Here is a 115,343-nt window from a genome sequence, read left to right as displayed (position 1 = left end):
GTACTTTGCGTACTCCGTAAGGAACGGCTGGCCTGTGCAATGGTTTTTTCCTGCTGCCTGAGTTTGTCCTGCAGGCTGCTGCGCTGTTGTTGCTGTTGTTTAACCGCTTTTTCTTTCTCGGCGATGCTTTGCTGGATGTCTTTAAGCTGGCTTTTGTTGTCGTCGGCGGCATGGCCGGATAACGGCAACAGCAAGACGCCAGCGTATAACACGCTGGCGCACAGTGTGGTCAACTTCCGTGGTGCAACGCGTTGCGGCAGCAGCTGGCTGCCGGCTTTTGCGCCTCGGGTTACCCTTGATAGTGCAAAATACGCCTTCTCCCTCATGGAGTAGGATTATTCCACGATGAACAGCGGCTTACCAGTCATCTCTTGCGGGATTTTCATTCCCATCAGCGTCAGCATGGTCGGCGCAAGGTCGGAAAGCTTGCCACCGTTGACCGCCTGCGCCGGTTTACCGACGTAAATTAACGGCACCGGCAGGCTGGTGTGCGCGGTGTGCGCCTGGCCGGTCTGCGGGTCGCGCATCTGTTCGGCGTTGCCGTGGTCGGCGGTGATCAGCAGCTGTCCGCCGACGCTCTCCACCGCGTTAACAACCTGTGCGATGCAATTATCCAGCGTTTCCACCGCCTTGACCGCGGCGTCATAGTCGCCGGTGTGGCCGACCATATCGCCGTTGGGGTAGTTGCAGATGATGGCGTCGTATTTCCCGCTGTGAATGGCGCCCAGCAGTTTCTCGGTCAGCTCCGCCGAACTCATTTCCGGCTGCAGGTCGTAGGTGGCCACCTGCGGCGAGTTAATCAGGATGCGCTCTTCGCCGGTGAAAGGCTGCTCCACGCCGCCGTTATAGAAGAAGGTGACGTGGGCGTACTTTTCGGTTTCGGAGATGCGCAGCTGGGTTTTATCGTGCTTCATCAGCCATTCTCCGAAGGTGTTGGTCAGCGCCGTCGGCGGATAAGCGCAGGCGGTGTCGATATCGGCGGCGTATTCGGTCAGCATTACAAAATCGGCGAACTTCACCACTCTGGCGCGTGGGAAACCGTTGAAGTCGGCGTCGACAAAGGCGCGGGCGATCTGGCGCGCGCGGTCGGCGCGGAAGTTCATGAAAATCAGCGCGTCGCCGTCCTGCATGGCGGCGCTGGCTTCGCCGGCGGCCTGAATGACCGTGGGTTTGACGAACTCATCGTTTTCATCGCGTGCGTAGGCGGCCTGCAGCGCGGCGTCGGCGCTGTCGGCATGGAACTTGCCTTTGGCGTCGGTCAGCAGGTCATAGGCCAGCTGGACGCGATCCCAGCGGTTGTCGCGGTCCATGGCGAAGTAACGGCCGACCACCGAGGCGATGCGTCCGACGCCCAGCTGCTCGAACGCCGCGCTAAAGCGTCGCAGAGAGGCGTCGGCGCTGCGCGGCGGCGTGTCGCGGCCGTCCAGAAACGCATGCAGATATACGGCGCTGGCGCCGCGTTGCGCGGCCAGTTGCACCATCGCCAGTATATGGTCTTCATGGCTGTGGACGCCGCCCGGCGACAGCAGCCCCATGATGTGCACCGCTTTGCCGGCCTGCGCCGCTTTATCCACCGCGGCGGTCAGCACCGGGTTGGCGTAGAAATCGCCGTCGGCGATCGCCTTGTCCAGCCGGGTCAGATCCTGGTAGACGATACGGCCGGCGCCAAGGTTGACGTGGCCCACTTCCGAGTTGCCCATCTGGCCGTCAGGCAGGCCGACGTCCAGCCCGGAGGCGGCAATCAACGTATGCGGCCGCTGCTGCCACAGCTGGTCCATCACCGGCGTGCGGGCGTTGAGAATTGCATTGTCCTGCTGCTCTTCACGGTGGCCGTAGCCATCCAGAATCACCAGCACCATGGGCGTTTTATTGCTCGACATTGTATTAACCTCGTTGCTGTAAATATGTCAGCCTGAAAAGGGAGTGATAGTAGCGGATGGCCGCGCGCAAAGTGCCCAAAGAGATCAAACTTACGGCGAACAGTCGGCCGCTTTTTACGGTTAGAAGGAGAATTTCCCGGCGTCGTCCGCAGTTTCTGCAATCGCGGATGCTAATTGGCTGTAATTGACGCATTCGGCAGGTATACTCTGGAGCCTTGACCTATTTTCCTTTAACTAACGAGAGTTGTTACGCCCCATGCTGCAAGAAATTATGCCATTCGTTAGCAAGCATCCCATCCTGAGCCTGGCCTGGATCGCCCTGCTGGTTGCGGTGATTGTGATGACCTTCAAAAGCCGTTTCTCCAAGGTTAAAGATATCACGCGCGGCGAAGCTACCCGTCTGATTAACAAAGAAAATGCCGTGGTGGTCGACACCCGCAGCCGTGAAGATTTCCGCAAGGGCCACATTGCCAACGCCATCAACCTGACGGCGAGCGAAATCAAAAACGGCAGCCTGGGCGAGCTGGAAAAACACAAATCCCAGCCTATTATCGTAACCTGCGCCAACGGCACCGCATCGCGCGCGCCGGCGGAAAGCCTGAGCGCCGCCGGGTTCGCCAACGTCAGCACCCTGAAAGACGGCGTTGCCGGCTGGAGCGGGGATAACCTGCCGCTGGTGCGCGGTAAATAATCACGTTTTTACGTCGTAGAGGTGGCTTCCATGGCTAATATCGACATCTACACCAAGGCGACCTGCCCGTTCTGCCATCGCGCCAAGGCGCTGCTGAACAGCAAGGGCGCCGCGTTCAACGAGATCGCTATCGACGGCGATAACGTAAAACGTGAAGAGATGATTGCGCGCAGTGGGCGAACCACCGTGCCGCAAATTTTCATCGACGGCCAGCATATTGGCGGCTGTGATGATTTATATGCACTTGATGCGCAAGGTGGTCTGGATCCGCTGCTTTAAGCGACCGGCCATGGTTCACATCAATATTGCTGAGTATCAATAAGGACGTTTAACCAAGGGTATTATCGACATGTCAGAACAAAACAGCACCGAGATGGCTTTCCAGATCCAACGTATCTACACCAAAGACATCTCTTTTGAAGCACCGAATGCACCGCAGGTTTTCCAGCAGGAGTGGCAGCCGGAAGTTAAACTTGATCTTGATACCGCTTCCAGCCAACTGGCGGACGACGTGTATGAAGTTGTGCTGCGTGTTACCGTGACGGCATCTCTGGGTGAAGAAACCGCATTCCTGTGCGAAGTCCAGCAGGCGGGTATTTTCTCCGTTGCCGGCATTGAAGGCACTCAGCTGGCGCACTGCCTGGGCGCATACTGCCCGAACATCCTGTTCCCGTATGCGCGCGAGTGCATCACCAGCCTGGTATCCCGCGGTACTTTCCCGCAGCTGAACCTGGCACCGGTCAACTTTGATGCGCTGTTCATGAACTATCTGCAGCAGCAGGCAGAAGGCGAAGGTGCTGAACCACATCAGGATGCCTGATGAAAACAGTCAATGCTTCAATGACCGTTATCGGTGCCGGCTCGTACGGCACCGCATTGGCCATTACGCTGGCGCGTAACGGCCATCCGGTGGTGTTGTGGGGGCATAACCCAGACACCATCGCCAACATGCAGCGCGAACGCTGCAACCAGACATTTCTCCCCGACGTTCCTTTCCCTGATAACCTGCTGCTCGAGGCCGATCTGGCGCGCGCGCTGGCGGCCAGCCGCGATGTGCTGGTGGTGGTGCCGAGCCACGTCTTCGGCGACGTACTGCGCCAGCTGAAACCGCTGCTGCGGGCGGACGCGCGTATTGTGTGGGCCACCAAGGGGCTGGAGGCGGAAACCGGGCGTCTGCTGCAGGACGTGGCGCGCGATGCGCTGGGCGAGGCGATGCCTCTGGCGGTGGTTTCCGGGCCGACATTCGCCAAAGAGCTGGCGGCGGGCCTGCCGACGGCGATTGCCCTGGCGGCGACCGACGAACAGTTTGCCGATGATTTACAGCAGCTGCTGCACTGCGGCAAAAGCTTCCGCGTTTACAGCAACCCGGACTTTATCGGCGTGCAGCTGGGCGGGGCGGTGAAGAACGTGATTGCCATCGGCGCCGGCATGTCCGACGGGATCGGCTTTGGCGCCAATGCGCGCACCGCGCTGATTACCCGCGGCCTGGCGGAGATGAGCCGTCTGGGCGCGGCGCTGGGCGCCGACCCGGCCACCTTTATGGGCATGGCGGGACTGGGCGATCTGGTGTTAACCTGCACGGATAATCAATCGCGCAATCGCCGCTTCGGTATTATGCTGGGGCAGGGTATGGACGTGACAACCGCGCAGGATAGCATTGGCCAGGTGGTCGAAGGCTATCGCAATACCAAAGAGGTGTTGGCGTTGGCGCAGCGTCACGGCGTGGAAATGCCGATTACCGAACAGATTTACCAGGTGCTGTACTGCGATAAAAATGCCCGCGAAGCGGCGGTGAGCCTGCTGGGGCGGACGCGCAAGGACGAAAAGCACAACGCCTGATGTGAACGGCCCGTAGCGTCGGGCCTGGGGACGCGCCCTGAGCGGGGCGTCCGTATTATCACGTATTACCTTGCCGCCCGCGGCGAGGCGTTTTGTTTTGCAAAGTCAGAGCCAGAGAGGAACGCAATGTCGTCAGATGAGTTAGAGCAGGTGTGGAGCAACATTAAAGCGGAAGCGCGAGCGCTGGCTGATTGTGAACCGATGCTGGCTAGCTTTTTCCATGCGACGTTGCTGAAACATGAAAATCTGGGCAGCGCGCTCAGCTATATTCTGGCGAACAAACTGGCGAATCCGATCATGCCGGCGATAGCGGTGCGGGAGGTGGTGGAAGACGCCTACCGTTCCGACGCGCAGATGATCGCTTCGGCGGCGAGCGATATTCTGGCGGTGCGGCTGCGCGATGCGGCGGTGGACAAATACTCTACGCCGCTGCTGTATCTCAAGGGCTTCCATGCCCTGCAGTCTTACCGTATCGGCCACTGGCTGTGGAATCAGGGCCGTCAGGCGCTGGCGGTGTACCTGCAAAACCAGATTTCCGTCGCGTTCGGCGTGGATATTCACCCGGCGGCGAAAATCGGCTGCGGCATCATGCTCGACCATGCCACCGGCATCGTGATCGGTGAAACGGCGGTGGTGGAAAACGACGTCTCCATCCTGCAGTCGGTGACGCTGGGCGGTACCGGCAAAACCAGCGGCGATCGCCACCCGAAAATTCGTGAAGGGGTGATGATTGGCGCCGGCGCGAAGATCCTTGGCAATATTGAAGTGGGCAAGGGCGCGAAGATCGGCGCAGGTTCGGTGGTGCTGCGTCCGGTGCCGCCGCATACTACCGCCGCCGGCGTGCCGGCCCGCATCGTCGGTCGTCCGGAAAGCGACAAACCGTCGATGGATATGGATCAGTACTTCAACGGTTCGAACCACGGTTTTGAGTACGGCGACGGCATCTGATCGTAGCCGTCCCCCTTCCCGCCGGAGGCCGCGACAGCGGCCTGAGGTTGATGACAAAGTCGTCTGATGACCCGAGATACCCGGGCCTAGCGTAACGAGGGGCGCTCCGGCGGCTTACGCCGCTACGACCCCATCGCCACGCTCTCCCTAATAACAGGCTTTGTCAGCAGTCTGAGGCCGCGACAGCGGCCTTTTTGTTGTCTGCCGCGCTACTGTCTGAGCAGCGCGCCGGCATAATCCAGCTGCCGCCAGGCTTCATACACCACGACCGATACCGCATTGGACAGGTTCATGCTGCGGCTTTGCGCCTGCATCGGAATACGGATTTTTTGTTCGGCGGGCAGCGCATCCAGAATGCTGGCCGGCAGGCCGCGGGTTTCCGGGCCGAACAGCAGGTAGTCGCCCGGCTGATAGCTGACCGCGCTGTGCGCTGGCGTGCCTTTGGTGGTCAACGCAAACAGCCGCTGAGGGTTTTCGCTGGCGACGAATGCCGTATAGTCGGCATGACGTTTGATGCTGGCGAATTCGTGGTAATCCAGCCCGGCGCGACGCAGGCGCTTATCGTCCCACGGGAAACCCAGGGGTTCGATCAGGTGCAGCTGAAAGCCGGTGTTGGCGCACAGGCGGATGATGTTGCCGGTATTGGGCGGAATTTCGGGTTCAAATAAGACGATGTTCAACATGTAAAAAGCCCCTCATGACGAGGGGCGCAGAATAGCAAATATTGCGGGGTACTGTCGCTAGCGGGTGCGCGGCGGTTAATGCTCGCGCGCCGGTTTGCGCTGGTGCAGCGGCAGCCACAGGATCAGACGCAGGCCGCCGAGCGGGCTGTCTTCCGCCTTGACCCAGCCGCGGTGTTGGGCGATGGCCGCCTCGACGATCGCCAGCCCCAGGCCGGTACCGCCGGATTCGCGGTCGCGCGCCTCATCCGTACGATAGAACGGACGGAAGATTTGTTCACGGTCTTCCGCGCTGACGCCGGGGCCGTCATCGTCAACCACAATGGTAATACCCTGATTATCGACGCTGAACGCCACCTCAATGCGCGTATGGGAATAGCGCAGGGCGTTGCGTACGATATTTTCCAGCGCGCTGTCCAGAGCGCCGGCGTTGCCGAACAGCGTCCAGGGACCCGGCGGCGAGGTGACCGTCAGCTGCTTGCCCATCTGTTCCGCTTCAAAGCCGGCATTGTCCAGCACATCGGCCCACAGTTCGTTGGCCTTCAGCAGCTCGTGCGCCAGCTCGGTCTTCTGTTGGCCGCGCGACAACGCCAGCAGATCGTTGATCATCGAATCCAGCCGCTGCGCCTCGGTCTCAATGCGCGCCAGCTCGTGGCCTTCGCCGTGGCGGCGGCGCATCAGCGCGGTCGCCAGCTGCAGCCGGGTCAGCGGCGTGCGCAGTTCGTGCGAGATATCGGAGATCAGCCGCTGCTGAGCGGTCATCATGCGTTCCAGCGCGCTGACCATCTGGTTGAAGCTGGCGCCGGTTGCCAGAAACTCCTGCGGCCCCGATTCCAGCTCCGGGTGCTGCTTCAGATTACCGCGCGCCACGTCATCGGCGGCGTTCTTCAGCTTGCGCGCCGGTTTCGCCAGGCTCCAGGCCAGCCAGAGCAGCAGCGGGGCGCTGATCAGCATGGTGACGATCAGCAGCAGCAGCGGCCGGTCGAACATCAGGTTGATAAAGTCGGACTGCGGGCTGTTGGCCGGACGGATCAGATAGAGCTGGTAGTTGTCTTCGCCGTCGCGCACCGAGAAGGGGCCGACCAGTTCGACGCGGCCATATTTTTTCTTCTTGGGGTGATCGGCATTGTCGGACTGGCCGATAAAGTTGCGTACGATTTGCATATCGTTACGCTGCGCGCCAATCACCCGGCCTTCGCTGGTCACCAGAATCAGGCGCTGGCCCGGCGGCGCCCATTTGTCGATGGCGCGGAACAGGCGACGCCACCACATCAGATCGTTGGCCGGATCCTGCTGTAATTCGGCCTCGACGTGCTGTTCCAGCATCAACCCCTGCCGCTGCTCGCTGTCCAGCAGCGAGGTCATCTGGCGGGAGTCGAGCTTGGGCACCATCAGCACCAGCATCAGCACCAGCGCCAATGTGAACCAGAAAATGGCGAAGATGCGTGCCGTCAAACTGTTGATCATGTTGCTGATACCATTAAATAGCCCCGGCCGCGCAGGGTTTTGAACCATGGGTGGCCGTCTTTACGGTCCGGCAGCTTGCGCCGCAGGTTGGAGATATGCATGTCGATAGCGCGGTCAAACGGCGTCAGACGTTTGCCCAGCACTTCCTGGCTCAGCAGTTCGCGCGAGACCACCTGGCCGAGATGCTGCGCCAGCAGGTACAGCAGGGTAAATTCGGTGCCGGTCAGCTCCAGCACCTGGCCGTCAAAGCTGGCTTCCTGACGCCCCGGGTTCAGCTGCAGGCCATCGACGTCCAGCGTCGGCGCACCGCTGTCGACGCTTTGCTGCTGCTCGCTCCAGTTGGAACGGCGCAAAATGGCGCGGATACGTGCCACCAGTTCACGATCGTTGAACGGTTTCGGCAGATAGTCGTCGGCGCCGAGCTCCAGGCCCAGCACCCGATCCAGCTCGCTGCCGCGGGCGGTCAGCATGATCACCGGGGTTTGGTGGTGCTGACGCAGTTCTTTCAGCGTATCAATGCCGTTTTTCTTCGGCATCATGATGTCCAACAGCAAGAGATCGATGGAGCCGTCCAGCAGCGACAACGCCTGTTCGCCGTCATGGGCAACGACGATATTAAAGCCTTCCATCTCAAGCAGTTCTTTCAGCAGCGAGGTCAGCTCGCGGTCGTCGTCAACTAACAGAATCTTGTTCATTATGATTTACCTCCTGACGCAAAATACGTCATCAACTGTTGGCATTCCATGACTTTACGTAGTTTTACATGCCCTGACGGATGTTTGCAGCTGCAGCGATACACTGCTCCTCGTTGACTTGCAAAGCGGAATGAACGAGGAGTGAAAATGCGTAAGGTGACCGCATTAGTCGTGGCATCCATGTTGGCATCAGGTTCCGCCATCGCCGCCGACGCCATATCGCCTTCCGCGCAGGATGCCGCAACCAGCAACCCCGGCCAGCACCATATGTTTGACGGCGTCAGGTTGACTGAAAAGCAACGTCAGCAAATGCGCGATTTAATGCGCCAGGCCCGTCACGACCTGCCTGGTGTCAATGTAGCTGAAATGGAAGCAATGCATAAGCTGGTGACGGCAAACAAATTTGATGAAGCCGCCGTGTATGCACAGGCGGAGAAGGTGGCCCAGGAACAAGTGAAGCGCCAGGTCGAGATGGCCCGGGTGCGCAACCAAATGTATAACTTACTGACGCCACAGCAAAAAAGTGTTCTAGACCAGAAGCATCAGCAGCGTATGCAGCAGATGGAGCAACAACTTTCTGGTTTGCAGCAAGCTTCTGCCCAGAAGTGAGTGCGACTGAGTAGTACCCTGTTTTTCCTTGCCATAGACACCATCCCTGTCTTCCCCCCTCATGATGAGGGGGTTTTTTTTGTCCAAAATTCACAGAGGTTACCCATATGCAGCAGAGCCCCCTCTGGAGTCGGCCGGCGCGTTGCCGATATTGAACATATGGCGTCGATCTCTGAACCCATGGCGGCAACCATGCGGCGTATCTCTGCGGCTGACCGGCAAAGACTCATCACCCTGACGGCGGGGATTTTTTACCCGACATTCCGTTATACTCACCCCACTGGATAGTGAATCGGGATAGGTTAATGGAACAGCAATATGCGCGCCTGGTGAAGTCCGCCGCTTTGGCCGCGACCGTGATGGCATCAATCCTGCTGCTGATAAAGATCGTCGCCTGGTATATCACCGGGTCGGTGAGCCTGTTGGCGGCGCTGGTGGACTCTCTGGTCGATATTGCCGCTTCGTTGACCAACCTGCTGGTGGTGCGCTATGCGCTGCAGCCGGCGGATGAGGAGCATACCTTTGGCCACGGCAAGGCCGAATCGCTGGCGGCGCTGGCGCAGAGCATGTTCGTTTCCGGTTCCGCGCTGTTTTTATTCCTGACCGGCTTCCAGCATCTCTATGCGCCCGAGACGCTGCGTGCGCCCGCCGTTGGTATTGTGGTGACGGTTATCGCCTTGCTGAGCACCTTGCTGCTGGTCACCTACCAGCGCTGGGTGGTGCGCAAAACGCGCAGCCAGGCGGTGCGCGCAGATATGTTGCATTATCAGTCAGATGTCATGATGAATGGTGCTATTCTTATCGCGCTTGGGCTAAGCTGGTATGGTTTTCAGCGGGCGGATGCGTTGTTCGCTTTGGGTATCGGCGTCTACATTCTTTACAGCGCGTTGCGTATGGGTTACGAGGCGGTGCAGTCGCTGCTGGATCGCGCATTGCCGGATGATGAACGGCGCGCCATTATTGAGGTGGTTTCCTCATGGCCGGGCATCAAAGGGGCGCACGATTTGCGCACCCGCCAGTCTGGCCCGACCCGGTTTATTCAGCTGCATTTGGAAATGGAAGACAATTTGCCGCTGATGCAGGCGCATATTTTGGCTGAACAAGTGGAAAAAGCGTTATTGCACCGTTTTCCCGGCGCGGATGTCATCATCCACCAGGATCCATGTTCCGTGGTGCCCGCGGGGCGGCAGGGTCGTTGGGAGCTATAATTAACCTATTGCAATGGTGCCGGATTCCATGAAGAAAACGTAAAATTAGCTCAGTGTGCGTTGTTACTTTTTACCTGAATTTAGCGTGACCTGAATCAATTCAGCTTGGTGATTTTGTTATAGTATTCGGCAATAAAATTCGTAGGCGGGGTTGCTGCAACCGGAAACGCGAAAAGCCAATCGGCAAAGACAAAGTTCTTAAGAAATTGCATCTACAAGTTCAGAGGTAGTCATGATCAAGAAAATCGGTGTACTGACGAGTGGCGGTGATGCGCCGGGTATGAACGCGGCGATCCGTGGCGTTGTACGCGCCGCGCTTACGGAAGGTCTGGAAGTTTTTGGTATTTACGACGGCTACCTTGGCTTGTACGAAGATCGCATGGAGCAGTTGGACCGCTACAGCGTGTCCGACATGATCAACCGTGGCGGCACCTTCCTCGGATCGGCCCGCTTTCCGGAATTCAGAGATGAAAACGTACGCGCCAAGGCGATTGAGAACCTTAAGAAACACGGTATCGATGCGCTGGTGGTGATCGGCGGCGACGGCTCCTATATGGGGGCAAAACGCCTGACGGAAGAGGGTTTTCCGTGCATCGGTCTGCCGGGCACCATCGATAACGATGTGGCCGGCACCGACTACACCATTGGTTTCTTCACCGCGTTGGAAACCGTGGTGGAAGCGATTGACCGCCTGCGCGATACCTCTACCTCGCACCAGCGTATTTCAATTGTGGAAGTGATGGGGCGTTACTGCGGCGACCTGACGCTGGCGGCGGCGATTGCCGGCGGCTGTGAGTTTATCGTCCTGCCGGAAATTGAATTTAACCGTGACGATCTGGTGTGTGAAATCAAGGCCGGCATCGCCAAGGGTAAAAAGCACGCGATCGTGGCGATTACCGAGCACATCTGCGACATTGACGAGCTGGCCGCCTATATCGAGCAGGAAACCAAGCGTGAAACCCGCGCTACCGTGCTGGGCCACATTCAGCGCGGCGGTTCGCCGGTGGCGTATGACCGTATTCTGGCTTCGCGCATGGGGGCTTACTCCATCGAACTGCTGCTGAAAGGGTACGGCGGCCGCTGCGTCGGTATCCAGAATGAGAAGATGGTGCACCATGACATCATCGACGCCATTGAAAACATGAAGCGTCCTTTCAAGGGCGACTGGCTGGAAACGGCGAAAAAGCTGTACTGATCCTGCCCGGCCGTGCCGACAGACAAGCCTCCGTACGCGGGGGCTTTTTTTTGTGGATCGTCGCCATATTCCAGAATCGTCTAGGCCCAAATTTTTTATTCTTTAATTGCTGCCCCAGTTTCTGGCAGGCTTTGACGCTAAATCAGCCGTTTTGAGCTGGCTATTATTTATCTTGGGAGAGCGTGCGATGCGTAAATGGGGTGTAGGCCTGACATTAATGTTGCTGACAACCGGAGCGTTGGCGAAAGATCTTCAATTGCTGAACGTTTCATACGACCCGACGCGCGAGCTCTACCAGGAATACAATGCCGCCTTCAGCCAGCACTGGCAGCAGCAGCACGGCGATAAAGTTACCGTGCGTCAGTCCCATGGCGGTTCCGGCAAACAGGCCACGTCGGTGATTAACGGCATCGAGGCGGATGTGGTGACGCTGGCGCTGGCTTACGATGTGGATGCGATCGCCGCGCGCGGGCGGATTGATAAAAACTGGATCAAACGCCTGCCGGACAACTCGGCGCCTTATACCTCCACCATCGTGTTCCTGGTGCGTAAAGGGAACCCCAAACAGATCCACGACTGGCCGGATCTGATCAAGCCGGGCGTATCGGTGATCACGCCGAACCCGAAAACCTCCGGCGGCGCACGCTGGAACTATCTGGCGGCCTGGGGTTATGCGCTGCATCACAACAATAACGATCAGGCCAAGGCGCAGGCGTTTGTTAAGAGCCTCTATAAGAATGTGGAAGTGCTGGATTCCGGCGCGCGCGGCGCGACCAATACCTTCGTTGAGCGTGGCATTGGCGACGTGCTGATCGCCTGGGAAAACGAGGCCTTGCTGGCGAAAAAAGAGCTGGGTAAGGATAAGTTTGAAATCGTCACTCCGAGCGAGTCGATTCTGGCGGAGCCGACCGTGTCCGTGGTGGATCGTGTGGTCGACAAGCGTGGCACCCGCGAGGTGGCGAACGCCTATCTGAAGTATCTGTATTCCCCGGTGGGGCAGACCATTGCGGCGAAGAACTACTATCGCCCGCGTGATGCCGCGGTTGAGGCCAAATTCGCCGAGCAGTTCCCGAAACTGAAGCTGTTTACCGTTGACGATACCTTCGGCGGTTGGAGCAAGGCGCAGAAGGAACACTTCGCCAGCGGCGGAAAGTTTGACGAAATCAGCAGACGCTGAGACGTAACAATAAAAAAACCCCGGCATGCCGGGGTTTTGTCATTCTGAGCCGTTGGCTATCAGGCTTTTTTCGCTGCGGCTGCGGCTTTGACGATCACGGCGAAGGCGTCGGCCTTCAGCGATGCGCCGCCTACCAGCGCGCCGTCGATGTCCGGCTGGGCGAACAGTTCTGCGGCGTTTTTATCATTCACGGAACCGCCGTACTGAATGATGATGCCGGCAGCGACGTCGGCGTCGTGCTTGGCGATGTGGTCGCGGATAAATTTGTGTACCGCCTGAGCCTGCGCAGGGGTCGCGGATTTGCCGGTGCCGATGGCCCAGACCGGCTCATAGGCAATCACGGTGTCTTTCATCGCCGGCGCGCCCAGGGTTTTCAGCACGGCGTCAATCTGACGTGCGCAAACTTCTTCGGTCTGGCCCGCTTCGTTTTCCGCTTCGGTTTCACCGATGCACAGCACCGGGGTCAGGCCGGCTTCTTTCAGTACCGCGAATTTCTCGGCGATCACTTCGTCGCTCTCTTTGTGATAGGTGCGACGCTCAGAGTGGCCGATGATGATGTACTGTGCGCCGACGTCTTTCAGCATGTTGGCGGAAACTTCACCGGTAAAGGCGCCGGCCAGGTTCACGTCTACGTTCTGGGCGCCCAGCGCGATGCGGCTGCCGGCCAGCTGATGCTTGGCCTGGTCCAGGTACATGACCGGCGGCGCGATGGCTACGCCGCAGCCTTCTACGCTGCTCAGTTCGTTGCGCAGGCCGGCGATCAGCTCGTTAACCATGTGCGTGCTGCCGTTCAGCTTCCAGTTACCCATCACTAATGGATGACGCATAATTTTTCCTCCAACAAGGGAACGTGAGAATCGATGCCCGACATCAGCGAAGCGGCAGCCTACAGCGCGGCCGCTTCGGGCAGAAAGGGCATAAATAACTACTGCCGGACCGGCAGTCAACCTGCCCAACAGTATAGAGATGAATGGATCGGATGGCTTTGCTTTTCGTCATTTAATCGCCGCGGGATTCACGGTTCCGCCAGCGTCAGTTTCACCGGCTCCACCGCGAACGTCAGGCCCTGTTCGCCGTTATCGGCGACCACATAGCGGATGGCGCCGACCTGCTGAGTGTAAAAGCGCGAGCCTTTACCCTTCTCCAGTAAGGTACTCACCTTGATGATGCTCTGCTCTACCGTTAACGCCGGTTCGAACTGGCGCATTAATGCCGCCATATAGTTGACGGTGACGGCGCGTGCGCTTTTCTCTTCGTTGCCCTGCAGCGGCAGGTGGGTGATTTGCAGCGTTTTGATTTTACCGGTGCCTTTTTCCAGCGCGGTGGAGGCATACAGGTTTTCGTTGAGTTTACTGGCGGCGCGGGTCAGCAGCGGCGTGTCGTCGGCGCTGCCGTCAATGGCGCGGAACTCGCCGATCGGCAGTTTGGGGTTGTCGCGATTGTATTTGGCGCGGAATTTCGCCACGGTCAGATCGAACGTCGGCGCTCCGGCCAGCAGGTATGGCGCGGTCGGGGGCGCATCATTGGCGGCCGGCGTTTGCTCGGCCCAGGCATGGCCCATGCCCGAAAGCAGACAGGCGACGAGAGGAAGTGTTCTCAGCATAGCTCGCGGTGTTGATAGCAAATCGGACTCCGATTAAAGCGGTAATCGGGGGAGGTTGTCAAAGATCCGCCCGGATTATCTGTTTGCTGCCCTAAATGGCGTGCGGCGCATCAGCGCTGACGCCGTCCCTGCCGCGCCTATGTTACACTGCCGCACAGCTTATGGGCAGATTAACAACGCAGGATTCCATGACAATACAGCAGTGGTGTTTTTCGTTTAAAGGGCGCATTACGCGGCGCGATTTCTGGCTTTGGATGGGGGTCTGGCTGGTGCTGATGGCGATAGCGTTTACGCTGGCCAACTATCAGTGGGTGGCTATCCAGAGCATTGCGTTTTTTATTGTGGCGCTGTTGTGGCCGACGGCGGCGGTGCTGGTCAAGCGGCTGCACGATCGCAATAAATCCGGTTGGTGGGCGCTGCTGCTGATTTTGGCGTGGATGCTGGCGGCGGGCAACTGGCAGATGCTGGCGCCGATCTGGCAGTGGGGCGTCGGGCGTTTTATCCCGACGCTGATTATCGTCATGATGGCCATCGATCTTGGCGCCTTTGTCGGAACGCCCGGCGAGAATCGCTTCGGGCCTGAAGCCGAACCGGTCAAATTCCGCGATTAATCACCAGTAGTGCTCGCTGGTGATGTGCCCCGGCTTGCGGCGCAGGTGTTTGCGCATCCCGTGCAGCTCCTTCAGCGTTTGCTGGGTGTCGCGCACCATCTGCGGGTTGCCGCACAGCATCACATGGCCGGTTTCCGCATCCAGCGGCAGACCGATGGCGGCCTCCAGGCGGCCGTCTTCAATCAGCGCCGGCACCCGGCCGGTCAGCGAGCCGGAGACCTCCTCGCGGCTGACCACCGTCTGAATGCGCAGTTTGCCGTTGTAGCGCTGCTGGAGCTGCTGCATCAGCGGCAGGTAGCTCAGGTCGCGGGCATAGCGGGCGGCGTGCACCAGCACCAGATTTTTGAAGCGCTCAAGGCCTTTGCCTTCCTGCAGAATCGACAGGTATGGGCCAATGGCGGTGCCGGTCGCCAGCATCCACAGGGTTTCGCAGTCCGGCACTTCATCCAGTACGAAGAAGCCGGCGGCCTCTTTGGTCACCATTACTTCCGCACCCGGCTGCAGCTGGTTCAGTCGCGGGCTGAGTTTGCCCTCCGGCACCGTGACCAGGTAAAACTCCAGGTTGGAGTCGCAGGGCGCGTTGACGTAGGAGTAGGCGCGCTGCACGCGCTCGCCGTCAATCTCCAACGCCAGCTTGGCGAACTGGCCGGCGGTAAATGGGTCGATGGCGGCATCGACGGTGAGACTGAACAGCCCATCGGTCCACTGTTCCAGGTGAGTAACCTTGCCTTTAACCCATTCAGCCATACTTCATGCTCCCATCATCAAATCAAAAATAAAATTAGCACTCTGCGCGGTCGGCGTCGTTATCGCTCTCTGATATTTATCTTATGGCAAGTTGATGCAAACAATTATCGATTAAATGCTAAAGCCTGGCGGCGGCCCGCGGTGCCTGCCGTCGCGGCGTGCGTGACGTACCGTTTAATTTACGAGAATGGACGACTTTGCTGCCAGTGTGACCTGGATCAATATTTGGCCGGGACTCGCTAAAAAAAACAGATTTGTTAGTTTATGCGCCAACAAGAGGATGTCTGCGCAACGCTGGCCAAAATTGCCGCCACGCGCAGGGTTTTGGCGAGTTAAGACGTTAACAAAGAGAATGAGAAAACTAGAGAATTTCCACCTGTTGGTGATGCTGATCCTGCTGGTTGCCGTCGGTCAGATGGCGCAAACCATTTATGTGCCGACGATTGCCAATATTGCCCACGATTTGTCGGTGCGCACCGGCGCCGTGCAGCAGGTGATGGCGGCCTATCTGTTGACCTACGGTTTTTCACAGCTGATCTACGGCCCGCTGTCGGATCGCGTTGGCCGCCGTCCGGTGATTCTGGCCGGGATGGCTATTTTTATGCTCGGTGCCACCGGCGCGCTGCTGGCTAACAGCCTGACGATGCTGGTGGCCGCCAGCGCCATTCAGGGCATGGGCACCGGCGTGGCCGGCGTGATGGCGCGCACTATGCCGCGCGATCTGTATGCCGGCACCGCGCTGCGCTATGCCAACAGCCTGCTGAATATGGGCATTCTGGTCAGCCCGCTGCTGGCGCCGGTGATTGGCGGCGCGCTGGCGATGGTCTTCGGCTGGCGCGCCAGCTATGCGTTTCTGCTGGTATTGTGCGTGGGCGTCGCCTTCGCCATGTTCCGCTGGCTGCCGGAAACCCGCCCGCAGCAAACGGAAAAACGGCGCATGCTGGCCAGCTTCCGCCAGCTGCTGGCCGATGGAGCGTTCAGCCGCTACTTGGTCATGCTGATCGGCGGTCTGGCGGGAATTGCGGTGTTTGAAGCCAGCTGCGGCGTACTGATGGGCGGTGTGCTGGGGTTGAACGGGCTGACCGTCAGCATCCTGTTTATTCTGCCGATCCCGGCGGCCTTTTTTGGCGCATGGTATGCCGGCCGCGACGGCAAAAGCTTCCATCAGTTGATGTGGCATTCGGTGCTAAGCTGCCTGCTGGCGGGTCTGATGATGTGGATCCCCGGCTGGTTCGGCGTGATGAATATCTGGACGCTGATTGTTCCCGCCGCGCTGTTTTTCTTCGGTGCCGGGATGCTGTTCCCGCTGGCGACCACCGGGGCGATGGAGCCGTTCCCTTACCTGGCCGGCGCCGCCGGCGCACTGGTGGGCGGAATGCAGAATATGGGCTCCGGTCTCGCCACCTGGCTGTCGTCCATGCTGCCGCAGACCGGGCAGTTTAGCCTGGGCCTGCTGATGTTCGCCATGGCGCTGCTGATTCTGCTGTGCTGGTGGCCGCTGTCCAACCGTATGCAGCAGGCGGGCCACACCGTTTAACGTGAGCGGCCAGGCATTGCCTGGCCGTCGGGTGACTCCTTACAGCAGGTACGGGTGCAGCGCCGGGTCTTTACGATCCAGATAGTGGGTCGAACGGATGCGGCGGATGGTGCGTGATTTGCCGCGGATCAGCAGCGTTTCCGTGGTCGCCATATTGCCCTGGCGGCTGATACCTTCCAACAGGTCGCCTTTGGTGATGCCGGTGGCGGCGAAGATGACATTGTCATTGCGCGCCATATCGTCCAGCAGCAGCACCTTGCCTGCCTCAATGCCCATCTCCTTACAGCGCGCCAGCTCCTGCTCGCCGATGCGGCGGTTGGCGTCATTATCTTCCTTCACCTGATGACGCGGCAGCAGGCGCGCCTGCATATCGCCGTCCAGCGCGCGGATCACCGCGGCGGAAATCACCCCTTCCGGCGCGCCGCCGATGCCGTACATCACATCCACTTCGCTGTCCGGCATGCAGGTCAAGATAGAGGCGGCCACGTCGCCGTCCGGAATGGCGAACACCTTGACGCCCATCTGCTGCATTTGCGCGATCGTCGCGTCGTGACGCGGTTTGGCCAACGTGATCACCGTCAGCTGCGACAGCGGCTTGTTCAGCCGCGCGGCGACGTTTTGCAGGTTGTCGGCGAGCGGCAGGCTGAGGTCAATGGCGCCGCGCGCCGCCGGCCCTACCACCAGTTTTTCCATATACATATCCGGCGCATGCAGGAAAGTGCCGCGATCGCCGACCGCCAGCACCGCCAGCGCGTTGGATTGTCCCATGGCGGTCATGCGCGTGCCTTCTATCGGGTCGACGGCGATATCCACCGCATCGCCCTGGCCGGTGCCGACCTGCTCGCCGATATACAGCATTGGCGCTTCATCGATTTCACCTTCGCCAATCACGATGCGGCCATCGATCGCCACCTTGTTGAGCATAATCCGCATGGCGTGGACGGCGGCGCCGTCAGCGGCATTCTTGTCGCCGCGTCCCAGCCATTGATAGCCGGCTAACGCCGCAGCTTCGGTTACGCGGGAAAATTCGATGGCTAATTCACGTTTCATGGCAAAACCTGTCAGTGAGTAGAGGGGAAGAGCGGGTAAGTTTACCACAGCGGCGGGCGGGCGCGGCGGGGCAAAAAAAAGCGCCGCCTTGCGGCAGCGCATTGTTCGTGTGAATTCGGCGCGGAATTATTCGTGGTCTTCCCACGCCTGGGCGCGGGCGACCGCTTTTTTCCAGCCGCTGTAACGGTAGTTACGTTCGGTGGTTTCGATGCTCGGGCGGAACTCCCGCTCGATGACCGCCTTGCTCTTCACTTCATCCAGGTCGTTCCAGTAGCCGATGGCCAGGCCGGCGAGGAACGCCGCGCCTAACGCCGTAGACTCGCGCACTTCAGGACGCTCAACGCGCGTGCCCAGAATGTCGGATTGGAACTGCATCAGGAAGTTGTTGGCGACGGCGCCGCCGTCAACGCGCAGCGACTGCAAACGGGTATTAGAGTCGGCCTGCATGGCGTCCAGCACGTCGCGGGTCTGATAGGCGATGGATTCCAGCGTCGCACGGATGATGTGGTTGCTGTTGGCGCCGCGGGTCAGGCCGAAGATGGCGCCGCGCGCATACGGGTCCCAGTATGGCGCGCCCAGACCGGTGAAGGCCGGCACCACGTAGACGCCGTTGCTGTCTTTCACCTTGGTGGCGAAGTATTCGGAATCGGCCGCATCGCTGATCAGCTTCAGCTCGTCGCGCAGCCATTGGATGGACGCGCCGCCGATAAACACCGCGCCTTCCAGCGCGTAGTTCACTTCACCGCGCGGGCCACAGGCAATGGTGGTCAGCAGGCCGTGGCTGGAGCTGACCGCCTCTTCGCCGGTATTCATCAGCAGGAAGCAGCCGGTGCCGTAGGTGTTTTTCGCCATGCCCGGCTGGACGCACAGTTGGCCGAACAGCGCTGCCTGCTGGTCACCGGCGATGCCGGCGATAGGAATACGCGTGCCGCCTTTGCCGCCGATGTTGGTCTGGCCGTAAATTTCGGAAGACGGGCGCACCTTCGGCAGCATGGCGCGTGGAATATCCAGCGCCTGCAGCATGCGTTCATCCCAGTCGAGCTGGTGGATGTTGAACATCATGGTGCGCGAGGCGTTGGTGTAATCGGTGACGTGAACCCGTCCCTGCGTCATTTTCCACACCAGCCAGGTGTCGACGGTGCCGAACAGCAGTTCGCCGCGCTTGGCGCGTTCACGGGCGCCCTCGACGTGATCCAGGATCCATTTCACCTTGGTGCCGGAGAAGTACGGGTCGACCACCAGGCCGGTGTTCTGACGGATGTACTCTTCCAGGCCGTCGCGCTTAAGCTGTTCGCAGATATCTGCGGTGCGGCGGCACTGCCAGACGATGGCGTTGTAGATCGGCTTGCCGGTCTCTTTTTCCCACACGATGGTGGTTTCACGCTGGTTGGTGATGCCGATCCCGGCGATTTGGTCGGAGCTGATGTCGGCTTTCGCCAGCACTTCGACCAGCGTGGAGCTTTGGGAAGCCCAAATCTCCATCGGGTCGTGCTCTACCCAGCCGGCCTTTGGATAGATTTGTTCAAATTCGCGCTGCGACACCGCAACGATGTTGGCATCGTGATCCATGACGACGGCGCGTGAGCTGGTGGTTCCCTGGTCGAGGGCGACAATAAATTTTTTTTCTGTAGTCATGGTTGAGTCCTGCTGTTGTTAACCATTTTAAACTGCGCCAATTACGCTTTACGCTGCGGCGTTTTGGCGGCAGGCTGCCCTTGCTCTTCTTCGACGCAGTCGTCGCAAGGCAAGTGGCGGCCAATCAAGGTACGATAGCCGAAGGCGCCCAGGATGGCCCCGAGAATCGGTCCGAAAATCGGTACCAGGAAGTACGGGATATCGCGTGCGCCGGTAAAGGCGACGTTGCCCCAGCCGGCGAGATAGGCGAACACTTTTGGTCCGAAATCACGCGCCGGGTTCAGGGCGAAGCCGGTCAACGGGCCCATGGAAGCGCCGATAACGGCGATCAGAATACCGATCAGCAGCGGCGCCAGCGGGCCGCGCGGTACGCCGTTGCCATCGTCGGTCAGCGCCAGAATCAGGCACATCAGAATGGCGGTGATCACGGTTTCCACCAGGAACGCCTGCGCGACGGAGATGTGCGGGTTTGGATAGGTGGAGAAAATCCCGGCCAGATCCAGACTCTCTGCGCTGCCGCGCACCATGTTGTGGGCGGCTTCGAAATCAAAGAACAGATTGTAGTACAGGCCGTAGACCAGCGCGGCGGCACAGAAGGCGCCGGCGACCTGGGCGATGATAAAGGGAACCACGCGGCGGCCGTTAAAGTTGGCGAACAGCCACAGTGCGATGGTGACGGCCGGGTTGAGGTGGGCGCCGGAGATGCCGGCGGTCAGATAGATCGCCATGGCGACCCCGAAGCCCCAAATAACGCTGATTTCCCATTGGCCGAAGCTGGCGCCGGCCAGTTTTAATGCGGCAACGCATCCTGCGCCAAAGAAGATCAGTAGGCCGGTGCCGAGAAATTCTGCGATACATTGGCCTTTTAATGTCGGACTGGTGTTTTGGCTCATAATGTTGTTGTCCTGCAGGGTTATAGGTTTTAGGCTCGGCGAGTAGCCTGCCGGCCTTAAGGTACAGGTTTTTTTAATCTCATCCTCTTTTAAATTGAGGATGTGATGTAAATTTATCGTTAACGAACATAAACGAGAAATAGCGAAATCAAAATGTGTGTGCTCCGTCATAAAATTGAGCGAATTCGCGTTGTCTGCTGTTCTTTCCGCGCCATTACGCAGCAGGGTTGATCAGGGTTTTTGTCCGACAATTGTTAACGCGCGTTTGTCGTCATACGCGCATTTTTCAGTTTTGACTGATGGCGGGGGCGGGAAAATTGCAACAGACTGCGCGTTGAGCCGGTATGTTGCTAGACAGTAAGAGGCGGGCTACTTACAATCGTTTTTATCGAAAGAGCGTTTTATCGAGACAGGCGCGTTTTTAATCAAAAGCGCGTGTCACTTGCGCGATGCATATTCGCAGCGGCTGCAGCCTGTGCTGTGCGGCTGCTTAATAGATGTACGCCTTGCTATCATGAGGGGACTGAAGATGTCATTTGAAGTATTTGAAAAACTGGAAGCAAAAGTTCAGCAGGCGATTGATACCATCACTCTGTTGCAGATGGAAATTGAAGAGCTGAAAGAGAAGAACAATACGCTGTCTCAGGAAGTGCAGAACGCCGCCGGCAACCACGAATCACTGGTGCGTGAGAACCAGCAGCTGAAAGAAGAACAGCACGTATGGCAAGATCGCCTGCGCGCGCTGCTGGGCAAAATGGAAGAGGTCTGATTCCCTTTGCCGCAGTAACGAAAAGGGCGCCGACGGCGCCCTTTTTCATGGTAACGGCTTATTCAATATCGAGCGGGTCTTCCGCCAGAATGATGCCGGTATTGTCGGCATACAGATGATCGCCGGAGAAGAAGGTGACGCCGCCGAAGTTGACGCGGATATCGCTTTCACCCACGCCTTCGCTGGTGGCGCCGACTGGGATGGCCGCCATGGCCTGGATGCCGATATCCAGCTCTTCCAGATCGTCCACCTGACGCACCGCGCCGTAAACCACAATGCCTTCCCACTCGTTCTGAGTCGCCAGGCGCGCCAGCTCCGCGTTGATCAACGCCCGGCGTACCGAACCGCCGCCGTCGACCAGCAGGACGCGGCCGCGGCCGTTTTCTTCAAGCAGGTCAAAAAGCAGGCCATTATCCTCGAAACACTTCACCGTGGTGATCTGTCCGCCAAATGAAGTACGCCCGCCAAAATTAGAGAACAGAGGCTCAACCACGTTGACCTCTTCATGATAGATATCGCAAAGTTCGGAAGTATCGTATTTCATAGGATTTTATGTCTGTTTGCCGCTGGAATAACCAGTATATCCCTTTCTGCGCCCTGTTGGCAAAATCATCAGTTTTTATCTAGCTGAGCGCCACGCCGGCGGCGAACAAAATATTCGCCAGCAGGGCGGCCTTGACCATGTGCTCCAGCATCGGGCGCATGCCGGCCGGCGAAGGGTCGCGCAGTACGCGCAGCGCATGGCGCCACAGCAGCGGCACCGCCAGCACAAACAGCCAGCCCCATGGGCCGCTCAGGTTGAACAGGGTGAACAGCGCAAAGCACAGCACCGCGCCAATCAGCAGCAACGCATGGTAGCGCCGGGCGTTTTTCGGCCCCAGCCGCACCGCCAGGGTGTTTTTGCCGCTGGCGCGGTCGCTTTCGATATCACGCAGGTTATTGATGTTCAGCACCGCCGCCGCCAGCAGGCCGCAGGCGGTTGCCGGCAGCATCACGATGCTGTCGAAATGCAGCGTCTGCAGGTAATAGGTGCCGGCCACGCTCAGCCAGCCGAAGAACGCCAGCACCGAGATATCCCCCAGCCCCAGATAGCCGTAAGGCTTGTTGCCGACGGTATAGGTAATGGCGGCGACGATCGCCAGCGCGCCGAGCGCCAGGAAGCCGACCACGTCGCGCGGCGTTTCGCAGGCCAGCGCAATCAGCGAACAGCCGGCGATGGCGATCAGCACCACGGTAATGACCAGCGCGCGTTTCATCTGCGCCTGGGTAATCATGCCTTTTTGCATGCCGCGCAGCGGCCCGATGCGATCTTCTGTGTCGCTGCCTTTGACGGCGTCGCCGTAATCATTGGCCAGGTTGGAGAGGATCTGCAGCAGTCCGGCGGTCAACAGCGCCAGCAGCGCGACGCCGGGCTTCAGGCTGCCTTGCCAGGCGGCAATAGCTGAACCGACAACGATGGAGGCGAAAGCCAGCGGCAGGGTGCGTGGACGTAAACTTTCCAGCCAGGCTCTGGCTGGGGTGGTGGAGGTAGATGAGCTCATTTTTCGCTTCAGCAAGTCAAGTGGCTGTGTCCGCAGATAAAAAAATGGGAGGCAATGCCTCCCATTTTCGTGACTGACAGGACAGTGATAGAGCGATTATAGGATAAAACGGCTCAAATCTTCATCCGCAACCAGCTCATCCAGGTGATTGCGCACGTATTCCGCATCAATTGTAATGGATTGACCATTAATCTCGCTGGCGTCATAGGAGATATCTTCCATCAGGCGCTCCAGCACGGTGTGCAAACGACGCGCGCCGATGTTCTCGGTGCTCTCGTTAACCTGCCATGCGGCTTCGGCGATGCGGCTGATACCGTCGGCGGTGAAGTCGATGGTGACGCCTTCGGTGGCCATCAGCGCTTTGTACTGCTCGGTCAGCGACGCGTTCGGCTCGGTCAGAATGCGTTCGAAGTCTTCGGTCGTCAGCGCCTGCAGTTCAACGCGGATCGGCAGGCGGCCCTGCAGTTCCGGGATCAGATCGGACGGGCTGGCAACCTGGAAAGCGCCGGAGGCGATAAACAGGATGTGATCGGTCTTCACCATGCCGTGCTTGGTGGAGATGGTGCTGCCTTCCACCAGCGGCAGCAGGTCGCGCTGCACGCCTTCACGGGAGACGTCCGGGCCGGAGGAGTCGCCGCGCTTACAGATTTTGTCGATCTCATCGATAAATACGATGCCGTGCTGCTCAACGGCTTCGATCGCCTGCTCTTTCAGCTCTTCCGGGTTAACCAGCTTGGCCGCTTCTTCTTCCACCAGCAGCTTGAAGGCTTCTTTGATCTTCAGCTTGCGGGGTTTCTGCTTCTGGCCGCCGAGGTTCTGGAACATCGACTGCAGCTGGTTGGTCATCTCTTCCATGCCCGGAGGCGCCATGATTTCGACGCCCATCGGCGCGGCGGCCAGGTCGATTTCGATCTCTTTGTCGTCCAACTGGCCTTCGCGCAGTTTTTTACGGAACGACTGACGTGCGGCGGACGGTTCCTGCTGCTCTTCCGGCTGGCCCCAGTTGTTTTTGGCCGGTGGGATCAGCACGTCGAGGATGCGCTCTTCCGCCATCTCTTCGGCGCGGGTGCGGTTTTTCTCGATTGACTGCAGGCGCACCATTTTCACCGCGGCGTCGGTCAGGTCGCGGATAATGGAATCCACTTCCTTGCCGACATAGCCCACTTCGGTGAACTTGGTGGCTTCAACTTTGATAAACGGCGCGTTGGCCAGTTTAGCCAGGCGACGGGCGATTTCGGTTTTACCGACGCCGGTCGGGCCGATCATCAGAATGTTTTTCGGCGTTACTTCGTGACGCAGCATCTCGTTGAGCTGCATACGACGCCAGCGGTTACGCAAGGCGATGGCAACGGCGCGTTTGGCTTTGCTTTGGCCGATGATATAACCGTCCAGTTCGCTGACGATCTCGCGCGGAGTCATTTCAGACATAGTATTCGATCCTTACGCTTTGGAAGGCAGTTCTTCAATAGTGAGATTATGGTTGGTGTAAATACAGATGTCGCCGGCAATGCCGAGAGACTTCTCGACGATTTCACGGGCGCCCAATTCGGTATTTTCCAACAATGCGCGCGCGGCTGACTGGGCGTACGGGCCGCCGGAGCCGATCGCGATCAAATCATTTTCAGGCTGAACCACGTCACCGTTACCGGTGATGATCAGCGAGGCGTTTTCATCGGCCACGGCCAGCAATGCTTCCAGCTTGCGCAGCATGCGGTCGGTACGCCAGTCTTTCGCCAGCTCGACGGCGGCTTTCACCAGGTGGCCCTGGTGCATTTCCAGTTTACGCTCGAAAAGCTCAAACAGCGTGAAGGCGTCAGCGGTGCCCCCGGCAAAACCGGCGATCACTTTATCGTTGTACAGGCGGCGTACTTTTTTGACGTTGCCTTTCATCACCGTATTGCCCAATGTTGCCTGGCCATCACCACCGATGACGACTTGGCCGTTGCGGCGTACGCTTACAATTGTTGTCACGAGCAGACCCTCGTTGCAGACTGAAAGAAGTCCCCGCAGCGCCTGCTTGCGCAGGTGCTACGAGGCATATTGAGAGTATAGATGGGGGAGGATTACGGCTTTTCAACCCCTGACGGAGAGGGGAATGCATCCTGACATGCCAATGCCCTTCAGGCGGGACAAGGTTTTGTCGGCGCCGGCGCGGCTGCTGAACGGCCCGAGCACGACGCGGTTCCAGCCGCCGCCGTTGGTGATGCGGCTTTCAATGCCTTCAAACGCCAGGCGCGCACGGACGGATTCCGCCTGATCGGCGGCGCGGAACGAGCCGCACTGCACCATCCAGCGCTGTTTCTGTTCCGGCTTGCTTTCCGTCTTCGCCGGCGGCGTCGTCGGTTTAGGCTGTTGCGCCGGTTGGCTGCTGGCGCCGCCGCTGAACGGGTTGCGCGGCTGACTGGCCGGCGGCTGCGTTTGCTGCTGCACCTGTTGCTGTTGACGCGGCTGCTGCACCGGCGCCGGCTGCTGCGCGTTGTTGCGCGCGGCCTGAGCGGCGTCGTTATACGGCACCTCGTTGAGCTGAGTCGGGCGCTGCTGCATATCCGCCTGCATCTGCTCCAGCAGCTGGCGCTGTTCCTGGGTCAGCTGGGTTTTGGAGTTCACCTCGCCGCCGGCCGTCGGTTCGGTCGGGGTTTGTACGCCGGTCTGACGGTTTTCCAGCTCTTTGATATAGCGCCAGCGCTCTTCCGGCTTCGGCGGCAGGCCGTTGCCCGGGCGGCTGCTGTGGGCCGGCGACAGCGGTTCGTCGTCCGGTTTGTTATGGGTAATAAAGTAGAGACCGCCGGCAAAGATCACCAACAAGGCGACCGCAAGCGCTACCACGGTTTTGGACACCTTCGGAGAACTGCTTTTTTTACGGCTGGGGGTTTTGCGCCGCGCTCCAGAGCGCCCGCGGCTTACATAGTCTTTCTGTGCCACTATTCTTCCGCTGTATCTTTATTAGAAATTAAGTTCATCATGTTACTGAACCCTAAAATATTTGACTAGCGTTTAGGGGCGGCGGTGCTGCCTCTGACAATCAGTTCGCTGTCCAATAAACGGGAGCCGCTGGCGACGTTTTGCCCGTGCAGCTGTTCCAGTAACAGTAACATGGCTTGCTGACCAATTTGAAAGCGCGGTTGCGCCACCGTGGTTAACGGCGGATCGCAATACTGCGTCATTTTCAGGTCGTCAAAACCGACGATCGACAGATCGCCCGGGACGCTCAGGCCCATTTTACGCGCCTGCGACAGCACGCCGATCGCCATGATATCGCTGTGGCAGAACACCGCCGTCGGCGGTTTCGGCAGCGCCATCAGGGTTTTCAGCGCGGCTGCGCCCGCTTCATAAGTGAAATCACCCCGGGTAATATAGCCGCTTTCGACGGTAATGCCATTACGGCGTAGCGCCTGAATGTAACCCTGCAGGCGATATTCGCTGAGCGGCATCTGCTGCGGCCCGGCGACGCAGGCGATCTGCGTGTGTCCGAGCTGATGCAGATAATGCACGGCCTCGAAGGCGGCGGTCAGGTTGTCGATGTGCACCGTGGGCAGCTCCAGCTCCGGCGCAAACTCATTGGCCATCACCATCGGCGGCAGGTTGCGCTGTTCTTCCTTGCTGGCGTCGAAGGGCAGGTTGGAGCCGAGCAGCAGCATACCGTCGATCTGTTTGGTGATAATCAGGTTAACGAAGGTGCGTTCCTGCTGGTTTTGCTGGGCGCAGTCGCCGATCAGCACCAGATAGCCCTGCTGCGCGGCGGTTTGTTCAATCCCTTGAATAATATCGGCGAAGAAGGGGTCGCAGATATCCGGGACGATCACCAAGATGGTGCGGGATTCATTACGCTTCACGTTGCGCGATAGCGCATGCGGAGAGTAACCCACGGCCAGTACGGCCTGTTCCACTTTCTGACGCGTTGGCGCTGAGACCTTCTCCGGGTTCATCAGCGCGCGTGATACGGTTGCCGTTGAAACGCCCGCCATTTCCGCAACGTCTTTCATGGTTGCCATGGATAACTCTTTCTTGTGTTCCAACGCCTTTCTCCTTGCGCCGGCCCTATGCCAACGCGATTACTGCCATACCCCGGGCAACGATGCCGTTTCAGGGCGTATCTCCGCAATCACGCCAGGTTCGCGGGTGTGCAGCCCGCGAGCGGAAATCTTTACGATATTCTAAACAGATTACGTACCGCTTTTGTTACCTAATTTGCATAAAAAATGTGATGAAGCGGGAGTTTTTCGCGTTCGCTCGCAAATTCAAGGGTAAACGTTTGCTTAACGCCAAAGAAATCAGACTTTTCCGTGTTCAACCGTCGATGGGATCGACGTCCAGCGTCCATTTAACTTTGCGTGCCTGCGGCAGGGTGCCGATCAGCGGCAGGGTGTTTTTCATGATCCCCTGCAGAACGCGGCGCGACGGGTGTTGCAGCAGCAGCTGCCAGCGGAAACGTCCCCCGCGTTTGGACTGCAGCGCCGGCACCGGCCCCATCACCCACAGGGAATCGTCTTTCAGCGGGCTGGCCTCCAGCAGATTGCGCAATTGCTGCAGGAACATCGGCGCCTGCTGATTATCGTGATCGTCGGCGCGCAGCATAATGTGGCTGGTATAGGGGGGCAGGAAGACGCTGTTGCGCTCGCCCAGCGCCTGTTTGGCAAAGGCGTCGTAGCCTTGTTGCAGCAGCGTCTGCAGCAGCGGGTGCTCCGGGTGGTGAGTCTGCAGCAGCACTTCACCCTGCTTGCCGGCGCGGCCGGCGCGGCCGGATACCTGGGTATACAGCTGGGCGAAGCGTTCGGCGGAGCGGAAATCGGCGGAAAACAGCGCGCCGTCGACGTCCAGCAGCGCTACCAGCGTCACGTCCGGGAAGTGGTGGCCCTTCGCCAGCATTTGCGTACCGATCAGAATACGCGCGCCGCCGCGGTGGATCTCGTTCAGATGCTGCTCCAGCGAGCCTTTACGGCTGGTGGTGTCGCGATCGATACGGGTAATCGGCGTGTCAGGGAACAGCGGCGCCAGCTCGTTTTCCAGCTGTTCGGTGCCGACGCCGACCGATACCAGATGCGTAGAGCCGCATTGCGGGCACTGGTGCGGTACCGGGCGCTGGCTGTCGCAGTGGTGGCAGCGCAGCTGGCGGTGATTCTGGTGCAGGGTGTAGTAACGGTCGCAGCGCTGACATTCGGCGATCCAGCCGCATTCGTGACACAGCAGCGCCGGCGCATAGCCGCGGCGGTTGAGAAACAGCATCACCTGATTATCGTTTTTCAGGTGGTGCCGCATGCTGTGCAGCAGCGGTTGCGACAGGCCGACCTTCAGCGGCAGGCCTTTCAGGTCGATCAGGTGCTGGGCGGCCGGTTTGGCGTTGCCGGCGCGCTGCGTCAGTTTTAACTGACGGTATTTGCCCAGCTGCACGTTATGCAGCGTCTCCAGCGCTGGCGTCGCGGAGCCCATCACCATCGGAATATTTTCCGTATGGGCGCGGAACACCGCCAGATCGCGCGCGTGATAACGCCAGCCTTCCTGCTGCTTGTACGAGCTGTCGTGCTCTTCATCAATAATGATGACGCCCAGGCGGGCGAACGGCGTAAACAGCGCCGAGCGGGTGCCGATGACAATCGCCGCCTCGCCGCTGCGGGCGCGCAGCCAGACGGACAGGCGCTCGCTATCGTTCAGGCCGGAGTGCAATACCTCCACCGGCGCGTTGAAACGCTCGCGAAAGCGGGCGATGGTCTGCGGCGTCAGGCCGATTTCCGGCACCAGCACCAGCGCCTGCTTTCCCTTCGCCAGGATGTTTTCCAGTACGCTGAGATAGACCTCGGTCTTGCCGGAGCCGGTGATCCCGGCCAGCAGCCAGGCGGCGAACTGTTCATCTTCGCTGCGGATGGCGCCGACGGCGGTGGCCTGCTCGGTATTGAGCCGCAGCCGTTCGCCCTGCACGCTGAAGCCGGGCCGCCAGTCCTGCAGCGCCACGCTCTGCGTGCGCAAGTCGGCCAGCCCTTTGGCGCGCAGCGCCTGCAGCGCATTGTCGGTCAGATCGAGTTCGCTGACCTGGTGACGGTAAACCGGACGCTGCAGCAGGGCGGCGAGCGCCTGCTGCTGTTTGCGGGCGCGTTTCAGGCTTTCCGGCGGCGTGGCGCGCCCGGACTCGGTGGCGAACCACTGCCACAGCGGCGCGGTTTCCGCCGGTTTACCCTGGCGCAGCAGGGTCGGCAGCGCATGAAACAGCACTTCGCCGAGCGGATAGTGGTAATAGTCGCTGGCCCAACGCAGGATGTGCCACATTGCGGCGGAAAACAGTGAATTGCCGTCGATGATGCTGTCTATCGGTTTGAGTTTTTCCAGCGGCAGCTCGCTGCTGTCGCTGCATCCGGTGACGATGCCGATGGCGCGCTGCTTTCCCCAGGGTACGCAAACGCGCGCGCCGACCACCGGCTGTAGCCCCTGGGGCAGCAGGTAATCGAAAGTGCGGGTCAGCGGAACCGGTAGAGCAACGTGAACAACGGGCATAGGGTCCATCCAAATGAGAAAGAGGGGCTAGTTTACACGGCAGACGGCCAAATGTACGGATCCGATTGCGCGGTGTATTTAATTCTGTATAATTTGCCGCCTTTGGTATAATTCGATACCAATAAATTATCATCAACCACGTGTGGTGTCTGGCGAAACAGGGCTGGATAGCGACACGGCCTTAACTGAGGTTTCCCCATGAAAGAAGGTATCCACCCTAAATACGATTTCGTTACTGCAAGCTGCTCTTGCGGTAATGTCATGAAGATCCGCTCTACCGTGGGCCACGATCTGAACCTGGACGTTTGTGGCGCATGCCACCCGTTCTACACTGGCAAGCAGCGTGACGTTGCTACCGGTGGCCGCGTTGACCGCTTCAACAAGCGTTTCAGCGTACCAGGCGTTAAGAAATAAGATTTCTTACCGACCGATAAAAAAGGCGCCTTCGGCGCCTTTTTTGTTTCTGTCACCGGCGTTCGCCGATGGCATCAATATTCCCAGGTATCGGGATCGACGCCCAGCTCACGCATCAGCACCTTCGCGGCTTCCGGGATTTCATCGCTGCGCTCTTTGCGCAGGTCTTCATCATTAGGCAGCGGCTGGCCGGTAAAGGCGTGCAGAAACGCTTCACACAGTAATTCACTGTTGGTGGCGTGGCGCAGGTTGTTGACCTGGCGACGGGTGCGCTCGTCGGTGAGGATTTTCAGAACCTTCAACGGAATCGACACCGTGATTTTTTTTACTTGCTCGCTTTTTTTACCGTGTTCAGCGTAAGGGCTGACATACTCGCCGTTCCACTCAGCCATGGGACACCTTAAAATTGTCAGAAAAATTACAATATTCTAAAAACCGGCCAATTATGCCCGATCTTCACTGTTCTCACTAAATAAATGTCAATGTTACGCGACCAGGGTCACTGATGGACGCAGCGTGAGCGAGATGGACTATGCTTATCGCGCCAGCTTCTTACCCGACCAAACTGACATAATGTTGGCGGGTATTATGCCTCTGCTTAATCTATACGCAAAGAAGTTTAGATGTCCAGATGTATTGACGTCTATCCGTCATGCGATTAATCTTTAGGCCTCATTCATCCGCCTTCGAGAGCCGAGCGACTCCTATGACGCGTAAACCAGCCACGATTGCCGTGCGTAGCGGCCTGAACGATGACGAGCAGTACGGCTGCGTCGTCCCGCCCATTCATCTTTCCAGCACCTATAACTTCACCGATTTTAATCAGCCGCGTGCGCATGATTACTCCCGCCGCGGCAATCCGACGCGTGATGTGGTGCAGCGCGCGCTGGCGGAACTGGAAGGCGGCGCCGGCGCGGTGATGACCGGCAGCGGCATGTCGGCCATCCATCTGGTGACCACCGTACTGCTGCAGCCCGGTGACCTGCTGGTGGCGCCGCATGACTGCTACGGCGGCAGCTACCGGCTGTTTGACAGCCTGAGCAAGCGCGGCGCCTACCGGGTGCTGTTTGTCGATCAGGGCGATGACGCGGCATTGGCGCAGGCGCTGGCGCAGAAGCCGAAACTGGTGCTGATTGAAACGCCGAGCAATCCGCTGCTGCGCGTGGTGGACATTGCCGCCATCTGCGAGGCGGCGCATGCGGCCGGCGCGCTGGCGGTGGTGGATAATACCTTCCTGAGCCCGGCGCTGCAGCAGCCTATCGCCCTGGGGGCGGATCTGGTGGTGCACTCCTGTACCAAGTACCTCAACGGCCATTCGGACGTCGTCGCCGGCGCGGTGATTGCCAAAGACGCCGAGCTGGCGGTAGAGCTGGCGTGGTGGGCGAACAACATCGGCGTTACCGGCGGCGCGTTCGACAGTTATCTGCTGTTGCGCGGTATGCGCACGCTGGCGCCGCGGATCAGAGCGGCGCAGGAGAATGCCGCAGCTATTATTCGTTATTTACAGCAGCAACCGTTGGTGAAAAAGCTGTATCATCCTTCTCTGCCGGAAAACCCGGGCCATGATATTGCGCGCCGGCAGCAACGCGGCTTTGGCGCGATGCTCAGTTTTGAGCTGGATGGCGACGAGGCGGCGCTGCGCCGTTTCCTGTCGGCGCTGCGCCTGTTTACGCTGGCGGAATCGCTGGGCGGGGTGGAGAGCCTGATCTCGCATACGGCGACCATGACCCACGCCGGCATGGCGGCAGAGGCGCGGGCGGCGGCGGGCATTTCCGACAGCCTGCTGCGTATTTCCGTGGGTATTGAAGACAGTGACGATTTGATTGCCGATCTGGAACACGCCTTCCAGGCGGCGGCAACGAGGTAAGCATGAATGCAATTGCGGTAGCAGGACCGGTCAGCGGACGTCAACTGCACAAATTCGGCGGCAGCAGCCTGGCCGATGCGAAATGTTATTTGCGGGTGGCCGGGATTATGGCGGAGTACAGCCAGCCGGGCGATCTGATGGTGGTGTCTGCGGCGGGCAGCACCACTAACCAACTGATTAACTGGCTGAAGCTCAGCCAGAGCGATCGTCTTTCTGCACACCAGGTACAGCAAACGCTGCGCCGTTATCACAGCGAACTGATCGGCGGCCTGCTGCCGCCGGAAACTGCCGATGCATTGATTGCCGAATTCACGCGCGATCTGGAGCGACTGGCGGTGCTGTTGGATGGCCGGGTTGATGACGTCACCTATGCCGAAGTGGTCGGCCACGGTGAGCTCTGGTCGGCGCGCCTGATGGCGGCGGTGCTTAATCAGCAGGATATTCAGGCGGCCTGGCTGGACGCGCGTGATTTCCTGCGCGCCGAGCGCGCCGCGCAGCCGCAGGTGGATGAAGGGCGCTCTTATCCGCTGCTGCAGCAGCTGATGGCGCAGCATCCCGGCAAGCGGCTGGTGGTAACCGGCTTTATTTCACGTAACGACGCGGGTGAAACCGTGCTGCTGGGACGTAACGGCAGCGACTATTCAGCTACGCAGATTGGCGCGCTGGCCGGCGCGGAGCGCGTGACCATCTGGAGCGACGTCGCCGGGGTATACAGCGCCGACCCGCGCAAGGTGAAAGACGCCTGCCTGCTGCCGCTGCTGCGGCTGGACGAGGCCAGCGAGCTGGCGCGCCTGGCGGCGCCGGTGCTGCATACCCGCACCCTGCAGCCGGTGTCCGGCAGCGATATCGATCTGCAGCTGCGCTGCAGCTATCAGCCGGAACAGGGGTCGACCCGGATTGAGCGGGTGCTGGCTTCCGGCACCGGTGCGAAGATTGTCACCAGCCATGATGACGTTTGTCTGGTTGAACTGGCGGTGGCGCCGCAGCATGACTTCAAGCTGGCGCAAAAAGAGTTGGAGCTGGTGCTGAAACGCGCGCAGATCAAGCCGCTGTCAACCGGCCTGCATCCGGATCGCAACCTGATTCAGCTGTGCTACACCTCGGAAGTGGCCGACAGCGCGCTGCGCGTGCTGCAGGATGCCGGGCTGCCGGGAGAGGTGCAGCTGCGGCAGGGGCTGGCGATGGTGGCGCTGGTCGGCGCCGGCGTGTGCAAGAACCCGCTGCACAGCCATCGTTTCTACCAGCAGCTGAAGGATCAGCCGGTCGAGTTTATCTGGCAGGCGGAAGACGGCATCAGCCTGGTGGCGGTGCTGCGTCAGGGGCCGACCGCGTCGCTGATCCAGGGGCTGCACCAGAGCCTGTTCCGGGCGGAAAAGCGCATTGGTCTGGTACTGTTCGGCAAAGGCAACATCGGCTCCCGCTGGCTGGAGCTGTTTGCCCGTGAACAGAAAAACCTGTCCGCCCGCAGCGGTTTTGAATTCACGCTGGCCGGGGTGGTGGACAGCCGCCGCAGCCTGCTGAATTACGACGGCCTCGACGCCAGCCGGGCGCTGGCCTTCTTTGAAGAAGAGGCGCAGGAGCTGGACGAGGAGTCCCTGTTCCTGTGGATGCGCGCGCACCCGTTTGACGACCTGGTGGTGCTGGACGTGACCGCCAGCGAAGACCTGGCGCAGCAGTATCTGGATTTCGCCAGCTACGGCTTCCACGTGATCAGCGCCAATAAGCTGGCGGGCGCCTCCTGCGGCAGCAACTACCGCCAGATCCGCGACGCTTTCGCCAAAACCGGCCGTCACTGGCTGTACAACGCCACCGTCGGCGCCGGCCTGCCGGTTAACCATACGGTGCGCGACCTGCGTGACAGCGGCGACGGCATTCTGGCGATCAGCGGCATTTTCTCCGGCACGCTGTCGTGGCTGTTCCTGCAGTTTGACGGCACCGTACCCTTTACCGAGCTGGTGGATCAGGCGTGGCAGCAGGGGCTGACCGAGCCTGACCCGCGTGTGGATCTGTCCGGCCAGGACGTGATGCGCAAGCTGGTGATTCTGGCGCGCGAGGCCGGCTACGATCTCGAGCCGAATCAGGTGCGGGTAGAGTCGCTGGTGCCGGACGGTACCGAGCAGGGCACGGTCGATCAGTTCTTTGAGAACGGCGAGGCGCTGAACCAGCAAATGCTGCAGCGCTTTGAGGCCGCCAGCGAGATGGGGTTGGTGCTGCGTCACGTGGCGCGTTTTGACGCCAACGGTAAGGCGCGCGTCGGCGTGGAGGCGGTGCGCCCGGAGCATCCGCTGGCCGCGCTGCTGCCGTGCGATAACGTCTTTGCGATTGAAAGCCGCTGGTACCGCGATAACCCGCTGGTGATCCGCGGCCCGGGCGCCGGGCGTGATGTCACCGCCGGCGCTCTCCAGTCCGATCTCAACCGGCTGGCGCAGCTGTTGTAATCCTCCTTGGCGAGGTGAATGCCGACAGGGCGCTGCTTGCAGCGCCCTGTTGCTTTTTCAGCCGCCGGTCACATGAAATTCTCTCCGGTAGCGATGAGGATTAATCATCCTATTACCCTCACTTTTCTGTTGACTCTTTCACCAACATCCGGCATTTTCTATCTAGACGTCTAAACGTATAGACGCTTATTAAAATAACACCGCGATCGACAAGAGGCAGACAGGGTATGAGTTTTTTTCACGCAAACCAGCGGGAAGCGCTGAACCAGAGCCTGGCCGAATTAAACGGTCAGATTAACGTATCGTTTGAGTTCTTTCCGCCGCGCACCAGCGAAATGGAAGAGACTCTGTGGCAGTCGATCGATCGTCTGAGTAGCCTGAAGCCCAAATTCCTCTCGGTCACCTACGGCGCCAACTCCGGCGAACGCGATCGCACCCACGGCGTCATCAAGGGGATTAAGGATCGCACCGGCCTTGAGGCCGCTCCGCACCTGACCTGCATTGACGCCTCGCGCGAACAGCTGAGCGAGATCGCCCGCGACTACTGGAACAACGGCATTCGGCATATCGTGGCGCTGCGCGGCGATCTGCCGCCGGACAGCGGCAAACCGGAGATGTATGCGGCCGATTTGGTGGCGCTGCTGAAGGAGGTGGGTGATTTCGATATTTCGGTGGCGGCGTACCCGGAGGTGCACCCGGAGGCGAAAAGCGCGCAGGCCGATCTGATCAACCTGAAGCGTAAAATCGACGCCGGCGCCAGCCGCGCGATTACCCAGTTCTTCTTTGACGTGGAAAGCTACCTGCGTTTTCGCGACCGCTGCGTCGCCACCGGCATTGACGTTGAAATCGTGCCGGGCATTCTGCCGGTGTCCAACTTCAAGCAGCTGCAGCGCTTCGCCGCCATGACCAACGTGCGGGTGCCGAGCTGGATGACCAGCATGTTCGCCGGGCTGGATGATGACCCGGAAACGCGCAAAATGGTGGGGGCCAATATTGCCATGGATATGGTGAAGATCCTCAGCCGTGAAGGGGTAAAAGACTTCCACTTCTACACGCTGAACCGCGCCGAGATGAGCTACGCAATTTGCCATACGTTGGGAGTGCGCCCGGTAGCGGCGGCCTGAAAGTAGGCAGCAAGAAAAAACCCAACCAGATGGTTGGGTTTTTTGTTCTTTATTATTGCGCTATTAACCGTTAGGGCGCTCTGAGAAATCGTAAATGGTGGCAGGATTCATACGGTGTGTGTAGGCGTACTCCACTCTGTAATTCGTTGACTCAGCGGTGAAGGGGCTTAATGGCCTGAATTCAGTTCGGTTTGTTCCATCGAAAGTGGTCAGTTCGACTGTACAGGAAACCCCATAGGTTTTAGTCCCCTCTTTGAAAGTAAACCAACAGTTCAGAAGAATAAAGGGCAGTACTTCGCCCTCCAGGGTTCCAAGAGCACCTCTGTTAGTTATCTCCCAGCGGCCGTAGAGGCGCAGGCGGCCGTCAACGGTTTCGCCGAATTTGGCCAGATACAACCGGCGCATTTCTTCCATCGGGAAACGTTCTTCCAGCGATTGATACGTTTTGGTGATATCAGTCATACATAAATTCCTTGTAAAAAGTGTTTAAAGATTAGTGATATGCCATACGGAAAAGCTTTCCCGTATGCAGATACGCTAACTATTAACACTTGTTTTTGTAAGGTTATTGGGGCGTGCTGGCGCTGGGACAAATAAACATAAAAAAATGCCCGCTATATCAATAGCGGGCATTGGTAAGGGATGCGTTGAGCGTGTAGCCTAGCCGGTATTGCGCATCCCGGCGGCGATGGTGACGGACAACTATAATTTAGTTCAAGGCGGGCATTAGCATCGAGCCCTTACATCGGCGGCATGATAAGTTCAGCATTATTTAATTTAATATAAAGTTTAACAATAAATATTTTAGAATTGTCATGAAATAAGAAAATACAATGCAAGAGAAGGCCAATACGGTGATTCTGTAATAAGTATCTATCCATGCTGATGTTTTAGGTCCTATCTCATCAAGGAAATTATAGATAGAATCGCTTTCTTCGTGCATGAATAGTGGCTTTCTTTTGTTTTTCAAACAATGAAAATAATATGACATCCCAAATGAACCAAAGTATCCCATCTGTGAATGGAAATGGTATGCAGCGCCAAATGAGTATTTTTTTGACAGATATGTATTTATAGTTGCGTAGTAATTATTTTTTATTTTACAAAAATAAAAGAATAAATATACCATGGATATGATAGATATCCATGCTGAGGCGATTCCAAGGTAAGAAATTACAGTTATCATTTTAGTCTTTAAGTAGGTAGTCAATAAAAGTTTCGCCTGACTTGCTACCCAGGTATCCGCCGACCAGCGATCCTACGGCAGCACATGCGAACCCTCCAGCACCGAACAGCCTATCTGTATTGAGCTGTATGAAGTAACGGGTTATATGTGTATTACGACGATTAAATAGTAATTCTTGCAATGCCAATGAAGCGGGCTGTTTTAACACATAATCATTAGGGAGAATGTTACGTAGCATGTTTATCCCGCTTAAGTTACAACTCATAGCTCCGCTAATATTAACCTAATCTTACCCATAGTGGGTACACCTGATAGTTATTTTTTTCGTTTCTCAGCATAGTTGTCCCGAAGAAGATGAATGACGGCGCTTTACACAATAAAGTTAGGTGTTCCGTTAACGTTTGTCAGATAAAACCCTCTTCTCTTTCTTGTTAAACCGAATAAGGTAAAATATAAGAGTATATAACGTCTTAATAATGGATGTTTACCCCAGGTTTATAGCTGCAAGATTTATTGAATCTCTTACCTGACCAGGGCTACAGGAAAAAATGCCCGCTATATCAATAGCGGGCATTGGTAAGGGATGCATTGAGCGTGTGGCCTAGCCGGTATTGCGCATCCCGGCGGCGACGCCGGCGATGGTGACCATCAGCGCCTGCTCGACGCGTGCGTCCTGCTGGTCGCTTGCCTCCTGCTGACGTGAGCGGTGCAGCAGTTCGGCCTGCAGCACGTTCAGCGGGTCGGTATAGACGTTACGCAGCGCGATGGATTCGGCGATCCACGGCAGGTCTTCCATCAGGTTGTCATCGTTGGCGATGGCCAGCACCACTTTGATATCGCTCTCCAACTGCTCGCGCAGCTGTTTGCCCAGCGGCCACAGCGATTCATCCACCAGACGCTGATCGTAGTACTCCGCCAGCCACAGGTCGGCCTTGGCGAACACCATTTCCAACATGGCGATGCGGGTGGAGAAGAACGGCCAGTCGCGGCACATCGTCGCCAGCTGCTCCTGCTTGCCGGCTTTCACCGCTTCCTGCAGCCCGGCGCCGGCGCCCAGCCAGGCGGGCAGCATCAGGCGGTTCTGCGTCCAGGCGAAGATCCACGGAATGGCGCGCAGGCTTTCCACGCCGCCGTTCGGCCGGCGTTTGGCCGGGCGGGAGCCCAACGGCAGTTTGCCCAGTTCCAGTTCCGGCGTTGCCGCGCGGAAGTAGGGCACGAACTGCGGGTTTTCACGCACGTAGCCGCGGTACATCTGACATGAGGTGTCGGACAGCTCGTCCATCAGGGTGCGCCACTCTTTCTTCGGTTCCGGCGGCGGCAGCAGGTTGGCTTCCAGAATCGCGCCGGTATACAGCGCCAGACTGCTGATGGTGACTTCCGGCAGGCCGAACTTGAAGCGGATCATCTCCCCCTGTTCGGTGACGCGCAGCCCGCCTTTCAGGCTGCCCGGCGGCTGCGACAGCAGCGCCGCATGGGCCGGCGCGCCGCCGCGGCCGATTGAACCGCCGCGGCCGTGGAACAGCGTCAGCGCAACGCCGGCTTTTTCACAGGTTTTAATCAGCGCGTCCTGCGCGCGGTACTGCGCCCAGGAGGCGGCCATCACGCCGGCGTCTTTGGCCGAGTCGGAGTAGCCGATCATCACCATCTGTTTGCCCTGAATAAAGCCGCGGTACCAGTCGATATTCAGCAGCTGGGTCATCACGTCGTCGGCGTTGTTCAGATCGTCCAGGGTTTCGAACAGCGGCGCCACCGGCAGAGCGAACGGGCAGCCGGCTTCTTTCAGCAGCAGATGCACCGCCAGCACGTCGGACGGCGTGCGCGCCATGGAGATCACATAGGCGGCGATGGATCCCTGCGGCGCCTCGGCGATCACCCGGCAGGTCTCCAGCACTTCCTGCGTGTCCGCGCTGGGTTGCCACTGCAGCGGCACCAGCGGGCGCTTGGAGTTCAGCTCGCGGATCAGGAACGCCTGCTTATCCGCTTCCGACCAGCTTTCATAATCCCCCAGGCCCAGATAGCGCGTCAGTTCGGCGATAGCCTCGGTGTGGCGGGTACTTTCCTGACGTACGTCGATGCGCACCAGCGGCACGCCGAAGCAGCGCACGCGGCGCAGGGTATCGAGCAGTTGGCCGTTGGCGATGATGCCCATACCGCAGGCGACCAGCGACTGATAGCAGGCGTACAGCGGTTCCCACAGCTGCTCATTGCTCACCAGCAGGTCGTGCGGCTTCAGCATGCGTTCGCCTTTCAGACGGCCTTCCAGATAGGCCTGCGAGCTGATGAGCTGGCTGCGCAGGCGCTTCATGATTTCCCGGTACGGCTCTTGCACTGCCTCACCGCCGGCCAGCTCGCGCAGCGCCGGCGTACATTCGGTCATCGACAGTTCCGAGACCAACACCTGGATATCGCGGGTGAACAGGTCGCAGGCTTTCCAGCGGCTCAGCAGCAGCACGTGGCGGGTGATTTCGGCGGTGACGTTCGGGTTGCCGTCGCGGTCGCCGCCCATCCAGGAGGTAAAGCGCACCGGCACGGCTTCCACCGGCAGGCGGTAGTCGATGGCGTTTTCCAGCTGTTCGTTAAATTCGCGCAGGAAAGCCGGCACGCCTTCCCACAGGCTGTTTTCCACTACCGCAAAGCCCCATTTGGCTTCATCGATCGGCGAAGGGCGGTTTTTGCGGATTTCATCGGTGTGCCACGACTGCGCCACCAGCTGACGCAGACGGCGCATGATCTTATTGCGCTCGTAATCGGCCAGATCGTTGTGATCCAGCTGGCTGAGGCAGGTGTTCACCTCCACCAGTTTGTGGATCAGGGTGCGGCGGGTGATCTCCGTCGGGTGGGCGGTGAGCACCAGCTCGATGGAGAGTTGATCCACGGCGTCGCACAGCTCTTTATTGCTGAGTTTTTTGCCTTTCAGGCGGCTGAACAGCTGCGCCATCGCTTCCGGATTGCTGGCGGCCTCGCCGTGCGGCGAAATGCTGTGATACTGCTCGGCCACGTTGGTTAAATTGAGGAACTGACTGAAAGCGCGCGCTACGGGCAGCAGCTCATCGTTGGACAGGTTTTGCAGCGTAGTGAGCAGCTCCTGACGATGCGCCTCGTTGCCTGCGCGTGAAGATTTGGAAAGTTTACGGATGGTTTCAACACGATCGAGAATATGCTCGCCCAGCGCTTCTTTAATGGTTTCGCCGAGCAGTTTGCCGAGCATACTGACATTACTTCGCATTGCCGAATATTGTTCGTTCATATAACCCCTGACCCAATCTGTACGTATTTGCATACCTTTCATGTGCGGGATGTATCTGTTCTGGCTGTTATCCCTGATGCCTGGATACCACCCCGAGTGCATTTAGGTATCTGTTGTAAGTAAATTTCACGCGTCAGGCAAAGAAAGCCTGTTTTGTCACACCACGTGTCTGTCCAATGGTTAATTGACACTATTTTCAGCAAAAAAACATCAAAATCATCGTTTTTTCTGAAATTTAATTACAGCCCGCGGTTTATCAGTGCGGCTAATTACGCGCGGGCTTACTCCTTTCAGCCAGGGGCATGATAGATCATTGCCCCTATGATTTCGTCGGTTTATTGATGGCAGAAGTGATCGACCAGCTGGCCGATCAGCTTGCGGGTAGGCTCGATAAAGGCGGTGTCGATGTATTCATCCGGCTGGTGCGCCTGGTTGATGGAGCCGGGCCCCAGCACCAGCGTCGGGCACACTTCCTGGACAAACGGCGCCTCGGTGCAGTAGTTGACCACTTCTGTGCGTGAGCCCAGCAGCTGCTCGATCACCGCCACCAGGTGGTGATCGGTCGGGCATTCATAGCCGGGGATCGGCGGATGCAGCTCATCAATACTCAGACGACCCGGCCAGCGCTCGCTCACCGGCGCCAGCGCGCTGTGCATCAGCTCATTAATATTTTCCAGCGTCATCCCCGGCAGCGGGCGGATGTCCAGATGCAGTTCGCAGCAGGCGCAAATGCGGTTTGCCGCATCGCCGCCATTAATATGCCCGAAGTTCATCGTCGGATACGGCACGGCAAACGCCGGGTTGTTATAGCGCTCCTGCAGGGTTTTACGCAGCTCCATCAGGTGGCCGATCGACTCATGCATCAGGTCGATGGCGTTGACGCCGCGCGCCGGATCGCTCGAGTGGCCGGACTGGCCGGTGATGCGGATAGCGTTGGAGAGATGGCCCTTATGCGCGCGCACCGGCCGTAGCGACGTCGGTTCGCCGATGATGGCGAAGTCCGGACGGATAGCGGTCGAGGCGGCGAAGTAGCGCGCGCCGGCCATCGTCGTTTCTTCATCCGCCGTGGCCAGAATATACAGCGGCTTGGTCAGCTTGCTGGCGTCGATATCGCGCACCGCATCCAGAATAAAGGCAAAGAAGCCTTTCATATCCGCCGTGCCGAGACCGTACAGCTTATTGTCGTGTTCGGTCAGGGTGAACGGGTCGCGCGTCCAGCGCCCTTCGTCATAGGGCACGGTGTCGGTATGGCCGGCCAGCAGCAGGCCGCCGCTGCCTTCGCCGATACTGGCCAGCAGGTTGAACTTGTTGCGGGTATCTGGCACCGGCTGCACGTCGACGCGGAAGCCTAAATCGCTAAACCAGCCGGCCAGCAAATTGATTAACGCTTCATTACTCTGATCGAGAGCGCCATCGGTGGCGCTGATCGACGGGGTGGCGATCAGCGCCCGGTACAGCTCAATAAATGGAGGTAATTTCATCTTCACTGTTGACAGCCTTTGGTTAGGGTAGTATCAATATTCATGCATTTATTTTGAATAAAAATACAGTAAACTAAAGCGTAACGGAACCCGAGGACCGGATGTTTATAAAAACATCAACGCTCAACCACGTGGGTGAACGACGCAACAACGCGGTCGAACCCTGTTACCGGGGTCGCAAGCGACCACTTGGCAAGTTTAGAAGGTGAAAGGCCACATGTTGAATACGCTGATCGTTGGTGCCAGCGGCTATGCCGGAGCGGAGCTCACGGCTTACCTGAATCGTCACCCACATATGAACATAACCGCTTTAGCGGTTTCAGCGCAAAGTGCAGATGCAGGAAAATTGCTTTCCGACCTGCATCCGCAGTTGAAAGGTATCGTCGATTTACCGCTGCAGCCGCTGACGGACGTGGCGCAGGCGGCGCAGGGCGTCGATGTGGTGTTCCTCGCCACCGCCCATGAAGTCAGCCATGACATTGCGCCGCTATTTCTGGCCGCCGGCTGCGTGGTGTTTGACCTGTCCGGCGCCTTCCGGGTGCAGGATGCGGCGTTCTATCCGCAGTATTACGGCTTTGAGCATCAGCATGCCGACTGGCTGGAACAGGCGGCGTACGGCCTGGCCGAGTGGCAGAGCGACAAAGTCAAAACTGCGCAGCTGATCGCAGTGCCGGGCTGCTATCCGACCGCCGCCCAGCTGGCGCTGAAGCCGCTGATCGACGGCCAGTTGCTGAATTTGTCGCAGTGGCCGGTGATTAACGCCACCAGCGGCGTCAGCGGCGCCGGGCGCAAGGCCAGCGTCACCACCAGTTTTTGCGAGGTGAGCCTGCAGCCGTATGGGATTTTCACCCACCGGCATCAGCCGGAGATCGCCGCGCACCTCGGTACGCCGGTGATCTTCACCCCGCATTTGGGCAACTTCCCGCGCGGCATTCTGGAAACCATCACCTGCCGGCTGCAGCCCGGCGTGAGCGCTGCGGATATCGCCGCCGCCTATCATGCCGCCTATGACGACAAGCCGCTGGTGCGGCTGTATGAGCAAGGCGTGCCGGCGCTGAAGTCGGTGGTGGGGCTGCCGTTCTGCGATATCGGCTTTGCCGTGCAGGGCGAACATCTGATCGCCGTGGCGGTGGAAGATAATCTGTTAAAAGGTGCGGCCGCTCAGGCGGTGCAGTGCCTGAATATTCGCTTTGGGTTCCCTGAAACCCAATCATTACTTTAAGTCCGCGTGAGTAAATAACGATGAATCCGTTAATTATCAAGTTAGGTGGCGTGTTATTAGACAGTGAAGAAGCGCTGGAGCGTCTGTTTACCGCGCTGGACAGCTATCGCGCCCAGTATCAGCGTCCGCTGGTGATCGTACACGGCGGCGGCTGCGTAGTGGATGAGCTGATGAAGCAGCTGTCTCTGCCGGTGGTGAAGAAAAACGGCCTGCGGGTCACGCCTGCCGAACAGATCGACATTATTACCGGCGCGCTGGCGGGCACGGCCAATAAAACCCTGCTGGCATGGGCGGTGAAGCACCAAATCAATGCGGTCGGCCTGAGCCTGGCCGACGGCAACAGCGTGACGGTTACGCAGCTCGATCCGGAGCTGGGCCACGTGGGCAACGCGCAGCCGGGGTCGCCGGCGCTGCTGCAGACTCTGCTGGGCGCGGGCTATCTGCCGGTGGTCAGCTCCATCGGCATTACCGCCGGCGGCGAGCTGATGAATGTCAATGCCGACCAGGCCGCGACGGCGCTGGCCGCCACGCTGGGCGCCGACCTGATCCTGCTGTCGGACGTCAGCGGCATTCTGGACGGCAAGGGCCAGCGTATTGCCGAAATGACGGCGCAAAAAGCGGAGCAGCTTATCGAACAGGGTATCATTACCGATGGTATGGTGGTGAAGGTTAACGCGGCGTTGGACGCTGCCCGCACCCTTGGCCGCCCGGTCGATATCGCCAGCTGGCGCAACGCAGAAAAATTACCGGCGCTGTTCAACGGTGAGTCAATCGGCACCCGGATTCTTGCTTAACTTCAGAATTGAAATAGGAATAAGACAATGCAAAACCAAAATATCAAAAAAATCGTGCTGGCTTACTCCGGCGGCCTGGATACCTCTGCCATCATTCCATGGCTGAAAGAGAACTACGGCGGCTGTGAAGTGGTGGCGTTCGTGGCGGATATCGGCCAGGACCGCAGCGATCTGGAAGGGGTGGAGAAAAAGGCGCTGCAGTCCGGCGCCTCCGAGTGCCACGTTGTCGACCTGCGTGAAGAGTTCATCCGCGATTACGTCTATCCGGTGCTGCAGACCGGCGCGCTGTATGAAGGCACCTATCTGCTCGGCACCTCGATGGCGCGTCCGATTATCGCCAAAGCGCAGGTTGAGCTGGCGCTGAAGGTCGGCGCAGACGCGCTGTGCCACGGTGCAACCGGTAAAGGCAACGATCAGGTGCGTTTCGAAACCACCTACACCGCGCTGGCGCCGCAGCTGAAAGTGGTGGCGCCTTGGCGTGAGTGGAACCTGCGTTCCCGTGAAGCGCTGTTGGATTACCTGAAAGAACGCAATATCCCGACGACCGCGTCACTGGAGAAAATCTACAGCCGTGATGAAAACGCCTGGCATATCTCCACCGAAGGCGGCGTGCTGGAAAGCCCGTGGAATGCGCCGAACAAAGATTGCTGGGTCTGGACCGTCGACCCGCTGGAAGCACCGGATCAGCCGGAGCAGGTTACCATCAGCGTTGAAAAAGGCCGGGTGGTGGCGGTAAACGGCGAAACGCTGACGCCGTACCAGTGCCTGGAAAAACTGAACGTACTGGGCGCCAAGCACGGCGTGGGGCGGATCGATATCGTCGAAAACCGTCTGGTCGGCATCAAATCCCGCGGCTGCTATGAAACGCCGGGAGGCACCATCATGGTTGCGGCGCTGCGCGGCGTTGAGCAGCTGGTGCTGGACCGCGACAGCTTCAAATGGCGTGAGCAGTTAGGTCTGGAAATGTCCTACGTGGTTTACGATGGCCGCTGGTTTGCGCCGCTGCGTCGCTCGATTCAGGCTTCTGCTGAAGCGCTGGCGGAAGAGGTGAACGGTGAAGTGGTGCTGCAGCTGTATAAAGGCCAGGTGACGGCGATTCAGAAAAAATCGGCCAACAGCCTGTATTCAGAAGAATTCGCCACCTTCGGTGAAGACGAAGTTTACGACCACAGCCACGCCGGCGGCTTTATCCGCCTGTTCTCTCTGTCTTCACGTATCCGTGCGTTGAACGAACAGAAGTAAGGTTGGCGGTTGTGAGTATTTCGGGGCGCAGCATGCTGCGCCCCTGATGTTCTGAGCGAATGTATAAAAAATTCAGGAGCAGATTATGGCACTTTGGGGCGGGCGGTTCAGTCAGGCGGCGGATCAGCGGTTCAAACACTTAAACGACTCACTGCGTTTCGACTATCGCCTGGCGGAGCAGGACATTGTCGGCTCCGTCGCCTGGTCGAAAGCGCTGGCGACCGTCAACGTATTGACGGCGCAGGAGCAGCAGCAGCTGGAGCAGGCGCTGAATGCCCTGTTGACGGAAGTGCAGGCGGATCCGCTGGCGATCGTGCAGAGCGATGCGGAAGATATCCACAGCTGGGTGGAGCAGAAGCTGATCGAGAAGGTCGGCGATCTGGGCAAAAAGCTGCACACCGGGCGCAGCCGTAACGATCAGGTGGCGACCGATCTTAAGCTGTGGTGCAAACAGCAGGTCAGCGATCTGCTGACGGCGATCGTGCAGCTGCAGCAGGCGCTGGTGGAAACTGCCGAAGCTAACCAGGACGCGGTGATGCCGGGGTATACCCACCTGCAGCGTGCGCAGCCGGTGACCTTTGCTCACTGGTGCCTGGCGTATGTAGAAATGCTGGCCCGTGACGAAAGTCGTCTGCAGGATACGCTGCAGCGGCTGGACGTCAGCCCGCTGGGCTGCGGCGCGCTGGCGGGCACCGCCTATCCTATCGACCGCGAACAGCTGGCCGGCTGGTTGGGGTTTGCTTCCGCCACCCGCAACAGCCTGGACAGCGTTTCCGACCGCGACCACGTGCTGGAGCTGCTGTCCAACGCCTCTATCAGCATGGTGCACCTGTCGCGCTTTGCTGAAGACCTGATCTTCTTTAACAGCGGCGAGGCGGACTTTATTGAGCTTTCCGACCGTGTCACCTCCGGTTCGTCGCTGATGCCGCAGAAGAAAAACCCGGACGCGCTGGAACTGATCCGCGGTAAATGCGGCCGCGTGCAGGGCGCACTGACCGGCATGATGATGACGTTAAAAGGCCTGCCGCTGGCGTATAACAAAGACATGCAGGAAGACAAGGAAGGGCTGTTCGACGCGCTCGATACCTGGATGGACTGCCTGCAGATGGCGGCGCTGGTGCTGGACGGTATTCAGGTGAAGCGTCCGCGCTGCCAGGAGGCGGCGGAGCAGGGCTATGCCAACGCCACCGAGCTGGCGGACTATCTGGTCGCCAAGGGCGTGCCTTTCCGTGAGGCGCACCATATCGTCGGTGAAGCGGTGGTTGAAGCCATTCGTCAGGGCAAGGCGCTGGAAGCTTTGCCGCTGGCCGATTTGCAGCAGTTCAGCAGCGTGATTGGCGATGATGTCTATCCGGTGCTATCGCTGCAGTCCTGCCTCGACAAGCGCGCGGCCAAAGGCGGCGTATCGCCGCAGCAGGTTGCCAGCGCCATTGCCGCCGCCAAACAGCGGCTGGCATAACGGCAAAGGCCGATGAACAGCGTTAAAGGCGCGGCGTAATGCTGCGCCTTTTGTTTTTGTCTCAGCCGGTAAGGCGCGAGCACAGATAACGGTTCAGGCTGACGCCGTCCTCCATGGCGTTCATCGCCAGACGGCGGTGTTGTTCGGGGGGCAGGCGTAGCACCAGGCGGCCGCTAAACTGCTTTTCCGCAAGCGCTTCCGGCGGCGTTTCCCCGTTGGCGAGCATTTCCGCCACCACGTTATGCACCAGCTGTTCGATGCCGGCCAACGCGGCACTGCGTCTCGGCGCCAGCCAGGACAAGGAGGGAAATTCGGTGCACAGCCCGACAAATTCCTGGTCTTCTGCCGACCAGGTAATGCGATAAGTGTAATGTTCAAGCTGATCCATGTTGTCCCTCCAGTCTGATCAAGGCATCAATAACCTGCTTCACCTGATAAGCTTTTGCCGTGTTGCTCCGGCCCCGTTGAATATTCACTCTGGGATCGCCGGGCCAGGGCATGGCGTAAACCCGATGACTGCCGCCGTTGATGCGGGGGTTGCCGAACCAGCGATCGCAGATCCTGACCAGCTCGTTGAATTTGATGCTGGCGATGCGCTGCTGCAGCACGGCGATATCTTCCGTGATCTCTTTCATCACGACAACTCCATTTTAGTATCACTATTGGTATCAATTCAATGTTTGTGGCATGAAAATGCCGGGAAAGCGCAGCGAGGGCAACCAAAAGAAGGTGAAGCTGGAATGGGTGACGCAAAAAACGGGCAGGTCTGTCTGGTGGGGATTTATTTTCGGCAGGATAAAAAAGGCGGGCCGTTTCATCAGGCCCGCCAAATGCTTACAGGAGTTTGTTGTTACTCGTTAATCAGACTGACAGGAATTTTTCCAGGTCGTCGCTGCCGCCGATATGACGGCCGCCGATAAATACCTGCGGCACGGTGGCGCGGCCGCTGACGGCGCGCAGGCTGACGGTGGTCGCATCCTGGCCCAGCACGATCTCTTCATACTGCATGCCGCGCTCTTGCAGCATCTGTTTGGCTTTGGCGCAGAACGGACAGCCCGGTTTGGTGAATACGGAAATGGACTCCTGCACTTTAAATTCCGGCGCCAGATATTTCAGCATGGTGTCGGCATCAGACACTTCAAACGGGTCGCCCGGTTTGTTGGGTTCCACAAACATCTTTTCGACCACGCCGTTGCGTACCAGCATGGAGTAGCGCCATGAACGGGGGCCGAAGCCGAGCTCGGCTTTCTCAACCAGCATATTCATGCCTTTGGTGAATTCGCCGTTGCCGTCCGGAACGAAGGTAATATTTTCGGCGTGCTGGTCTGCCTTCCAGGCGTTCATTACGAAGGTATCGTTAACGGAAACGCACAGGATGCTGTCGACGCCGTGCTGTTTAAATACGCTGAACAGCTCGTTGTAACGCGGCAGGTGGCTGGAGGAGCAGGTCGGGGTAAAGGCGCCCGGCAGGGAAAACACCACCACGGTCTTATCTTTAAACAGGTCATTGGTGGTGATATCCATCCACTGGTCGCCTTGGCGGGTGTGGAACGTAACCTGAGGGACTTTTTTGCCTTCTTGGCTGGTAAACATAGAATAACCCCTTAATAAGATAAAATAATTTTTTTCGGCTGACGTGACGTCGCTTCGTTGATGAACATTATTCACGCTGGGGCTTGATAGTTCTAATCACTCATTGCTATCTTATCTATCGCCACGGTCTATCGTGGCATGGAGGGAAACAATGAATATTCGTGATTTAGAGTACCTGGTCGCCTTGGCCGAGCACCGCCACTTCCGGCGCGCTGCCGATTCATGCCATGTCAGCCAGCCCACGCTTAGCGGCCAGATCCGTAAACTGGAAGATGAACTGGGCGTGATGCTGCTCGAACGCACCAGCCGCAAGGTGCTGTTTACTCAGGCAGGTCTGCTGCTGGTGGAACAGGCGCGCACCGTACTGCGTGAAGTCAAGGTGTTAAAGGAGATGGCCAGCCAGCAGGGGGAAACCATGTCCGGGCCGCTGCATATCGGTTTGATTCCGACGGTGGGGCCTTACCTGCTGCCGCAGATTATCCCGACGCTGCATAAGTCCTTCCCGAAGCTGGAAATGTATCTGCACGAAGCGCAAACCCAGCAGCTGTTGGCTCAGCTCGACAGCGGCAAGCTGGACTGCGCGATTCTGGCGCTGGTGAAAGAGACCGAAGCCTTTATTGAAGTGCCGCTGTTTGACGAACCGATGAAGCTGGCGGTCTATTCCGACCACCCGTGGGCGCAGCGCGAACGCGTTGCGATGCCGGATCTGTCAGGGGAAAAGCTGCTGATGCTGGAAGACGGCCACTGCCTGCGCGATCAGGCGATGGGCTTCTGCTTCCAGGCCGGTGCGGATGAGGACACCCATTTCCGCGCCACCAGTCTGGAGACTCTGCGCAACATGGTGGCCGCCGGCAGCGGGATTACGCTGCTGCCTTCACTGGCGGTGCCGTCGGAACGCGAGCGTGACGGCGTGTGCTATCTGGATTGCTATAAACCGGAGCCGAAACGCACCATTGCGCTGGTGTATCGCCCCGGCTCCCCGCTGCGCAGTCGTTACGAGCAGCTGGCCGAGGCGATTCGCGAGCATATGCAGGGTTACATCGGCTCGACGTTAAAACAGGCGGTTTAAGCCGTTGAGCGCCGCCACCCGGAAGGCTTCGGCCATGGTCGGATAGTTGAAGGTAGTATTAACGAAATACTCGATGGTATTACCTCCATTCTTCTGTTCCATGATTGCCTGACCGATGTGAATGATCTCGGCGGCGCGCTCGCCAAAGCAGTGGATCCCCAGGATCTCCAGCGTTTCACGGTGGAACAGGATCTTCAGGCTGCCGACGTTCATGCCAGCGATTTGCGCCCGCGCCAGGTGTTTGAACTGGGCGCGGCCCACTTCATACGGCACTTTCATCGCCGTCAGCTCCTGCTCGGTTTTGCCGACGGAGCTGATTTCCGGAATGGTATAAATCCCGGTCGGGATATCGTCAATCAGGTGTCCGCCCACTTCACCGCTGGAGATCGCCTGCGCGGCGATGCGGCCCTGGTCGTACGCGGCGGAGGCCAGACTCGGATAGCCGATGACGTCACCCACGGCGTAGATATGCGGCACCGCAGTCTGGTACATGCTGTTGACCTTCAGCAGCCCGCGGCTGTCTGATTCCAGGCCGATATTCTCCAGCGCCAGCGAATCGGTGTTGCCGGTACGGCCGTTGGCGTACAGCAGGCAGTCCGCTTTCACTTTCTTGCCGGATTTCAGGTGCACGATAACCCCGTTATCCACCCCTTCGATTTTCTCGTACTCTTCGTTATGACGGATCACCACGCCATTGTTCCAGAAGTGGTAGGAGAGGGAGTCCGACATTTCCTGATCGAGGAACGCCAGCAGCCGATCGCGGGTGTTGATCAGATCGACCTTGACGTTCAGGCCGCGGAAGATCGAGGCGTATTCGCAACCAATCACCCCGGCGCCATAAATAATGATGTGGCGCGGTTCATGGTTCAGCTCCAGGATGGAGTCGCTGTCATAAATGCGTGAATGGTTAAAGTCGACGCCGGCCGGATGATAAGGGCGTGAGCCGCAGGCGATGACGATATGCGCCGCGCTGACCGTGTCCTGCGTGCCGTCCGGGTAAGTGACGCTGACGGTGTTGGCGTCGATAAAGCGGGCGTCGCCGGCAAACAGTTTGCACTGGTTGCGCTCATAGAACCCCTGACGCATACGCGTTTGCTGATTAATCACGTTGTCGGCGTGGCGGAGGATGTCAGGGAAAGTGGCGCTGAGCGTGCGGGAGTTATTGTAGAGCGGGTTTTGGTTAAATTCGATAATGCGGCTGACGGCGTGGCGGAGGGCTTTCGACGGGATGGTGCCCCAATGGGTGCAGCCACCGCCGACGTTATTGAACCGTTCGATAACGGCCACGCGGGCGCCTTGTTTCACCAATCCCATCGCGGCACCTTCGCCGCCAGGGCCCGAGCCAATAATTATGGCGTCAAATTGATAGTGCTGTTGCATGTAGGAGGGACCTATTCTTATACAAAATTACAACGGTATCTTAACATCATAGCGCCGCTCACCCAATCACCATTAGGCTTTTTGAGGCAAAGTGCGACAGAGAGCCGGTATCATGGCCGCTGGGCGCGTTTGTATAAATGCTGTTGCAATAAAATTTGCTATATTGCCAGCCTTACGGCGTTAGACTGAGAGAATGGAAGTTATCTGGATATGCATATGGGCGTCAGAGCACAACAGAAAGAAAGGACGCGTCGTTCCCTGATTGAGGCGGCGTTTAGCCAACTCAGCGCCGAACGCAGTTTCGCCAGCCTGAGCCTGCGAGAGGTTTCTCGCGAGGCGGGGATTGCGCCGACCTCGTTTTATCGTCACTTCCGCGATGTGGATGAGCTGGGGCTGACAATGGTCGATGAAAGCGGCCTGATGCTGCGCCAGCTGATGCGGCAGGCGCGCCAGCGCATCGCCAAGGGCGGCAGCGTAATCCGCACGTCGGTCTCCACCTTTATGGAGTTTATCGGCAATAACCCCAATGCGTTTCGTCTGCTGCTGCGCGAACGCTCCGGCACGTCTGCGGCATTTCGCGCCGCGGTGGCGCGTGAAATCCAGCATTTTATTGCTGAACTGGCGGATTACCTCGAATTGGAAAACCATATGCCGCGCAGCTTTACCGAAGCGCAGGCCGAGGCAATGGTAACGATCGTGTTCAGCGCCGGCGCCGAAGCGCTGGATATTGATATTGAGCAGCGCTGCCAGCTGGAAGAGCGGCTGGTGCTGCAATTACGCATGATCTCCAAAGGCGCTTACTACTGGTATCGCCGTGAGCAAGAAAAAACGTCTGTGTCCCACGTATAAAAAGAAGGTGAAAAGTAATGGAAAAACCAGGCCGTGAGAATGGCACCTTACTGCTGGCATTGGTTGCCGGCCTTTCTGTTAACGGTTCTTTTGCCGCACTGTTCAGCTCGGTCGTGCCGTTTTCGGTCTTCCCGCTGATTGCTTTGGTGCTGGCGGTGTACTGCCTGCACCAGCGTTATCTTAACCATCCGATGCCGGACGGCATGCCAAAACTGGCGGCGGGCTGCTTTTTGCTGGGGCTGCTGCTGTATAGCGCCATTGTGCGTGCGGAATATCCGCAGATCGGCTCCAACTTCCTGCCGTCGATTCTGTGCGTAGCGCTGGTGCTGTGGCTGGGCGTGAAGCTGAAGGCGCGTAAAGCGGTCAGCGTTGAGAACGGCCCGCAGTCGTAAGTGCGGCTGATGCCGGACGCTGCTGAGCGCCCGGCATCATCACGGTTAGGCGCGTTTTTCCAGCAGGACGCCGCACTCCATATGGTGGGTGTACGGGAACTGATCGAACAGCGCCAGACGCGTGACCTGATGCGTCTCCTGCAAGGTTGCCAGATTGGCGCACAGCGTTTCCGGATTGCAGGAAATATACAGAATGCGCGGGTAGGCCTGCACCATCTTCACCGTCTCATCATCCAGCCCGCTGCGCGGCGGATCGACAAAAATCGTCTCACAGTTATAGTCACCCAGTTCAATGCCCTGCAGACGGTTGAAGCTGCGCACGCCGTTCATCGCCTGGGTAAACTCTTCCGCCGACATCCGAATAATTTGCACGTTATCGATCTGATTGGCGGCGATATTGTATTGCGCCGCCGCCACTGAAGGCTTGGCGATTTCGGTGGCCAGCACGCGTTCAAAGTTGCGCGCCAGCGCCAGCGAGAAGTTGCCGTTACCGCAGTACAGCTCCAGCAGATCGCCTTTGGCGCCGGCGGTAACGTCCAGCGCCCACTCCAGCATTTGTACGTTCATCGCCGCGTTAGGCTGGGTGAAGCTGTTTTCCACCTGGCGGTAAATCATGTCGCGGCCGGCGACCGGCAGCACTTCATCGACGTAATCCTGATCCAGCATGATTTTCATTTTTGACGCGCGGCCGATCAGGTGCAGGTCGAAACCTTGCGCGCGCAGCGCGTCGCGCAGCTGTTCCGCATGCTGCCGCCACTCGTCGTCCAGTTTGCGGTGATACAGCAGCGACGCGATGATTTTGCCGCTTTGCGTGGAGAGATAGTCAATCTGGAACAGTTTACGCCGCAGGATAGGTTGCGGTTTGATGGCGGCGATCAGCGCCTGCATCAGACGGTTAATCAGTTCACTGGCGGCCGGGAAACGATCGACGCGGATGCGCTGTTTGGTCTGCTGATCGAACATGATGTGGTACATCTCGTCTTCATCATGCCAGATGCGGAACTCGGCGCGCATGCGGTAGTGCTGGACTGGCGAGCGGTACACTTCCGGCTCGGGCGCCCCGAACGGCGACATCATGGTGTTCAGGCGGCTGGTTTTTTCCGCCAGCTGCTCGTCGTAGCGTTCAATCGGCAAATTCTCGGGGGTCATGGTCTTCTCGTCAGTCAAATTGGATCAGCGGGGATTGTAGGGAATTGGGCCGTGAAGTCCAGTTTTGTCCGTCGCCATGTTGCCGCCTGAATTGGCAGTCTAGACATCCATTTGCATTGATCGTAGCATTGCCGTCCGGCCTCAAGCAGCGAGTGAAAAGGGAATCCGGTGGGAATCCGGAGCTGACGCGCAGCGGTATGGGGAAGTCACGGCGATAGCGTAACCACGCAGACACTGTCCACTGCAGGACGGGAAGTCATCGCCCGGTGTCGGCGGCTCTCTGCCGCCGGCAAATCCCAAGCCCGAAGACCTGCCGGTATTACGTCGCAATGCCCCTGTTCGCGCGAATTTCGGCCGGGGATCTGCGGCATCCGCCAATTAAGTTTGGATGCTTTTCTCATGATAACGATAAAAAATACGCTGTTGGCGGTGGCTTCCTCTGCCACGGCCTTTTCCGTCTGGGCGCAGGACAGCGCAGCAATCAACAACAACGGCGATAACCTGGTGGTCTCGGCCAACCGTTTTTCGCAACCTGTTTCTTCCGTACTGGCGCCGACGTCGGTGGTGACCCGCAATGATATCGAGCGCTGGCAGGCGAAAAGTCTGACCGACGTGATGCGTCGCCTGCCGGGAGTCGACGTGGCGCAAAACGGCGGTATGGGGCAGAACAGCTCGCTGTTTATTCGCGGCACCAACTCCAGCCACGTCCTGCTGCTGATCGACGGCATTCGCCTGAATCAGGCCGGCGTCAGCGGCTCTTCCGACCTGAGCCAAATTCCCCTCTCGCTGGTGCAGAAAGTGGAATATATCCGCGGCCCGCGTTCGGCGGTGTATGGCTCTGACGCCATCGGCGGCGTGGTCAACATTATCACCACCCGTGACAAGAACGGCACCACGCTGTCCGCCGGCCTTGGCTCCAATGGCTATCAGGCCTATGACGCCGCGACTCAGCAGCCGCTGGGGGATAACACCGTCGCCACCCTGGCCGGCAACTATACCTATACCAAAGGGTATGACGTGGTTGCCTACGGCAGCACCGGCATGCAGAGCCAGCAGGACCGCGATGGCTTTATGAGCAAGTCGCTGTATGGGTCGGTTCAGCACCAGTTCAATGAACAGGTCAGCGGCTTCTTCCGCGGCTATGGCTATGACAACCGCACGGCGTATGACAGCTACTATTCGCCCGGTTCAGCGCTGGTGGATACGCGTAAGTTGTACAGCCAAACCTGGGACAGCGGCGTGCGCTATCAGCAGGGCATTTATGCCAGCCAGCTGGTCGGCAGTTACAGCCACAGCAAAGATTACAATTACGATCCGCGCCTTGGGCAGTATGCCAGCTCGGCGCGGTTGGACGATGTGGAGCAATACAACCTGCAATGGGGGAACACCTTGCAGGTAGGGCAAGGCACGCTGAGCGCCGGCGCCGACTGGCAGGATCAAAAAATCAAACCGAACACCGCATCGGTGACGGAAGAAAAAAGCCAGCGCAATACCGGCCTGTACCTGACCGGTCAGCAGCTGTTTGGCCCGCTCACGCTGGAAGCCGCGGTACGCGGCGATGATAACTCCGAGTTTGGCTGGCATGGCACCTGGCAGACCAGCGCGGCGTGGGAGTTTGTGGAAGGCTATCGCTTTATCGCCTCCTACGGCACCGCGTTTAAAGCGCCGAATATGGGGCAGTTGTACAGCGACTTTTATGGCAACGGCGATCTGAAGCCGGAAGAGAGTAAACAGTGGGAAGGCGGCTTTGAGGGGCTGAGCGGGCCGGTGACCTGGCATGTGTCCGCTTACCGTAATGACGTTGATAACCTGATTGACAGCGACCCGGTGACTTACCGCTATTACAACATCGGCAAGGCAAGGATTAAGGGCGTTGAGGCTACCGCCTCATTTGACACTGGTCCATTCACCCATCAGTTGGGGTATGACTATGTGGATGCGCGTAATGCCAAAACCAACGAGCTGCTGCCGCGCCGCGCCAAACAGCAGGTGAAGTATGAGCTGGACTGGCAGGTGTACGACCTTGACTGGGCGGTTACCTACCACTATCTGGGGCAGCGTTACGATAAAGACTACAGCGGTTACCCGGCGCGCAGCGTGAAGCTGGGCGGCGTCAGCCTGTGGGATCTCGCGGTGTCGTATCCGGTCACATCACATCTGACAGTTCGTGGTAGAATTGCCAACCTGTTTGATAAAGATTATGAGACGGCATATGGCTACGCTACTCCAGGGAGAGAGTACTACCTCACCGGAAGCTATACCTTCTAATTCCACCGCGACGCCGCGCCCGACGGTGCTGGTATTTGATTCCGGCGTCGGCGGGTTGTCGGTGTATCAGGAGGTTCGGCAGCTGTTGCCGGATCTCCACTATATATACGCTTTCGATAATGTGGCGTTCCCTTACGGTGAAAAGTCCGAGGAATTTATCGTCGAACGCGTGCTGGAGATTGTCGGCGCCATACAGCAGCGGCATCCTCTGGCGATTGTTATTATTGCCTGTAATACCGCCAGCACCGTTTCTTTACCCGCCTTACGTGAACGTTTTGACTTTCCGGTGGTGGGCGTGGTGCCTGCTATCAAGCCTGCCGCCCGCCTGACGGTTAATGGCACCGTCGGGCTGCTGGCAACGCGCGGTACCGTACAGCGCGCCTATACCCGTGAATTGATCGACCGCTTCGCGACCGACTGCCAGATTGAGCTGTTGGGCTCATCTGAGCTGGTGGAGCTGGCGGAAGCGAAACTGCATGGCGCAGAGGTGCCGCTGCCGGCGCTGAAGAAAATTCTGCAGCCTTGGCTGAGCATGCGCGAGCCGCCGGATACGGTGGTGTTAGGCTGTACCCACTTCCCACTGTTAACAGAAGAGCTGATGCAGGTGCTGCCGGCAGGGACGCGGCTGGTGGATTCCGGCGCGGCGATTGCCCGTCGTACCGCCTGGCTGATCTCGACGCAGGAAAATGTGGTCTCGACGCAGGATGATAATCTGGCTTACTGTTTGGCGCTAAATGAAGATACCGATGCTTTATTACCCGTTTTACAGGGTTATGGCCTCAAATCGCTGAAAAAACTGTCGCTTTAACGCTATTTTGTTTAAATGTTCGACGGTTGAAAAGTTTTTTTAAATTAGGGGTTGCGGCGTTCTGAGAACTCCCTATAATGCGCCTCCACTGACCGGGAACAACGACTGACAAGCCGCCGGGTCAGCGAGAAGAAAGCGAAATAAACGCTTGACTCTCCGGGCGAAAAGCGTAGTATACGCAGCCCGCGCCGATGAGAATTATCTCCGGCGATGCTCTTTAACAATTTATCAGACAATCTGTGTGGGCACTCACAAGACGATATCCAGCATCTTCGGATGCAAAAAAATATCAAGTCTTGAAGAGTGACTAACTGAAGTAAAATTCATGCAGTAAATCTTTGAGCAACAGCTATTAACTTAGCGAATCAAGCTTTTAATTGAAGAGTTTGATCATGGCTCAGATTGAACGCTGGCGGCAGGCCTAACACATGCAAGTCGAGCGGCAGCGGGAGGAAGCTTGCTTCCTCGCCGGCGAGCGGCGGACGGGTGAGTAATGTCTGGGGATCTGCCCGATGGAGGGGGATAACCACTGGAAACGGTGGCTAATACCGCATAACGTCGCAAGACCAAAGTGGGGGACCTTCGGGCCTCACACCATCGGATGAACCCAGATGGGATTAGCTAGTAGGTGGGGTAATGGCTCACCTAGGCGACGATCCCTAGCTGGTCTGAGAGGATGACCAGCCACACTGGAACTGAGACACGGTCCAGACTCCTACGGGAGGCAGCAGTGGGGAATATTGCACAATGGGCGCAAGCCTGATGCAGCCATGCCGCGTGTGTGAAGAAGGCCTTCGGGTTGTAAAGCACTTTCAGCGAGGAGGAAGGTGGTGAGCTTAATACGCTCATCAATTGACGTTACTCGCAGAAGAAGCACCGGCTAACTCCGTGCCAGCAGCCGCGGTAATACGGAGGGTGCAAGCGTTAATCGGAATTACTGGGCGTAAAGCGCACGCAGGCGGTTTGTTAAGTCAGATGTGAAATCCCCGAGCTTAACTTGGGAACTGCATTTGAAACTGGCAAGCTAGAGTCTCGTAGAGGGGGGTAGAATTCCAGGTGTAGCGGTGAAATGCGTAGAGATCTGGAGGAATACCGGTGGCGAAGGCGGCCCCCTGGACGAAGACTGACGCTCAGGTGCGAAAGCGTGGGGAGCAAACAGGATTAGATACCCTGGTAGTCCACGCCGTAAACGATGTCGATTTGGAGGTTGTGCCCTTGAGGCGTGGCTTCCGGAGCTAACGCGTTAAATCGACCGCCTGGGGAGTACGGCCGCAAGGTTAAAACTCAAATGAATTGACGGGGGCCCGCACAAGCGGTGGAGCATGTGGTTTAATTCGATGCAACGCGAAGAACCTTACCTACTCTTGACATCCAGAGAACTTAGCAGAGATGCTTTGGTGCCTTCGGGAACTCTGAGACAGGTGCTGCATGGCTGTCGTCAGCTCGTGTTGTGAAATGTTGGGTTAAGTCCCGCAACGAGCGCAACCCTTATCCTTTGTTGCCAGCGGTTAGGCCGGGAACTCAAAGGAGACTGCCAGTGATAAACTGGAGGAAGGTGGGGATGACGTCAAGTCATCATGGCCCTTACGAGTAGGGCTACACACGTGCTACAATGGCGTATACAAAGAGAAGCGAACCTGCGAAGGCAAGCGGACCTCATAAAGTACGTCGTAGTCCGGATTGGAGTCTGCAACTCGACTCCATGAAGTCGGAATCGCTAGTAATCGTAGATCAGAATGCTACGGTGAATACGTTCCCGGGCCTTGTACACACCGCCCGTCACACCATGGGAGTGGGTTGCAAAAGAAGTAGGTAGCTTAACCTTCGGGAGGGCGCTTACCACTTTGTGATTCATGACTGGGGTGAAGTCGTAACAAGGTAACCGTAGGGGAACCTGCGGTTGGATCACCTCCTTACCTAAAGATATCCTGACTGTGCAGTGTCCACACAGATTGTCTGATGAAAAAGTAACGAGCAGAAATACCTTTATAGGCTTGTAGCTCAGGTGGTTAGAGCGCACCCCTGATAAGGGTGAGGTCGGTGGTTCAAGTCCACTCAGGCCTACCAAATTCTTCCTTATGCTGCGTTATGCTCCCGGTCGTTTACCGACGTAAACTTCCCGGTCGCATACCTTGTCTAAGAAAGAATTAACTCTTTGCGAGTTGGTAATAACAAAGGTATTGCACGCGATTATATGGGGCTATAGCTCAGCTGGGAGAGCGCCTGCCTTGCACGCAGGAGGTCAGCGGTTCGATCCCGCTTAGCTCCACCATATAAGTCCGAATATCAATACTTCAGAGTATATTGGCAACAGTATGCTGCGAAGTATTTTGCTCTTTAACAATCTGGAACAAGCTGAAAATTGAAACATGACGGCTGAAACTTGTCCCTCCGTAGAAGTTTGGGATAAGGAGTAGCCTGTCATAGAGTCTCTCAAATGTTTGCAATGCGAAGTGAAACATCTTCGGGTTGTGAGGTTAAGTGACTAAGCGTACACGGTGGATGCCTAGGCAGTCAGAGGCGATGAAGGGCGTGCTAATCTGCGAAAAGCGTCGGTAAGGTGATATGAACCGTTATAACCGACGATACCCGAATGGGGAAACCCAGTGTGTTTCGACACACTATCGTTAAGTGAATACATAGCTTAACGAGGCGAACCGGGGGAACTGAAACATCTAAGTACCCCGAGGAAAAGAAATCAACCGAGATTCCCCCAGTAGCGGCGAGCGAACGGGGAACAGCCCAGAACCTGAATCGGCTTGTGTGTCAGTGGAAGCGTCTGGAAAGTCGCACAGTAAAGGGTGATAGTCCCGTACACGAAGATGCACAGGTCGTGAGTTCGATGAGTAGGGCGGGACACGTGTTATCCTGTCTGAATATGGGGGGACCATCCTCCAAGGCTAAATACTCCTGACTGACCGATAGTGAACCAGTACCGTGAGGGAAAGGCGAAAAGAACCCCGGCGAGGGGAGTGAAATAGAACCTGAAACCGTGTACGTACAAGCAGTGGGAGCACCTTCGGGTGTGACTGCGTACCTTTTGTATAATGGGTCAGCGACTTATATTTTGTAGCAAGGTTAACCGAATAGGGGAGCCGTAGGGAAACCGAGTCTTAACTGGGCGTCTAGTTGCAAGGTATAGACCCGAAACCCGGTGATCTAGCCATGGGCAGGTTGAAGGTTGGGTAACACTAACTGGAGGACCGAACCGACTAATGTTGAAAAATTAGCGGATGACTTGTGGCTGGGGGTGAAAGGCCAATCAAACCGGGAGATAGCTGGTTCTCCCCGAAAGCTATTTAGGTAGCGCCTCGTGAACTCATCTTCGGGGGTAGAGCACTGTTTCGGCTAGGGGGCCATCCCGGCTTACCAAACCGATGCAAACTCCGAATACCGAAGAATGTTATCACGGGAGACACACGGCGGGTGCTAACGTCCGTCGTGAAGAGGGAAACAACCCAGACCGCCAGCTAAGGTCCCAAAGTCATGGTTAAGTGGGAAACGATGTGGGAAGGCACAGACAGCCAGGATGTTGGCTTAGAAGCAGCCATCATTTAAAGAAAGCGTAATAGCTCACTGGTCGAGTCGGCCTGCGCGGAAGATGTAACGGGGCTAAACCATGCACCGAAGCTGCGGCAGCGACGCTTAGGCGTTGTTGGGTAGGGGAGCGTTCTGTAAGCCGTTGAAGGTGGCCTGCGAGGGTTGCTGGAGGTATCAGAAGTGCGAATGCTGACATAAGTAACGATAAAGCGGGTGAAAAACCCGCTCGCCGGAAGACCAAGGGTTCCTGTCCAACGTTAATCGGGGCAGGGTGAGTCGACCCCTAAGGCGAGGCTGAAAAGCGTAGTCGATGGGAAACAGGTTAATATTCCTGTACTTGGTGTTACTGCGAAGGGGGACGGAGAAGGCTAGGCTAGCCGAGCGACGGTTGTCTCGGTTTAAGCGTGTAGGGGGAGTGACCTGGTAAATCCGGTCGCTTGTTAACCCTGAGGCGTGATGACGATGCACTACGGTGCAGAAGTAGTTGATGCCAAGCTTCCAGGAAAAGCCTCTAAGCTCCAGGTAACACGAAATCGTACCCCAAACCGACACAGGTGGTCAGGTAGAGAATACCAAGGCGCTTGAGAGAACTCGGGTGAAGGAACTAGGCAAAATGGTGCCGTAACTTCGGGAGAAGGCACGCTGGCGCGTAGGTGAAGTCCCTTGCGGATGGAGCTGAAGCCAGTCGCAGATACCAGCTGGCTGCAACTGTTTAATAAAAACACAGCACTGTGCAAACACGAAAGTGGACGTATACGGTGTGACGCCTGCCCGGTGCCGGAAGGTTAATTGATGGGGTTATCCGTAAGGAGAAGCTCTTGATCGAAGCCCCGGTAAACGGCGGCCGTAACTATAACGGTCCTAAGGTAGCGAAATTCCTTGTCGGGTAAGTTCCGACCTGCACGAATGGCGTAATGATGGCCAGGCTGTCTCCACCCGAGACTCAGTGAAATTGAACTCGCTGTGAAGATGCAGTGTACCCGCGGCAAGACGGAAAGACCCCGTGAACCTTTACTATAGCTTGACACTGAACATTGAGCCTTGATGTGTAGGATAGGTGGGAGGCTTTGAAGTGTGGACGCCAGTCTGCATGGAGCCATCCTTGAAATACCACCCTTTAATGTTTGATGTTCTAACTCGGCCCCGTGATCCGGGGTGAGGACAGTGTCTGGTGGGTAGTTTGACTGGGGCGGTCTCCTCCCAAAGAGTAACGGAGGAGCACGAAGGTTAGCTAATCACGGTCGGACATCGTGAGGTTAGTGCAAAGGCATAAGCTAGCTTGACTGCGAGAGTGACGGCTCGAGCAGGTGCGAAAGCAGGTCTTAGTGATCCGGTGGTTCTGAATGGAAGGGCCATCGCTCAACGGATAAAAGGTACTCCGGGGATAACAGGCTGATACCGCCCAAGAGTTCATATCGACGGCGGTGTTTGGCACCTCGATGTCGGCTCATCACATCCTGGGGCTGAAGTAGGTCCCAAGGGTATGGCTGTTCGCCATTTAAAGTGGTACGCGAGCTGGGTTTAGAACGTCGTGAGACAGTTCGGTCCCTATCTGCCGTGGGCGTTGGAAGATTGAGAGGGGTTGCTCCTAGTACGAGAGGACCGGAGTGAACGCACCACTGGTGTTCGGGTTGTCATGCCAATGGCACTGCCCGGTAGCTAAGTGCGGAAAAGATAAGCGCTGAAAGCATCTAAGCGCGAAACTTGCCTCAAGATGAGTCTTCCCTGGGACTTCGAGTCCCCTGAAGGAACGTTTAAGACTAAGACGTTGATAGGCTGGGTGTGTAAGTGCAGCGATGCATTGAGCTAACCAGTACTAATGAACCGTGAGGCTTAACCTTACAACACCGAAGGTGTTTTAGAGAGATTGGTTTGAATTTTCAGTGAAGTTCCGAGATTGGTTCTGATGGCTACGGAGTAGCGGTCGGGATGAAACAGAATTTGCCTGGCGGCAATAGCGCGGTGGTCCCACCTGACCCCATGCCGAACTCAGAAGTGAAACGCCGTAGCGCCGATGGTAGTGTGGGGTCTCCCCATGCGAGAGTAGGACACTGCCAGGCATCAAATAAACGTTATCAGCGTGACGTCTGATAATCGCAAGGTTGAGAAGAGACCTTGCTGCTTTGTAAAAAGCAACGTAACAGAATCGGTGGAGCGGTAGTTCAGTTGGTTAGAATACCTGCCTGTCACGCAGGGGGTCGCGGGTTCGAGCCCCGTCCGTTCCGCCACTTATTTAGATTATGCCTGCTGATAAGCAGGCATAATGGTAAGCACGATTTAGGGGCGTAGCTCAGTTGGTAGAGCACCGGTCTCCAAAACCGGGTGTCGCGAGTTCGAGTCTCTCCGCCCCTGCCATATTAAAAACCCTTTGCGCAAGCGAAGGGTTTTTTGCTTTTGAGCCCCGCCAATTTTCCTTTCACGTTGAATCTTTCTGCGATGGTGATACGCCTATTATCGGCGAAAGGCTCTATTGCCGCCTAAAAGGCCCATGAGGCCTTTTGAATTAATACAGAGCCTACCCCTACCATTAAAAAATTAAAACGGCTGTAGCGCCTCATGCTGCGGTATTTAAAGGTATTTTTAGTAACTGACGAATAAGAGGCTGCTGATCGCTGTTTTGCAACCAAACGGCATACAGCGGGCGTGTAATACTTGGCACTTCCGCGTTGGCGACCAGGTTCGGATACTCTTTTTCCCATTGGCTTGGTAAAAAAGCGCAGCCGCCGGTGGTTTCCAACAGCTGACGTGTCAGGTGCGCTGAGGTGGTCGTCAGAACCGGCACGGTCTCCGCATCCAGCATGCGGCTTTCCTGCTGATGAAAATCCGCTCCCCATTCCAGTTTGATATAGGGCATCGGCGTCTGTTGATCGCGCAGGGATGAGGAAAAGAGTCGTAACGAAAAGTTGCCCAGCAGCTGGCTGGTTAATTCATCCATCTTGGGCGGCTCGGTGGTAATCAGTAAATCGAGCTGTCTTTCGTGCAGCTGTTTTACCAGCGAATGCCGCAATGCGATGCGTGCTTCCAGCTGTAATGTCTCCCGCTGTTGGTAAAGCGATTGGAGCCACGGGGTCAGGTAGGCTTCCCATAATGATGCGCTGGCGCCGATTGACAGTTCGCCGTGCTGAGGTGACCGTACGACCTCTTTTTTGGCCAGCTGCCAGGTGTTCATCAGGCTTTCCGCGTAGGGTAGCAGACGTTCCCCGGCCGGCGTCAGACGAATATTATTGCGGTGGCGGGTGAATAAATTCGCACCTAATTGATTTTCCAGCTGACGAATGCGGAAACTGACCGCAGACTGCGTTAAATACAGAGATTCTGCGGCTCGGCCAAAGTGACGCGTTCTACTGACCTCCAAAAAGGTTTTCAGTAATTCGGTATCCACGCCTTTCTCCAAAATTTTTTTGTCGTTAAGATTTAAATGTTTTGTTTTACACGCTGTCAAGCGTATCTAATACTCCGCGCCATAAACAGCACGGCCATAAGAGAATTAGGAGCGTGTCAGATGGCGGATAGTTTCACCACGACTAATCGTTTTTTTGATAATAAACACTACCCTCGCGGGTTCTCCCGTCACGGCGATTTCACCATTAAAGAAGCGCAATTGCTAGAGCGTTTCGGCTATGCGTTCAATGAGTTGGATGCAGGGAAACGCCAACCAGCCACTGAAGAAGAACAGTTGTTCGTCGCAGTGTGCCGCGGTGAACGCGAGCCGGTTACCGAGCAGGAAAAAGTCTGGACCAAGTATCTGACGCGTACGCGTCGCCCGAAAAAATTCCATACTCTGTCCGGCGGTAAACCACAGGCTGATGCGGTGGAAGATTACACCGACAGCGATGATTAAAAAGAATGGGGCTTCGGCCCCATTTTTTATTCCAGGCTGCGATGTAGCTGGATCAGCAGGCGTTCCATCCGACGGTAGCCTAATGCTTCGCTGAGATGGTGGCGGGCAATATGTTTTTCTCCCGCTAAATCCGCCAGCGTGCGTGCTACCTTGAGGATGCGATGCCAGGCGCGTACGGATAATCCCAGCTTAAGCAAGGTTGTTTCTAGATAGTGGGCGTCGGCATCGCACAATGGGCAATCTCGATCCACTTCGCGTTTGCCGAGGATGGCATTAATTTTTCCGGCGCGCTGCAATTGCCGTTCCCGCGCCGCGATTACGCGCTGACGCACCTGCTGGCTGCTTTCTCCCGGCTCTTGCTGTTTGCTGAGCGTACCGGGCGGCAGCAAGGGGACTTCAATCGATAAATCGAACCGGTCGAGAAACGGCCCGGAAAGCCGGCCCAGATAGCGCAGAACCTGCTGTGGCGGGGTTCGGTTATGCATGCCCTGATAGTGGCCGGTCGGGCTGGGATTCATGGCGGCGATCAGCTGAATTCGCGCCGGGAAGCAGACTTTGGCACTGGCGCGCGAAATGACAATTTCCCCGGATTCCAAAGGCTCGCGCAGGGCGTCCAGCGTGCGCCGTTCAAATTCGGGGAGTTCATCAAGGAACAGCACGCCGTTGTGCGCCATGGATATTTCCCCCGGGCGCGGCAGAGAGCCGCCGCCGACCAGTGCCGCCATGGATGCACTGTGGTGCGGCGCCCTGAATGGCCGCTGACGCCACGGCAGCCTGCCGGCGGGCTGATGCTGCAGGCTGGCGACTGCAACGCTCTCCAGCGCCTCCTGGTCGGTTAGCGGCGGCAATAATCCCGGCAGACGGCTTGCCAGCATGGTCTTGCCGGTGCCTGGCGGGCCGAGCAGCAACAGATTGTGACCGCCGGCGGCGGCGATCTCCAGCGCCCGTTTGGCCTGTTCCTGGCCGATAATATCCTGCAGGTCTCCCCGGTTGGCGTTAGGCGGCGCGGCGGGAGGCTGGGCAAGCGACAGTTCACCCTGGCCAAGCAGAAAGGCGCAGACGGCCAACAGGTGCGTTGCAACCCGCGTTCCCTCTTTCGGCAGCAGGCCGACCTCCCCTTCATTTTCTGCAGGCAGGATCAGCCCTCTGCCATCCTGCTGCGCCGCCATTGCTGCGGGGATGGCGCCGCTGACGGCGCGCAATGCGCCGGACAGCGCCAGCTCGCCGAGAAATTCGTGTTCGGCCAGCCGATCTGCTGGGATCTGCTCCGAAGCGGCGAGGATCGCCAGAGCGATCGGCAGATCGTACCGGCCGCCCTCCTTGGGCAGGTCCGCCGGCGCCAGGTTGACGGTGATGCGTTTCGCGGGAAAGGTAAAACCGTTGTTGAGCAGTGCGCTGCGTACCCGATCGCGCGCCTCCTTGACCGTGGTTTCCGGCAGGCCGACCAGCGTTAATCCGGGCAACCCGTTGCTGATATGGACTTCGACCGTCACCGACGGCGCCTGAACGCCCAGCGTAGCCCGAGTGAAAATAACCGCCAATGACATAGAGCCTCCTTACTCAGGCCGGCAGCATGCGCCTTCCTGGCCAGCGCTGCAGGGCTTAATTGACGAAACTGCGCGGTTTATTCCGGAAAATATTCATTATTTCATTGCGATAGGCGTTTTTTGCGACTGGGGCGGCAATACTGATTAACAATTCCGTGAACGATGCAACAAATTAGCAGGCTAACCAAGTTGCAACCGGAGAGTTAATAGGTGTATTTAACAATTGATTAAAATAAAAAACACTTAATCAACACAATTCCCGACCGTCGCCTACTCCGCGGCGACAGCCGTTGAACCCCATTCACTTTGTACTCTATGGTAGGAATAACGTTATGTTTGGTTGGACGTCGTTGCAACGCAATGCAGCCATCGCCAGCTTTGCCAGCTGGACGCTTGATGCTTTTGATTTCTTTGTTCTGGTCTTTCTACTCAGCGATATTGCCGAGGCGTTTCACGTCGGTATGGAAGAGGTCACGCTGGCGATTCTGCTGACGCTGGCCGTACGGCCGATCGGCGCGCTGCTGTTTGGCCGCGCGGCGGAAAAGTATGGGCGCAAGCCGATTCTGATGTTGAACATCGTGTTCTTTTCCGTGTTTGAGCTGTTATCCGCCGCCGCGCCTTCGCTGACTATATTCCTGTTGCTGCGCGTGTTGTACGGCGTTGCCATGGGCGGCATCTGGGGCGTCGCCTCCTCGCTGGCGATGGAAAGCATTCCGGACCGTTCACGCGGGCTGATGTCCGGTATTTTCCAGGCGGGCTACCCGTTCGGTTATTTGCTGGCGGCGGTGGTGTACGGCACGCTGTTTGAGCTGCTGGGCTGGCGCGGTATGTTCGTGATTGGCGCGGCGCCGATTTTACTGCTGCCGTTTATCTACTACTGCGTGCAGGAGTCGCCGGTGTGGCTGGCGGCGCGTCAACGCAAAGAGAGCACTGCGCTGCTGCCGGTGCTGAAGCAGCATTGGAAGCTGTGTATTTACCTGGTTGCACTGATGGCGGCGTTCAATTTCTTCTCTCACGGCACGCAGGATCTGTATCCGGCGTTCTTGAAAGTTCAGCACGGTTTCGATCCGAAAACCGTCAGTATCATCGCGATTAGCTACAATATCGCTTCCATTATCGGCGGCGTATTTTTCGGCGTGCTGTCGGAAAAGATCGGCCGTAAAAAAGCCATTGTTATCGCCGCGCTGTTGGCGCTGCCGGTGATTCCGCTATGGGCGTTTGCCAGCGGCTCGCTGATGTTGGGGATCGGCGCATTTCTGATGCAGTTTATGGTGCAGGGCGCCTGGGGCGTAGTGCCGACCTATCTGAATGAGCTGGTGCCGGCCAACACGCGGGCGGTGCTGCCGGGATTTGTTTATCAGCTGGGTAATCTTATTGCCTCGGTGAATGCGACGCTGCAGGCGAGCATCGCGGAGAGCCATGGCCATAACTACGGCTTGGCCATGGCGATCATCGCCGGTACGGTGGCCATTGTGATTTCGCTGCTGGTGCTGTTTGGCAAGGACACGCGGGGCAAAGCGCTGTCCGGCACGGTCGAATCGCCGTCTGCGCATGTTAACGTTTGAAAAGGCAGCACTTTGTTTGAGGTATGACCAGATTGTGCAGAATAATAACGCAAAAAAAGTATTGTCATGTGAAGTGTGACTATGGTAACTCTGTAGGCATTAGTTCGAAACGAGCACAGTGAACATACCGATTATGAAAGCGTTTGCCCAAGTGATTAGCCTAGTCGTGATTAGCGTGGTGGTGATTATTATCCCACCGTGCGGGGCTGCACTTGGACGAAGAATGGCTTAAAAAACAAGCCGGAATCGCAAGAGAACCCCCGCACCGTCAGGTCCGGGGGTTTTTTATTGGCAAGAGAAAAGTGAAGTGAGGAGCAGAGAGTGAACAACAGAACAAAATCCTGCAATTCTCGAAGTAAGGCGGGGAAATAACTATGAATGGTGCTCAGTGGGTGGTGCAAGCGTTGCGCGCGCAGGGGGTTGATAAGGTTTTCGGCTATCCGGGTGGCGCAATCATGCCGGTGTACGATGCGTTGTATGACGGCGGGGTGGAACACCTGCTGTGCCGTCATGAACAAGGGGCGGCCATGGCGGCAATCGGCTATGCGCGCGCCACCGGTAAAACCGGCGTCTGCATCGCCACCTCCGGCCCCGGCGCCACCAACCTGATCACCGGCCTGGCGGATGCGTTGCTTGATTCCGTACCGGTGGTGGCCATCACCGGGCAGGTGGGGTCCGCGCTGATCGGCACCGATGCCTTTCAGGAGATCGATGTTCTGGGCCTGTCACTGGCCTGCACCAAGCACAGCTTCCTGGTGGAATCGCTGGACGCGCTGCCTGGCATCATGGCCGAGGCGTTCGCCATCGCCGCCAGCGGTCGTCCTGGCCCGGTGCTGATCGATATCCCGAAAGACATCCAGCTGGCGCAGGCGGATTTACCCCCACACCTGATGCCGGTCAACGACGAGTGCGACCCGGCGATGGAGGGCATCGAGCAGGCCTACGCTCTGCTGGCGCAGGCGCAAAAGCCGGTGCTGTACGTCGGCGGCGGCGTAGGTATGGCGCAGGCGGTGCCGGCGCTGCGCGCGTTTATCGACGCTACGCAGATGCCGGCGGTCGCCACCCTGAAAGGGCTGGGCGCACCGGATGCCGCGCATCCGTACTACCTCGGCATGCTGGGGATGCACGGCACCAAGGCGGCAAACCTGGCGGTGCAGGAGTGCGATTTACTGGTGGCGGTCGGGGCGCGCTTTGACGATCGCGTTACCGGCAAGCTGAACGCGTTTGCGCCGCACGCCAAAGTTATCCACATGGATATCGACCCCGTTGAACTGAACAAGCTGCGTCAGGCGCACGTCGCGCTGCAGGGCGATCTGAAAGCGATGCTGCCGGCGCTGCAGCAGCCGCTGGCTATCGGCGAGTGGCAACAGCGCGTCGGCGAGCTGAAAGCGCTGCACGCCTGGCGCTACGACCATCCCGGCCAGCCGATTTACGCGCCGCTGTTGCTCAAACAGCTGTCGGAGCGCATGCCGGCCAATACGGTGGTCACCACCGACGTCGGGCAGCACCAGATGTGGAGCGCCCAGCATATGACGTTCGAGCGGCCGGAAAACTTCATCACCTCCAGCGGGTTAGGCACCATGGGCTTTGGCGTGCCTGCCGCGGTCGGCGCGCAGATCGCCCGGCCGCAAGATACGGTGATCTGCGTATCGGGCGACGGCTCCTTCATGATGAACGTGCAGGAGTTGGGCACCATCAAGCGCAAGCAGCTGCCGGTGAAGATCGTGTTACTGGATAACCAGCGTCTGGGCATGGTGCGCCAGTGGCAGCAGCTGTTCTTTGACGGGCGCTACAGTGAGACCAACCTGTCCGATAACCCCGATTTCCTGACGCTGGCCAGCGCGTTCGATATTCCCGGCCAGCGCATTACCCGCAAAGACCAGGTGGCGGAGGCGCTCGACGCGCTGTTAAACAGCGACGGGCCGTATCTGCTGCAGGTGGCGATTGATGAACTCGAAAACGTCTGGCCGCTGGTGCCGCCGGGCGCCGGCAACGAAACCATGTTGGAGAAAGTATCATGATGCAGCATCAACTCTCGATCCAGGCCCGTTTTCGTCCTGAAATGTTAGAGCGCGTATTGCGTGTCGTACGTCATCGCGGCTTCCAGGTTTGTGCTATGAATATGGCGTCGGGCCTGAACAGCGACCGAATCAATATTGAATTGACCGTTGCCAGCCAGCGCTCGGTGGATTTACTGTCATCCCAGTTAAATAAATTGATGGATGTCTCCAGCGTGGAAATCCAGCAGCAACACAACAACACATCACAACAAATACGCGCCTAAGGCGCGAGAAGGAAAGAACAATGACGAAGAAAGCCGATTATATCTGGTTCAACGGTGAGATGGTTCCTTGGGCCGAGGCGAAAGTACACGTGATGTCGCACGCCTTGCATTACGGCACGTCGGTGTTTGAAGGGGTACGTTGCTACGACTCCCATAAAGGTCCGGTGGTGTTCCGTCACCGTGAACATATGCAGCGCCTGCATGATTCGGCGAAGATCTACCGCATGCCGGTCTCCCAGAGCGTGGATGAGCTGATGGAAGCCTGCCGCGCCACGCTGCGTAAAAATAATCTGGTCAGCGCCTATATCCGTCCGCTGGTCTTTGTCGGCGATGTCGGGATGGGCGTTAACCCACCGGCCGGCTACAAGACAGACGTGATTATCGCGGCGTTTCCTTGGGGCGCGTATCTGGGTGAAGAGGCGCTGGATCAAGGTATCGATGCGATGGTTTCCTCTTGGCAGCGCGTGGCGCCAAATACCATTCCGACCGCGGCTAAAGCGGGCGGCAACTACCTCTCCTCGCTACTGGTGGGCAGCGAAGCGCGTCGTCACGGCTACCAGGAAGGCATCGCGCTGGATGTGCATGGCTACATCTCTGAAGGTGCCGGTGAAAACCTGTTTGAGGTAAAAGACGGCGTGCTGTTTACACCGCCGTTCACCTCCTCGGCGCTGCCGGGCATTACCCGCGACGCGATTATCAAACTGGCGAAAGATCTGGGCATTGAAGTGCGTGAGCAGGTGCTGTCGCGCGAATCGCTGTACCTGGCCGACGAAGTGTTTATGTCCGGCACCGCGGCGGAAATCACGCCGGTGCGCAGCGTCGACGGTATCCAGGTGGGCATCGGCAAGTGCGGGCCGGTCACCAAGCAGATCCAGCAGGCATTCTTCGGCCTGTTTAGCGGCGCCACTGAAGACAAATACGGCTGGCTGGATCCGATTAACCCATAACAAACCGCGCCAGACAGACAACACAACAGTCCCGTACGTGCAGCATCCGGGGAATAAACGGGCGGTTCGTTCGCCGTCCGTATAAAAACAGAATTTATTGGAGTGAAAAGAGCATGCCTAAGTTACGTTCAGCCACCACCACCCACGGCCGCAATATGGCCGGCGCCCGCGCCCTGTGGCGCGCGACCGGGATGACCGAGGCCGATTTCGGCAAGCCGATTATCGCGGTGGTCAACTCCTTTACCCAGTTTGTGCCGGGCCACGTGCATCTGCGCGATCTGGGCAAACTGGTTGCCGAACAGATTGAAGCCTCCGGCGGCGTGGCGAAAGAGTTCAACACCATTGCGGTGGATGACGGCATCGCCATGGGACACGGCGGCATGCTTTACTCCCTGCCTTCGCGTGAGCTGATCGCCGATTCGGTCGAGTATATGGTCAATGCCCACTGCGCCGATGCGATGGTGTGCATCTCCAACTGCGACAAAATCACCCCGGGGATGATGATGGCGGCGCTGCGCCTCAATATTCCGGTGATCTTCGTCTCCGGCGGCCCGATGGAGGCCGGTAAAACCAAACTGTCCGACCAGATTATCAAGCTGGATCTGGTGGACGCCATGATTCAGGGGGCGAACCCCAACGTCAGCGACGCCGAGAGCGAACAGATTGAACGCTCCGCCTGTCCGACCTGCGGCTCCTGTTCCGGCATGTTCACCGCCAACTCGATGAACTGTCTGACCGAGGCGCTGGGGCTGTCGCAGCCGGGCAACGGCTCGCTGCTGGCGACGCATGCCGATCGCAAACAGCTGTTCCTTAACGCGGGCAAGCGCATCGTTGAGCTGACCAAACGTTACTACCAGCAGGACGATGAGAGCGCGTTGCCGCGCAATATCGCCAATAAGGCGGCGTTTGAAAACGCCATGACGCTGGATATCGCCATGGGCGGCTCGACCAATACCGTTCTGCACCTGCTGGCGGCGGCGCAGGAAGGCGAGGTGGACTTCACCATGGAAGATATCGACCGCCTGTCCCGCAAGGTGCCGCACCTGTGCAAGGTGGCGCCGAGCACGCAGAAATACCATATGGAAGACGTCCACCGCGCCGGCGGGGTGATCGGCATCCTCGGCGAGCTGGACCGCGCCGGTTTGCTGAACCGCGACGTCAGCAACGTTCTGGGTCTGACGCTGCCGCAAACGCTGGCGGCCTATGATGTGATGCTGACTCAGGATGAGGATGTGAAGCAGATGTACGCCGCCGGACCGGCGGGTATCCGCACCACGCAGGCGTTCTCGCAGGATTGCCGCTGGGATTCGCTGGATACCGACCGTAAAGAGGGCTGTATCCGCACCCGTGAGCACGCCTACAGCCAGGACGGCGGGCTGGCGGTGCTGTATGGCAACCTGGCGGAAGACGGCTGTATCGTCAAAACCGCCGGCGTCGACAAAGAAATTCTGGTCTTCAGCGGCCCGGCCAAGGTGTACGAGAGCCAGGAAGATGCGGTGGAAGCCATCCTCGGCGGCAAAGTTGAAGCCGGCGACGTGGTGGTCATCCGCTACGAAGGGCCGAAAGGCGGGCCGGGCATGCAGGAAATGCTCTATCCGACCACCTATCTGAAATCGATGGGGCTGGGCAAGGCCTGCGCGCTGATCACCGACGGACGTTTCTCCGGCGGCACTTCCGGTTTGTCCATCGGGCACGCCTCGCCGGAAGCGGCCAACGGCGGTCTGATTGCGCTGGTGCAGGACGGCGATACGATCGCTATTGATATCCCGAACCGCGGTATCAAACTGGAAGTGGCGGACAGCGAACTGGCGGCGCGGCGCGAGGCCGAACTGGCGCGCGGCGATGCGGCCTGGACGCCGAAGTCCCGCGAACGTCAGGTGTCCTATGCGCTGCGCGCTTACGCAACGCTGGCCACCAGCGCCGACAAAGGCGCGGTACGTGACAAGAGCAAGCTGGGAGGCTAAGCGGCATGGCGGTATCACAACCCCTATCAGAGGCCCCCTGCGGGGCGGAGTATCTGCGGGCGGCGCTGCGTTCGCCGGTTTACGAGGTGGCGCAGGTCACCCCGCTGCAGACCATGGAAAAACTCTCCTCGCGGCTGGGCAACGCCGTGCTGGTCAAACGTGAGGACCGCCAGCCGGTGCACAGCTTTAAGCTGCGCGGCGCCTACGCGATGATTGCCGGCCTGAGCGAAGAGCAAAAGGCGCGCGGCGTGATTACCGCTTCAGCGGGCAACCACGCGCAGGGCGTGGCGCTGTCCGGCAGCCGTCTGGGGATTAAAACCCTGATCGTGATGCCGGTCGCCACCGCGGATATCAAGGTGGACGCGGTGCGCGGCTTCGGCGGCGAGGTGTTGCTGCACGGCGCCAATTTTGACGAGGCGAAGGCGAAGGCGGTGGAGCTGTCCCGCCAGCAGGGCATGATCTTTGTGCCGCCGTTCGACCATCCGGCGGTGATCGCCGGGCAGGGGACGCTGGCGATGGAGCTGCTGCAGCAGGACGCCCATCTGGACCGGGTGTTTGTCCCGGTCGGCGGCGGCGGCCTGGCGGCCGGCGTGGCGGTGCTGATCAAACAGCTGATGCCGCAAATCAAAGTGATTGGCGTTGAGGCGGAAGATTCGGCCTGCCTGCGTGCGGCGCTGGATGCCGGACAGCCGGTGGATCTGGCCCGCGTCGGGCTGTTCGCCGAAGGCGTGGCGGTCAAGCGCATCGGCGACGAAACCTTCCGCCTGTGCCGTGAGTATCTGGATGACGTGATCACCGTCGACAGCGACGCCATCTGCGCTGCGGTTAAAGATCTGTTTGAAGACGTGCGCGCCATTGCCGAGCCGTCGGGCGCGCTGGCGCTGGCGGGGCTGAAAAAGTACGTGCAGCAGCACGACATTCAGGGCGAGCGTCTGGCGCATGTGCTGTCCGGCGCCAACCTGAATTTCCACGGGCTGCGCTACGTATCCGAACGCTGCGAACTGGGCGAGCAGCGCGAAGCCTTGCTGGCGGTGACCATTCCCGAACAGCAGGGCAGCTTCCTCAAGTTCTGCCAGCTGCTGGGCGGCCGTTCGGTCACCGAGTTCAACTACCGCTACGCCGATGCCGACAACGCCTGCATCTTCGTCGGCGTGCGTTTAACGTGCGGCCATGCGGAACGCCGGGAAATCATCAGCGAGCTGACGGCCGGCGGCTATCAGGTGGTGGATCTGTCTGACGATGAAATGGCCAAGCTGCACGTGCGCTATATGGTGGGCGGCCGCCCTTCCAAGCCGCTGCGCGAGCGGCTGTACAGCTTTGAGTTCCCGGAATCTCCCGGCGCGTTGCTGAAGTTCCTGAATACCCTCGGCACCCACTGGAATATTTCCCTGTTCCATTACCGCAGCCATGGCACCGACTTCGGCCGCGTGCTGGCGGCCTTCGAGCTGGCGCAAAGCGAGCCGGAGTTTGAACAGCATCTGACGGCGCTGGGCTATGACTGTCATGATGAAACGGATAACCCGGCGTTTCGTTTCTTCCTGCAGGGCTAGGGCGATCGTTAACCGCCTGATTGCCCAGGGACGCGAGATGGAGCGGCAGATTGCAGCGCGCGATCTGCCATGATGAATAGCGCAAGCAGCAGGAGAAGCCATGACGCAGCAGTTTGCCGGATTTAGTCAGCAGGGATTGGACTTCCTGCAGCAGGTGCGGATTGAAAACGACAAAGCGTGGTTTGAGGCGCACCGCGCGCTGTACGAACAAACGCTGTTAACGCCGTTCCGCAGGCTGGTGGAACAGCTGGCGCCGGCGATGCTGGCGATCGACCCGCAGTTTGAGACCCGGCCGGCGATCGGTAAAACGCTGTCGCGTATTCACCGCGATACGCGTTTTTCCCACGATAAGTCCCGCTACCGCAGCCGCATGTGGCTGACCTTCAAACGGCCGAGCAAAGACTGGAAAGACGCGCCGGTCTATTTCTTTGAGCTGGGGCCGGACATGCTGCGCTATGGGCTGGGTTATTACAGCGCCAACAAGCCGACGATGGATCTGTTCCGCCATACGCTGCAGCGGCAGCCGCAGCAGTTTCTGGCGGCGGCGGCCTGCTGCCGGCCGCCGTTCGAGCTGGTGGGCGAGAGTTACAAACGTCCGTTGGTCAAAGGGCAGGCGGCGGAGATTGCCCACTGGTATCAGCGCAAATCCTTCGCGGTGATGGCCAGCGATCGTCAGGTGGAAAAACTGTTCAGCGCCGATTTGGCGCCGATGCTGACGCAGGCTTTCCAGCGGTTGGAGCCGCTCTACCACTGGCTGATGAAAGTGGAGGCAATGAAGCAGATCGACCCGGCCGACCTGTAGCCGCCGCGCGGCGCTACAGCAGGCGCCAAAACGCTTCGATCAGCGGGTCGCCAAGGCGTTTTCGCTGTACGCAGACCCCCAGTTCAAACGGCTCCACCATCGAGATATTGTCCAGCTGCGAGATACGGTTGCGCACCGGCTCCGGGCTGTTGTCCACCACCACGCTGGGGATCAGCGCGATGCCGCAGCCCAACGCCACCATCGAGACGATGGCCTCGTGGCCGCCGACGGTGGCGTAAATCAGCGGGTTGCTGATGCGGTGCCGGCGGAACCACAGCTCGATGCGTTTTCGCGACGGGCCGTGCTCCGGCAGGATAAAGGGAATATTGGCCCAGTCGGGCTGTTCGGCAAAGGCCTGGGTGCGCACCGCGCACGGCAGCGCCGGCGCAATCAGCACCAGCGGAATTTCGCCGATTTTGGTGAAATCGACGCTGCCCGGCAGGCTTTCCGGCCGGCCGGCGATGCCGAGGTCCGCCTCATTGGACTGGATTTTATCCACCGCATCGGCGGCGTCGCCGGTGGTGAGTTTGATTTCCACCAGCGGATGCTGGGCGCGAAAGCGATCGAGGATCGGCGGCAGATGGCTGTAAGCGGCGGTGACCGAGCAGAACAGGCGCAGTTCACCGCTGAGCGACGGGCCATGCTGGCCGAGCGCGTGCTTAAGCTGCTGGTACTGCAGCAGCGTCTGCTGGGCGAACACCTTCAGCAGTTCACCGGCGTCGGTCAGCTGCACGGTGCGGTTGTCCCGCAGAAACAGCGGCTTGCCGACGCCCTCTTCCAGCCGCTGAATCTGGCGCGACAGGGTGGAGGGACTGACGTGCATCGCCTTGGCGGTACGGCCGAAATGGCGGCTTTCCGCCAGATGCAAAAACAGCTTTAAATCGCGTAAGTCCATATCAGTATGCTCGCAGCGATGGTGTTGCATAAATTGCAACGTGATGTTCTTAATATATCAATTTAAGCAACGCAAATCCTGTTATACATTGAGCTTAACGAATCTCCGCACAGACAGGGCGGGGAATGAAAATAACATGTAATACACAACATCTAACTGGAGTAGCACCATGGCTAACTATTTCAACACATTGAACCTGCGTCAGCAGCTGGCGCAATTGGGTAAGTGTCGCTTTATGGCGCGCGACGAATTTGCCGATGAGGCGGGCTACCTGAAAGGGAAAAAAGTGGTGATTGTCGGCTGTGGCGCTCAGGGTCTGAACCAGGGCCTGAACATGCGCGACTCCGGCCTGGACGTGGCGTACGCCCTGCGTCAGGAAGCGATCGACGAAAAACGCGCGTCATGGCGCAAGGCGACCGAGAACGGCTTTAAAGTGGGCACCTATGAAGAGCTGATCCCGCAGGCCGATCTGGTGGTTAACCTGACGCCGGACAAACAGCACTCTTCCGTGGTGCGCGCGGTGCAGCCACTGATGAAAGACGGCGCGGCGCTGGGCTACTCGCACGGTTTCAACATCGTTGAAGTGGGCGAGCAGGTGCGTAAAGACATCACCGTAGTGATGGTGGCGCCGAAGTGTCCGGGCACCGAAGTACGTGAAGAGTACAAGCGCGGTTTCGGCGTACCGACGCTGATCGCCGTACACCCGGAAAACGATCCGAAAGGCGAAGGCATGGCGATCGCCAAGGCATGGGCTGCGGCGACCGGCGGCCACCGCGCCGGCGTGTTGGAGTCTTCCTTCGTGGCAGAAGTAAAATCCGACCTGATGGGCGAGCAGACCATTCTGTGCGGTATGCTGCAGGCAGGCTCGCTGCTGTGCTTCGATAAGCTGGTGGCGGAAGGCACCGACCCGGCTTACGCCGAGAAACTGATCCAGTACGGTTGGGAAACCATCACCGAAGCGCTGAAGCAGGGCGGCATCACCCTGATGATGGATCGTCTGTCCAACCCGGCCAAACTGCGCGCCTATGCGCTGTCTGAGCAGCTGAAAACCATCATGGCGCCGCTGTTCCAGAAGCACATGGACGACATCATCTCCGGCGCGTTCTCCAGCGGCATGATGGCCGACTGGGCGGAGGACGACGTGAAGCTGCTGACCTGGCGTGAAGAGACCGGTAAAACCGCGTTTGAAAACGCGCCGCAGTTTGAAGGCAAAATCAGCGAGCAGGAGTACTTTGATAACGGCGTGCTGATGGTGGCAATGGTGAAAGCGGGCGTTGAGCTGGCGTTTGAAACCATGGTGGATTCCGGCATCATCGAAGAGTCGGCGTACTATGAGTCGCTGCACGAGCTGCCGCTGATCGCCAATACCATCGCCCGTAAGCGTCTGTATGAAATGAACGTGGTGATCTCCGACACCGCCGAGTACGGTAACTACCTGTTTGCCAACGCCGCGGTGCCGTTGCTGAAAGAGTTTATGACCACGCTGCAGGCAGGCGATCTGGGCAAAGCCGTCGCGGGAACCGCGGTGGATAATGCGCAGCTGCGCGATGTCAACGAAGCGGTGCGCAACCACCCGATCGAAGCGGTGGGCCGCAAATTGCGCGGCTATATGACCGATATGAAACGCATCGCCGTAGCAGGCTAAGCGTCGCAGCAAGCATGGAAAGCCGGCAGAGAGTGCCGGCTTTTTTATTGGCTGACGCTCTGCGGCGGCGCAATTAACCGCTGTTCAATCCCCAGTCGTATCTTACCTGCAGGCACATCGCTGCCCGCATCCATCGCGCTGTCAGGCCGGCATCGCCGCCGGCGGGATAATCGCGCCGCGGTGCTGAATCACCGTGCTGGCGGTCAGATGGCCGCGCTCCGCCGCTTGCTGTGGCGTACCGCCGTTGAGGCGCACGGCGAGGTAGCCGGCGCTGAAGGAGTCGCCGGCGGCGGTGGTGTCAACCACCTGTTCCCGCGCCAGTTTTACCGCTGCGACCTCCAGCGGCGTCTCATCATGCAGATAGACCAGACAGGCGTCGGCGCCGCGTTTGATCGCGATCTCCCGCACGCCGAAACCGCGGGTGCGCTGCACCACCTGTTCCACCGGCAATGCCCCCCATAACGCATCCTCATCGTCCAGCGTCAGAAACGCGGTGTCGGTGCAGGACAGCATCTCGCGATAGGCCTGCTGCGCCTCGTCCCGGTCTGCCCACAGCCGCGGGCGATAGTTATTGTCGAAAATGACCTGGCCGCCGTTGGCGCGGCATTGGCGCAGCAGCGCCATCAGTTTGCCGCGCGCGTCGGCGGACAGGATCGCCAGGCTGATGCCGCTGAGATACAGATAATCAAACTGCGCCAGCCGGTGGCAAATGGCGTCGGCCTGCGGGCCGTCGAGCCAATAGCGTGCGGCGGCGTCATTGCGCCAGTAATAGAAGGTACGCTCGCCGGCCGCGTCGGTTTCAATCACGTATAGCCCCGGCAGCTTATCCGCCAGCTGCTGTACCAGGGTGGTGTCGATCTCTTCCTGCTGCCAGGCGCGCAGCATTTCCTGACTGAAACTGTCGTTACCGAGCGCGGTGACATAGTGGACGTTCAGCGCCTGGCGCTGCGTCTGACGGGCAAGATAGACGGCGGTGTTGAGCGTATCGCCGCCAAAACCACGGCTGAGGGCGACGCCGTTCTGCGACAGCTCAATCATGCATTCGCCGATTACGGCAATATTTTTGCAAGTCATGCTAATCCCTGAATAAAGGTGGGCGGGGTTAACGCCAGTCTTACGGTTGGGAGGCGAGGAGTCAATAGAAATGAAATGGTGTTTTAATTTGTTTTTTGCGGCGATCGCCAAACGATCGGTTAGCGCCGGTTAACGTGCGCGACGGGCGGCGCAGGCCGAAAGGGTGAAGTCTGTCTTATCCTTAACTAGGCTTAGGGAGAGCGGCCGCTAATCAATTAGCACAAACCGGCCGTACGCAACGGATAGTAGGGAAGTGACGATGAGCAAAACGGGAAAAATAATCAGCGGGATCGGCGGCATGGTGCTGCTGGTCATGGTCGTGCTGGTGGTCTTTATCGCCACCTTCGACTGGAATCGCCTCAAGCCGACGATTAATGACAAAGTCTCTGCCGAACTGCAGCGACCGTTCGCCATCCGTGGCGATCTCGGCGTGGTGTGGCAGCGTAAGCAGGAGGAGGGCGGCTGGCGCGCCTGGGTGCCGTGGCCGTATATCCATGCGCAAGATATTGTGCTGGGCAACCCGGACACTATTCCCGGCGATCATATGGTCAGCCTGCAACGTGCCGAACTCAGCATCGCGCCCCTGGCGCTGCTGAGAAAAGAAGTGCTGATCCCGCGCATCTGGCTGCAGCGGCCCGACGCGCAGTTACGGCGTCTGGCCAACGGTGAAAATAACTGGACGTTCAACCTCGCCGGTGCCGGGCAGGATGAGCAGAGCGCGGCGTCCGACTGGTCGGTGAATATTCACGATATCGTGTTCGACCGCGGGCAGATAGCGTTTAAGGACGCCACGCTGAAGGCGGATTTTCATGCGGTGATCGACCCGCTGGGCAAGCCGCTGCCGTTCAACCAGGTCACCGGCAAGAAAGATAAGGGCCAGGTGATTACGCCGGATTATGTGTTTGGCTGGCAGGTAAAAGGTAAGTATAACGGCGAGCCGCTGAGCGGCAGCGGTAAAATCGGCGGCATGCTGTCGCTGCAGAATGCCGGCCTGCCGTTCCCGCTGCAGGCTGATATTCGCTCCGGCGCGACCCGCGTGGCGGTGGCGGGCACCCTGATCGACCCGTTAAATCTCGGCGGGCTGGATTTACAGCTGAAGTTTTCCGGCGACAGCCTGGGCAATCTGTATGGCCTGACCGGCGTGCTGTTGCCCAATACGCCGCCGTATGCCACCGACGGACACCTGACGGCCCGGCTGCACGAAAAAGGCGGTGCGGTGTATCGCTACCAAAACTTCAGCGGCAAAATCGGCGACAGCGATATTCACGGCGACCTGCGCTATGTCGCCAGCCGGCCGCGGCCGAGCCTGAGCGGTAGTGTCCTTTCCAAACAGCTGCGCTTCGCCGACCTGGCGCCGCTGATCGGCGCCGACAGCAATACGGCCAAGGCCGGCCGCGGCGAGAAAACGCGGCAGCCGGCGGATAAGGCGTTACCGGTCGAGACGTTCGCCACCCAAAGCTGGGGCGTGATGGATGCCGACGTCAAATTTACCGCCAAACGCATTGAACATGGCGATGCCCTGCCGCTCCGCGATCTGTACACCCACCTGCGGCTGGATAACGGCGCGATCCTGCTGGATCCGCTGCGCTTTGGCGTCGCGGGCGGTAACCTGAACTCAACCGTACGGCTGGACGGCAGCAAGCAGCCGATGCGCGGACGGGTGGATATGCACGCCCGCAACTTCCAGCTGAAGAAGCTGCTGCCGAATGTGGAATCGATGAAGCGCAGCCTGGGAGAGCTGAACGGTGATGCGACGTTAACCGGCAGCGGCAACTCGGTGGCGGCGCTGTTGGGCAGCAGCAGCGGCGATCTGCGCCTGCTGGTGAATGACGGCATGATCAGCCGCAGCCTGATGGAGATTCTGGGCCTGAACGTCGGTAACTATCTGGTGGCGCAGATCTTTGGCGATGATGAAGTGGGCATCAACTGCGCGGCGGCGGACGTCGGCGTGCGCAACGGCGTAGCCACGCCGCGACTGTTTGTGTTCGATACCGAGAACGCCATCATCAACATCACCGGCAACGCCAACTTCGCCAGCGAGCGGCTGGATCTGTCCATCGATCCGGAGAGTAAGGGAATGCGCGTGCTGACGCTGCGTTCGCCGCTGTATGTGAAAGGCACCTTCAAGCATCCGGACGCCGGCGTGAAGGCCGGGCCGCTGATTGCGCGCGGTGCGGCCGCCGTGGCGCTGGGAGTGGTGGTGGCGCCGGCCGCCGCGCTGCTGGCGCTGGTATCGCCCAGCGACGGCGCCGATAGCAACCAGTGCGGACAGGTGCTCCAGCAGATGAAACAGAAAAAGTAACCGCTTCTCAGGGACGCGGCTGCAACAGCGTGCAGTCGTGGTCCTGCAGCTCTTCCGCCGAGGCCAGATTGAGGCGCAGCAGATTGCGTTCGGTGGCCAGCAGTAGGAAATCGCCGTTTGACAGGGCGGTCATCGCCAGGCCGTAATGTCCCATCTGTTGGCCGGCTCCGGCGACGCCGCCGGCCAGCAGGCGAAACGCACCCTGCTGCGCCAGTTCGCCCGGCGTCACCCGTCGTACCAGATAGTCGTGCTGCAACAGCCCGCCGGGCAGCGGTTGCCAGCGCGGGGTGAAGGTTTGCTCCGCCTGCGTCAGGCGCTTTTGCACCGCCGGCGCCAGGCAGGAAATATGAATATGCAGCTGGTTTTGCGTGCGGCCGTAGGCGGAGTTGATGGCCAGGGAGACTGCCGCGTCATCAATAGGTTTTCCGTATTTCTCCGCCATAAAGCGGCGCGCCTGCCAGGCCAGCAGAAAGTAGTTGGGCGCCGCCGGCGTCAGCAGTTCAGGGCTCTCAATGCCGGTAATTTTTGCCGTCGGCATCAGCAGGTACTGCAGCGGGCCGTTGCGGTCTTTAAACACCACGGCGCCGTGCTGCAGGTCAACCTGCGCGCAGGGGGCGGGGTCGTGATGCTGCTGCTGATTCGGCAGGCACTGCTGGCTGACGATGTGCCACAGCGCGTCAGGATGCGCGGGTTTCAGCCAGAGATAGAGTGCAAGGAGGGCTAATGCCAGTACAAGGAACAGCAGTAACAGCCGGCGGCGCAGTGTCATCATCGGTATCCGGATCGCGTTATCGGGGCAGGTCAAGCAGGCAGGATAAATGCTTTTGATGACAGAAAACAGCGCGGCGTGCGGCCCGCATGGAGCGGGCCGCAGAGGGGGTTACAGCGACTGGTGGCGGGTTTCTTTCATCAGCAGCAGGGCGATCAGCGTCAGCGTCGCCATCGCCGCCAGGTACATCCCGACGTAGAACAGGCCATAGTTGGCGTTCAGCCAGGTGGCGATATAGGGCGCGACCGACGCGCCAAGAATCGAGGCGACGTTATAGGAGAAAGAGGCGCCGGTATAGCGTACTTCGGTCGGGAACAGCTCCGGCAGCAGCGCGCCCATCGGGCCGAAGGTCAGCCCCATGATGCTCAGGCCGCACAGCAGGAAGGCCATCACCAGCGCCTGGTTGCCGGAGCCGAGCATGGTCGGGAACAGGAAGGCGAAGCCGATCATCAGCAGCGTGATCACCACCATGGTTTTACGACGGCCGTAGGCATCCGCCAGCAGACCGGCGATAGGCACCATGACGCCAAAGCCGATAACCGCCAGCATCAGCATCCACAGGAAGCTTTCCCGCGAATAGCCGAGCCCCAATGGCTGTGCGGCGGTGCCGTAGGTCATGGAGTAGACGGTCATCAGGTAGAACAGCGTGTAGGTCGCCAGCATGATAAAGGTGCCGAGGATGGTGACCTTCAGATGCTTGCTGAGCAGGGTGCCGAGCGGGATCTTCACCTGCTTGCCCGCCTTCACCGCTTTGGCGAACACCGGCGTTTCATGCAGAGAGACGCGCACGTACAGGCCGATCAGCACCAGCACCGCGGAAAGGATAAACGGCAGACGCCAGCCCCACGCCATAAACTGCTGGTCGGTCAGCAGCCAGGAGAGCAGCAGGAAGGTGCCGTTGGCGAAGAAGAAGCCGATCGGCGCGCCCAGCTGCGGGAATGAGCCATACAGCGCGCGTTTACGCGGCGGGGCGTTTTCGGTTGCCAGCAGCGCCGCGCCGCCCCATTCGCCGCCGAGCCCCAGGCCCTGGCCAAAGCGCGCCAGCGCCAGCAGCAGCGGGGCGAAGACGCCGATGGTTTCATAGCTTGGCAGCAGCCCGATCAGCACGGTGGAAATACCCATGGTCAGCAGCGAGGCGACCAGCGTGGCCTTGCGGCCGACGCGATCGCCAAAGTGGCCGAACAGCGCGGAGCCGATCGGACGGGCGACGAAGGCGACGGCAAAGGTCGCCAGCGACTGCAGGGTGGCGGTGGTCGGGTCGCCCTGCGGGAAAAAGATATGCGGGAACACCAGAACCGCCGCGGTGGCGTAGATGTAGAAGTCGAAGAATTCGATAGCGGTGCCGATCAACGAAGCGACCAGCACTTTTCCCCGGGAATTGATTGGTGCGGACGCATCGTTGGCGTCGGCGGATGTTGTGATGGAGGCTTGCATAGTTGTTTCTTATATTTTCATTATGTAAAAGGTCATCTTATGCCACAGCAAAACCCCTTTTCAATGGCGTAACTTTGTACAATGCGGGAAATAAACGCTTAATAAGATTAAAGTTTTACCTTTGCGTTTATCTGTGGAGTTTAACGTCACAAAAATACCTCAAGGCAGTGGGAAAGGCTGGAAAAGAGGGAAAGAAAAGTAGATGGGTAGTGCGTTGTGCTGCTTTTGGCGGAGCGGCAGGCGTGTGGTTAGCGTTATCTTCTGATTTTCAGGCCTGTTATTGGCATAAAAAACCGGTCATCAGGCGATGACCGGTATATTCACGTAGTTAGCCGGCGGTCATTCTGGTTTGGCCGGCGGAGATTTATCGTCCTTATACTGCGCGGTGGCGATCCAGGCGGCGCAAAACAGCGTCAGACGAGCAAAAAAGTAGAAGAAGGCCATCAGCCCGATAACCGAGCCAAACGCCGCGCCGGACGGGGATTTCGCCACCTGCGGCAGCGTCATGGTCATCACGAACTTGATCACTTCAAAGCCGATGGCGGCCATCAGCGTGCCGCGGAACAGCGCCTTCTTATTGGGTTTGTGACGCGGCAGCATCCAGAAAATCCACAGAAACAGCAGATAGTTGGCGAAGATGGAGATGGACAGCGCAATCAGCGTCATCGCCGGACGCAGCCATTCGATGCCGTCCAGCCCCAGCGCGCGGACGATGGCCGCCTGCGCCGAGCCGGCGATAGAGGTCAGCGACAGCGTGACGATCAGCGCCACCACCAGGCCGGTCAGCGAGATAAAGTCGCGGGTGTATTTAAAATAGATTTTTTCCTGATCCTGCGGGTTACGCTCCCAGACGTCGCGCGACTGGGCGCGTATCGCTTCACGCAGGTTGCCCATCCAGCTGATGCCGGAATAGAGCGCCAGCGCCAAACCGGTCAGGCCGACGGTGGTGCGCTGTTGGATGGCGGTATTAACGGTGTTTTTCAGCGTGTTGGCCAGCGTCGGGTCGCTGATGCTGCTGACGATCTTGTCGATAAGCTCGGTCAGCAGGTCCTGATTGGAGGCCAGCACAAAACCGACTGCGGCGAATGACACCATCAGAATCGGGATCAGCGACAGGAAAGAGAAGTAGGTAATGGCGGCGCCGAACTGGCTGCCCAGCCGGTCGTTAAAGCGTTCGGCCGCGCGCAGCAGGTGGGCAATGCCCGGCCTGGCCTTGATATGCTCAACCAGACGGGAAAAGCCGGAGATGCCCCGGTCAATCTTGTGGTTCCCGGTCTTGATGTCGATCAGCGGTTTGGCTGACTCGTCCGTTTGGCGCTGCTGGGGGGTGTTCTCAGATCCTGTAGGCATTACTCACGCTTTCCTTATATAAAAACCTATAACCTTCACCATTATAGCCAAAGCGGCCATGGATTTGACCCCGACGCCGGGAATTGACGCATTTCCCGGCCTTATGCGCGCCGGCGGGCAAAAGGGAAGGGCAATCCGGCCGCTAACGTAAAATAGACTGCGTAATTAATCGGCGCGTGTTACCTTATTTATTCCGTTTTTTTTCGTTATGGGTTAAATCTTGCCAAAGGGCAGACGCTATCTCCATAATTTGCTCATAATTGATGAATAAATCCTTTTTTGGTTTTAAAAAGTTTACACTCCTTCGCATTAATCTATATTCTTGCGCCTATTATTATCTCCGACGACACGATGAGCCTGTTAAGTACAGCGCTCCTGATAAAGAAGATTTTTAAGGAAATGATTATGCGTAAACTGACTGCTTTATTTGTTGCCTCTACCCTGGCGCTGGGTTCCGCCTCTATGGCGTTTGCGGCTGATACCGCCACCACCGCCGCGGCGGACAACGCGCCGATGAAAATGATGCACCATAAAGGGCCGGGGAAAGGCGGCCCGTTCGCGGGGCTGAACCTGACCGAGCAGCAGCGCCAGCAAATGCGCGACATTATGAAAGAAGCGCACCAGAAACGCGGCCCGGGTATGAAAGAAGAGCGCCAGGCGCTGCATACGCTGGTGGCCTCCGACAGCTTTGATGAAGCGAAAGCCAAAGCGCAAATTGACGCCATGAGCAAGGCGCATTCCGAACGTATGCTGGCGCGCGCCAAAGCCGAAAATAAAATGTATAACCTGCTAACGCCAGAGCAGAAAAAACAATACAATGAGAATTATCAGAAACGCGAACAGAAAATGATGGAGCACATGAATAAAATGAAAGCGCAGCACGAGGCTGCCGAGTAATTAACTGAATAATGTGCGAAATAAAAAGGCCAGAGCGATCTGGCCTTTTTTGTTTATATTTTTTACGCGGCAGTATGACGAGAAAAACGGCCCGGCGGAATTATTTCACCGTGGTGATGGCATGGAACTGCGCCACCACCGCGTCGGCAAACCGCGCATCGTTGATATGATAGGGTGTTTTAATCAGCCGGCGTCGTGCGGTCTGCACCAGGGTTTGTTCCAGCGCATCGACAAAGGCGCGTAGCGCCAGCGGATCCCAAAACGGTTGGCCGGGCGCATCCAGCGAGGAGAGACCGCCCTCCGGTACCACAAAGCGAATCTCTCCCGGGCAGGCATTCAGCTTTTCGCCGATCCAACGGCCGATACGGGCATTTTCTTCCGCGGTGGTGCGCATCAGCGTCACCTGGGTGTTGTGATTATAAAAATGTCGGTTGGCATAGCGTGCCGGGATGGTTTTAGGATGGCCGAAATTAATCATATCCATGGCGCCGCAGGACAGCACGCAGGGAATGCCGGTGCGGGCAATAGCGCCAAAACGGTCTTCGTTACAGGCCAGCACGCCGTCGAACAGATAATCGCCCACCTCGGTGGTGGTCAGATCCAACACCGCATTCAAGAGCCGGCTGTCGATCAGCTTTTCCATCGCCTGCCCGCCGCTGCCGGTGGCGTGAAACACCAGGCAGTCCCATTGCGCTTCGATGGCGCGGGTCACGGCCTGGATACACGGCGTCGTTACGCCAAACATGGTCAAGCCGGTGGCCGGTTTGCTGAGCACGTCGTCATCGGTATGGAAGCGCACCGCGCCGGCGATCTGGTGTGCGGCGTTGCCCAGCACCTTGCGTGAAATACGGTTCAGGCCGGCAATATCGGTCACGGAATACAGCATGGCGATATCGCTGGCGCCGACATAGCCGGAAACGTCCCCGGCGGCCATACTGGAGACCATCAGTTTGGGCAGACCGATAGGCAGCTGCTGCATTGCCGGGGTGATCATGGCGGTGCCGCCGGAGCCGCCCATGCCCAACAGGGCGGCGACATCGTTGCGCGACAGCATAAAGCGTTCAAAAGCGATGGCCATGGCGGCGATTGCCTGACCTCGGTTATGACAAAAGACGGCGGCTGCGCCTTCTGGATGAAAAGCGGCTACGTCGGCCGCCGAAATGTCGGCCGGGTAGCGTACGGGCATGTTATGAGTGGAAAGATCGACGGTGATGGTGGGTAAACCGAGGCTGTCAATCAAACCACGCACATACGCCAACTCTTGTCCTTTGGTATCTGCTGTGGTAGCAATATAGACAAAGGTTGGGGTATTTCTCATCGTCTGTTCCTGAAAAAAGGTCGGCTATGAGCGCCGAACTGATTGTTTCTAATGATAACTTATAATATTAGTTTGGGACCCTGGTGTTGGTACAATTAGATACAGCCGATGAATTTGTATACATAATGAGACGGTAGTATCATTAATGCAAGTCCTTTTTAACGATAAATGAGACGAGGGTCTCATTTTTTGTATTTATAGTTCGCTTTTGCGACGCTGGAAGGGCCAGGATCCTGCCTGTCAGGTTTTTCATTATGCCGCCTGTGAGCCGGCATGATTTGTGTGAGGTCGATGTGTCGCTATCCGCTTTTCCCGCTCCGCGGGACGAACCCCTACGCGCGCCAGAACGCGCAAATTGCTGCTTGCCAGCGCGATGGAGCTGTACGATGACGGCGCGTTTCCGTCGATCACCGAACTGGCCGCCCATGCTCAGGTATCCCGCGCTACCGCCTATCGCTATTTCCCGACGCAAAGCGCGCTGATTACCGCCGTGGTGGCGGAAAGTCTGGGGCCGATTTTGCAGTGGGAACCGCATGATGATGATGCGCTGCTGCGCATTCAGCAGCTGCTGGCCTTTGCTTACCCGCAGATGGAGCAGCATGAAGGCGCGCTGCGTGCGGCGTTGCAACTCTCTCTGCAGCAGTGGGCCAATGCCACGCCGGGAGAAAAATTCGTGCGCGGTAACCGCAAACGGCTGCTGAAACTGGCGGTCGAGCCGTTGCAGGATAAATTGCCGCCGGAGGCGCTGCAGCGCGTGATCCACGCTTTCTCGCTGATTTACGGTTCAGAAGTGTTCTTGGTATTGAAAGATATTTGGGGACTGGATCTGAGCGGTATTCAGGACGTGACGCAGTGGATGGCGAAAGCGATTATTCGTCAGGCCGAAGAAGATGTGCGCAACAGCAAAAAATAACCAGCAGGATAATCCATTTTTAGCGTATTGCCGGCGTTAAACCTAGAATTATTCACTAAACGAATAGGCTATGTAGTTATAATTTTTACTGATAATTACTAAGCCAGAATTCCGCGCTGCCGGAACTTTGAGTAAATATTTTGCACGCAAAGCATCTGTTAATTCATTGATAATCATATTATTAACTTGATATCAATTTCCGAACCAATAAGACTATTGCCATGGTCTAATTAGCATTCACCACTCTTTCACTTCCCTTTTCTCTCCCTGGTTAGCGGAATATTTTTCCGTAATGGCATTTGCCATCGTTTTTCGCCTGCCGGGCGAAGTGACCATTGTTGTGCTTTATTTATTTGGTGTTACAGAAACGTAACACATAAAACCAATAAAACATTTGCAAACAACAATGGACGGTATCTGGGATGGTCAGTCAACGTAAAGAGAATAAGCCGGGGCGGACGGGGTCGGCGTTTCCCGCGCCGGTGAAGCAGCGTATGCAATTAAGCGCCGTCGCCTGTTTTTTGGCGGTGATCGGCAGCGGGGCGCAGGCCGCCTCCTATGTGGAAAATGGCCGGCCCGGCGACGCGGCCAGCTGGCGCAGTAATGAATTTAATGCCGAATGGGGGCTGGGGGCGATTCATGCCGACCAGGCCTACGCTGCCGGCTACACCGGTAAAGGCGTCAAGCTGGGGATTTTCGATCAGCCGGTTTATGCCCAGCACCCGGAGTTCGCCAGTCAGGACAAAGTGATCAACCTGGTGACGCAGGGGGTGCGGGAATACACCGACCCCTATATTCCGGTGAAGAAAGGCGACGCCTTCCGCTATGACGGCACGCCGAGCGTCGGGTCAGACGGCGAGTTAGGTTCGCACGGTACGCACGTCGGTGGTATTGCCGCCGGCAACCGTGACGGCGGAGAAATGCACGGTGTGGCCTTCAATGCGCAAATCATCAGCGCGGAGAACGGTGACCCTGGCCCGGAAGACGGCATTATTCTTGGCAACGACGGGGCGGTATACAAGGCCGGCTGGGATGCGTTGATTGCCAGCGGCGCAAGAATTATCAACAACAGCTGGGGGATCGGCATTACCGATAAGTTTGCCGAGGGCGGTTCCGACCCGGCCTATCCTCACTTTACCGTCGACGACGCGCGTAAACAGTTCGAACAGATCAAACAGATCCTGGGCACTAAGCCGGGTGGCGCCTATCAGGGAGCGATTGATGCGGCGCGCAGCGGCATCGTCACCATCTTTGCCGCCGGTAATGACGATAACCTGAATAACCCCGATGCCATGGCCGGGCTGGCCTACTTTGTGCCGGATATCGCGCCGAACTGGCTGTCGGTCGCCAGCCTGCAGGATCCGCAAGGCACCGGTGATTACTCTATCAGCACCTTCTCTTCCCGCTGCGGCTACACCGCCAGCTTCTGCGTCTCGGCGCCGGGCTCGAAGGTCTACAGCTCGGTGATTGAAGGCACCACGCCGGACAATCTGACCACCGGCTACGCCAAGTACAGCGGTACTTCGATGGCTGCGCCGCACGTTGCCGGCAGCATTGCGGTGCTGATGGAGCGCTTCCCGTATATGACCGGCGCGCAGGTGGCGTCGGTGCTGAAGACTACCGCCACCGATATGGGCGATCCGGGGATTGATGCGCTGTACGGCTGGGGGATGATTAACCTCGGTAAGGCGATCAACGGGCCGGGGATGTTCTATACCGAGCAGGATATTCCGCAAGAGTTCCGCGTGCCGGATGAACAAGGCGTTGCTTATGGTTCCGGCCAGTTTGTCGCCAACCTGCCCGGCGTCGGCGCGGTGCTCGACCGGGGCAAACCGACCGAGCGGGTGTGTGATGATGTCCACTGCGGGCTGGATATATGGAGCAATGATATCTCCGGTCACGGCGGCCTGACCAAAGAGGGCATCGGTACGCTGGTGCTGACCGGCAACAACAGCTACAGCGGGCCGACGCTGGTGAATCAGGGCCTGCTGGCGGTGAACGGTACGCTGGCGTCGGACGTGACGGTGCAGGACGGCGGCGTACTCGGCGGCTCGGGCCGCATCGGCTCGCTGACCGCCAACGCCGGCGCCACCGTGGCGCCGGGCAACTCGATCGGCACGCTGAACGTGACCCGCGACGTGACCTTTGCCGCCGGCTCGCGCTACGCGGTGGAAGCGGCGGCGGACGGCAGCAGCGATCGGATCGTCAGCGGCGGATCGGCGCAGATCGACGGCGGTGAGGTGGTGATGCTGCTGGATCAGCAGAACGTGCTGAACGGTGAGGGCGGCGGCAGCGCCATCGGTCAGTATGACATTCTGCAGGCGCAGCAGGGCATCAGCGGGCAGTTTGACGGCGCGACGACCAGCTCGCCGTTCCTGGACGCCACGCTGTCGACGCAGGGCAGCCAGCTGACGGCCGACGTGGCGCGTAACGATACCGCGTTCGCCAGCGTGGCGACAACGCAGAACGAGCGCTCGGTGGCGGCGGCGGCGGATGCGCTGGCGGCGGGCAACCCGGTGTATGAAAGCATCCTGGCCTCCGGCAGCGCCGGGCAGGCGCAGCAGGCGTTCCGCCAACTGTCGGGGCAGATCCATGCGGATATCGCCTCGGCGCAGGTGAACGACAGCCGCTACCTGCGTGACGCGCTGAACAGCCGTCTGCGTCAGGCGGAAGGGCTGGCGACGGCGCCGGACATCAAGGCGGATGACGGCGGCGCGTGGGCGCAGTTTGTCGGCGCGTGGGACCATGCGTCCGGGGATGTGAACGCCACCGGCTACCAGGCTTCGACCTACGGGGTGTTGCTGGGACTGGATTCGGCCTATGACGACTGGCGGCTGGGGGTGGCGACCGGCTATACCCGCACCTCGCTGGACGGCGGCTACGGCTCGAACGCGGACAGCGACAACTACCACCTGGCGGCGTACGGCAGCAAGCAGTACGGGGCGCTGGCGCTGCGCGCCGGGGGCGCTTACACCTGGCACCGGTTCGATACGGCGCGCTCGGTGAACTACGGGCTGCAGTCGGACCGTGCGACGGCGAAATACAGCGCGCGCACCGAGCAGCTGTTCGCGGAGGCGGGCTACAGCGTGCAGAGTGAGTGGGTGAACCTGGAGCCGTTCGCCAACCTGGCGTACATCAACTTCCGGAACAACGGCATCAGCGAGTCGGGTGGCGCAGCGGCGCTGCACGGCGACAAGCAGCATACGGACGCCACGGTGTCGACGCTGGGGCTGCGTGCGGACCACCAGTGGCAGCTGAGCCGTGAAACGGCGGTGACGCTGCGCGGTGAGGCGGGCTGGCAGCATCAGTACGGCGAGCTGGAGCGCGGCACGGGGCTGAAGTTCCGCGGCGGCAACGCGGCGTTCGTCAGCAACAGCGTGCCGGTCTCGCGTGACGGCCTGCTGCTGAAGGCCAGCGCGGACGTGGCGGTGAGCCAGAACGCGTCAGTGTCGCTGGGCTACGGCGGCCTGCTGTCGGATCGCCATCAGGACAACAGCGTCAACGCCGGCTTCACCTGGCGCTTCTGATTCAGTGCCTATCCATTGTTAACACTCAGGGCCGCCCACTCGGGCGGCCCGTTTTCCCATGCGACGAGCAGAACAAATATCAAAGGTAACGGGAATGAAAGCATCTACAGGAAAGAAAAGGCCGACATGGAAACTGAATGCCTTGCTGTGTTCGCTGTTGGCGGCAGGCAGCGTGCAGGCGGACGACGGTAAAATCGGCGACCCGGGCAGTTGGCGCAGCGCCGAGTTTAATGCCGACTGGGGGCTGGGGGCGATTCACGCCGACCAGGCCTACGCCGCCGGCTATACCGGCAAAGGGCAGAAAGTGGGGATCCTGGATACGCCGGTGTATAACCAGCATCCCGAGTTCGCCGGCGACGGCAAGCTGATCAATGTGGTGACGCAGGGGATCCGCGCCTATACCGATCCCCACCGGCCGGGCATTAACGCCGGCGATCCGTTCTATTTCGACGGCACCTTCCATTTTTATAACGGCGAGACGCTGAGCAACCACGGCGTGCACGTGGCGGGCATCGCCGCGGCCAACCGCGACGGTGCGGGCATGCACGGCGTGGCGTTTGATTCACAGATAATCAGCGTGGACAACGATAACGACGGCCCGGCCTACGGTGAATTTCTGGGGCTGGACGGCGCGGTGACCAACGCCGGCTGGCAGGCGATGATTGAAAGCGGCGCGCGGGTGATTAACAACAGCTGGGGCGTCAGCATCCCTGATTTCCTTTCCGACGGCGGTAAAGACCCGGATGCGCTGCACTTTGAACTGCGCGATGCGCAAGAGCAGTTCGACCAGGTGAAGCCGCTGCTGGGCAGCCTGGCCGGCGCAGGCTATCAGGGGGCGATCGACGCCGCGCGCCACAATATTCTGGTGCTGTTTGCCGCAGGCAACGACGGCAACTACAACCAGCCGGACGTGATCAGCGGGCTGGGCTATTTTGTACCGGATATCGCGCCGAACTGGCTGACCGTCGCCAGCGTGGCGCAGGATGAGGCGTCGACCAACAGCGTACCTTACACCCTCAGTTCCTTCTCAACCCGTTGCGGCTACACCGCCAGCTTCTGCGTTGCTTCGCCGGGCAGTAAAATATACAGCGCGGTGGCCAACGGCTCCGATCCGCAGCAGCTGACGTCGGACTACGGCAATAAAAACGGTACCTCGATGGCAACGCCGCACGTGACCGGTGCGGTCGCCGTACTGCTGCAGCGTTTCCCTTATCTGTCGACAGCGCAAATTGCCGACGTGCTGAAAACTACCGCCACCGATATGGGCGCCCCGGGAATCGATGCGCTGTACGGCTGGGGGATGATTAACCTCGGCAAGGCGATCAACGGGCCGGGGATGTTTTACACCGCGCAGGATATTCCGCAAGAGTTCCGCATCCCTGATGCCGAGGGCGTGGCCTATGGTCCTACGCAGTTTGTCGCCAATATTCCGGGGGTAGGCGCGGAGCTGGATAGCGGTACGCGCTATCAGCGTATCTGTGACGACGTACACTGTGGCCTGGAAGTTTATTCGAACGATATCTCCGGCCATGGCGGCCTGACCAAAGAGGGCATCGGTACGCTGGTGCTGACCGGCAACAACAGCTACAGCGGGCCGACGCTGGTGAATCAGGGCCTGCTGGCGGTGAACGGTACGCTGGCGTCGGACGTGACGGTGCAGGACGGCGGCGTGCTCGGCGGCTCGGGCCGCATCGGCTCGCTGACCGCCAACGCCGGCGCCACCGTGGCGCCGGGCAACTCGATCGGCACGCTGAACGTGACCCGCGACGTGACCTTTGCCGCCGGCTCGCGCTACGCGGTGGAAGCGGCGGCGGACGGCAGCAGCGATCGGATCGTCAGCGGCGGATCGGCGCAGATCGACGGCGGTGAGGTGGTGATGCTGCTGGATCAGCAGAACGTGCTGAACGGCGAGGGCGGCGGCAGCGCCATCGGTCAGTATGACATCCTGCAGGCGCAGCAGGGCATCGGCGGGCAGTTTGACGGCGCGACGACCAGCTCGCCGTTCCTGGACGCCACGCTGTCGACGCAGGGCAGCCAGCTGACGGCCGACGTGGCGCGTAACGATACCGCGTTCGCCAGTGTGGCGACAACGCAGAACGAGCGCTCGGTGGCGGCGGCGGCGGATGCGCTGGCGGCGGGCAACCCGGTGTATGAAAGCATCCTGGCTTCCGGCAGCGCGGGGCAGGCGCAGCAGGCGTTCCGCCAGCTGTCGGGGCAGATCCATGCGGATATCGCCTCGGCGCAGGTGAACGACAGCCGCTACCTGCGTGACGCGCTGAACAGCCGTCTGCGTCAGGCGGAAGGGCTGGCGACGGCGCCGGACATCAAGGCGGATGACGGCGGCGCGTGGGCGCAGTTTGTTGGCGCGTGGGATCATGCGTCCGGGGATGTGAACGCCACCGGCTACCAGGCCTCGACCTACGGGGTGCTGTTGGGTCTGGATTCGGCTTACGACGACTGGCGGCTGGGGGTGGCGACCGGCTATACCCGCACCTCGCTGGACGGCGGCTACGGCTCGAACGCGGACAGCGACAACTACCACCTGGCGGCGTACGGCAGCAAGCAGTACGGGGCGCTGGCGCTGCGCGCCGGGGGCGCTTACACCTGGCACCGGTTCGATACGGCGCGCTCGGTGAACTACGGGCTGCAGTCGGACCGTGCGACGGCGAAATACAGCGCGCGCACCGAGCAGCTGTTCGCGGAGGCGGGCTACAGCGTGCAGAGTGAGTGGGTGAACCTGGAGCCGTTCGCCAACCTGGCGTACATCAACTTCCGGAACAACGGCATCAGCGAGTCGGGTGGCGCAGCGGCGCTGCACGGCGACAAGCAGCATACGGACGCCACGGTGTCGACGCTGGGGCTGCGTGCGGACCACCAGTGGCAGCTGAGCCGTGAAACGGCGGTGACGCTGCGCGGTGAGGCGGGCTGGCAGCATCAGTACGGCGAGCTGGAGCGCGGCACGGGGCTGAAGTTCCGCGGCGGCAACGCGGCGTTCGTCAGCAACAGCGTGCCGGTCTCGCGTGACGGCCTGTTGCTGAAGGCCAGCGCGGACGTGGCGGTGAGCCAGAACGCGTCAGTGTCGCTGGGCTACGGCGGCCTGCTGTCGGATCGTCATCAGGACAACAGCGTCAACGCCGGCTTCACCTGGCGTTTCTGATCCTGCACATCGTCAGCATTACATTCAGGGTCGCCGACGGCGGCCCTGTTTTTTTCCGCAGACGCAGAAAAATTGCCCTAATCTTCTCTCCTGCCGGTAAAATCCCATAAAAAAACGGCCCCCTGATGGGAGCCGGTTCAATGGGGGGTACATCTTTATTATTAGCGATAAAGGCTTTTACTCTGAACGGTGTGCCGTTGTCCTAATGCATACTGTATTTTAGAACCGGCAACCTGAACGAGTTTCCCTGGTGTCGTTATGGTTATAAGTACTGGTGTTTTATTTTTATAGTGTGTTGCTGTGTGTAGCTTTTGATACCATGTTTGACTATAAAACATGGTGTGTCAAGCAATGTTTGAGATTAATCTTGCATATGATGCTAATATTGAATGATGTTCGAACACGATAACATGTCAAAGCGACTGAAAAATTAGAAAAAATCGAAGGAAAAAATGGATAACAATCATCAAAAATTCGATTCGCAGTCGATTGCAAACCGGGTCAGAGAACTCTTTCTTCATCACGGGATCGGTAAACGTCAGCAAGCAAAGGAACTTAGCCGCATTCTGGCGCTAAGTTTTTCCCATGCCCACCGGAAGCTGAAAGGGCAAAGCCCCTGGACGCTGGAGCAGATCAACAGCGTTGCGGCCGCGCTGGACGAAACGCCGGCCGCCATTGTTGATATCAACGTGGAGAATGAGCCTCCCGCGCAAACTATTGCACGAGATGCCATCTTTTCGCTGGCCGGGGTCAACATTCCTTGCGTGGCATACATTGGCAGCGAAGTCAGCGGCGGGCGTTTTTCTGAATATGTCGCGCTGCAGGAAGAGGAAAAGTGGGTGATTTACCGCGCCGATGAGGCGTCGGCGGGCAGTCGCTACTGCGTGGAGCTGATCGAGATCCGTCCGACGAACGTCGACGATGAGCGCTTAAGCATCGCGGTGCTGGATGATTCGCACCAGGCGGCGGATGAGCTGGCCAAATACCTGAACAGCCGCGGCTTTAACGCCGTTGCCTTTTACGACGTGCCGGCGTTCAAGCAGGCGCTGAGCCGCAGCCTGTTCGACGGCTACGTGGTTGACTGGCTGATCGGGCAGGAAACCTCCGAACAGTGCATCGAGGCGATTCGCGCCTCCGATAACCCGGATGCGCCGGTGTTGGTGCTGACCGGCCAACTGGGCACCGGGCTGCGCGAGTCGGAAATCGCCAAGGCGATGCGCGATTATGACGTGCTTGGCCCGTATGAAAAGCCGGTGCGGCTGCATGTGATTGAAGCCGCGCTGCAGCGCTGTTTTAACCTTTAAGGAACAGCGCGGACAGGGCGGTGGACAGCGCCTCCAACCGCACGGGTTTTATCAGGTAATCGTCGAACAGCGCGCGTTGCTCCAGCGTCAGCAGTTCCGGCGTCTGGGCGCTGATGCCGATAATCGGAATATGGCGGTTGGGGCCGCGTTGGCCGCGCAGCTTTTTCGCCAGCGCCGCGCCGTCGATGCCCGGCATCTGTAAATCCAGCAGCAGTACGTCGTAAGGCCGGCGCAGCAGCTTTTGCAGCGCGCGCTCTGAGGAATCGCACAGCTCATGCTGGTAGCCCAGCTTGTCCAGCAGGGCGGCGAAGGCTTCCCCCACCGACCGGTTGTCGTCCACTACCAGCACCTGCTGCTCTTTCATCGCCATATCGGACAGCGCCTGCGGCTGCGCCTCTTCTTCCGCCTGATCTTCACTGACTTCCACCGGAATACTGACGATAAAGGTGCTGCCTTTGCCCTGTTCGCTGTAGACGGTCACGGTGCCCTGCAGCAGCGCGACCAGGCCGCGTACGATCGCCAGCCCCATGCCGACGCCGCCGTACTGTTTGGTATTGGACTGGTCCAGCTGGGTAAACGGCTGGAATATCTGCCCCAGCTTCTCTTCTTCCATCCCGATGCCGGTATCGGTCACTTCCAGCATCAGCGCATTGCCGCCGGTTTGGCGCCGCAGGCAGCCGTGTACGGTGATGGTGCCGCTTTCGGTGTATTTGAAGGCGTTGGTCAGCAGATTAACCAGAATCTGGCGGATGCGCAGCGGGTCGGAATACATCTGCGCGTGGCTGAAGTCGACCTCGCACAGCAGCGCGATCTGCGTTTTGTTCATCAGCATGCCGACTTCGTCGGTGGTTTGCTGAATCAGCTGTTCAGCATTGAACGGCATAATGCGCAGTTCCATCATGCCGCTGTCCAGATGCGCGTAGTCGGTCAAATCCTTCATCTGGGTTTCAATCTGCTGCGCGGCGGTTTCCAGCCGCTGGAAGGTATCAACGTGCTCGCTGGAGACGTTGGTATTCATCAGCACGTCAATGGCCGACATAATGCTCTGCAGCGAGGTGCGCAGTTCGTGGCCGATGGCGCCGAGGAAGGCGTTTTTCGAGTGCGTGGCCTTTTCCGCCTCAATGGCCTTGGCCTGCTGCTGGATGGTAATGCGCTGCTGGCGCAGGACAATCAGCGTAATGGCGACCAGCGCAATCACCGAGAACATGATGATCACCAGGCCATAGAAAATAATATGCCGCTTCTCGATATAGTCGTTATAGGCGACGGTGCGCTGCTTCACCTCGGCATGGTCGGCCAGGTTGGCCATCTCGATCGCAAACGGCTTCATCTGCTGCATGGACTGGGTAATTTCCTGCAGGTTCGGCGGGGAGGCGCTGATGAGATGGTCGAGCTGATTCATTTGCGCCACCATCTGCTTAATCACTTCGGGATAGCCGGCCTCGCGGTACAGCGGTTGGGTGGATTCCGACACGGTCTCCAGCACGTAGAAGCGAGAATACAGGATTTCAAACCTGAGCCTTAACGCCTCGACGTCCACCTTGGGCGTATTCTTCAGCTGTTCCACATAGGTTTCAAACTCCGCCAGCTTGATGGAGAATTTCGCGATCGACCACGAGTAGTTTTCCTGCGTGCCGGCGATGGCGTACAGCCCCTTTTTCGACAGCGTGGCGCTGTAGTAATACAGGGTGATGGTGGAAGCCACAATGAACAGGGCGGCGAAAATGGCCGGGATCGCCAGCCGGCTGCCGTTCTTGAACTGGGTCAGCTTCATTTAATCACGATCCTGTTGACCTGCCAGATAAAGCGCGAGTTATACAGCGGCGAATTTAACTCCGGGCCGCTGTCATCACGCGGGTAAACCAGAAACAGCGGGCCGAAGTTGCGGATTTTCAACATTTCCCCGTCCATTTTATAGGCCAGGATGATGTTGTAGTGCTCCACGTCGGACAGCGGAATATCGATGTAATAGTCGTTCAGCGCATGCATCGACAGCGTCTGCCCCTTGGCACCCACTTTTTTCAGGATATCTGCCACCGCCACGCCGTCGAATTTGCGCCGCGGCGTCCACGAGGTGGAGGTGGAAATCGAGTGGACCGGCATGGCGAACAGGTCCCGATCGCTAAAGACATAGCGTTTGTTGGCCGCATCGGTGTAATGGCTGATATTGCCAGAAACTTCCAGAGTAAAGGCTAACGCGGAGGTTTGGGCGGCGATCAGGGCGAATAGCGCCAGGGCAAGAGTTCTGATCAGGGTCGATAGCATCGGGAATTTCTCCGCAATGAAAGGCAAGGGCCAAGAAATAAATTTAGCAGGCTAAACAGTGTCAGAAAACAGCGAATTAAGCAGGCGGCGGCTGCAGAAAAGACAAAGGCCAGCAAAGCCGGCCTTTGGGCGGTTCCACAGTACCTGATTCTTATAATAGCACTTTTTTAGCGGCAAAAAGAATCAGCGTGGGGACGATTTAGAACATTCCGGCAATTTCACCCATCAGTTTGAGTTCATCTTTGGAGATGTAGGTCGGTCGATTACTGTCGTCGGTTAAAGAAACATAGTGTTCATTGCTGATCAGCAGGATTTTCGCCTTCACCGGCGAGGTATCCGTCAGCAAAATGTTCGAAAACAGATGTTCCATACGCGCCTTGATATCTCCGCCGCCGGCCAGATTAATCGGGCGGCGGCTCATGTAAGTCATGGCGCTCTTTTTCGCTTTCTCTTCGTCTTTCAGGATCTTGACGCGGGTTTCATTGAAAAAGGCGGTGAGCTTGTTGCGGGATTTCGACATTTTTTTCATGGCGTCCACCAGCTTTTTATTCTCCCCGACGCGGCGGTCGGACAGAAAGTTGCGTACTGCAAGCACGCAGCCGCTGGAGATACCCAACGCACCGACGGCGCCCAGGGCGAAGCGGGCGTAAGCATTGGTCATCAGGGTCTCACCGGCCTGAGCGGCGGCGGTCGCGGCAAAATAGGCGCCGGAACTCGACAGCGCGCCAACGACCCCTACCGCCGCAGCGGCCATGTTGTAATTGCTTTTTTGCGTATCGTCATAGACGTTGCCGCCATAACCTCTGAGCGAGGTGCCGTATTTATTGAAAACGTCGGGCCGTCGGTTCAGCATATTGCCGGTCATATCCTGCAGCCCGATGCTTTCTTCCTCATCGCGGCTTTCGCCATAGTCTGCAAGCGTGTTTCTGCGGTCGCTGGCGCGCTGTAACTCGGCAAAGGTATTCATGATGCCGGAGTCGGTGTCGGTTTCGAACTGCATCAGCGTTTCTTCATCCAGCTCATTAATAAAGGCAAGAATCACCCGCAGGTCATCCTGGCCGATCAGGCTGCCCTTTAAAACGGATTCGACATCCAGTGTTGGATCTGCCATAGAACCCTCCCGTAGTCAGGTTATATTTCTTTGTTCTGTTTGATATCCCAACCGGATTTGGTTTCAGCCCCTTTGGTGCCCTTATCCGTCTGTTCCCAGTAGTGCAGATTGACTTTCGACGCCTGGAAGCGATATTTCACCAGAATATTATCGGTGTGGCCGACGCCGGTAAAATCAGCCAGCGTAACCAGCACGTCTTCCAGCACGATGCGCGAATATTCCACCTGACTGCCGCCGGCTTTACAGATGGATACTTCCACTTTGTTGACGTGCTTGCCGCTGGAGCAGAATTTTAAAATCGCCGGGGTGGCTTTATCGATCAGCGCCTGAACTTCCAGGTCGCGGTAATTCACTTTGCCGGTGCCGCCGCCGCCGCCCACCGCCATATTGCCGGATTGGGACGCGCCCCAGGTAAATGACAGGACGTCGGTCCAATTTTTATGATTGGAATCATGGGATTCGCCGGTTACGCCTTCGACTTTCAAAAAGGTATCAATAGCCATTTTTTTCCTCATTGGTAAATGGTGATATTCGCTACCAAGTTAACCGACGACCCGGTGTTGTCAACGCGCGATCTCTTGTTATCAGGTTATTAAGATTTCCCTCATGTGATTTAGCCTGGTGATAATAAGCAGGGTGATATTAAGCAGTTAAAAATAAAAGAATTATATTGTTTTTGATTGGCTGAATTTATTTTAAAGCGGCAGGACAAATAGATGACGTTTTTATGACGTAATTATTGATGGGGATTTTCGCGCTCGGCGTTAAACGATAAGAAAAAGGGCCGGCTGCGTTGACAGTCGGCCCGAATTAACTCAGATAGCCTGCGGTTAAACCGGTCAGGGTTTAGCGCATGGTGACGAACTCTTCCGCCGCCGTCGGGTGGATGGCCACCGTGTTGTCGAAGTCCTGCTTGGTGGCGCCCATCTTCACGGCGACCGCAAAGCCCTGCAGGATTTCATCCATACCGAAGCCGATGCCGTGCACGCCGACGATTTTCTCATTCTCGCCGACGCAGACCAGCTTCATACGGCAAGGCTGGCGATGCTGAGTTACGGCGCTGTACATGGCGGTAAAGGAGGATTTGTACACCTTCACGCTGTCTTCGCCATATTTTTCCTTCGCTTCCGGCTCGGTCAGGCCGATAGTACCGATCGGCGGGTGGCTGAACACCACGGTCGGGATATTGCTGTAGTCCAGGTGCTCGTTCGGCTTGTTGTTAAACAGGCGCTCGGACAGGCGACGGCCGGCGGCCACGGCGACCGGCGTCAGTTCAACCGCGCCGGTGTTATCGCCGACGGCGTAGATGCCCGGTACGTTGGTGTTCTGGAACTGATCGACGTTGATGTAGCCCCGGTCGTTGGTTTGCACGCCGGTCACCGCCAGGTTCAGGTTATCGGTCGCCGGTTCGCGGCCGATCGCCCAGACCAGGCTGTCGACGGTAAATTCGCTGCCGTTTTCCAGCTGCAGGGTCAGGCTGCCGTCGGCGTTTTTCACTACCGCCTTCGGCACCGATTCGGTGTGCAGGCTTGGCCCTTCGGTGTTCATCACCTCCACCAGCGTATCAACGATCAGCGGATCGAAGCTGCGCAGCGGCGCGTGCTTACGCACGAACAGGTGAGTTTCCGCGCCCAGCGCGTTCATCACGCCGGCGATTTCCACGGCGATATAGCCGGCGCCCACGACGGCGACGCGTTTTGGCATCTCGTCGAGTTCGAAGAAACCATCGGAGTCGATGCCGTATTCCGCGCCCGGAATATCAGGGTGGCTCGGGCGGCCGCCGGTGGCGATCAGAATATGGTCGGCGGTGATCTGCTCGCCGTTGACTTCCACGGTGTGCGCATCGATAAAGCGGGCGAAGCCCTTGATCACGTCAACCTTGTTTTTGCCCAGTACGTTGTCGTACGAGTTGTGGATGCGGTCGATATAGGCGGTGCGGTTGGCGACCAGCTTCTTCCAGTCAAACGCGTTGACCGTGGTGTCGAAGCCGTAGTCCGGGCCGTATTGGTGAATCGCCTCGGCGATCTGCGCCGCGTGCCACATCACTTTTTTCGGTACACAACCCACGTTGACGCAGGTGCCGCCAAGTTCTTTGGCCTCAATCAGCGCACATTTCTGGCCATACATGGCTGCCCGGTTGATCGATGCGATACCGCCGCTGCCGCCGCCAATTGCTAGATAATCGTAATGTTTCGTCATCTGGGTTTTCCATGAGTTGTGTAAATTGAAGAGGATAGAGTTTAACGCCTGAGGTGGGTTTGTCGCAAAGATTGCGTCGATGTCTGTGATAGGCGTGGACGCAGGCGCGGCGTGCGCGCCTGCGGTCACCGGTTACTCCGGCACCACCCAGTTGATCAGATGGTGGCCGATGCCGGACGGCACCAGCGTTTTGTGCAGCCACGGCAGCACGTTCTGCATCTGCTGCTCCAGCTTCCACGGCGGGTTGATCACAATCATGCCGGAGGCGGTCATGCCGCGCTGGTCGCTGTCCGGCTTCACCGCCAGCTCGATTTGCAGAATGCGGCGGATGCCGGTGGCTTCCAGCTCTTTCAGCAGGCGTTTGATCTGCTGGCGCAGCACCACCGGATACCACAGCGCATAGGTGCCGGTGGCGAAGCGTTTATAACCTTCCAGGATCCCTTTCACCACGTCCTGATAGTCGGTTTTCATCTCATACGGCGGATCCATCAGGATCAGACCGCGGCGCGACGGCGGCGGCAGCTGCGATTTCAACTGCTGATAGCCGTCGGCGCGCTGCACCTTGGCGCGTTCGTCTTTCTGGAATTCGCTGCGCAGCAGCGGGTAGTCGCTCGGGTGCAGCTCGGTCAGGTGGATCTTGTCCTGCGGACGCAGCAGCTGACGGGCGATCAGCGGCGATCCCGGGTAATAACGCAGCGATCCGCTGCGGTTCAGGTGCTGCACCACGCCCATATAGGCCTCCAGCTCTGCCGGCAGGTCGTCGCGTTGCCACAGCAGGCCGATGCCTTCCAGGTATTCACCGGTGCGCTCGGCGTGTTCGCCGCTCAGCTGATAACGTCCCGCGCCGGAGTGGGTATCCAGATACAGGAACGGTTTCTCTTTTTCTTTCAGCGACTCAATGATCAGGCTCTGGACGGTGTGCTTCAGCACGTCGGCGTGGTTGCCGGCGTGAAAACTGTGGCGGTAACTTAGCATGGCGTTTGGTCATTCCTTGTGCTCCGTTTGCGGAGCGTGTGCGATAAGGCAGTAATCTGCACACAGTATAAACTGTTCGCAGGGGAAAAAGTGAAATGCATTGTCAGCCAGTGGAGGCCGCCGCGCATGATGAGTCAACAGGAGGTATTGGAACGCTACCCCGGCGCGCAGCGCTGGGCGTTCGGCGACGGTCCGCAGCTGGCGGATGAGCTGCTGCAGCTGGTGTTAGCGGGAGAGAAAACGGCGACCTGTAGCTCTTACGTGGCCTATCAGCAGGAAAAAGTGCCGCAGATCGGCGACTACAGCGTGATTCTGGACGGCCGGGGCGAGGCGCGCTGCGTGATCCGCACGCGTGCGCTGCTGCTTATCCGCTTCTGCGACGTCAGCGCCGAGCTGGCGGCGAAAGAGGGAGAAGGGGATAAAAGCCTGGCCTGCTGGCGCGAGGGGCATCAGGCGTTTTTCACCCGTGAAGGCACCTTTGCGCCGGATATGTGGCTGGTGTTTGAGGAGTTTGAACGGGTGGCGGTTCTTGAGGGAGAATGATCCGATTCGCGCCGGCCGATTTGCGCCAGCCATTGATTTTCCTGCCGTCTGGCACCATGTTAATCCTTACACACGCATTTTCAGGTCGGCCAGGCGTGGCCGGCCCCAACGATAATCAGGACTGCCCTATGACAAATCCGTTGCTGACACCGTTTTCCCTGCCGCCGTTCTCCGCGATCCGTCCGGAAGATATTGTGCCGGCGGTGCAATCCGCACTGGCCGATTGCCGCGCTGAAGTTGAGCGGGTGGTGGCGCAGCCGGGGCCGTTCACCTGGGATAACCTGGTGCAGCCGCTGGCGGAGGTAGACGACCGCCTGTCGCGCATCTGGTCGCCGATCGGCCATCTGAATTCGGTGAAAAACAGCCCGGAGCTGCGCACCGCCTATGAACAGGCGCTGCCGCTGCTGTCTGAGTACGGCACCTGGGTCGGCCAGCACGAAGGGCTGTATCAGGCCTACCGCAACCTGAAAGAGGGCGACGGTTTTGCCCGGCTGAGCGTGCCGCAGCGTAAAGCGGTGGAAAACGCGCTGCGCGACTTTGAGCTGTCGGGCATCGGCCTGCCGGCGGAGAAACAGCAGCGCTACGGTGAAATCGTTGCGCGCCTGTCCGAGCTGGGTTCGACCTACAGCAACAACGTGCTCGACGCCACTATGGGCTGGAGCAAACTGATTACCGACGAAGCAGAATTAAGCGGCCTGCCGGAAAGCGCGTTGGCGCAGGCACAGGCGATGGCGCAGGCCAAAGAGCAGCAGGGCTGGTTGCTGACGCTGGACATGCCGAGCTACCTGCCGGTGATGACCTATGCCGATAACCAGGCGCTGCGTGAAGAGATGTACCGCGCCTTTACCACCCGCGCCTCCGATCAGGGGCCGAACGCCGGTAAATGGGACAACAGCGCGGTGATGGCGGAAACGCTGGCGCTGCGTCATGAGCTGGCGCAGCTGCTGGGCTTTGATACCTATGCCGATAAATCGCTGGCGACCAAAATGGCGGAAAATCCGCAGCAGGTGATCGACTTCCTGACCGATCTGGCCAAGCGCGCCCGCCCGCAGGCGGAGCAGGAATTGGCGCAGCTGCGCGCCTTCGCCAAACAGCACTACGGCGTTGACGAGCTGCAGGCCTGGGATATCACCTACTACGGCGAAAAACAGAAACAGCACCTGTTCTCCATCAGCGATGAGCAGCTGCGTCCTTACTTCCCGGAGCAGCGCGTGGTGGAAGGGCTGTTTGAAGTGGTGAAGCGCATTTACGGCATCACCGCCAAAGAGCGTCAGGGCGTCGATACCTGGCACCCGGAAGTGCGTTTCTTTGACCTGTTCGACGCCGACGGCGCGCTGCGCGGCAGCTTCTACCTGGACCTGTATGCGCGCGAGCACAAGCGCGGCGGCGCCTGGATGGATGACTGCGTCGGCAAACTGCGCAAGGCGGACGGCGAGCTGCAAAAGCCGGTCGCCTACCTGACCTGCAACTTCAACCGTCCGCTGGGCGACAAGCCGGCGCTGTTCACCCATAACGAAGTGACCACGCTGTTCCACGAGTTCGGCCACGGCCTGCACCATATGCTGACGGAGATCGACACCGCCGGCGTCGCCGGTATCAACGGGGTGCCGTGGGATGCGGTCGAACTGCCGAGCCAGTTTATGGAAAACTGGTGCTGGGAGCCGGAAGCGCTGGCGTTTATCTCCGGCCACTACGAAACCGGCGAGCCGCTGCCGAAAGCGCTGCTCGACAAGCTGCTGGAAGCCAAAAACTACCAGGCGGCGCTGTTTATCCTGCGCCAGCTGGAGTTCGGCCTGTTCGACTTCCGCATGCACTACGAATATGACCCGGCAACCGGCGCGCAGATCCTGCCGCTGCTGGCCGAGGTGAAGAAAATGGTCGCCGTGGTGCCGTCGCCGAGCTGGGGCCGCTTCCCGCATGCCTTCAGCCATATCTTTGCCGGCGGTTATGCGGCGGGTTATTACAGCTATCTGTGGGCGGAGGTGCTGTCGGCGGATGCCTACTCGCGCTTCGAGGAAGAGGGCATCTTCAACGCTGACACCGGCAGCGCCTTCCTGGATAACATCCTGTCGCGCGGCGGTTCGGAAGAGCCGATGGAACTGTTCAAACGCTTCCGTGGCCGTGAGCCGCAGCTGGATGCTATGCTGCGCCATTACGGCATTAAAGGATAACCTGACACGTGAGCGTGTGTTTATTGTGTGAAGCAGGCGCCGACCCCGGCGCCTTATCTGTTTTGGCCGAGCGCTGGCGGCTGACCTCGGACGATGAGGCGCCGATGGCGCTGGTGCTGACCCCGGAGCGTCTGGAACTGCGCAAGCGCGACGAACCCAAGCTGGGGGCGATCTACGTGGACTTCGTTTCCGGCCCGATGGCGCATCGGCGCCGCTTCGGCGGCGGGCGCGGCGAGGCGGTGGCCAAGGCGGTCGGCGTCAAGGGCAGCTACCTGCCGAGCGTGGTGGACGCCACCGCCGGGCTGGGGCGCGACGCCTTTGTACTGGCGGCGCTCGGCTGCCGGGTGCGGATGCTGGAGCGCAATCCGGTGGTGGCGGCACTGTTGGATGACGGCCTGCAGCGCGGCTATCAGGATGCGGAAATCGGCCCGTGGCTGCGGGAGCGGCTGACGCTGCTGCACGCCTCCAGCCTGACGGCGCTGGCCGATCTCAGCCCGCGGCCGGAGGTGGTGTATCTCGATCCGATGTATCCGCACAAGCAGAAGAGCGCGCTAGTGAAAAAAGAGATGCGGGTGTTCCAGTCGCTGGTGGGCAGCGACGATGACGCCGACGGTCTGCTGGAGCCGGCGCGCCGGCTGGCGACCAAGCGCATCGTGGTGAAGCGCCCCGACTATGCGCCGCCGCTGGCGCAGGTGCCGGCGCACGCCGCGACGGTGACCAAAAACCACCGTTTCGATATCTATATGCCGCTGTAGCGATTTTCGCTGCCGCTGGCGTGTCAGCAAGAGCCCGGTGCGCCGGGCCTTATCTAACCGATCTACCTCTCATTTCTCTGCATCAATCTGAAAACCTGCTGGAAAAAGCACAATCCCGATCGCATGCTGCCAGTTAATGTCATCCCACTCGCAGTAAATGGAATTATGAAAAAGACGCTTCTTTCCCTGTTGCTTGGCCTGAGCGGTTCCGCACTGGCCGCTGAGCCGGTCAACATCACTATTCTCGGCACCTCCGACCTGCACGGCACCTTTGTGCCCTGGGATTACGCCACCGACAGCGAAAACCTGGCCGGCAGCCTGAGCCAAATCGCCACTCAGGTGCGCAACGTGCGCGCGCAGCAGCCGAACGTGATTCTGGTCGACGCCGGCGACACCATTCAGGGCAACTTTGTTGAAACCTTTAAGAACGACAAAACCAGCCCGATGATCCTCGGTTTTAACGCGCTGGACTACGACGTCTGGGTGATGGGCAACCACGAATTCGATTTCGGCCTGCGGCCGCTGTCCACTTCGCTGAGCCAGTTTAAAGGCACGGCGCTGGCGGGCAATATCCTGTGGGACAGCGGCAAGCCCTACCTGCCGGCCTACAAGATCGTCGAACGGCAGGGGGTGAAGATCGGCATTATCGGGATGGATACGCCGATGACCGCCGAGTTTGCCAAAGGCACCGACCGCATCAAGGGGCTGAACTTTACCGATCCGGTGCAGGCGGTCAAACAGGTGATCCAGCAGATCCAGGGCGAGGTTGACGCCATCGTGCTGGTGGCGCATATGGGTATCGATAACGAAAACCAGCGGCCGGGCACCGGGGTGGGCGATATTGCACGCGCCAATCCGGAGCTGGCGGCGATCGTTGCCGGCCATATGCACGTGAAGGTCGATAAGGCGGTGATCAACGGCGTGATCGTGACCGAACCGGATAAATACGGCCGCGCGCTGTCGCGCATCGATCTGCAGTTTGAACGGCACAACGGCAGGTTTGTGCTGATCAATAAAGACAGCTACACCTATCCGATTCAGGGAACGGCGTCGGACGAACAGCTGGAAGCGATCTATCAGCCGTACCACAAAATTCTGCGCGCCAACGCCAACCGGCCGATCGCCCAGCTGACGGGGCAGGATCTGGTGCCGCCGGACGCGGTAAAGGGCATTCCGCAGGTGCACGTGCAGGATACCGGCATCAGCAGACTGTACCAGGAGGCCAGCCGTTACTACGCGCCGCAGGCCGAAGTGATCGCGCTGCAGATTGATAACGACCGGCCGAAGCTGAACGTCGGCACCATTGCCGCCAAGGATATTGCCTTTAACTATCAATATGCCGGCGGTGAAATCACCGTTTACCAGATGACCGGCAAAGAGCTGAAAAAATATATGGAATGGTCCGCCGGCTATTTCAACCAGCTGCGCGACGGCGACGTGACCTACAGCTTTAACCCGCAGCGGCGGGCATCCAAGTATTCCACCAATGATTTCTTTGACGGTGTGACCTACAAGATTGACCTGCGTCAGCCGGCAGGGCAGCGCATTGTCGATCTGAAAATGGCCGACGGTTCGCCAGTGACCGATACGACGCCGATTCGTCTGGGGATGAACAGCTACCGCATGGGGCACCTGACGCAACAGGGCGGCGCGCTGGAGGGCATGCGTTTCCCGGTGCTGTCGGACAGCAAGCAGGAGTACGGCGAGGAGGCGGGGACGATCCGCAATCTCACCATCCGTTACCTGACCGAGGTGAAAAAAGGGCGGTATCAGGGCCGGACGGTGCAGCGCTGGCAGCTGCTGGGGCTGAACGGTTACGAAAAACAGCGCAAAATCGTCGAAAAACTGCTGAATGACGGCAGAATCAGCGTGCCGACCACGGCGGACGGGCGCTACAGCAACGTGGCGTCGATTAACGTGAAGGGGCTGACCTTCAGCGACCCGCAGGCGCGCCAGCGTAAAGAGAGCGAACTGAAAGCCCGGTTGAAGACGGCCGACAACCCGGCGCTGCAAAAACAGCTGCAGAACCAGCTGGCGATCATCGCCGCGCTAAATCAGGCCTGATAAAAAATGCCGGCGGTGACGCCGGCATAGATGAGCGGGGCGGGCGTTACAGCACCCCTTGCGCCAGCATCGCCTCCGCTACTTTGACAAAGCCGGCGATATTCGCGCCGCGCACATAGTGGGTCTGCTTGTCTTCGCCGCCGTACTCCACGCAGGCGTGGTGAATATCCGCCATGATGTGCTGCAGGCGTATGTCGACCTTTTCCGCCCGCCAGCCGAGGCGCGCGGCGTTTTGCGCCATCTCCAGCCCGGAGGTGGCGACGCCGCCGGCATTGGCCGCCTTGCCCGGCGCAAACAGCACGCCGGCGTCCAGGAAGGCGTCGGTGGCCTGGATGGTGGTCGGCATATTGGCGCCCTCGGCGACCGCTTTGACGCCGTTATGGATCAGCACGTTGGCGGCGGCCAGGTCCAGCTCGTTCTGGGTGGCGCACGGCAGCGCGATATCCACCGGCACGCTCCACGGCTGCTCGCCGGCCAGATAGGTCAGGCCGCGTTCGCGGGCGTAATCTTCTACCCGGCCGTAACGCTGGTTCTTGATTTCCGCCAGGTGCGCCAGCTTCTCGCGGGTAAAGCCGGCGTCGTCCACCACGGTGCCGCCGGAGTCGGAGGCGGTCACCACGCGGGCGCCGAAGGCCAGCGCCTTCTCGATAGTGTACTGCGCCACGTTGCCGGAGCCGGATACCGCGACGCGCATCCCTTCAAAACCCAGGCCGTGACGTTTCAGCATCGCATCGGTGAAATACACCAGGCCGTAACCGGTGGCCTCCGGCCGGATCAGGCTGCCGCCGAAAGAGAGCCCCTTGCCGGTAAACACGCAGGCGGTGTTGTTGGACAGCTTTTTCATCATGCCGGTCATAAAGCCGACTTCCCGCCCGCCCACGCCGATGTCGCCGGCCGGCACGTCGGTATCCGGCCCCAGATGGCGATATAGCTCGCTCATCAGCGCCTGACAGAAACGCATGATCTCGCCCTGGCTTTTGCCCTTGGGGTTGAAGTCCGAGCCGCCTTTGCCGCCGCCCATCGGCAGCGTGGTCAGCGCATTCTTGAAGGTCTGTTCAAAACCGAGGAACTTCAGAATCGACAGGTTCACCGACGGGTGGAAACGCATGCCGCCCTTGTACGGCCCGATGGCCGAGTTGAACTGCACGCGCCAGGCGCGGTTGACCTGCACCCGGCCGGCGTCGTCTATCCAGCTGACGCGGAACTGAATCACGCGTTCCGGTTCGACCAGGCGTTCCAGCAGCGCATATTCCCGATAGCGCGGGTTACGTTCAATAAACGGCCACAGCGAGGTAAACACTTCGCGTACCGCCTGCAGATATTCGTCCTGATAGGGGTTTTGCTGCTGTAATACGGCAAGAAAGGATTCGAGCGATGCGCCCTGTTCCATAGATAGCTCCTTCTAAATGAATGCCCCCAGCTTATTGCTATTGATTTAACGTCACGGGGGAAGATGTTGTGTCTTTCTTGACTATATCACCGGGGGGCGCTTGTTTATCAAGCAATTAATCCCTGCAGAAACAAAAAAGCCCACAAACCGTGGGCTTTTTTGAGCAGAAGGCGTCGCGCTTAGGCGTCTTCATCCTCTTCATCGCGCAACGGTACAATCAGCATATCGATATGTACGGTATTGATCAGCTGGCGCGCGGAAGACATCAGCTTGCTCCAGAAGTCCTGGTGGTGGCCGCACAGCACCAGATCCATATCGTATTTCTTGATGGCATCCACCAGCACCTGCGCCAGATCGCCGCTGCCGCTCAGGGTTTCGGTGATAGGGTAGCCGGCGTTTTGCGACAGTTCGGTCAGCGCGTTATGGGTTTCTTCGGAAATACGCTTTTGCATATCCCCCAGATTAACGTCAATCAGGCCGGTATACAGGTCGGAATAATTCACATCTACGTGGATCAGCGAGACTTTGGCATTGTACGGCCGCGCCATGGAAACTGCTTTTTCGACCAGAATTTTACTTTCTGGGGAGAGGTCTACCGCGATAAGTATGTGTTTGTAAGCCATGAGAATACTCCTTCCATATAATGCCGATTAAAGGGTAGCAGGCATTCCGCGCGCCAGCCTGGCGCCGTTATTTTCTCCGCCGTGGTATGGCGTTCACCTGCATCATATCATTGCGCTAACGCAAGGATATGTCGGGCCGATCACAGCGCAATGCTTCACTCAGTCTTGTCATTTTCACCCCGTCAGTTTTACACCTATCGGGCTAAAAATCCTATTTATTCAGGGGGTATTACGCCGCTGACCGTTTGAATTATAAGCGTTGTTGCAAAAAGTATAGTCCCGAATGGCGGCTTGAGCGCGGATGCGGCAAGCCGCAGGCGGTTCTGCAGCGGCGGCGGCGCTAAATTTTCCCGCCTGTCCGGCTACGTTTACGTTTCATTATCCTACAATTATGTTACGGGCCTCTCCTTTCTTCTGTGCACTGTACGGCGTCCTAATATGCGTTTGCGTATCGATGGGGCGTCGCTGACGGAAGAGGCGCCTGAGCGGTATAACTATCGGTCATCAGTGAGTATTGGATATGAAGTAGGGCCGTTGGCTCCGGCGGGTTGCCGTGGATCGCAACGCCTTGAGGGGGAATCATGATCAGTACCGTCGCGCTGTTTTGGGCTTTGTGTGTGGTATGTGTGGTAAACATGGTGCGCTATTACTCGTCCCTGCGCGCGCTGCTGGTAGTGCTGCGCGGATGCGACCCCTTGTTGTACCAATATGTTGACGGCGGCGGTTTCTTTACCGCCCACGGCCAGCCGAGCAAGCAGCTGCGCCTGGTGCGCTATATCTACGCGCAGCGCTATACCGATCACCATGACCCGGAGTTTATCCGCCGCTGTGAGCGGGTGCGCCGGCAGTTTATGCTGACCTCCGCCCTGTGCGGGCTGGTGGTGGTCAGCCTGATCGCCATGGCTATCTGGTACTGACGCCAATAAAAAAAGGCGGCCCTGGGGCCGCCTCGTTCGTTGGGTTCGCTGACTCAGATCAGCTTCAGCGCCAGCCAGTACAGAGAACCGGACAGAAGAATCGAGATCGGCAGGGTCAACACCCAGGCCAGTGCGATGCTTTTCACGGTTTTACTCTGTACGCCGCCGCCATCCACGATCATGGTCCCGGCTACCGCCGAGGAGAGCACGTGGGTAGTGGAAACCGGCATGCCGGTGTAGCTGGCGACGCCGATCGACAGCGCAGCGGTCATCTGGGCCGATACGCCCTGTGCGTAGGTCATGCCCTTCTTGCCAATCTTCTCGCCGATGGTGGTTGCAACGCGCTTCCAGCCCACCATGGTGCCGAGAGACAGCGCCAGCGCGACGGCGACAATGATCCACAGCGGCGCATACTCAACGGTCTGCAGCAGATCCTGACGCAGGTTGCTCAGGAAGCGCTTGTCTTCCGCTGAGGTTTCCGGCAGCTTGGCGACTTTATCTGCGGTATCGGTCACGCACATCAGCAGGCGGCGCAGCTGGCTGCGTTGCTCCACGTTCAGCTGATCGTAGCTTTGCAGGCCCTGCAACAGGCCGGAGGCGTGGCTGATGGCCGGCATAGCGCGCGATGTGTCGCAGTGGAACTCTTGCGGCGCGTTGCTGGCCGGCGTTTCTTCCGGCGTCGGCACCAGCGGCGTGATGGCGACTACGTGCGCCAGCGACTCCTGATGCTGCTGGTAATACTGCTCCAGATGGCTGACGGCGTCGCGGGTACGGGTGATGTCATAGCCGGTTGCATTCATATTGAGTACAAAGCCGGCCGGCGCAACGCCGATCAGCACCAGCATGATCAAACCAATACCTTTCTGACCGTCGTTGGCGCCGTGCGAGAAGCTGACGCCGACGGCGGACAGAATCAGCGCGATACGCGTCCAGAACGGCGGCTTGCGCTTACCGTCAACCTTTTCACGTTCGGCCGGCGTCATATGAATACGCTTGCGTTTTTTGGTGCCGCTCCAGTAACGGCGCAGCATAAACACCATCAGCCCGGCGACCATCATCCCCACCAGCGGAGAGAAGATCAATGACAGGAAAATACTGATCATTTTCGGGATGTTAAGCGCATCCACCATGGAGGTGTTGGTCACCAGAGCGTTGGTCAGGCCGACACCGATAATGGCGCCAATCAACGTGTGGGAACTGGAGGCCGGCAGACCGAAATACCAGGTGCCGAGGTTCCAGACGATTGCCGCCAATAGCATGGAGAACACCATGGCTAATCCGTGAGCGGAACTGACGTTCAGCAACAGATCGGTTGGCAGCAGGTGGACAATGGCGTAGGCAACACTCAAACCACCGAGTATTACGCCAAGGAAATTAAACACGCCCGCCATTACGACCGCAAGTTGCGAGCGCATAGCACGGGTATAGATCACGGTAGCAACCGCATTGGCCGTATCATGAAAGCCGTTGATGGCTTCGTACATCAATACGAACAGCAGTGCGAGTATTAACATCAGGCCGGTATGGAAATCCAGGCCAGCGAACAAATGCAACATAAGCGTTACGCCAGGTTTGTGGACATGAACGCCGCGCATTATCCGTGACAACAGGGGGCGGGGAAAAGAAAAATATGACGTTTTTTTGATTTCATTGCACCCAAACTGGCACTATTTACCGGCAAATCAAATAAATATCATAATGTTACACGGATTTACCGAATATAACATTTCCTTACCGCGGCGCTGGCGCAGGCCGTAATTTACACATAACTACGATGAATTTAGCGGTGAGCGGCAGCGAAATAGCGTAAAATGGCGCGCTTTTGTCGTGATTGTGGTTTAACTCAGAGAGGCTCAGGTGGAACAGTTTGATGTGGTGGTCATCGGCGCGGGCGCGGCGGGAATGTTTTGTGCGGCGCAGGCAGGGCAACTGGGTTGCCGGGTGCTGCTGCTCGACAACGGCAAAAAGCCGGGGCGTAAAATTCTGATGTCGGGCGGCGGACGCTGTAATTTCACCAACATGTACGCCGAACCGGCGGCTTACCTGTCCAATAACCCCCATTTTTGCAAATCCGCGCTGGCGCGTTACACCCAGTGGGATTTTATCGACCTGATTAACCGCTACGGCGTGGCTTACCATGAGAAAACGCTGGGCCAGCTGTTTTGCGACGACTCGGCGCAGCAGGTGGTCGATCTGCTGGTCAAGGAGTGCGAGCTGGGCCAGGTCACGCTGCGCCTGCGCAGTGAGGTGCTGCAGGTGGAAAAGTGCGACGACGGCTTTGAGCTGACGCTGAATGGAGAGAAAGTGAGCGCTCGCTCACTTGTGGTGGCCAGCGGCGGACTTTCCATGCCGGGGCTGGGCGCTTCACCCTTCGGTTATAAGCTGGCGGAACAGTTTGGTCTTAACGTGCTGCCCACCCGCGCCGGACTGGTGCCTTTTACCTTACATAAGCCGCTGCTTGAGCAATCGCAGACGCTGTCCGGCGTCTCGGTGCCGGCCAGCATAACGGCGGCGGACGGCACGCTGTTCCGCGAAGCCATACTGTTTACCCACCGCGGCCTGTCCGGCCCGGCGGTGCTGCAGATTTCCAGCTACTGGCGACCTGGCGAGTATGTAAGTATTAACTTACTTCCTGATCTCGATCTGGCGGGCTTCCTGGACCAGCAACGTCAGGCTCACCCTAATCAGAGCCTGAAAAATACGCTGGCGCTGCAGCTGCCGAAACGGCTGGTTGAGTTCTTGCAAAGCCTGGGGCAACTGCCGGAAGCGACCCTGAAGCAGCTGACCCCCGCCCAGCAGAGCGCGCTGGTGGATAGCCTGCAGCAATGGCGGGTGCAGCCCAACGGTACGGAAGGCTACCGCACGGCGGAAGTGACGCTGGGCGGCGTGGATACCCGCGAGCTGTCGTCCAAGACCATGGAGGCGCGCAAGGTGCCGGGCCTGTACTTTATCGGTGAAGTGGTGGACGTGACCGGGTGGCTGGGCGGTTACAACTTTCAGTGGGCATGGAGCTCCGCCTGGGCCTGCGCACAGGCGCTGGCGCAGGGTAAATAACTGGTATGAGGACTAACCTGTCCTAAACGTTAAAAAATAGCGCTGTACTCAATTTTTTTATTTTTTATCAGTATATTATCTTTTTTATCAGCATGGTTTGTTCGCGGGTTACCTCGCTGTCTTTAGAGAGGTAACCGTATGCTTTATCGGCAGGCGGCGCGCGTGATGCGGGCCGTTGCTGTGCTGATTGATGCGTCGGATGAAGCCGAAATTGCCTGCCCGCCATATGCCATAACTTTGTTGGTCAACTATTTGCTTGCAAAATATCCGCGTTATATCAAAAGCTTAATGTTCCCGCCGTTTTGCATTCTCGCTGAATGCCGCGATACCCATCCCCATCCCTATGGTTTTACCATGCGCATACTTCCTGCCCGAACATCTTCGCCATGTGTAAAAATCGCCATCTAACAATAGAAATTTTAATTTATTAGATCTGGGACACATTAGTGTTTTTTCTATTTGTAATTTTTTATTTCTCAAAACATTGCGTATAAAACAGATATAAAACAATCAAATAAATGTTTTGTTTCATAAAAATGCAACAATAAACTACATAAATAAACATTTGTTTACATTTGTGCCGGGATGGCTTGATTGAATTATCTCCGGTCGAAAACTAGAAGTATTAGCTGGTCTAATTAATGGCCCCGGTTAACGGAGTATTCATGAATTTTAATTTCTCGAATGCCCAGGAACGGCGGTATGAGTCAGCCTATCGCTTCGCACTGGACGTATTGGATCGGGATGCGCAAACGCGTATCGCACAGCGGGGGTTGAACCTCGAACTGTGGCAACAGGCTGCCGCCTATGGCTTTACGCTGGGCCCGCTGTCAAGCCAGTTTGGCGGAGAGGAGATGGGCGCTCTGGATACGGCGCTGATGATAGAAGCTCTGGGAAAAGGCAGCCGCGATCTGGGGCTATCGTTTTCACTCTGCGCGCATCTTTGCGCCTGTGTGATCCCACTGTCACGCTTCGGCTCTGATGCGCTGAAAGCGCAATATCTGGAACCCCTGGTCACGGGCAAGCTGATTGCGGCCAATGCGGCGACCGAAGCGGAAGCCGGATCGGATATTTACGCCATGTCCTCTACGGCGCAGCCTTGTGACGGCGGCTATCGCCTCAATGGCAAAAAAATATTTATTACCAACGCGCCGATCGCCGACCTGTTTGTCGTCTATGCCAAAACCAATCCCGACCATGGCTTTATGGGCGTTTCAGCCTTCCTGATTGAGAAAGGCGTACCGGGGTTGCACATCGGTGAAACCATCCCGAAAGACTGCTTATCCAACTGCCCCTGGGGCGAACTGACATTTCACGATCTCTTCGTGCCCGAAACGCATCGCATAGGCATGCCCGGCGCCGGCGGAGCCATTTTCCACGATTCGATGATTTGGGAAAAAGGTTGTCTCTCGGCGCTGTTTGTCGGCGTGATGGAAAGGCTGCTGGACACGACCCTGGCCTATGCGAAACGGCGGCAGCAGTTCGGCAAGCCGGTGGGGCAGTTCCAGTCGGTCTCCAACCGCATTATTGAGATGAAGCTGCGTCTGGAGCAGTGCCGGCTGATGCTCTATCGCGGCTGCTGGCGCCACGATCAGGGACAGGATGCGGAGCTCGATATCGCCATGAGCAAACTGCTGATTTCCGAATATGCCGTGCAGTCGGCACTGGATGCCATCCAAACGTTTGGCGGTGCAGCGATGGATCAAGAGCTGGGTCTGGTGCGTGAACTGCTGAACGTTATTCCCAGCCGGATTTTTTCCGGCACCAACGATATCCAAAAAGAAATCATGGCCCGCAAGCTGGGGTTACGAGGAGGAAGAGGGTGATTATTCAACGACTCTTTGGCCTGTTGTATATGCTTGCCGGCCTGGCCAAGGCCTTTCCCGCACTGGAGAATGTTCCCGCCATCTTGCATCAGGCGGCGATCGCCAACCAGGACGCCTGGTATGCCGGCGCGACGCAGTGGCTGGCGGACCATGGCGCAGCGGTCAATCTGTTGGTCGGCGTGTTGCTGTTCGGCTCAGGCTTGGTGCTGGTGCTTAACCCGCGCTGGGCGGTGCGGGTGATTTACGGTCAGCTGTTGATGATGGCGGTCTTTGTCCTCCTGCTGCACCGTGCGCAGCCGCAGGTCATCTATCTGGATGCGCTGTTCGCGTTGGCCGCGCTGTATATGCTGCGCGTACAGCACCGGCGCAAGCCTCAGACACGCACGTTCCCTACCCGTTCATTCTCATCGCCCGCCGCCACGTCTCCTCAGGCAACGTCGCCGCTCGATGATGACTATGACGTGGTGATCGTCGGCGGCGGCGTATCCGGCCTGACTGCCGCCAGTGAACTGAGCGGCCGCCGGGTTTTGGTGTTGGAAAAAAGCGCTACCTTTGGCGGTAATGCCCGTTTCAATACCCTGGATACGCTGAAGTTTCCTATCGCCGGCGTCTGTTTCCAACAGCCGCAGCCGAATTCGGCCATGATGCGCGTGTTGGAAAAAATCGGGCTGGAGAACGCTTACCGCTCTAATGAGCGCGATACCCTGGTGTTTTTTGACACCTTTTTATTGCTCAGATGCCTGGGGGAAGTCACCGTCGGTTTCCTCAAATATCCGTCCTACCTGCTCAAGCCTGCAGTTTGGGGATTGACCGGTCAGCTTTTCCTGCATGCGTTGATAGGCAAGCCTTATGTCATCGCCGCCAAACAGCTGGGCGATCCGATTTTCGCCGAGTTGTACGCCTTTCTTGACCGCTTTTCTCCGGACGGCGATCGCTATCCTCAGGTTCCCTGGGCGCCGGAGAGCGGCTGGAGCCGGGAGGAGATGACGCTGCTCGATACGATGTCGCTGCATGATTACCTGTTTGCTCCGGGTGCTGCGGACGCGTTGCCGGCGCATCTGCAGCCGCCGAAGAAACTGGGCAAATTGGTGGAAAATGCGGTCAGCACCACGTTGCGGGTTGAATGTTTGGACGTACGCGAGGTTTCCGCCTATGTCGGGCTGCATTTCCTGGTGGGTTACCTGCGCGGCACGCTGGTGACGTTGCCGGGCGGCAACGGCAGTATCGGCGCCGGACTGTGTGATTACCTCAATAGACAAGGCGGCGTCCGGCTGCAAAACCGCGTCCAGCTCGAGGCCGTCACGCCGCAGGGTGAAACAACGCGGCTGCAGCTGAATATCGATGGCGACACCTGTCATGTGAACGCGCGCCAGGTGATCTGGGCGGCGCCCAAAACGCATCTGACGCAGTTTTTACCGAACCTGCCGGCGGCGCAGCGTAGCGCGCTGGACGCCATCCGCCACGAAGATTATTACCTGGCGAATGTGCAGCTGTCCGCGCCGATTCTCAGCCACTCGTTCGGCGGCTATCTGATCGAGCCGGATAACCCGCGCGCGCCCTATGCCTGGTGTAAGGCCGGCACGTG

At 58.5% G+C, this 115,343-nt stretch carries 95 protein-coding genes, 4 tRNA genes, 3 rRNA genes and 1 riboswitch (2 of these 103 cut by a window edge); of the genes, 57 read left to right on the top strand and 45 right to left on the bottom strand.

The genetic code is table 11. The features are described from left to right. Positions 1-326 carry the 5' end (the start) of a murein hydrolase activator EnvC gene (gene envC, locus I6G83_RS06355; RefSeq protein ID WP_015962344.1) on the bottom strand. 1,009 nt of this gene lie to the left of the window's left edge, so 326 of the gene's 1,335 nt are visible here — the first part of the coding sequence; it begins with the start codon at positions 324-326; its stop codon lies beyond the left edge, outside the window. 9 nt (positions 327-335) lie between these two features. Then, on the bottom strand, positions 336-1,880 hold the full coding sequence (gene gpmM, locus I6G83_RS06350; RefSeq protein ID WP_054307435.1) for a 2,3-bisphosphoglycerate-independent phosphoglycerate mutase: 1,545 nt from the start codon (positions 1,878-1,880) through the stop codon (positions 336-338). Between the two features lie 256 nt (positions 1,881-2,136). Here gpmM and I6G83_RS06345 point away from each other — a divergent pair, with 256 nt between their 5' ends. The 5 genes from I6G83_RS06345 to cysE all read left to right on the top strand — a co-directional run bounded on the left by I6G83_RS06345 (position 2,137) and on the right by cysE (position 5,358). Next, a complete protein-coding gene (locus tag I6G83_RS06345) occupies positions 2,137-2,571 on the top strand; it encodes a rhodanese-like domain-containing protein (RefSeq protein ID WP_015962342.1) in 435 nt (144 codons plus the stop codon). 30 nt (positions 2,572-2,601) lie between these two features. Further along, positions 2,602-2,850: a glutaredoxin 3 gene (gene grxC, locus I6G83_RS06340; RefSeq protein WP_015962341.1), complete on the top strand. Its 249-nt coding sequence runs from the start codon at positions 2,602-2,604 to the stop codon at positions 2,848-2,850. Positions 2,851-2,920: 70 nt separating this feature from the next. Then, positions 2,921-3,391 (top strand): protein-export chaperone SecB, encoded by a 471-nt coding sequence (gene secB, locus I6G83_RS06335; protein ID WP_015962340.1) that lies wholly within the window; start codon positions 2,921-2,923, stop codon positions 3,389-3,391. Continuing rightward, positions 3,391-4,410: an NAD(P)H-dependent glycerol-3-phosphate dehydrogenase gene (gpsA, locus tag I6G83_RS06330; protein ID WP_015962339.1), complete on the top strand. Its 1,020-nt coding sequence runs from the start codon at positions 3,391-3,393 to the stop codon at positions 4,408-4,410. Before secB ends, gpsA begins: the two co-directional genes overlap by 1 nt. 126 nt (positions 4,411-4,536) lie before the next feature. After that, positions 4,537-5,358 (top strand): serine O-acetyltransferase, encoded by an 822-nt coding sequence (cysE, locus tag I6G83_RS06325; protein WP_015962338.1) that lies wholly within the window; start codon positions 4,537-4,539, stop codon positions 5,356-5,358. Positions 5,359-5,567: 209 nt separating this feature from the next. On the opposite strand, the gene trmL is transcribed toward cysE, so the two are convergent. The 3 genes from trmL to cpxR all read right to left on the bottom strand — a co-directional run bounded on the left by trmL (position 5,568) and on the right by cpxR (position 8,200). Continuing rightward, positions 5,568-6,041, bottom strand: coding sequence for a tRNA (uridine(34)/cytosine(34)/5-carboxymethylaminomethyluridine(34)-2'-O)-methyltransferase TrmL (trmL, locus tag I6G83_RS06320; protein ID WP_054307956.1), 474 nt, complete (start codon positions 6,039-6,041; stop codon positions 5,568-5,570). A 75-nt stretch (positions 6,042-6,116) separates the two neighbouring features. Then, positions 6,117-7,505, bottom strand: coding sequence for an envelope stress sensor histidine kinase CpxA (gene cpxA, locus I6G83_RS06315; RefSeq protein ID WP_015962336.1), 1,389 nt, complete (start codon positions 7,503-7,505; stop codon positions 6,117-6,119). Then, positions 7,502-8,200, bottom strand: coding sequence for an envelope stress response regulator transcription factor CpxR (gene cpxR, locus I6G83_RS06310; RefSeq protein WP_015962335.1), 699 nt, complete (start codon positions 8,198-8,200; stop codon positions 7,502-7,504). Before cpxR ends, cpxA begins: the two co-directional genes overlap by 4 nt. Positions 8,201-8,347: 147 nt before the next feature. Here cpxR and cpxP point away from each other — a divergent pair, with 147 nt between their 5' ends. The 4 genes from cpxP to I6G83_RS06290 all read left to right on the top strand — a co-directional run bounded on the left by cpxP (position 8,348) and on the right by I6G83_RS06290 (position 12,389). After that, positions 8,348-8,809, top strand: a complete 462-nt coding sequence (gene cpxP, locus I6G83_RS06305) for a cell-envelope stress modulator CpxP (protein WP_015962334.1) — start codon at positions 8,348-8,350, stop codon at positions 8,807-8,809. A gap of 305 nt (positions 8,810-9,114) precedes the next feature. Further along, positions 9,115-10,017: a CDF family cation-efflux transporter FieF gene (fieF, locus tag I6G83_RS06300; protein ID WP_054307957.1), complete on the top strand. Its 903-nt coding sequence runs from the start codon at positions 9,115-9,117 to the stop codon at positions 10,015-10,017. Positions 10,018-10,249: 232 nt separating this feature from the next. Then, the gene (gene pfkA, locus I6G83_RS06295) at positions 10,250-11,212 is read left to right on the top strand and encodes a 6-phosphofructokinase (protein ID WP_015962332.1); all 963 of its coding nucleotides are present in this window, start codon (positions 10,250-10,252) and stop codon (positions 11,210-11,212) included. Between the two features lie 187 nt (positions 11,213-11,399). Next, positions 11,400-12,389 carry a sulfate ABC transporter substrate-binding protein gene (locus I6G83_RS06290; RefSeq protein WP_054307958.1) on the top strand — a complete coding sequence of 330 codons (990 nt, stop codon included), beginning with the start codon at positions 11,400-11,402 and terminating at the stop codon, positions 12,387-12,389. 59 nt (positions 12,390-12,448) lie between these two features. Here I6G83_RS06290 and tpiA read toward each other — a convergent pair whose 3' ends face one another. Together tpiA and I6G83_RS06280 are read right to left on the bottom strand one after the other, a co-directional pair. Further along, positions 12,449-13,216, bottom strand: a complete 768-nt coding sequence (tpiA, locus tag I6G83_RS06285) for a triose-phosphate isomerase (protein WP_015962330.1) — start codon at positions 13,214-13,216, stop codon at positions 12,449-12,451. Positions 13,217-13,404: 188 nt separating this feature from the next. Next, positions 13,405-13,992, bottom strand: coding sequence for a DUF1454 family protein (locus I6G83_RS06280; RefSeq protein WP_054306371.1), 588 nt, complete (start codon positions 13,990-13,992; stop codon positions 13,405-13,407). 188 nt (positions 13,993-14,180) lie between these two features. Here I6G83_RS06280 and I6G83_RS06275 point away from each other — a divergent pair, with 188 nt between their 5' ends. After that, positions 14,181-14,603 (top strand): DUF805 domain-containing protein, encoded by a 423-nt coding sequence (locus I6G83_RS06275; protein WP_054306370.1) that lies wholly within the window; start codon positions 14,181-14,183, stop codon positions 14,601-14,603. Here the strand turns inward: I6G83_RS06275 and fpr are convergent, their stop codons facing one another. Further along, positions 14,604-15,350: a ferredoxin--NADP(+) reductase gene (gene fpr, locus I6G83_RS06270; RefSeq protein ID WP_015962327.1), complete on the bottom strand. Its 747-nt coding sequence runs from the start codon at positions 15,348-15,350 to the stop codon at positions 14,604-14,606. Positions 15,351-15,702: 352 nt separating this feature from the next. On the opposite strand from fpr, the gene emrD reads away from it, so the two are divergent. Further along, positions 15,703-16,887 carry a multidrug efflux MFS transporter EmrD gene (gene emrD, locus I6G83_RS06265; protein ID WP_054306369.1) on the top strand — a complete coding sequence of 395 codons (1,185 nt, stop codon included), beginning with the start codon at positions 15,703-15,705 and terminating at the stop codon, positions 16,885-16,887. Positions 16,888-16,926: 39 nt separating this feature from the next. Here the strand turns inward: emrD and glpX are convergent, their stop codons facing one another. From glpX to I6G83_RS06250, 3 genes are all read right to left on the bottom strand, one after another. After that, positions 16,927-17,937 (bottom strand): class II fructose-bisphosphatase, encoded by a 1,011-nt coding sequence (gene glpX / locus I6G83_RS06260; RefSeq protein ID WP_015962325.1) that lies wholly within the window; start codon positions 17,935-17,937, stop codon positions 16,927-16,929. A 126-nt stretch (positions 17,938-18,063) separates the two neighbouring features. Next, on the bottom strand, positions 18,064-19,572 hold the full coding sequence (glpK, locus tag I6G83_RS06255; RefSeq protein WP_054306368.1) for a glycerol kinase GlpK: 1,509 nt from the start codon (positions 19,570-19,572) through the stop codon (positions 18,064-18,066). A 41-nt stretch (positions 19,573-19,613) separates the two neighbouring features. Next, on the bottom strand, positions 19,614-20,465 hold the full coding sequence (locus I6G83_RS06250) for an MIP/aquaporin family protein (RefSeq protein WP_054306367.1): 852 nt from the start codon (positions 20,463-20,465) through the stop codon (positions 19,614-19,616). A gap of 529 nt (positions 20,466-20,994) precedes the next feature. Between I6G83_RS06250 and zapB the strand changes: the two genes are divergently transcribed. Beyond that, entirely contained in the window at positions 20,995-21,234 is a 240-nt protein-coding gene (gene zapB / locus I6G83_RS06245) for a septal ring assembly protein ZapB (RefSeq protein WP_015962322.1), read from the top strand. A 58-nt stretch (positions 21,235-21,292) separates the two neighbouring features. On the opposite strand, the gene rraA is transcribed toward zapB, so the two are convergent. From rraA to priA, 7 genes are all read right to left on the bottom strand, one after another. Next, positions 21,293-21,778 carry a ribonuclease E activity regulator RraA gene (gene rraA / locus I6G83_RS06240; protein ID WP_015962321.1) on the bottom strand — a complete coding sequence of 162 codons (486 nt, stop codon included), beginning with the start codon at positions 21,776-21,778 and terminating at the stop codon, positions 21,293-21,295. A gap of 79 nt (positions 21,779-21,857) precedes the next feature. After that, positions 21,858-22,775: a 1,4-dihydroxy-2-naphthoate polyprenyltransferase gene (locus I6G83_RS06235; protein ID WP_054306366.1), complete on the bottom strand. Its 918-nt coding sequence runs from the start codon at positions 22,773-22,775 to the stop codon at positions 21,858-21,860. Between the two features lie 96 nt (positions 22,776-22,871). Beyond that, complete coding sequence (gene hslU, locus I6G83_RS06230) at positions 22,872-24,203, bottom strand: HslU--HslV peptidase ATPase subunit (RefSeq protein WP_015962319.1); 1,332 nt, start codon at positions 24,201-24,203, stop codon at positions 22,872-22,874. A 12-nt stretch (positions 24,204-24,215) separates the two neighbouring features. After that, positions 24,216-24,746, bottom strand: coding sequence for an ATP-dependent protease subunit HslV (hslV, locus tag I6G83_RS06225; RefSeq protein WP_015962318.1), 531 nt, complete (start codon positions 24,744-24,746; stop codon positions 24,216-24,218). A gap of 102 nt (positions 24,747-24,848) precedes the next feature. Further along, positions 24,849-25,697 carry a cell division protein FtsN gene (gene ftsN / locus I6G83_RS06220; protein WP_054306365.1) on the bottom strand — a complete coding sequence of 283 codons (849 nt, stop codon included), beginning with the start codon at positions 25,695-25,697 and terminating at the stop codon, positions 24,849-24,851. Positions 25,698-25,762: 65 nt separating this feature from the next. After that, positions 25,763-26,791 carry a DNA-binding transcriptional regulator CytR gene (gene cytR, locus I6G83_RS06215; protein WP_015962316.1) on the bottom strand — a complete coding sequence of 343 codons (1,029 nt, stop codon included), beginning with the start codon at positions 26,789-26,791 and terminating at the stop codon, positions 25,763-25,765. A 271-nt stretch (positions 26,792-27,062) separates the two neighbouring features. Continuing rightward, positions 27,063-29,258: a primosomal protein N' gene (gene priA, locus I6G83_RS06210; RefSeq protein ID WP_054306364.1), complete on the bottom strand. Its 2,196-nt coding sequence runs from the start codon at positions 29,256-29,258 to the stop codon at positions 27,063-27,065. A 198-nt stretch (positions 29,259-29,456) separates the two neighbouring features. On the opposite strand from priA, the gene rpmE reads away from it, so the two are divergent. Continuing rightward, on the top strand, positions 29,457-29,672 hold the full coding sequence (gene rpmE / locus I6G83_RS06205; RefSeq protein ID WP_015962314.1) for a 50S ribosomal protein L31: 216 nt from the start codon (positions 29,457-29,459) through the stop codon (positions 29,670-29,672). Positions 29,673-29,746: 74 nt separating this feature from the next. Here the strand turns inward: rpmE and metJ are convergent, their stop codons facing one another. Beyond that, positions 29,747-30,064: a met regulon transcriptional regulator MetJ gene (gene metJ, locus I6G83_RS06200; protein ID WP_006317756.1), complete on the bottom strand. Its 318-nt coding sequence runs from the start codon at positions 30,062-30,064 to the stop codon at positions 29,747-29,749. A 314-nt stretch (positions 30,065-30,378) separates the two neighbouring features. Here metJ and metB point away from each other — a divergent pair, with 314 nt between their 5' ends. From metB to metF, 3 genes are all read left to right on the top strand, one after another. Continuing rightward, on the top strand, positions 30,379-31,539 hold the full coding sequence (metB, locus tag I6G83_RS06195; RefSeq protein WP_054306363.1) for a cystathionine gamma-synthase: 1,161 nt from the start codon (positions 30,379-30,381) through the stop codon (positions 31,537-31,539). A gap of 2 nt (positions 31,540-31,541) precedes the next feature. Continuing rightward, positions 31,542-33,977, top strand: a complete 2,436-nt coding sequence (locus I6G83_RS06190; protein WP_054306362.1) for a bifunctional aspartate kinase/homoserine dehydrogenase II — start codon at positions 31,542-31,544, stop codon at positions 33,975-33,977. Between the two features lie 227 nt (positions 33,978-34,204). After that, the gene (gene metF, locus I6G83_RS06185; RefSeq protein ID WP_054306361.1) at positions 34,205-35,101 is read left to right on the top strand and encodes a methylenetetrahydrofolate reductase; all 897 of its coding nucleotides are present in this window, start codon (positions 34,205-34,207) and stop codon (positions 35,099-35,101) included. A gap of 63 nt (positions 35,102-35,164) precedes the next feature. Here metF and I6G83_RS06180 read toward each other — a convergent pair whose 3' ends face one another. The 4 genes from I6G83_RS06180 to argE form a co-directional block, all read right to left on the bottom strand. Further along, positions 35,165-35,563: a hypothetical protein gene (locus I6G83_RS06180; protein ID WP_054306360.1), complete on the bottom strand. Its 399-nt coding sequence runs from the start codon at positions 35,561-35,563 to the stop codon at positions 35,165-35,167. A 725-nt stretch (positions 35,564-36,288) separates the two neighbouring features. Continuing rightward, complete coding sequence (locus I6G83_RS06175) at positions 36,289-36,525, bottom strand: hypothetical protein (RefSeq protein ID WP_082394706.1); 237 nt, start codon at positions 36,523-36,525, stop codon at positions 36,289-36,291. A gap of 363 nt (positions 36,526-36,888) precedes the next feature. Next, positions 36,889-39,534, bottom strand: coding sequence for a phosphoenolpyruvate carboxylase (ppc, locus tag I6G83_RS06170; RefSeq protein WP_054306148.1), 2,646 nt, complete (start codon positions 39,532-39,534; stop codon positions 36,889-36,891). 335 nt (positions 39,535-39,869) lie between these two features. Next, positions 39,870-41,015 (bottom strand): acetylornithine deacetylase, encoded by a 1,146-nt coding sequence (gene argE / locus I6G83_RS06165; protein ID WP_054306147.1) that lies wholly within the window; start codon positions 41,013-41,015, stop codon positions 39,870-39,872. 217 nt (positions 41,016-41,232) lie between these two features. On the opposite strand from argE, the gene argC reads away from it, so the two are divergent. From argC to argH, 4 genes are all read left to right on the top strand, one after another. Then, positions 41,233-42,237, top strand: a complete 1,005-nt coding sequence (gene argC, locus I6G83_RS06160; protein WP_015962306.1) for an N-acetyl-gamma-glutamyl-phosphate reductase — start codon at positions 41,233-41,235, stop codon at positions 42,235-42,237. A 20-nt stretch (positions 42,238-42,257) separates the two neighbouring features. Next, positions 42,258-43,031 carry an acetylglutamate kinase gene (gene argB / locus I6G83_RS06155; protein ID WP_015962305.1) on the top strand — a complete coding sequence of 258 codons (774 nt, stop codon included), beginning with the start codon at positions 42,258-42,260 and terminating at the stop codon, positions 43,029-43,031. 27 nt (positions 43,032-43,058) lie between these two features. After that, positions 43,059-44,273, top strand: a complete 1,215-nt coding sequence (locus I6G83_RS06150; RefSeq protein WP_054306146.1) for an argininosuccinate synthase — start codon at positions 43,059-43,061, stop codon at positions 44,271-44,273. Positions 44,274-44,358: 85 nt separating this feature from the next. Then, positions 44,359-45,732 carry an argininosuccinate lyase gene (gene argH / locus I6G83_RS06145; RefSeq protein ID WP_054306145.1) on the top strand — a complete coding sequence of 458 codons (1,374 nt, stop codon included), beginning with the start codon at positions 44,359-44,361 and terminating at the stop codon, positions 45,730-45,732. Positions 45,733-45,793: 61 nt separating this feature from the next. Here the strand turns inward: argH and I6G83_RS06140 are convergent, their stop codons facing one another. The 3 genes from I6G83_RS06140 to I6G83_RS06130 form a co-directional block, all read right to left on the bottom strand. Then, positions 45,794-46,120, bottom strand: a complete 327-nt coding sequence (locus I6G83_RS06140; protein WP_015962302.1) for a type II toxin-antitoxin system HicB family antitoxin — start codon at positions 46,118-46,120, stop codon at positions 45,794-45,796. Then, positions 46,107-46,367, bottom strand: a complete 261-nt coding sequence (locus I6G83_RS06135) for a toxin HicA (protein ID WP_054306144.1) — start codon at positions 46,365-46,367, stop codon at positions 46,107-46,109. The genes I6G83_RS06140 and I6G83_RS06135 overlap by 14 nt, the downstream gene beginning before the upstream one ends. Before the next feature lie 226 nt (positions 46,368-46,593). Then, entirely contained in the window at positions 46,594-47,325 is a 732-nt protein-coding gene (locus I6G83_RS06130) for a glutathione peroxidase (protein ID WP_054306143.1), read from the bottom strand. Positions 47,326-47,476: 151 nt separating this feature from the next. On the opposite strand from I6G83_RS06130, the gene oxyR reads away from it, so the two are divergent. Beyond that, positions 47,477-48,394 carry a DNA-binding transcriptional regulator OxyR gene (gene oxyR / locus I6G83_RS06125; protein ID WP_015962299.1) on the top strand — a complete coding sequence of 306 codons (918 nt, stop codon included), beginning with the start codon at positions 47,477-47,479 and terminating at the stop codon, positions 48,392-48,394. On the opposite strand, the gene sthA is transcribed toward oxyR, so the two are convergent. Next, entirely contained in the window at positions 48,377-49,774 is a 1,398-nt protein-coding gene (sthA, locus tag I6G83_RS06120) for a Si-specific NAD(P)(+) transhydrogenase (RefSeq protein ID WP_015962298.1), read from the bottom strand. The genes oxyR and sthA overlap by 18 nt on opposite strands. A gap of 216 nt (positions 49,775-49,990) precedes the next feature. Between sthA and fabR the strand changes: the two genes are divergently transcribed. Beyond that, a complete protein-coding gene (gene fabR / locus I6G83_RS06115) occupies positions 49,991-50,623 on the top strand; it encodes an HTH-type transcriptional repressor FabR (RefSeq protein WP_015962297.1) in 633 nt (210 codons plus the stop codon). Positions 50,624-50,640: 17 nt separating this feature from the next. Continuing rightward, a complete protein-coding gene (locus tag I6G83_RS06110; protein WP_015962296.1) occupies positions 50,641-51,015 on the top strand; it encodes a YijD family membrane protein in 375 nt (124 codons plus the stop codon). Positions 51,016-51,060: 45 nt separating this feature from the next. Here I6G83_RS06110 and trmA read toward each other — a convergent pair whose 3' ends face one another. Further along, positions 51,061-52,164 (bottom strand): tRNA (uridine(54)-C5)-methyltransferase TrmA, encoded by a 1,104-nt coding sequence (gene trmA, locus I6G83_RS06105; RefSeq protein ID WP_054306142.1) that lies wholly within the window; start codon positions 52,162-52,164, stop codon positions 51,061-51,063. 119 nt (positions 52,165-52,283) lie between these two features. Next, positions 52,284-52,496: riboswitch (cobalamin riboswitch) on the top strand. Between the two features lie 67 nt (positions 52,497-52,563). Here trmA and btuB point away from each other — a divergent pair. The 9 genes from btuB to I6G83_RS06060 all read left to right on the top strand — a co-directional run bounded on the left by btuB (position 52,564) and on the right by I6G83_RS06060 (position 61,135). Beyond that, on the top strand, positions 52,564-54,432 hold the full coding sequence (gene btuB, locus I6G83_RS06100) for a TonB-dependent vitamin B12 receptor BtuB (protein ID WP_054306141.1): 1,869 nt from the start codon (positions 52,564-52,566) through the stop codon (positions 54,430-54,432). Further along, complete coding sequence (murI, locus tag I6G83_RS06095) at positions 54,377-55,240, top strand: glutamate racemase (protein ID WP_015962293.1); 864 nt, start codon at positions 54,377-54,379, stop codon at positions 55,238-55,240. Before btuB ends, murI begins: the two co-directional genes overlap by 56 nt. Before the next feature lie 374 nt (positions 55,241-55,614). After that, positions 55,615-57,156 (top strand): 16S ribosomal RNA (locus tag I6G83_RS06090). A gap of 74 nt (positions 57,157-57,230) precedes the next feature. Next, positions 57,231-57,307 (top strand) — tRNA-Ile (locus I6G83_RS06085). 129 nt (positions 57,308-57,436) lie between these two features. Continuing rightward, positions 57,437-57,512, top strand: a tRNA-Ala gene (locus I6G83_RS06080). 203 nt (positions 57,513-57,715) lie between these two features. Then, positions 57,716-60,621: ribosomal RNA gene (locus I6G83_RS06075) — 23S ribosomal RNA — on the top strand. A gap of 103 nt (positions 60,622-60,724) precedes the next feature. Next, positions 60,725-60,840 (top strand): 5S ribosomal RNA (gene rrf, locus I6G83_RS06070). The 16S, 23S and 5S rRNA genes sit together here with 4 tRNA genes alongside, the layout of an rRNA operon. Positions 60,841-60,931: 91 nt before the next feature. Next, positions 60,932-61,008, top strand: a tRNA-Asp gene (locus tag I6G83_RS06065). 51 nt (positions 61,009-61,059) lie between these two features. Further along, positions 61,060-61,135 (top strand) — tRNA-Trp (locus I6G83_RS06060). Between the two features lie 199 nt (positions 61,136-61,334). Here I6G83_RS06060 and hdfR read toward each other — a convergent pair. Continuing rightward, complete coding sequence (hdfR, locus tag I6G83_RS06055; RefSeq protein ID WP_054307721.1) at positions 61,335-62,162, bottom strand: HTH-type transcriptional regulator HdfR; 828 nt, start codon at positions 62,160-62,162, stop codon at positions 61,335-61,337. 120 nt (positions 62,163-62,282) lie between these two features. On the opposite strand from hdfR, the gene I6G83_RS06050 reads away from it, so the two are divergent. After that, positions 62,283-62,621 carry a DUF413 domain-containing protein gene (locus I6G83_RS06050; RefSeq protein WP_054307720.1) on the top strand — a complete coding sequence of 113 codons (339 nt, stop codon included), beginning with the start codon at positions 62,283-62,285 and terminating at the stop codon, positions 62,619-62,621. Positions 62,622-62,647: 26 nt separating this feature from the next. Here I6G83_RS06050 and I6G83_RS06045 read toward each other — a convergent pair whose 3' ends face one another. After that, entirely contained in the window at positions 62,648-64,168 is a 1,521-nt protein-coding gene (locus I6G83_RS06045; RefSeq protein ID WP_054307719.1) for a YifB family Mg chelatase-like AAA ATPase, read from the bottom strand. A 332-nt stretch (positions 64,169-64,500) separates the two neighbouring features. Between I6G83_RS06045 and I6G83_RS06040 the strand changes: the two genes are divergently transcribed. The 8 genes from I6G83_RS06040 (at position 64,501) to I6G83_RS06005 (ending at position 73,280) form a co-directional block, all read left to right on the top strand. Beyond that, on the top strand, positions 64,501-65,733 hold the full coding sequence (locus tag I6G83_RS06040) for an MFS transporter (RefSeq protein WP_054307718.1): 1,233 nt from the start codon (positions 64,501-64,503) through the stop codon (positions 65,731-65,733). A gap of 133 nt (positions 65,734-65,866) precedes the next feature. Further along, positions 65,867-65,965 (top strand): ilv operon leader peptide, encoded by a 99-nt coding sequence (gene ilvL / locus I6G83_RS06035; RefSeq protein ID WP_015962288.1) that lies wholly within the window; start codon positions 65,867-65,869, stop codon positions 65,963-65,965. Between the two features lie 142 nt (positions 65,966-66,107). Beyond that, the gene (ilvG, locus tag I6G83_RS06030; RefSeq protein WP_054307717.1) at positions 66,108-67,754 is read left to right on the top strand and encodes an acetolactate synthase 2 catalytic subunit; all 1,647 of its coding nucleotides are present in this window, start codon (positions 66,108-66,110) and stop codon (positions 67,752-67,754) included. Continuing rightward, a complete protein-coding gene (gene ilvM / locus I6G83_RS06025) occupies positions 67,751-68,017 on the top strand; it encodes an acetolactate synthase 2 small subunit (RefSeq protein ID WP_015962286.1) in 267 nt (88 codons plus the stop codon). The genes ilvG and ilvM overlap by 4 nt, the downstream gene beginning before the upstream one ends. Before the next feature lie 20 nt (positions 68,018-68,037). Next, a complete protein-coding gene (locus I6G83_RS06020) occupies positions 68,038-68,964 on the top strand; it encodes a branched-chain amino acid transaminase (RefSeq protein WP_015962285.1) in 927 nt (308 codons plus the stop codon). 113 nt (positions 68,965-69,077) lie between these two features. Next, positions 69,078-70,928: a dihydroxy-acid dehydratase gene (gene ilvD / locus I6G83_RS06015; protein ID WP_015962284.1), complete on the top strand. Its 1,851-nt coding sequence runs from the start codon at positions 69,078-69,080 to the stop codon at positions 70,926-70,928. A 5-nt stretch (positions 70,929-70,933) separates the two neighbouring features. Continuing rightward, the gene (ilvA, locus tag I6G83_RS06010) at positions 70,934-72,478 is read left to right on the top strand and encodes a threonine ammonia-lyase, biosynthetic (RefSeq protein WP_054307716.1); all 1,545 of its coding nucleotides are present in this window, start codon (positions 70,934-70,936) and stop codon (positions 72,476-72,478) included. Between the two features lie 100 nt (positions 72,479-72,578). Then, positions 72,579-73,280, top strand: coding sequence for a DUF2461 domain-containing protein (locus I6G83_RS06005; protein ID WP_062779287.1), 702 nt, complete (start codon positions 72,579-72,581; stop codon positions 73,278-73,280). 13 nt (positions 73,281-73,293) lie between these two features. On the opposite strand, the gene ilvY is transcribed toward I6G83_RS06005, so the two are convergent. Then, positions 73,294-74,175 (bottom strand): HTH-type transcriptional activator IlvY, encoded by an 882-nt coding sequence (gene ilvY / locus I6G83_RS06000; protein ID WP_054306885.1) that lies wholly within the window; start codon positions 74,173-74,175, stop codon positions 73,294-73,296. 169 nt (positions 74,176-74,344) lie between these two features. On the opposite strand from ilvY, the gene ilvC reads away from it, so the two are divergent. Further along, entirely contained in the window at positions 74,345-75,820 is a 1,476-nt protein-coding gene (ilvC, locus tag I6G83_RS05995) for a ketol-acid reductoisomerase (RefSeq protein ID WP_015962279.1), read from the top strand. Between the two features lie 141 nt (positions 75,821-75,961). Here ilvC and kdgK read toward each other — a convergent pair whose 3' ends face one another. Continuing rightward, entirely contained in the window at positions 75,962-76,894 is a 933-nt protein-coding gene (gene kdgK / locus I6G83_RS05990; protein ID WP_054306886.1) for a 2-dehydro-3-deoxygluconokinase, read from the bottom strand. 259 nt (positions 76,895-77,153) lie between these two features. Here kdgK and I6G83_RS05985 point away from each other — a divergent pair, with 259 nt between their 5' ends. Further along, positions 77,154-79,196: an AsmA family protein gene (locus I6G83_RS05985; protein ID WP_054306887.1), complete on the top strand. Its 2,043-nt coding sequence runs from the start codon at positions 77,154-77,156 to the stop codon at positions 79,194-79,196. A 7-nt stretch (positions 79,197-79,203) separates the two neighbouring features. Here I6G83_RS05985 and I6G83_RS05980 read toward each other — a convergent pair whose 3' ends face one another. The 3 genes from I6G83_RS05980 to yhjD form a co-directional block, all read right to left on the bottom strand. After that, positions 79,204-79,965 carry a CDP-diacylglycerol diphosphatase gene (locus I6G83_RS05980; RefSeq protein WP_062779290.1) on the bottom strand — a complete coding sequence of 254 codons (762 nt, stop codon included), beginning with the start codon at positions 79,963-79,965 and terminating at the stop codon, positions 79,204-79,206. A 111-nt stretch (positions 79,966-80,076) separates the two neighbouring features. Further along, a complete protein-coding gene (locus I6G83_RS05975) occupies positions 80,077-81,399 on the bottom strand; it encodes an MFS transporter (RefSeq protein WP_054306889.1) in 1,323 nt (440 codons plus the stop codon). Between the two features lie 339 nt (positions 81,400-81,738). Further along, positions 81,739-82,749, bottom strand: a complete 1,011-nt coding sequence (yhjD, locus tag I6G83_RS05970) for an inner membrane protein YhjD (RefSeq protein ID WP_054306890.1) — start codon at positions 82,747-82,749, stop codon at positions 81,739-81,741. A 405-nt stretch (positions 82,750-83,154) separates the two neighbouring features. On the opposite strand from yhjD, the gene spy reads away from it, so the two are divergent. After that, complete coding sequence (gene spy / locus I6G83_RS05965) at positions 83,155-83,646, top strand: ATP-independent periplasmic protein-refolding chaperone Spy (protein ID WP_054306893.1); 492 nt, start codon at positions 83,155-83,157, stop codon at positions 83,644-83,646. Positions 83,647-83,746: 100 nt separating this feature from the next. On the opposite strand, the gene I6G83_RS05960 is transcribed toward spy, so the two are convergent. Next, positions 83,747-84,964 carry a Tm-1-like ATP-binding domain-containing protein gene (locus tag I6G83_RS05960; protein WP_054306891.1) on the bottom strand — a complete coding sequence of 406 codons (1,218 nt, stop codon included), beginning with the start codon at positions 84,962-84,964 and terminating at the stop codon, positions 83,747-83,749. Positions 84,965-85,337: 373 nt separating this feature from the next. On the opposite strand from I6G83_RS05960, the gene I6G83_RS05955 reads away from it, so the two are divergent. The 4 genes from I6G83_RS05955 to I6G83_RS05940 all read left to right on the top strand — a co-directional run bounded on the left by I6G83_RS05955 (position 85,338) and on the right by I6G83_RS05940 (position 93,865). Further along, positions 85,338-85,877: a TetR/AcrR family transcriptional regulator gene (locus I6G83_RS05955; RefSeq protein ID WP_232238964.1), complete on the top strand. Its 540-nt coding sequence runs from the start codon at positions 85,338-85,340 to the stop codon at positions 85,875-85,877. A 494-nt stretch (positions 85,878-86,371) separates the two neighbouring features. After that, complete coding sequence (locus tag I6G83_RS05950) at positions 86,372-89,404, top strand: autotransporter outer membrane beta-barrel domain-containing protein (RefSeq protein ID WP_371851015.1); 3,033 nt, start codon at positions 86,372-86,374, stop codon at positions 89,402-89,404. 94 nt (positions 89,405-89,498) lie between these two features. Then, on the top strand, positions 89,499-92,561 hold the full coding sequence (locus I6G83_RS05945) for an autotransporter outer membrane beta-barrel domain-containing protein (protein WP_062779282.1): 3,063 nt from the start codon (positions 89,499-89,501) through the stop codon (positions 92,559-92,561). A gap of 452 nt (positions 92,562-93,013) precedes the next feature. Continuing rightward, positions 93,014-93,865, top strand: a complete 852-nt coding sequence (locus I6G83_RS05940) for a helix-turn-helix domain-containing protein (protein ID WP_054305706.1) — start codon at positions 93,014-93,016, stop codon at positions 93,863-93,865. On the opposite strand, the gene I6G83_RS05935 is transcribed toward I6G83_RS05940, so the two are convergent. From I6G83_RS05935 to I6G83_RS05910, 6 genes are all read right to left on the bottom strand, one after another. Further along, a complete protein-coding gene (locus tag I6G83_RS05935; protein ID WP_054305707.1) occupies positions 93,855-95,639 on the bottom strand; it encodes an ATP-binding response regulator in 1,785 nt (594 codons plus the stop codon). The genes I6G83_RS05940 and I6G83_RS05935 overlap by 11 nt on opposite strands. Continuing rightward, a complete protein-coding gene (locus I6G83_RS05930; RefSeq protein ID WP_054305708.1) occupies positions 95,636-96,130 on the bottom strand; it encodes a molybdopterin-dependent oxidoreductase in 495 nt (164 codons plus the stop codon). Before I6G83_RS05930 ends, I6G83_RS05935 begins: the two co-directional genes overlap by 4 nt. Before the next feature lie 199 nt (positions 96,131-96,329). Next, on the bottom strand, positions 96,330-97,241 hold the full coding sequence (locus tag I6G83_RS05925) for a hypothetical protein (RefSeq protein ID WP_054305709.1): 912 nt from the start codon (positions 97,239-97,241) through the stop codon (positions 96,330-96,332). 20 nt (positions 97,242-97,261) lie between these two features. Continuing rightward, positions 97,262-97,744, bottom strand: a complete 483-nt coding sequence (locus I6G83_RS05920; RefSeq protein WP_054305710.1) for an Hcp family type VI secretion system effector — start codon at positions 97,742-97,744, stop codon at positions 97,262-97,264. Between the two features lie 343 nt (positions 97,745-98,087). Beyond that, positions 98,088-99,440, bottom strand: coding sequence for a glutathione-disulfide reductase (gorA, locus tag I6G83_RS05915; protein WP_054305711.1), 1,353 nt, complete (start codon positions 99,438-99,440; stop codon positions 98,088-98,090). 132 nt (positions 99,441-99,572) lie between these two features. Next, entirely contained in the window at positions 99,573-100,415 is an 843-nt protein-coding gene (locus I6G83_RS05910; protein WP_054305712.1) for a 23S rRNA (adenine(2030)-N(6))-methyltransferase RlmJ, read from the bottom strand. A gap of 129 nt (positions 100,416-100,544) precedes the next feature. Between I6G83_RS05910 and I6G83_RS05905 the strand changes: the two genes are divergently transcribed. The 4 genes from I6G83_RS05905 to I6G83_RS05890 all read left to right on the top strand — a co-directional run bounded on the left by I6G83_RS05905 (position 100,545) and on the right by I6G83_RS05890 (position 105,948). Further along, positions 100,545-100,958 carry an ASCH domain-containing protein gene (locus tag I6G83_RS05905; protein ID WP_054305754.1) on the top strand — a complete coding sequence of 138 codons (414 nt, stop codon included), beginning with the start codon at positions 100,545-100,547 and terminating at the stop codon, positions 100,956-100,958. Positions 100,959-101,086: 128 nt separating this feature from the next. Further along, entirely contained in the window at positions 101,087-103,129 is a 2,043-nt protein-coding gene (gene prlC, locus I6G83_RS05900; protein ID WP_015962260.1) for an oligopeptidase A, read from the top strand. Between the two features lie 8 nt (positions 103,130-103,137). After that, on the top strand, positions 103,138-103,884 hold the full coding sequence (gene rsmJ / locus I6G83_RS05895; protein WP_015962259.1) for a 16S rRNA (guanine(1516)-N(2))-methyltransferase RsmJ: 747 nt from the start codon (positions 103,138-103,140) through the stop codon (positions 103,882-103,884). Positions 103,885-104,049: 165 nt separating this feature from the next. Continuing rightward, complete coding sequence (locus I6G83_RS05890) at positions 104,050-105,948, top strand: bifunctional metallophosphatase/5'-nucleotidase (RefSeq protein WP_054305713.1); 1,899 nt, start codon at positions 104,050-104,052, stop codon at positions 105,946-105,948. Between the two features lie 46 nt (positions 105,949-105,994). Here the strand turns inward: I6G83_RS05890 and gdhA are convergent, their stop codons facing one another. Together gdhA and uspA are read right to left on the bottom strand one after the other, a co-directional pair. Further along, a complete protein-coding gene (gene gdhA / locus I6G83_RS05885; protein WP_054305714.1) occupies positions 105,995-107,338 on the bottom strand; it encodes an NADP-specific glutamate dehydrogenase in 1,344 nt (447 codons plus the stop codon). A 179-nt stretch (positions 107,339-107,517) separates the two neighbouring features. Then, positions 107,518-107,961, bottom strand: coding sequence for a universal stress protein UspA (uspA, locus tag I6G83_RS05880; RefSeq protein WP_015962256.1), 444 nt, complete (start codon positions 107,959-107,961; stop codon positions 107,518-107,520). Positions 107,962-108,542: 581 nt separating this feature from the next. On the opposite strand from uspA, the gene uspB reads away from it, so the two are divergent. Further along, on the top strand, positions 108,543-108,878 hold the full coding sequence (gene uspB, locus I6G83_RS05875) for a universal stress protein UspB (RefSeq protein WP_015962255.1): 336 nt from the start codon (positions 108,543-108,545) through the stop codon (positions 108,876-108,878). A 53-nt stretch (positions 108,879-108,931) separates the two neighbouring features. Here the strand turns inward: uspB and pitA are convergent, their stop codons facing one another. Beyond that, a complete protein-coding gene (pitA, locus tag I6G83_RS05870; protein ID WP_015962254.1) occupies positions 108,932-110,434 on the bottom strand; it encodes an inorganic phosphate transporter PitA in 1,503 nt (500 codons plus the stop codon). 301 nt (positions 110,435-110,735) lie between these two features. Between pitA and I6G83_RS05865 the strand changes: the two genes are divergently transcribed. The 4 genes from I6G83_RS05865 to I6G83_RS05850 all read left to right on the top strand — a co-directional run. Further along, on the top strand, positions 110,736-111,932 hold the full coding sequence (locus tag I6G83_RS05865) for a BaiN/RdsA family NAD(P)/FAD-dependent oxidoreductase (RefSeq protein ID WP_054305715.1): 1,197 nt from the start codon (positions 110,736-110,738) through the stop codon (positions 111,930-111,932). 138 nt (positions 111,933-112,070) lie between these two features. Further along, on the top strand, positions 112,071-112,340 hold the full coding sequence (locus tag I6G83_RS05860; RefSeq protein ID WP_138111980.1) for a hypothetical protein: 270 nt from the start codon (positions 112,071-112,073) through the stop codon (positions 112,338-112,340). Positions 112,341-112,597: 257 nt separating this feature from the next. After that, positions 112,598-113,758 (top strand): acyl-CoA dehydrogenase family protein, encoded by a 1,161-nt coding sequence (locus tag I6G83_RS05855; RefSeq protein WP_054305716.1) that lies wholly within the window; start codon positions 112,598-112,600, stop codon positions 113,756-113,758. After that, positions 113,755-115,343, top strand: the 5' portion of a protein-coding gene (locus tag I6G83_RS05850; protein ID WP_054305717.1) for an FAD-dependent oxidoreductase. 433 nt of this gene lie beyond the right edge of the window; only the first 1,589 of its 2,022 coding nucleotides appear in the window; the start codon lies at positions 113,755-113,757; the stop codon falls past the right edge of the window. Before I6G83_RS05855 ends, I6G83_RS05850 begins: the two co-directional genes overlap by 4 nt.

This window comes from Serratia rubidaea, from assembly GCF_016026735.1.
GTDB classification, from domain to species: Bacteria; Pseudomonadota; Gammaproteobacteria; order Enterobacterales; family Enterobacteriaceae; genus Serratia_B; species Serratia_B rubidaea.
This window is presented reverse-complemented; position numbering and strand designations above follow the sequence as displayed.

Bases quoted from the DNA above. Each gene is read 5' to 3' on its own strand.
- gpmM (WP_054307435.1), bottom strand. From the start codon at position 1,880: ATGTCGAGCAATAAAACGCCCATGGTGCTGGTGATTCTGGATGGCTAC.
- I6G83_RS06345 (WP_015962342.1), top strand. From the start codon at position 2,137: ATGCTGCAAGAAATTATGCCATTCGTTAGCAAGCATCCCATCCTGAGC.
- grxC (WP_015962341.1), top strand. From the start codon at position 2,602: ATGGCTAATATCGACATCTACACCAAGGCGACCTGCCCGTTCTGCCAT.
- secB (WP_015962340.1), top strand. From the start codon at position 2,921: ATGTCAGAACAAAACAGCACCGAGATGGCTTTCCAGATCCAACGTATC.
- gpsA (WP_015962339.1), top strand. From the start codon at position 3,391: ATGAAAACAGTCAATGCTTCAATGACCGTTATCGGTGCCGGCTCGTAC.
- cysE (WP_015962338.1), top strand. From the start codon at position 4,537: ATGTCGTCAGATGAGTTAGAGCAGGTGTGGAGCAACATTAAAGCGGAA.
- trmL (WP_054307956.1), bottom strand. From the start codon at position 6,041: ATGTTGAACATCGTCTTATTTGAACCCGAAATTCCGCCCAATACCGGC.
- cpxA (WP_015962336.1), bottom strand. From the start codon at position 7,505: ATGATCAACAGTTTGACGGCACGCATCTTCGCCATTTTCTGGTTCACA.
- cpxR (WP_015962335.1), bottom strand. From the start codon at position 8,200: ATGAACAAGATTCTGTTAGTTGACGACGACCGCGAGCTGACCTCGCTG.
- cpxP (WP_015962334.1), top strand. From the start codon at position 8,348: ATGCGTAAGGTGACCGCATTAGTCGTGGCATCCATGTTGGCATCAGGT.
- fieF (WP_054307957.1), top strand. From the start codon at position 9,115: ATGGAACAGCAATATGCGCGCCTGGTGAAGTCCGCCGCTTTGGCCGCG.
- pfkA (WP_015962332.1), top strand. From the start codon at position 10,250: ATGATCAAGAAAATCGGTGTACTGACGAGTGGCGGTGATGCGCCGGGT.
- I6G83_RS06290 (WP_054307958.1), top strand. From the start codon at position 11,400: ATGCGTAAATGGGGTGTAGGCCTGACATTAATGTTGCTGACAACCGGA.
- tpiA (WP_015962330.1), bottom strand. From the start codon at position 13,216: ATGCGTCATCCATTAGTGATGGGTAACTGGAAGCTGAACGGCAGCACG.
- I6G83_RS06280 (WP_054306371.1), bottom strand. From the start codon at position 13,992: ATGCTGAGAACACTTCCTCTCGTCGCCTGTCTGCTTTCGGGCATGGGC.
- I6G83_RS06275 (WP_054306370.1), top strand. From the start codon at position 14,181: ATGACAATACAGCAGTGGTGTTTTTCGTTTAAAGGGCGCATTACGCGG.
- fpr (WP_015962327.1), bottom strand. From the start codon at position 15,350: ATGGCTGAATGGGTTAAAGGCAAGGTTACTCACCTGGAACAGTGGACC.
- emrD (WP_054306369.1), top strand. From the start codon at position 15,703: ATGAGAAAACTAGAGAATTTCCACCTGTTGGTGATGCTGATCCTGCTG.
- glpX (WP_015962325.1), bottom strand. From the start codon at position 17,937: ATGAAACGTGAATTAGCCATCGAATTTTCCCGCGTAACCGAAGCTGCG.
- glpK (WP_054306368.1), bottom strand. From the start codon at position 19,572: ATGACTACAGAAAAAAAATTTATTGTCGCCCTCGACCAGGGAACCACC.
- I6G83_RS06250 (WP_054306367.1), bottom strand. From the start codon at position 20,465: ATGAGCCAAAACACCAGTCCGACATTAAAAGGCCAATGTATCGCAGAA.
- zapB (WP_015962322.1), top strand. From the start codon at position 20,995: ATGTCATTTGAAGTATTTGAAAAACTGGAAGCAAAAGTTCAGCAGGCG.
- rraA (WP_015962321.1), bottom strand. From the start codon at position 21,778: ATGAAATACGATACTTCCGAACTTTGCGATATCTATCATGAAGAGGTC.
- I6G83_RS06235 (WP_054306366.1), bottom strand. From the start codon at position 22,775: ATGAGCTCATCTACCTCCACCACCCCAGCCAGAGCCTGGCTGGAAAGT.
- hslU (WP_015962319.1), bottom strand. From the start codon at position 24,203: ATGTCTGAAATGACTCCGCGCGAGATCGTCAGCGAACTGGACGGTTAT.
- priA (WP_054306364.1), bottom strand. From the start codon at position 29,258: ATGCCCGTTGTTCACGTTGCTCTACCGGTTCCGCTGACCCGCACTTTC.
- rpmE (WP_015962314.1), top strand. From the start codon at position 29,457: ATGAAAGAAGGTATCCACCCTAAATACGATTTCGTTACTGCAAGCTGC.
- metJ (WP_006317756.1), bottom strand. From the start codon at position 30,064: ATGGCTGAGTGGAACGGCGAGTATGTCAGCCCTTACGCTGAACACGGT.
- metB (WP_054306363.1), top strand. From the start codon at position 30,379: ATGACGCGTAAACCAGCCACGATTGCCGTGCGTAGCGGCCTGAACGAT.
- I6G83_RS06190 (WP_054306362.1), top strand. From the start codon at position 31,542: ATGAATGCAATTGCGGTAGCAGGACCGGTCAGCGGACGTCAACTGCAC.
- metF (WP_054306361.1), top strand. From the start codon at position 34,205: ATGAGTTTTTTTCACGCAAACCAGCGGGAAGCGCTGAACCAGAGCCTG.
- I6G83_RS06180 (WP_054306360.1), bottom strand. From the start codon at position 35,563: ATGACTGATATCACCAAAACGTATCAATCGCTGGAAGAACGTTTCCCG.
- I6G83_RS06175 (WP_082394706.1), bottom strand. From the start codon at position 36,525: ATGCTACGTAACATTCTCCCTAATGATTATGTGTTAAAACAGCCCGCT.
- ppc (WP_054306148.1), bottom strand. From the start codon at position 39,534: ATGAACGAACAATATTCGGCAATGCGAAGTAATGTCAGTATGCTCGGC.
- argE (WP_054306147.1), bottom strand. From the start codon at position 41,015: ATGAAATTACCTCCATTTATTGAGCTGTACCGGGCGCTGATCGCCACC.
- argC (WP_015962306.1), top strand. From the start codon at position 41,233: ATGTTGAATACGCTGATCGTTGGTGCCAGCGGCTATGCCGGAGCGGAG.
- argB (WP_015962305.1), top strand. From the start codon at position 42,258: ATGAATCCGTTAATTATCAAGTTAGGTGGCGTGTTATTAGACAGTGAA.
- I6G83_RS06150 (WP_054306146.1), top strand. From the start codon at position 43,059: ATGCAAAACCAAAATATCAAAAAAATCGTGCTGGCTTACTCCGGCGGC.
- argH (WP_054306145.1), top strand. From the start codon at position 44,359: ATGGCACTTTGGGGCGGGCGGTTCAGTCAGGCGGCGGATCAGCGGTTC.
- I6G83_RS06140 (WP_015962302.1), bottom strand. From the start codon at position 46,120: ATGGATCAGCTTGAACATTACACTTATCGCATTACCTGGTCGGCAGAA.
- I6G83_RS06135 (WP_054306144.1), bottom strand. From the start codon at position 46,367: ATGAAAGAGATCACGGAAGATATCGCCGTGCTGCAGCAGCGCATCGCC.
- I6G83_RS06130 (WP_054306143.1), bottom strand. From the start codon at position 47,325: ATGTTTACCAGCCAAGAAGGCAAAAAAGTCCCTCAGGTTACGTTCCAC.
- oxyR (WP_015962299.1), top strand. From the start codon at position 47,477: ATGAATATTCGTGATTTAGAGTACCTGGTCGCCTTGGCCGAGCACCGC.
- sthA (WP_015962298.1), bottom strand. From the start codon at position 49,774: ATGCAACAGCACTATCAATTTGACGCCATAATTATTGGCTCGGGCCCT.
- fabR (WP_015962297.1), top strand. From the start codon at position 49,991: ATGGGCGTCAGAGCACAACAGAAAGAAAGGACGCGTCGTTCCCTGATT.
- I6G83_RS06110 (WP_015962296.1), top strand. From the start codon at position 50,641: ATGGAAAAACCAGGCCGTGAGAATGGCACCTTACTGCTGGCATTGGTT.
- trmA (WP_054306142.1), bottom strand. From the start codon at position 52,164: ATGACCCCCGAGAATTTGCCGATTGAACGCTACGACGAGCAGCTGGCG.
- btuB (WP_054306141.1), top strand. From the start codon at position 52,564: ATGATAACGATAAAAAATACGCTGTTGGCGGTGGCTTCCTCTGCCACG.
- murI (WP_015962293.1), top strand. From the start codon at position 54,377: ATGGCTACGCTACTCCAGGGAGAGAGTACTACCTCACCGGAAGCTATA.
- I6G83_RS06050 (WP_054307720.1), top strand. From the start codon at position 62,283: ATGGCGGATAGTTTCACCACGACTAATCGTTTTTTTGATAATAAACAC.
- I6G83_RS06045 (WP_054307719.1), bottom strand. From the start codon at position 64,168: ATGTCATTGGCGGTTATTTTCACTCGGGCTACGCTGGGCGTTCAGGCG.
- I6G83_RS06040 (WP_054307718.1), top strand. From the start codon at position 64,501: ATGTTTGGTTGGACGTCGTTGCAACGCAATGCAGCCATCGCCAGCTTT.
- ilvL (WP_015962288.1), top strand. From the start codon at position 65,867: ATGAAAGCGTTTGCCCAAGTGATTAGCCTAGTCGTGATTAGCGTGGTG.
- ilvG (WP_054307717.1), top strand. From the start codon at position 66,108: ATGAATGGTGCTCAGTGGGTGGTGCAAGCGTTGCGCGCGCAGGGGGTT.
- ilvM (WP_015962286.1), top strand. From the start codon at position 67,751: ATGATGCAGCATCAACTCTCGATCCAGGCCCGTTTTCGTCCTGAAATG.
- I6G83_RS06020 (WP_015962285.1), top strand. From the start codon at position 68,038: ATGACGAAGAAAGCCGATTATATCTGGTTCAACGGTGAGATGGTTCCT.
- ilvD (WP_015962284.1), top strand. From the start codon at position 69,078: ATGCCTAAGTTACGTTCAGCCACCACCACCCACGGCCGCAATATGGCC.
- ilvA (WP_054307716.1), top strand. From the start codon at position 70,934: ATGGCGGTATCACAACCCCTATCAGAGGCCCCCTGCGGGGCGGAGTAT.
- I6G83_RS06005 (WP_062779287.1), top strand. From the start codon at position 72,579: ATGACGCAGCAGTTTGCCGGATTTAGTCAGCAGGGATTGGACTTCCTG.
- ilvY (WP_054306885.1), bottom strand. From the start codon at position 74,175: ATGGACTTACGCGATTTAAAGCTGTTTTTGCATCTGGCGGAAAGCCGC.
- ilvC (WP_015962279.1), top strand. From the start codon at position 74,345: ATGGCTAACTATTTCAACACATTGAACCTGCGTCAGCAGCTGGCGCAA.
- kdgK (WP_054306886.1), bottom strand. From the start codon at position 76,894: ATGACTTGCAAAAATATTGCCGTAATCGGCGAATGCATGATTGAGCTG.
- I6G83_RS05985 (WP_054306887.1), top strand. From the start codon at position 77,154: ATGAGCAAAACGGGAAAAATAATCAGCGGGATCGGCGGCATGGTGCTG.
- I6G83_RS05980 (WP_062779290.1), bottom strand. From the start codon at position 79,965: ATGACACTGCGCCGCCGGCTGTTACTGCTGTTCCTTGTACTGGCATTA.
- I6G83_RS05975 (WP_054306889.1), bottom strand. From the start codon at position 81,399: ATGCAAGCCTCCATCACAACATCCGCCGACGCCAACGATGCGTCCGCA.
- yhjD (WP_054306890.1), bottom strand. From the start codon at position 82,749: ATGCCTACAGGATCTGAGAACACCCCCCAGCAGCGCCAAACGGACGAG.
- spy (WP_054306893.1), top strand. From the start codon at position 83,155: ATGCGTAAACTGACTGCTTTATTTGTTGCCTCTACCCTGGCGCTGGGT.
- I6G83_RS05960 (WP_054306891.1), bottom strand. From the start codon at position 84,964: ATGAGAAATACCCCAACCTTTGTCTATATTGCTACCACAGCAGATACC.
- I6G83_RS05955 (WP_232238964.1), top strand. From the start codon at position 85,338: ATGGAGCTGTACGATGACGGCGCGTTTCCGTCGATCACCGAACTGGCC.
- I6G83_RS05950 (WP_371851015.1), top strand. From the start codon at position 86,372: ATGCAATTAAGCGCCGTCGCCTGTTTTTTGGCGGTGATCGGCAGCGGG.
- I6G83_RS05945 (WP_062779282.1), top strand. From the start codon at position 89,499: ATGAAAGCATCTACAGGAAAGAAAAGGCCGACATGGAAACTGAATGCC.
- I6G83_RS05940 (WP_054305706.1), top strand. From the start codon at position 93,014: ATGGATAACAATCATCAAAAATTCGATTCGCAGTCGATTGCAAACCGG.
- I6G83_RS05935 (WP_054305707.1), bottom strand. From the start codon at position 95,639: ATGAAGCTGACCCAGTTCAAGAACGGCAGCCGGCTGGCGATCCCGGCC.
- I6G83_RS05930 (WP_054305708.1), bottom strand. From the start codon at position 96,130: ATGCTATCGACCCTGATCAGAACTCTTGCCCTGGCGCTATTCGCCCTG.
- I6G83_RS05925 (WP_054305709.1), bottom strand. From the start codon at position 97,241: ATGGCAGATCCAACACTGGATGTCGAATCCGTTTTAAAGGGCAGCCTG.
- I6G83_RS05920 (WP_054305710.1), bottom strand. From the start codon at position 97,744: ATGGCTATTGATACCTTTTTGAAAGTCGAAGGCGTAACCGGCGAATCC.
- gorA (WP_054305711.1), bottom strand. From the start codon at position 99,440: ATGACGAAACATTACGATTATCTAGCAATTGGCGGCGGCAGCGGCGGT.
- I6G83_RS05910 (WP_054305712.1), bottom strand. From the start codon at position 100,415: ATGCTAAGTTACCGCCACAGTTTTCACGCCGGCAACCACGCCGACGTG.
- I6G83_RS05905 (WP_054305754.1), top strand. From the start codon at position 100,545: ATGAGTCAACAGGAGGTATTGGAACGCTACCCCGGCGCGCAGCGCTGG.
- prlC (WP_015962260.1), top strand. From the start codon at position 101,087: ATGACAAATCCGTTGCTGACACCGTTTTCCCTGCCGCCGTTCTCCGCG.
- I6G83_RS05890 (WP_054305713.1), top strand. From the start codon at position 104,050: ATGAAAAAGACGCTTCTTTCCCTGTTGCTTGGCCTGAGCGGTTCCGCA.
- gdhA (WP_054305714.1), bottom strand. From the start codon at position 107,338: ATGGAACAGGGCGCATCGCTCGAATCCTTTCTTGCCGTATTACAGCAG.
- uspA (WP_015962256.1), bottom strand. From the start codon at position 107,961: ATGGCTTACAAACACATACTTATCGCGGTAGACCTCTCCCCAGAAAGT.
- uspB (WP_015962255.1), top strand. From the start codon at position 108,543: ATGATCAGTACCGTCGCGCTGTTTTGGGCTTTGTGTGTGGTATGTGTG.
- pitA (WP_015962254.1), bottom strand. From the start codon at position 110,434: ATGTTGCATTTGTTCGCTGGCCTGGATTTCCATACCGGCCTGATGTTA.
- I6G83_RS05860 (WP_138111980.1), top strand. From the start codon at position 112,071: ATGCTTTATCGGCAGGCGGCGCGCGTGATGCGGGCCGTTGCTGTGCTG.
- I6G83_RS05855 (WP_054305716.1), top strand. From the start codon at position 112,598: ATGAATTTTAATTTCTCGAATGCCCAGGAACGGCGGTATGAGTCAGCC.